Source organism: Nocardia sp. 348MFTsu5.1, from assembly GCF_000383535.1.
Lineage (GTDB): Bacteria > Actinomycetota > Actinomycetes > Mycobacteriales > Mycobacteriaceae > Williamsia > Williamsia faeni.
Map to the genome: position 1 here is coordinate 57,672 of NZ_KB911522.1, position 96,958 is coordinate 154,629.

A 96,958-nucleotide genomic window follows, 5' to 3' on the forward strand; every position below is an offset into this window, starting at 1 on the left:
CACGAACACCGAGAGCTGGGCGTTCAAGAACATCCCGGGGTTCCAGACGGCCGCCCGGGCCGGTATCTACGCCTCCCGCGAGCTGGTCTCCTTCGGCCTGACGCATGCTCCAGGCGTGCTCGCCCCCGCCAAGGTCCTCGGCAAACAGAACATCGCCCGCGGCATCTCCGACCGCAAGCTGCGCGCGGCGGTCACCCCGAAGTGGAAGGTCGGCTGCAAGCGCATCCTGCTGTCGAACACCTATTACCCGGCACTGAACCAGGCGAATGTCGATCTGGTCACCGACCCCATCAAGGAGGTCACCACCACCGGGATCGTCACCGCCGACGGTATCGCCCGGGACGTCGACGCGATTGTCGTCGCCACCGGGTTCCATGTCACCGACTCCCCCGCGTTCGAGCACATCATCGGCAAGGACGGCAGCAGCCTCGCGCAGGTCTGGGAGTCAACCGGGATCAACGCCTACAAGGGCACGACGGTGCACGGCTTCCCCAACCTGTTCCTGATGGTGGGCCCCGCCACCGGACTGGGCCACACCTCGATCATCTACATGATCGAGTCGCAGCTGAATTATCTGGTCGACTACCTCAAGCTGCAACGCAAGTACGACATCGCCCGGGTCGAGGTCCGCTCCGACGTGCAGCACGACTACAACGTGGGCATCCAGAAGAACCTGAAGTCGAGCGTCTGGGAGACCGGCGGCTGCGCCAGCTGGTACAAGGATGTCTTCGGTAACATCACGACCCTCTGGCCCGGCTTCACGTTCAGATACCGCCACATCACGCGTAAGTTCGACCTGGCCGCATACGACACGTCCAGTGCCGCCGCCACCGGTGCGCGCGCCGGCGCCGCGGCCGTAACCTCCCACCCCGCAACAGAAACGGTGACATCGTGAAAGATTTCAAGGGCAAAGTTGCCATCGTGACCGGAGCCGGATCGGGCATGGGCCGCGACCTCGCGCTCCAGCTGGCCGCCAAAGGCGCGCTGGTCGCGATCAGCGACGTCAACCCGGCCGGCCTCGATGAGACCGAGCGCCTCCTGAAAGCCCAAGGTGCACAAGTCCATTCGCAGCTGCTCAATGTCGCCGAACGCGAAGCCGTCCTCGAATACGCCGATACTGTGGCAGCGCATTTCGGCAAGGTCAACCTGGTCATCAACAATGCCGGCATCGCCCATCACGGTGAAGTGGAGATCACCGAGTTCAAGCAGTACGAACGCGTGATGGACGTCGATTTCTGGGGTGTCGTCAACGGTACGAAGGCCTTCCTCCCCTATCTCATCGCATCCGGCGACGGCCACATCGTGAATACGTCATCACTGTTCGGAATTTTGGCGACACCCGGCCAAAGCGCTTACAACGCTGCAAAATTCGCAGTTCGCGGTTTCACCGAGTCGCTGTACCAGGAGATGAAGCTCGCCGGATATCCGGTGGAGGTCACCTGCGTCCACCCCGGCGGCATCAAAACCGCGATCGCCCGCAACTCGACGGTATCCGAGGGGCACGACCAGAGCCGGGCCGCCGATTTCTTCGACAAGAAGCTGGCCCGGACATCCTCACCCCGCGCCGCCGAGATCATCATCGCCGCCATCGAAAAGAATCGCCCGCGCGTGCTGGTCGGCGCTGATGCCAAGGTCATCGACGTGCTCGTCCGCCTCGGCGGATCAATGTACGAGGTCGTGATGGGCAAGTTCGGCGGCCGTCTCGCACCCAGAGCCGAAAATGTCCCGCACAATCCGTCGGCTGTTCTTTGATCGAGTGATGAGTCCGTCTGTGGCGCTGTCCATCCCGATCAGCGAGCGTCTGTTCACACCCCTTTTCCGCGTGGCTTTGAACGCCCGGCTCTCACCCACGATGCAGCGGCGACTGCTCGATGCCAGTGCACGGGTGCTTCCACCGGTTCCCAACCAGGTGATCCGCAAGATCGTTCTGGGAGGCCTGCCGGCCGAACGGATCACCGTCGGCCCGACGCAGCAGGGTCAAGCGATCCTCTACCTTCACGGGGGCGGCTACGTCACCGGTTCACCGAGGTCCCATCGCGGTCTGACGACCAGTTTGGCCGCGGCCGCCGAGGCCGAGGTCTACGTCCTCGACTACCGGCTGGCACCCGAACATCCGTGCCCGGCCGCGGTCGACGACGCGGTCGCGGCCTTCCGGGATCTGGTGACGCGGGGATACGACCCCGAATCGATTGCGATCGCCGGCGACTCGGCCGGTGGCGGATTGACCGTGGCGGCGGCCCGGGTACTGATCGACGAACACGACCTGCGCCCGGCCGCTCTGGGACTCATCTCGCCCTGGGTTGATCCCGCAGCGCGGCAGGACGACAACGGCACCGACATCGTGGTGAGCGCCGCCTGGTCCGGCCTGAGCGCCGACATGTATCTCGGTGATGGGGATCCCGACGATCCGCGGTATGCACCCGGGCGCGGCAACCTCGCCGGGCTACCGCCGACGCTGGTCCAGATCGGCCGGCCGGAGATGTTGTGGCAGCAGGTGAACGACTTCGCCACCGATCTCGAGGCCGCCGGGGTCGATGTCACGCTGAGCGATCTCGGCCGGCTCTGGCATGTCGGTCACGTGGCCGCCCCGTTGATGCCGGCTGCCGCCGCAGCGGTCGACGAACTCGGCGACTACCTGTCCAGACACCTGACCCGAACCGCCGGGTTCACCGCGTAGCAATCAGGCACCGCCCTGGTTCAGCTCCCGTGTTCGGCCAGCCAGCGACCGGCCACCGCCGACACCTCCGCACCGCCGTCGACCTCTGCCGCCATCGTGGTGAGGTCGGCGGTGGTCAGCTCGCCGGCGACCTTGTTCATCGCGCGAAACAGGTTGCGGTCCAATGCCGCGGTCCGGAAGACCGGCACCAGGTCCTGTGCACGCATGGCGTCGGTGGCATCGGTCAGGGCCTGCAGGCCGGAGTCATCGCCGACCACACCGAGCGCCGAGAAGAGTCCGGCTGCCCGCCCGGCGGCGACCTCCGCGATGGCCTCGTCGTCGGTGAGCACCACCGGAGGGGCGAAAACGCAACCGGCACCGGCCAACTCGGTGAGGGTGACGGGGTCGGGTTCGGCGACGGCGACCAGTGGCAGCCCGGCCGGCAGCCGACCACAATCGGCGAGCTCGTCGGCGTCGGCCGCGGTGGCGAGCCCCGCCGAGACGTACACCAGTTGTTTGTTCTGCACGGAGGTCGCGTCGCCCACCGAGACACCCTGCGGCAGAGCGCGATTCAGTTCGCTGTAGACGTCTTCGGAACTTCGTCCGGCGGCGCCGGGGTTGAGTTGCCCGAGCAGCTCCCCCGACCAGGCCGGCATCAGATCGACCGAACGATCGTCCATGCCCTCGAGTAGTTGACCGTAGTCACCGACCGGATGATCGTCGGAGACGTCGGCTCCCGCGTTGCGCAGCGCTCCGGCGTAGATGGCCGTGACGACGCGGCTCGGGGTGTCCGCAGTCGACCCGGTGACCAGCGGCTGCGCCGCCGGACCGGGTTCCGAGCAACCCGCGAGTACCAAGGCGCCGGTCAGTACCAACGCCGACAGCATCCGCCGATACCCGCGGATCATGGAACCGCTCACTCAGCGGCGACCCGGGCAACTGCGGCCGCGACCGCCGGGGCGACCCGGGGATCGAGCGGACTGGGCACGATCATGTCCGCCGCGAGATCGTCGCCGAGAACCTCGACGATCGCGTCCGCGGCAGCGAGCTTCATGGCCTCGGTGATGCGTCGGGCACCGGCGTCGAGCGCACCGCGGAACACTCCGGGGAAGGCCAGCACGTTGTTGATCTGGTTGGGGTAGTCGCTCCGGCCGGTGGCGACCACTGCCGCATACTTCGCGGCGACCTCGGGATGGACCTCGGGATCGGGGTTCGACAGCGCAAAGATGATCGCGTCGGAGTTCATGGCCGCCAAGCCGGCTTCGGGCACGGTTCCCGCACTGACGCCCACGAAGACGTCGGCACCGACCAGCGCATCCGACAACGATCCGGTGCGGCCGTCAGGGTTGGTGCGAGCGGCCAGTTCGGCCTTCACGTCGTTGAGGTCGGTGCGGCCGGAATGCACGATGCCCTTGCTGTCGATCACCGTGACATCGGCGATGCCATCGGCCAGCAGGATGTTGCTACAGGCCACACCGGCGGCACCGGCGCCGGAGATCACGACCTTCAGGCCGCCGCGGGGCTTGCCCAGGAGCTTGGTCGCGGCTTTCAGCGCGGCCAGGACCACAATCGCGGTGCCGTGCTGATCGTCGTGCATCACCGGGCAGTCGAGCGCCTCGATGACCCGCTTCTCGATCTCGAAGCAACGGGGCGCGGAGATGTCCTCGAGGTTCACCGCACCGAAGGAATGCCGCAGCCGGACCAGGGTCTCGACGATCTCGTCGGGATCCTGCGTGCTCAGTACCAGCGGGATCGAATCGAGCCCGGCAAAGTTCTTGAACAGGGCAGACTTGCCCTCCATGACCGGGAGCGAGGCGCTCGGGCCGATGTCACCGAGTCCGAGTACGGCGCTGCCGTCACTGACAACGGCCACCAGCCGACTGGTCCAGGTGTAGCGGCGGGCCAGTTCGGGGTCGGCGGCAATCGCCCGCGACACCTCGGCAACGCCGGGTGTGTAAGCAATGGACAGCGCTTTCTTCGTGTCGAGTGGAGCGGTGATGCTCACCGACAGCTTGCCGCCTTCATGGCCGGCAAAGATCTCCTCACGGGTGATCGCCAATGCTGCATTGTCTTCGTTTACGGGCGCTTCTACGCCCCCAGTCTCGGTCACGGCGACAACGCTACTTCAGATGGCCGAACTCACACCTAAAGACCTCCGGATCGTGAGCAACAGGCAACATTCCAGCGTGGTTCACATCACCGGCCTGCAACGATGACGCCGCGCGCGGAGCCGACGACGATTACCACCCCGATCGCGACCACTGTGATCACCAGGAAGGTCACAACCGGGCCAACCAGGCGGCCCGGCGGTGCACGACGAGGGGACGATGACCGACCGGTGACAGGAACAGCGGCACCCCTCTGGAACCGCCCCTCATCGGGTTCGTCGCCACGCAGTTGTGCGATGCCCGATGCACTCGCGCGGCGTACAGTCTGCGATGGACCGGAACGGTCATCGGCGACCACAGGACAGGAGGCTGCACATGCCACCGCGGCCACACCTTCGAACCGGGTCGGTAGAACCGAAAGTCACCGCGCCGGTTCCAATTCCCCCGTCCCGGGCGGTGGTCGACTGCGCGGTATACGTCGACGGACGCCGATTGCCCGGTATGCGCACATTCTCCGGCGCCCTCCGCGAGGTCCGGACAACGGGCCAGGGCTACGTCTGGGTCGGACTGCACGCCCCCGAAAACCGCCAGATGGAAGGCGTCGCAGAAGCTTTCGGCCTCCACGAACTGGTCGTCGAGGACGCGGTGCTGGCCCATCAGCGACCCAAGCTCGAGCAGTACGACAACATCCTCTTCCTGGTCCTCAAGACCGTGAAATATGTTGAACACGAAACACTTCAGGTGGCAAACGAGGTCGTCGAAACCGGAGAGATCATGGTGATCTCGGGTCCTGACTTCGTCATCACGGTCCGCCACGGCGACCACACCGGTCTGGCCGGGGTTCGCAAACAGCTCGAAGCACGCCCCGAACAACTCGCGCTGGGCCCGAGCGCCGTGATGCACGCGGTCGCCGACCACGTTGTCGACACCTACATCGACGTGACCGCGAGAATCGAACACGATGTGGACGCTGTGGAAGTGAACGTCTTCTCACCGGGCCGGCGGGTGGAAATCGAGCCGGTGTACCTCCTCAAGCGTGAAGTGATGGAGCTACGGCGAGCCGTTGCACCCCTCGACATCGCACTTCGCCGCCTCACCGGGTCCGAGGACAAGCTGGTTCCCAAGGAAGTGCGACGGTACTTCCGCGACGTCTCGGACCATCACAGCAGCGTCAATGAACGGATCACCAGCTACGACGAGGTTCTGACCTCCCTGATCGATGCCGCATTGGCCAAGGTCGGCATCCAGCAGAACACCGACATGCGAAAGATCTCAGCGTGGGTTGCCATCGCGTCTGTGCCGACCATGGTCGCGGGCATCTACGGGATGAACTTCGAGAACATGCCGGAGTTGGGGTGGAAGTACAGCTACTACTTTGTGCTGCTGTTCCTGGTCTGCGTCTGCACTGCACTGTGGCGAACGTTCCGCCGAAACCATTGGCTCTGAAAGCTTCTCACCCGATCCTGGCAGCGAGTTCATTGCCTCAGGTGTCGAGCCCGGCAACCCGGCGAAGCTGGGCGAGAAACGACTGTCCGTCGTCGTCGTCGGGAAAAAGATAGTGGCAGATCGCAATACGTGCGATCGCCCCGGCGATCGTGTGACCGGCCGGGCCTTCGAACTCCGGCTCGATCCATTGCTGCACAACGGGTAACACGCGTTCGATCTCACCGAGCTCGTGCTCGGGTTCGATGAGGATGAGATTCCGGAGCGGATAGGAGTTGTGTGACTCGACCATGTACCGCAACAGGGCCTCGAGTCGTTCGCGACCGCTGAGCCCGTCGACCGCAGCCGCGACCGCCTTGTGCACCCGCTCCTGTTCGTACTGACCCAGCGCGTCGAGGAGCACCTCCTTCGACGGGAAATATCGATACAGCGTGGGCCTGGACACCTTGGCCGTGGTCGCCACCTCGGACATGTTCAACCGGGTCGGACCCATCCGCGCAAGCACCGTCGCCGTCGCGCGGAGTATCCGCGTCCGGCGTGAGTCGTCATCGTCGCCACCTTGTTCCATAGCCACGAACACACTTTACAAGATGTGTAATGTCTGTAACATTCTGGGTCATGCCTCCCACATCCGGACCACACCCAACGATGAAGTTCGGCTACTACACACCGAACTTCGACTTCTGCGGCGATGTCCGCGTTCTCGCCGGTCTGGCCGCTGACGCCGAAGCGGCCGGATGGGACGGTTTCTACCTCTGGGACCACCTGCAATTCACAGAACCGGTGGTCGATCCATGGATCGCGCTGACCGCGATGGCTTTGCAGACCGAACGCATCCGATTGGGTACGCTGGTCACCCCGGTCCCCCGGCGTCATCTGGGCAAACTCGCCCGCGAGATCATCACCCTCGACCACCTGTCCGGCGGACGCCTGACCCTCGGTGTCGGCGCCGGGTATCCGTACCTCCCCGACTACGCCGCATTCGGCGACGGCGCCGACCCCCGGCAACGAGCGACTGCGCTCGACGAAGGGCTGGACGTCCTCGCCACACTCCTGAGCGGGCAACCGGTGAACCATCACGGCGACCACTACGACATCGAATGTGCCCCGTTCACACCCACCGTCCAGCAGCCCCGGGTACCGATCTGGGTCGCGGCGTCCTGGCCGGCCCGCAACCCGCTCAGGCGGGCGGCGCGATGGGACGGCCTGGTCACCGCCGGGACATACGGACTCGATGTCGCCCCCGCCGATGTTCGCAGCGCGGTCGACTACGTGACCACCCTGCGCACCACCGGCGAACCCTTCGACGTCATCAGATTCGGCACCACCGAGAGTCCATCCGATACCGCTGTGGTCGACGCCTGCCGCCAGGCCGGTGCCACGTGGTGGATCGAATCGAGTTTCACCGCGGGCGGCGATCTGGACGCCACCCGTAAGCGAATTCAGCAGGGGCCACCCCTGGGCTGATCACACTGCCCGGCGCATCAACCGGGGTCGCCGGCGGGTCAGCCGATAGTGGCGCCGGCGCGACCGGGATCGCGGACGTCGATGCCCGCTTCGGCCCAGGCACCGCGCAGGGCATCGATGCCCTTCAGTCGCACCCACGCGGCCTCGTTGGCGGTGATCGGGATGGCCCGGAAGAACGTGACATCGTCCATGTCGCCGGACAACGGGCAGTTCTCGATGATGTCGGCCTCCAACACCACGGCCGTGCAGTTCGAGCCCTCCCAGAGTGGCTCGCCGAGGTCGATCAGTCCGTCCGCGGTGAGCACCAGGCCCTCGACCGCAGGCGCTGCCGCCAGCATCGCGACGCTGCGGTGCAGGCCCGGCAACGGTGCCGAGGCATACATCCGGACAACGATCTCGCCGCGGGGACCGACGGTGGGATCGACCAGCATCTGGTCGGGCTCTCCCATCGGATGGCGGCTGCAACCCAGTGAGACGTACGCGACCTCATCGCCCCCGTCGGTAAATCGCAGCACGTCAATCGATTCCAGACCCAGAAACGTCACCGATGCGCGTTGGGGCTGCGGCCCCTCGAATGCCTGCCGGAGGTGCGCCGACACCCGTTCGATCACCGACGATTCAGAATCACTCATTGCACTGTCCAGTAAAACACCACCATCTCGCGTCCCCGACGACCCCACGGGGCTAGGGTCGGTGTGGTGGTACGTGTCCTCGCGGTCTCGGATGAAGTCGTCGACAGCCTCCACCACGGGGTGGCCGACGAACTGGCGCCTGACCTCATCATCGGCGCCGGAGACCTGCCGTTCGACTACATCGAGAAACTGATGATCCGGTTCGAGGCACCCTGTGTGTTCGTACCGGGTAACCACGACCGCGACCTGTCCGGCTTCAAGCGCACCCGCAACGGCTGGATGCAGGCCGGTCTCCCGACGACCGATCCCGGACCGCAGGGTGCGGTGAATGCCGACGGACGGATCGTGACGGTGGCCGGACTCCGGGTCGCCGGACTCGGTGGCTGCATCCGCTACAACAGCGGGCCCAACCAGTACCGCGAAGCCACCCAGCGGCAGCGCGCCAACCGGCTTGCGCTGCAACGCTTCCGCTATCGTCTGGCACCCGGATCCGGCGGTGTCGACATCCTGCTCACCCACAGCCCCGCCCGCGGTATCGGAGACGCCGAAGACGGCCCGCACCGCGGGTTCCGCTGCTACCTGCCGCTGATCTATCGCCTGCGCCCACAACTGTTGGTACACGGACACATTCATCCTCACGGGCAGCCCCCGATGGATCACACGATCCTGCACAAGAAGCGCACGCCCGGGTCACTACGCTCGAGCACATTGTCGATGAACACCGTCGGTTACAGCGTGTTCGACATCGAACCCGGCAGCGGTCCGGTCGAGATCCTTCGGAGGCGACATGGCTCGTGACACCGGCTTTCCCGCCGCCGACGCCGAAAACGACTTCAGCAGACAACGTCGGCGCGCCGAACTCGCCCGGCTGTCGGCCTGGCTGACCCGGCAGCCCGCCGACGTCAACACCGTGCTGCCGTTCGACGAAGTAGTTGCCGCACTGGGCAAAACCGGTGAGAGCTATCTGGGACTGGTGGTTGTCGAGGTGTCGACGATCGTGGGCAGTGTCGACCGCACCCGCGACTTCGACCGCTACTTCCGTCCCACGTCCACACGCATCCGGGAACGGTGGCAACGACTCGCCACCGCCCAGCGCCGTGGTGAATCGGTCCCGCCCGTGCAGCTGTTCCGCATCGGGAACATGCATTTCGTGAACGACGGCCACCATCGGGTGTCGATTGCCATCGCCCGGCGATTCACCAAGATCGACGCCTACGTCACCGAGATCCACACGCGGATCTCCCCCGAGGGCATTCACGCGCGATCCGATCTGATCATGAAAGATCACCGTCGGCTTTTCGCGTCGCGCGTCCCCCTGGAACGCAAACAGCGCGCGGCGATAGTGTTCGACGATCCCTTCGACTACGCCGAACTCGCCGAGAACGTCGAGGCGTGGGGTTTCCGGCTGATCCAGGAAACCGGAACGTTCCTGGGCCGGACCGAAGTCGCCCGCCGTTGGTTCGGCGAGGAGTTCCTGCCCGTGGTCCGGATGGCTCGGCGGGCAGAGATCTTGCCCGAGATCGACAGTGACGCCGAGCTGTACCTGTGGCTGGCGTGTGAGCGTTACCGGTTGGTGCGCAGGCACATCTGGGATGAGGAGATCATCGATGAACTCCTCGTCCGCTCCCGGCGCCGGCGAAAGCTCCCGTGACTACAGGCTGAGGTTGGCCCCGCTGTCCTGGTCGAAGACAAGCAATTTCGACGTGTCATAGAACAACTCGGCCTGCTGCCCCTTGGCGATCGGCGACTCGGGTGAGAGGCGGGCGATCAGCTGACCGCCGCCCATCTCCTGACCCGCATCGGCGGCGAGCTCGGCCAGGGCCGCGGACGATGCCTGACCACCCTCGACGTTGAAGTAGGCGTAATTGTCCGAACCCATCGATTCGAGAACCGTGATCTTCGCGTTGAACGTCGTACCCCGCGAACGAGTGACCGCGTCGACCAGATTCACGTCCTCGAAATGCTCCGGCCGGATACCGATCAGCACTTCACCGTTACTCCGCGCAGCCTTGGCGTTCTCGATCACCTTGCCCATGTCGGTGGGAACCACCTCACCGATGGCGGTCTCGATGCCGGTCTGCGTCAACCGGCCCGGCAGGAAGTTCATCGCGGGTGAGCCGATGAACCCGGCGACGAACAGGTTGGCCGGGGTGTTGTAGAGCTCTGCAGGCGAACCGATCTGCTGCGCCTTACCCGCACGCAGAACCACCACCCGGTCACCGAGGGTCATGGCCTCGGTCTGGTCGTGGGTCACATACACCGTCGTGGTGCCCAGACGCTGTTGCAGCACAGCGATTTCCGTACGCATCTGCACACGCAGCTTGGCATCGAGGTTCGACAGCGGCTCGTCCATCAGGAAGGCCTTGGGCGACCGGACGATCGCGCGACCCATCGCAACACGCTGGCGCTGACCACCGGAGAGGTTGGACGGCTTACGGTCCAGATACTGTTCGAGGTCGAGGATCCGGGCCGCTTCGTCGACCTTCTTTGCGATCTCTTCCTTCGGCATTTTCGCCAGCGTGAGTGGGAAGGCGATGTTGTTCCGGACGGTCATGTGCGGGTACAGCGCATAGGACTGGAACACCATGGCGATGTCACGGTCCTTGGGCGCCTTCTCGTTGACCCTCTCGCCGTCGATTCGGAGCTCGCCGGAGGAGATGTCCTCGAGACCGGCGATCATGTTGAGGGCTGTCGACTTTCCGCATCCGGACGGGCCGACCAGAATGATGAACTCGCCATCGGCGATGGTGAGGTCCACATCGCTGACGGCCACCGAACCGTCCGGGTACTTCTTGCTCACCTGGTCCAACACGATCTCGGCCATTGGTTATCCCTTCACAGCGCCGGAGGTCAGACCGGCAACGATTCGACGTTGGAATATAAGGACAAAGAAGATGATCGGGATCGTGATGACCACGGCCGCAGCCGCAGTCGATCCCGTGGGTTCTTCGAATTGACTGCTGCCGGTGAAGTTCGCGATCGCCACCGGAGCCGTGATCGACCGTTCCGTCGACGTCAGTGAGATCGCCAGCAACAGGTCGTTCCAGGCGAAGATGAACACCAGGATCGCCGCGGTCACGATTCCCGGAGCCGCCAGCGGCGCGATGACCTTACGAAATGCCTGCGCCGGTGTGGCGCCGTCCATCTTCGCCGCCTTCTCCAGTTCCCACGGGATCTCCTTGAAGAATGCCGACAAGGTGTAGATCGCCAACGGCAACGCAAAGGTGATGTACGGCAGGATCAGACCGATCCAGGTGTCGAAGATACCCAGCTGTCGTTCAATGTTGAACAAGGGCGTCACCAGCGAGATCTGGGGGAACATCGCGATCAGGAGCGCCGCACCCACCAACGCTTTCTTGCCCGGGAAGTCCAGTCGCGCAATGGCATAGGCGGCCATCGTGCCCAGAACCACGGCGATCACCGTGGTGATCAACCCGATTCCGATCGAGTTGCGCAGTGCCGAGGTGAAAGCGCTGGTGTCGAAGATGCTCGTGTAGTTGTCCCACGTCCATTCGACGGGGATGAAGTTGCCGTCCTTCACCGTGCCCGGCGGTTTGAACGACAGACTCGCGATCCACAGAACCGGAATCAACGCGTAGGCCAACACGATCAGGTTGACAACCGACCACCCGATACGGCGTCCCATCAGATTGTTCATCGGTGCCTACCGCCCTTCGTTGTCAGAGCCGGGCGCCGCGGCGCCGAACAACTTGATGAAGATGAACGCAATGATCGCCACGCACACGAAGATGAGCACGCTGATCGCGGATCCGACGCCGAGGTTGAAAGCCTTGAACAGGTTGTCGTAGCCCAACATCGAGACCGAGTACGTGTTGTTGGAGCCTCGGGTCAGGATGTAGATGTTGTCGAACACGCGGAAGGCGTCGAGCGTACGGAACAGCAGCGCCACCAGGATCGCGGGTTTCATGAGCGGAAGAATGATCCGCCACAGCCGGGTCCATGGACCGGCACCGTCCATCTGCGCCGCCTTGAGGAGGTCGTCCGGCACCAGTGCCAGGCCGGCCAGGAGCAGCAACGCCATGAATGGTGTTGTCTTCCAGACCTCCGCGAGGATGATGACCGCCAGCGACGGCCACTGCTCGGTGAGCGGGGCGCTGCCCTCGGGCAGCAGGTTCGCCAGATACCCCGTGCCCGGTGTCCAGGCGTAGTACCAGGAGAACGCCGCGGCCACGGTCACGATGCCGTACGGGATCAGGACCACCGTGCGGATCAGGCCTTTGGCGAACAGCGTGCGGTGCATGACCAGGGCGATCGCCATGCCGAGCACCAGCTCGATGGCCACCGACACGACGGTGATGAACGACGTGATGGCAAGGGCCGTCCACCAATAGCTGTCGGTCAGGACTGTGGCGTAATTGGTGAGTCCGATGAACTCGTTGTCATCCGGTGCGGCCAGGCTGGCCTTCAGCAGGCTGAGCCAGAACGCGTACACGATCGGGAACCCGGTGACCAGGATCATCATGATCACCGCTGGGGTGATCAGCCAAAAACCCAGCTTCCGTTCGGCCCGCTTGCCTTCGCTCAGTGCGGGCTTCTTCTTTTTGCTCGGAGCAGATTCCTTGTCCAGCGTTGCGGTCATGGGATCAGTCCCTCCCCTTTGAGTGCCTTGTCGACCTGCTCGGCCAGTACGTCGACCATCGGTTCCGGATCCCAGGAACCGACCGGACTCAGCTTTGCGGTGATCAGTGTCGAAATCGCCTGGTAAGCAGGCGAGGCCGGTCGCAACGCGGCCGATTCGCTCTCCAGCTGGGCCTTGATCAAATCACCCATCGGGTAAGCCGCCGTGAACTCCGGGTCGTCGTAGATCGATGCGATCGTGGGAGGCGTACCACCGCTGATCGCGTACAGCTTCTGGGACTGTTCGTCGGTCAGGCACTCAGCGGCCTTGAACGCCAGTTCTTTTTGCTGCGAGGTGTCGGCGACCGCGATGTTGACCCCACCGAGAGTCACCCGCGAGTTCTCGCCTTCTTGCACGCCCGGGTACCTGCTGAAGTCGAACTTGGTCCGCACCAGGTCATTGACCGGCGCGAGATCCGCATCGGCAGGCGGATTGTCGGGATCGGCGAACATCGGACCGTACTGCTGCTCCACCTCTTTGAGGAATGCCACATCGCCGGCGGCCGAGTTCGTCCGCATCGACGGGAACACAAACGGCCAGTTGACCTCGAAGGTGGCCTGGCCGCTTTCCATTCCGAGACGGGCCGACGATTCATCGCTGTTCGTGATCGAGGGATCGTGACCCGGCGCCGTTGCAACGGCCTTCAATACCTGCAGTGCCTTCAGCGTTGCCGCGCGGTGTTCGGGCGTGTCGTTGAGCGTCTGCTTGTCCGGGTTCGCCGGGTCGAGCACCCGCCCGCCGGCACTGACGAGCACCGAGTTGAACCACACCATCAGACCCTCATACTGCTTGCCCTGCACCATGATGTAGCTCGGTCCACCGGCTTTGCGGATCTGCTCGTTCTCGACCAGCATCTGGTCCCACGTGGTGGGCGGTGTGGTCCGGCCCAGATACTGCTGGAGCACGTCTTTCCGGTACCAGAGCAGCTGCGTATTGGTCCAGGTGGGAATTGCGTAGAGACGCGCGTTGGCGTCGTCGGCGGTCTTCCACAACGCTGTTTCGATCGGTCCACCGAGCGTGGTGTCCGCAACCTTGGCCGCTAGATCGTCCGGGACCGGTTCCATCCAGCCGGCGTTGGCGAACTCCGCGGTCCACACGACGTCCATACCCATGAGGTCCAGGCCGTGGTCGTCGCCGGCGAGCCTGCGCGCCAACTGCAACCGCTGGTCGTCCGCGGATTTCGGAAGGACAAACGTCTTCACCTTGTATTCGCCATTCGAATTGGCGGTGCAGGTGGCTCCTGCCTCTTCGATGAATGAGGCGCCATCGGCGGGGGCGTAAATGTTGATCGTCCCGGGCGTACTTCCGGAATCGCAGGCACTGATCACCGGTAGCGCCACAGCGATTGCAGCGCAGGACAATCCGAATTTCTTTAGTCCGCCGTATTTCTTGGGTCCCGAATCGGGGAAACCCGCTCCGTCAATACCTGCGGACAATTTCCCTTCCGCGGGGCGATCGCCTTTGCGCTTCACGCAGCCTCCTCGATGCGTTGGAGGTGCGCGCAGTCTTCCAAGCACACACCTGAATGCCCAGCACTTACGTTATAGCCGCCAAATAGTGACGCGCAGCACAATGGACATAGTGGCACCAAGAAGTGATCAAGTGACGCAGGAACGCCGTTCCAGGCGTGTCGTTTCGAGTTCGGGCGGACGCTAGGGCCGCAGGCGGGTGAGCATGTCGCGGGCCCGTTCGGCGCTCTTCGGATCGCACAGCACGTCGTAACGGCCCGCGACCAACTGCATCGTCGACGAGAAGTCACGTTGGCCCCTGGTGGCCGCATACGGGATCGACGTCGTCACCACACCGAAGACGACACCGCCGACCAGGCCAATGATCAACGGCATCAACGGATCCTCGACAACAATTCCCACCAGCAGCCCGAAGAACAGACCCAGCCAGGCACCGGACACGATCCCGCCGCCGATCACCTTGCCCCAGGTCAGCCGCCCGAGCACCCGCTCGACCTGCATGAGATCAACACCGACGATGGTGACGTCCTGGACCTCGAAGTGCTCGTCGGCGAGGAAGTCCACAGCGCGTTGGGCTTCCGCGTACGTCGTGTACGAACCGATCGGCCACCCCTTGGGCGGCGTCGGCAATCCTTGTCGCGGCTTCGGTTGCATCGGGTTGGTCATCGTCACCGTGTCCTTCGTGGAAAAACTGTTCGGGGCCGAAATGCCGAGCGGTTCGGTGATGCCTTTCAGTCCTGTGCGGCAGCGTCGGCATCCGGTGTCCGTGTCATGCCCGCGGCCCGCCCCTTGGCGGCGATCACCTCGGCCATCTTCCGGCTCGCCTCGTCGATCATCTCACCTTCGAAGCGGACCGCACCGCGCTCGCCGCCGGCGGCCGACGTCGCATGTGCGTATGCATCGAGGAGGTTCTCGGCGGTGTCGTAGTCCGACTGACGGGGACTGAAGACCTCGTTGGCGATGTCGATCTGACTCGGATGGACCACCCACTTGCCGTCGTAGCCGAGCGCTGCCGAGGCGTCGGCCACCGCCCGGAAGCCTTGCGCATCATCGATTTTCAGGTAGGGACCGTCGATGGCCGTCAAACCATGTGCGCGGGCCGCCACCAGGATGGTCATCAACACATGGTGATGCGCGTCGCCGGTCACGTAGCCCTGCGGCTGCTCGCCGACAGCGAGGCCGCGCATACCCAGACTGGCCATCATGTCGGCCGGACCGAGCACCAACGAACGCAATCGGTCACTCGCCGAGGCGATTTCGTTGATGGCCGCCAGCCCCTGCGCATTCTCGATCTGGGCCTGCACCCCGATCTGCCCCACCGGCAACCCTGCGTTGATCTCCAGTTGCCGCAGCAGCAGATCCAACGCGGTCACCTGTGCGGCCGAGGTCACCTTCGGGAGCAGGATCGAATCGAGGTGCGCACCGGCACCCCGGACCACCGTCACCACATCGTCGAGCGTCCACGGTGTGGTCCAGTCGTTGACCCGGACGACCCGGGCCTGCCCTGCCCAGTCCGGTGCCGCGAGCGCCGTCACGACCGCAGCGCGACCGGCCGCCTTCGCACCGGGGGCCACGGCGTCCTCGAGATCGAGGAAGATCTCGTCGGCGGGCAGTCCACGCGCCTTCTCCAGCATCCGCGAGCTGCTGGCGGGTACGGCGAGAATGGACCGGCGGGCGGCGGCGTACATGTGACTCCTCGTGACGATGGCGTGGCGTTCGATTTCTTCCATGTCTGATTCTGCCCGCATCTGAAATCTGCCGCGGACGTGGCCGTACCGACGGCGCTGCCCGGTGGCCTGACGTTGCCCCACTACCCTTACAGCCATGGCAGCGGTGAGCAAAGCATTCGTGGCCAGGCTGGCCGGTCTGGCGGTGCTCGGTCCGGACGGTGAATCGATCGGCCGGGTCCGGGACGTGGTGGTCTCGATCAGGTTCGGCACCGGACAACCCCGGGTCCTCGGTCTCGCCGTCGAATTGACCACCCGCCGTCGCATCTTCGTACCGATGCCACGCGTCACCGCCATCGAACCGCACTCCGTCACGCTCAACACCGGAACCGTGAGCCTGCGCCGGTTGATCATCCGGCCGGGTGAGGCTCTCGTCCTCGGTCAGATCGTCGAATCGCGGGTGCGCGTTGATGATCCGGATCTGGCGCACCTGCAGGGCGAGGACCTGACGGTCGTCGACCTGGCGATCGAGCGGCGGCGCACCCGGGACTGGGTGATCTCCCGGGTCGCGGTCCGCGGCGCCCGCACCCGACTCGGCCGACGCGGCGAGACCCATGTGGTCGAGTGGAACCACGTGCTCGGTCTGACCCAGAGCGCCCTGGCACTGCCAGGACAGGGTGTGGCCCAGATCCTGTCGCGATTCGAGGGCATGCGCGCCGCCGACGTCGCCCATGCGCTGCGCGAACTCCCGGCCAAACGGCGCCTCGAGATCGCCTCGGCCCTCGATGACGAACGGCTGGCCGACGTCGTCCAGGAACTCCCCTCGGACGATCAGACCGAACTGCTCACCCATATGAAAGTCGAACGGGCCGCCGACGTGCTCGAGGCCATGGACCCCGACGACGCTGCCGACCTGCTCAGCGAACTCCCCGACATCGAGGCCGAAGCCCTGCTGCAGTTGATGGACCCGGAGGAGTCCGAACCGGTCCGCCGGCTCATGCTGCACTCACCCGACACCGCAGGCGGCATGATGACCACCGAACCACTGGTGGTCACCGCCTCCACGACCATCTCTGAAGCGCTGGCCCGGGCGCGCAATCCCGACCTCACCCCGGCATCGGCATCCCTGACGTTCGTGGTGCGGCAACCGACGTCCACACCGACCGGCAAATACCTGGGCTGCGTCCACATCCAGGCCCTGTTGCGGGAACCGCCCGCCAACCTGGTCGGAGGTATCCTCGACGACCGGCTCCCCTGCCTGGGCTCCGAGGACTCGCTGGAGAAGGTCACCCGCTACTTCGCCACCTACAACCTCGTCTGCGGGCCGGTTCTCGATGACGACGGACACCTCATCGGAGCGGTGACCGTCGATGACCTCCTCGACCACCTCCTGCCCGAGGACTGGCGGGAGACCGAGGCCGACGACGATGAGGACGACGACGATGAGGACGACGACGTCACAACCGAAGGGATGCGGTGATGACTTCGAAGCCGTCCGACGCCCGTCTGCAGGACCGCGCCGAGCGCCAGAGTGCACGCTCGGCCCGACGCCTGGACACGCCCGGGGAGCGTCGTCGGTGGAATTTCAATCTCGATTCCGACGTTGTCGGTGTCTACGGCGAGCGGATAGCCCGCTTCCTGGGCACCGGCCGCTATCTGGCCATCCAGACCATCATCGTCATCATCTGGATCTTCCTGAATATCGCGGTCATCACCCTGCAATGGGATCCGTACCCCTTCATTTTGCTCAACCTGGCGTTCTCCACCCAGGCCGCCTACGCCGCACCGCTGATCCTGCTGGCCCAGAACCGTCAGGAGAACCGGGACAAGGTCTCGCTCGAAGAAGACCGGATGCGGGCCGAGCAGACCAAGGCCGACACCGAATTCCTGGCCCGCGAGTTGGCGGCGGTCCGACTCGCCGTCGGCGACACGGTCACCCGTGACTACCTGCGGCGCGAACTCGACGATTTGCTGACCGAGCTGTCGGAACGAATTCTGGGCGACCGGGCCAAGACCGAGGGGTCCGGGAAACCGGTTGCCCCGCATACCGATTGAGTCGAGCCCCGTGGTCCGCTGCAGGATCACCAATCGCTGCATTTCTGTGACAAATCGATTTCGCCACGCACCCCGGTGACAAATATGTATCGTGGGTCACATTCGCCTGGGCCATCCCGGGGGGCCGGGGAGATCTAACAGGAGCGGTATCGCGTGCGGTGGGGTCGAGTCCAATTGTTGACCGGTTGTGCGGTCGTCGGTGTCGGAATGCTGGCCGCGGTGACCTCCAGTGCGCACATCGGTCCGGCGCCGGCATTGACCGCCAGCGCCGAGGTGGATCTCGCGGGTGCCTTGATCCTGCCCCCCTCGGCTCGACCTGACCTCGCCTTCACACCGCCGCCACCGCGAGAGGTCGCCCCGGAACCGGTCGCGCCGACTGCGGAGCCACAGCGAGTGCCGGCGGCCCAACTGCCCGCCGGACCGCTGGGTATCCCCGGCATCGTCCTGCATGCCTACAAACTCGCCGAACAACGCGTCGGCGCCGAGAGCCCGCAATGCCAGCTGCCCTGGTACCTGCTCGCCGGCATCGGCCGGATCGAATCGGGGCACGCCGGCGGCGGCAACGTCGACAGTTCCGGCACCACCCTCACCCCGATCGCCGGCCCGGTGCTCGATGGCACCCTGGCCGGCAACGCCGTGATCACAGATAGCGACGGCGGTCGCCTCGATGGAGACGCCGGCCACGACCGGGCGATGGGGCCGATGCAGTTCATCCCGTCCACGTGGGCCGCCTGGGGTTCGGATGCCAACGGTGATGGCAACGCCGACCCGAACAACATCTTCGACTCGACCTACTCCGCCGGCCGGTACCTCTGCTCAGGCGTCGTCGACATCATGTCGGAGAAAACCCGCGTCAGTGCGGTCATGCGATACAACCATTCGGCGGAATACGCCGCGAACGTGCTGTCCTGGGCCATCGGATACGCCACAAACGCCGCGCCCACCGACACCGGACCACTGCCGGATCCGACGTCATCGAGTTCGAGTTCCTCGTCGAGCAGCAGCACCAGTCCCTCCGGCAGCTCGAGCAGCAGTTCGTCGTCGAGTTCGTCGTCCTCGTCCCCCACACCCGAGCCCTGCGTGATCGTCTGTCTGCCACCGGAACTGCAGTCGTTGCTGCCCCCACCGCCACCTCCACCGCCGCCCGCCTGATCGGATCCGGAGCCGATGGCGGGTTCAACCCCGGCCGAAGTGGGCGACGTTTGGCGCGCGCGTAAACTGATCGCCTGATGACACAAGCAACATTGCCGACCGAGTCAGCCATTCGCGCAGCTCTGGCCAAAGTGAACGACCCCGAGATCGGTAAACCCATCACCGACCTCGGCATGGTCAAGTCGATCTCGATCGCCGACGACGCGAGCGTGGCCATCGTGATCTATCTGACGACAGCCGCCTGCCCGCTGCGCACCGAGATCACGCAGCGCGTGAGTACCGCTGCGGCCGACGTCCCCGGGGTGGGCGCGATCTCCGTCGAACTCGACGTGATGAACGACGAGCAACGCACCGACCTGCGTAAAAGCCTGCGCGGTGACCGCGCCGAGCCGATCATCCCGTTTGCCCAGCCAGGATCGCTGACGCGCGTCTATGCCGTCGCCTCCGGCAAGGGTGGTGTCGGCAAGTCGAGCATCACCGTCAACCTGGCTGCGGCGCTGGCCGAGCGCGGATTGAAGGTCGGTGTGCTCGACGCCGACATCTACGGCCACTCGGTGCCCCGCATGCTGGGCAACGACGCAAAGCCCACGCAGGTCGAGAAGATGATCATGCCGCCGATCAGCCACCAGGTGAAGTTCATCTCGATCGCGCAGTTCACGAGTGGCAACACCCCGGTCGTCTGGCGTGGGCCGATGCTGCACCGCGCGTTGCAGCAATTCCTTGCCGATGTGTTCTGGGGCGACCTGGACATCCTGCTGCTCGATCTGCCCCCGGGCACCGGCGACGTGGCGATCTCGGTGGCACAGCTCATCCCGGGCGCCGAGATCCTGGTGGTGACCACTCCACAGCAGGCGGCCGCCGAGGTTGCCGAGCGTGCCGGAGCGATCGCCCTGCAGACCCGCCAGAAGATCATGGGCGTGGTGGAGAACATGTCGTGGATGGAACTTCCCGACGGAACCCGCATGGAACCGTTCGGCTCCGGTGGCGGCGCCAAGGTCGCGCAGCGTCTCACCGTCGCTGTCGGCGCCGAGGTACCGCTGCTGGGCCAGATTCCACTGGACCCGGCCCTGCGCGAAGGTGGCGACGAAGGTATCCCGCTGGTGCTCTCCGCCCCCGAGTCCGCGGCCGGTGCCGCGCTACGTCAGGTGGCCGACAAGCTCGCCGTCCGCAAGCGCGGGCTGGCCGGCATGAACCTGGGCATCGACACCGCCCGCAACGTCGGCAAACCCCTGCTCTGATCACCGATTACGCCGACGATCAGCGGCGGAGCAACGTTCGCGGCCTCAGCCTCAGGTGGCGTCCCAGCGATCGACGCCGGTGACGTCAGCGGCCGGGGCCGGGGCCGGGGCCGGGGCCGGGGCGACGGTCTTGGACAACGAGGGCGGCGCCGGTTTGTCGGCGGGGGTGGCAGGGATGACCCTCGAGTTCTCATCGGTGGTCGGCAACGGCTGGGATACCGGTTTGATCTTGGTCCCGGAATCGAACGTGCCCGTGAAGAACGAGTCGTCGCCGTCCAGCAGATGCTTGGTGATCACCTTGCGAGGGCTCATCCCCCGCAGCTCGTTGAGATCGGCCAGTGGTTTGCGCAGGTCCTCGAAATCGGCACCGAGGTCGTCTTTGAGCTGGCTGGTGGCGCCGGTGGCGTAGTCCCGGACCTGCCGTACCGACTTCAGAGTCCACTTGACCGCATCGGGTAACCGCTCGGGACCGAGGATCACCAGACCCGCGATCATCAAGATCATGATTTCGCCCCACCCGACGCTGCTGAACACGGCTCCAGATTACTGGTAAGTCAGCCGCTGTCGAATTGGCCGCAGCGATCTCGCAGGAACTTCTCAGTCGGCGGCCGGGGTGACGGTGCCCTCGAATGTCCGGCCATCGCGCCAGTATTCGAACTTCACCGGCTTTCCGATCTCGGCCGTGCGAACAGCCACCGTCAGTTCGTCGGCGTCATCGGTCACCCGGCCGTTGAACTTGGTGATCACGTCACCCTCGCGAATACCTGCCTGTGCTGCCGGAGAACCCTCGACGACGTTGCGGATCTGTGCTCCGAGCACCTGGTCGTTGCGGACAGAACTGGCGTTCACGCCGATCTGTGCGTGAACCACTTGTCCGGTCTTGATCAGGGACTGCGCGACCGGCAGGAACTCGTTGACCGGGATCGCGAACCCGAGGCCGATCGAACCGCCGTTCGGCGCCAGCCCGGCGGTGTTGATGCCGATGACACGACCCTGGTCGTCGACCAGCGGACCACCCGAGTTACCCGGGTTGATCGCGGCGTCGGTCTGGATGGCGTCGATGACCGCGTCGGTGTCGGACGTCTCGTCCGGACGCAGCGGCACAGCCCGATCGATCGCACTGACGATCCCGCTCGTAACGGTGCGATCGAGGCCCAGTGGCGCTCCGAACGCAACCACCTCTTCGCCGATCTGGAGCTTGTCGGAGTCGCCCAGCTGCGCCACGGTGAGGTTGTCCACGTTGTCGACCTTGAGGACAGCGAGGTCGGTCCGGATGTCGCGACCGACGATGCGAGCCGGTACGCGGGTCCCGTCGGAGAAGACGACTTCGAGTTTGGCGCTCGCGTCGTTGGCCGCCATCGAGATCACGTGGTTGTTCGTGACGATGTAGCCCTCTTGGTCGATGACCACTCCGGATCCGGTTCCGCCACCGTTGGGCAGGCGGACGTCGACCATGACCACCGACTTCTCGACGGCCTTCGCGACGCGGGCAACCTGACTACGTGGTTCGCCCTCGTTGTCGTCGTCGCTGCCGGACAGGCTCACTGTGTCCGAGTGCAGGGGCGAGGTGACTTCGGCGGTCAGCCGGCCGATCAGGCCCCCGAGCACTCCGACCAGCACGGCGATCACCGCCAGCACCGCCAGGGCCTGCCAGCTGACCTTGCGGTCGAAGAGCACTTCGCGAACACCCAGCTTCGGCCCGGGGGTGGTCGGTGGTGGAGGAACCTTCGTCTCGACCGCCGGCGAACTCAGGCTCGCCGCGGCATCGGGATCACGCCAGGGATCTTCGGGTTCGGGGGTCTGATCGACGTCACCAGCGTCTGCATCCGGATCCCGTTGCAGGGTGTCCGGCGCGCCTTCGGGACGGGAGAACGCTTCACGCAACACCGGATCGGGATTCGACACGACCGGCTGCGGTGACCGCGAAGGTGCGGCATCGGACGGTGCAAATGCACCCTCGACACCGGCGGGGCGCCCGAATACGGCCGCAGTCTGCGGCGGCACCGGTGGCCGTTCATTCGGCCGTGGTCCCAGTCGGGGGGCCTGATCGAACTCGCCTGGTGCAGTAGGGGAATCAGCGCCGAGGCCGTACTTGTCAGTGTCGGTCACTGGCCCGCCCGGTCATCCGGTCTCATGAAAAACTCGAACCCCTCGTTCGCGGCTATTCGGTCGCAGATTCACCGGCACCGCCGATCAATCCTCACCGAGGCTACCTGCCTGGCTGTGCAAAACCCGAGACTCCCTGGCGACCCGGGACAAAACCGGCCGCGACCTGGTTGTCCGCAGACCAACATCGCGGCGCTACCGCACACGCATGGTTCAGCGGTTACGCCGGCGGTGGACCGGGAAACCGGGTGAACCGAGCAGCGGTTCATCAGGCGTGACCTCTGCCGGATTACCGGCGGTGGCGCGGAGGTCGATCTCTCTGGTGGGAATCTGATTGAGCGCACCGAGCAGACCCGCGGGCATCGCGACCTGACCGGAGCGGCGCAGAGCCGCACGCGCCGAGCTCTGCGCGTCGACCTCTGCGCGGCACTGCGCGCACATCTCGAGGTGCTGCGACGCGCGCATGTACGCATTCATCCGCAGCTCGCCGTCGACATAGGCCGCGACCGCCTCGGTCGCGAGATGTTCGGTGGACAGGAAGCGACGACCGCCGGCACTGCCCGGCGCGCGATAATCCTTGTTCGACGAGACCATCGACGACGCCGGGAACCAGCCCAGTGACCGACGCCGGTTACGCAAACCATTGGTTCGGTCGTCCTTGCCTGACTCCTTGGCGCCGTTCACGTCGGCGCGGTTCACATCACCGGGGCCGGAGTCTTCAGGGGTGCGTTCACTCACCTCGTCCGCTCCTTTTCTCACGTGCCCGACGGGCATTTGGGCATCTCGACAACTCGCCTCGACTCTACGGACTTCGGCGCATGTTCGCCGTGTCCTCGTCCAACACCACCAACGAAGTCGTGTCCCCGCGGGTTCCCGTCGACCACAAGCGCGTCATAGATCACACCCCCGTCAGAACTCCGGCGTCATGACCGATCGTCCGGAGTGGTGACCGCTGGCGGCGAGATGGCCGCGGATCGCCTGCCGGCCACGATGAATCCGGCTGCGCACGGTTCCGAGTTTGACGCCCAGCGTCGTGGCGATCTCCTCGTACGACAGACCTTCGATGTCGCACAGGACCACGGCGGCACGAAACTCCGGTGCCAGTGCATCCAGGGCCCGCTGCAGATCCGGGTCGAGGTTGGCGTCGTTGTAGATCTCTTCGGGATTCGGATCGGTGCCCGGCACCCGCTCATAGTCCTCGGGAAGCGCTTCCATCCGGATCTTGTTCCGGCGGCGGACCATGTCGAGGAAGAGATTTGTGGTGATGCGGTGCAGCCAGCCTTCGAACGTGCCGGCCTTGTAGCTCGAGAGCGACCGGAAAACCCTGATGAAGGTCTCCTGCGTCAGATCTTCGGCATCGTGCTGATTACCCGAGAGCCGATAGGCCAGTCGGTATACCCGATCGGCGTGTTCACGGACCAGCTCATCCCAGGCCGGCATCAGGGCCGCATCGCCGGTGGCGTCGAAACGCGCCGTCCCGACCTGCGGTTCTGTCGCGGAGTCGATGACGGATTCGTCGGTGCCGGACACAGCGAGAGTCGTCCCGTCACCGTCTTCGCGGATGGCCTCTGTCACGATCTGCTCAACTCTCCTCCCCAGGACCGGCGCACTTCTCCGGTCATTCGGCACAGCACTACTTCGTCGGGGTTACAGAATCCAACGCCAGAGCGTGCCCGGTTTGTTCCCCTATGACCCTGTCCGACCGGGGTGTGGACTCACTATGAGCGGCCTGAGTGTTACCTGAGAGTCCGCACGATCGAAAGACGGACCGGATCTGCTGCTCAGCGCGCCTAGGCGGCCAATTCCAGGTGCGGCGCTAACCTCAGATCTGTGTCCGATGAGAGCCAGCACGCCAATTCCGAATCCTCGCCACCTGTCATCGACCCTGCAGTACTGAGCAACTACGCAGAGGCCGCGATCGTCGAAGATGAAGCGCTCCGCCTGGCCCGCGAACGGTCCGATGAACTCGGTGCCCCCTCCATCACCCCGGCGGTGGGTGCGGCGCTGTCGCTCCTGGCCCGTCTGGTCAACGCCAAAGCAGTCGTCGAGGTGGGGACCGGCGCCGGGATCAGCGGACTCTGGCTCCTCAACGGCATGCGCACCGACGGCGTGCTGACCACCATCGATTCCGAAAGTGAATACCACCGCGCCGCCAAGCAGTCCTTCAACACCGCAGGTATCAGTCCCGGCCGGACCCGCCTCATCAACGGACGCGCCGCCGAGGTTCTCCCCCGTCTGTCCGACGCCGGCTACGACCTGGTGTTCATCGACGGCGCGGTCACAGACCAGCCACGTTTTGTCGCCGAAGGCCTCCGATTGCTTCGCGACGGCGGCGTCCTGGTGGTGCACAACGCATCGGCCGACGGAACCGTCGCCGACCCGAACAGTTCCGGTCAGGGCGCACTCGCCGCGCGCGAAGCAGCCATGCTCATCGCCGACGACGACTCACTGCTGCCGGTGGTGATCCCCCTCGGACGCGGACTACTCGCCGCGGCCAAGGCCCCCTCGAGCGATTGACGCCGAGCCCCGGCGCTACGTGCTCGGCGTCAGCGCGGTGAGTTCGGGATACCTCGGGGCGATGGTGTCGCCGGTGGACACACCACGGAGCCGGCGACCCACCCACGGCATCGCGTGCTCCACCGTCCACTGCCGACTGTCCCGGCGCCTTTCGCTAGGCGAGATCGGTTGCGGCGGGCCGACTTTCACCGGAACCAGATCGTGTTCGATACCAAGGGCGTCGAGCACTTCGATGGCCATGTACACGTGCCCGGCCGTCGACATGTGCATCCGGTCGAACTCCCACATCGCGCGTTCACGGAACACCCGCATCCGCCAGAAATCGACGAGCGTGAGATTGCGACGCTCGACCACTTCACGCAACAGTTCGTTGTAGACCGCGAATCGACCGCGCAAGGCCCCGAACACCGACTTGCCGCCGGTGTCGTGGGCGGTGAAGGTCACCACCCGGGCGCCGGAATCCTGCAACCGGCCGATCGCGGCGTCGTAGTCCTCGATGAGCGTGTCGATGTCGGCGGCCGGACGCAACAGGTCGCCGGCTCCGGCGGAGATCGCCACCAGATCGGGCTGCATCGCAACAGCCGGAACAACCTGTTCGGACACGATCGACGACATCAACCGGCCCCGGACCGCGAGGTTTGCATACCGGAACTCGGGATCGGCGCGGGCCATCACCTCGGCCACCCGGTCGGCCCAACCGCGCACGCCGTTCGGGCAGCGGGCCTCGACGTCGCCAACCCCTTCGACAAATGAGTCACCAAGAGCGACAAAACGTTTGAAGGGCGCCGTGGCCACCGTGTCAGACATCTGTGGAGAACCTGATTCCACCATCGGGGATCTTGACCCCCGGCCAGACCCGCGCCCCACGCAGCAGTTCACAGCGGGCACCGATGACCGCACCGTCTCCGATCACGCCGTCACGGATGAGGGCACGTGGCCCCACCCGGACACCGAAACCGATGATCGAGCGCTCGATCACCGCACCCGCCTCGACCACGGCACCGTCGAAGATCACCGCCCCGTCCAGCCGGGCACCGGCTCCGATCTCTGCGCCGCGACCGACCACGGTGCCGCCGATCAACAGTGCGCCGGGGGCCACGCCGGCGCCCTCGTGGACGAGGCATTCACCGCGTGGACCGCTGAGGGCGGGCGACGGCGCGATGCCGCGGACCAGGTCGGCACTGCCGCGGACGAAATCCTCGGGTGTACCCATGTCCCGCCAGTAACCGGAATCGACGTGACCCTGCACGTGTACGCCGTCGGCGAGCAGGCCCGGGAAGACCTCACGTTCGACCGAGACCGGACGATCGGCGGGGATCTCTTCGATCACGGAGCGGTTGAAGACGTAGCAGCCGGCATTGATCTGATCGGTGGGCGGATCCTGGGTCTTCTCCAGGAACGCCGTGACCCGCCCGGACTCATCGGTGGGCACGCAACCGAATGCCCGCGGATCACCTACCCGCACCAGGTGCAGCGTGACCGCGGCGCCCGAGGTCCGGTGGGTGTCGATGATGGACCGGACATCGGTGCCGCACAGGACGTCACCGTTGAACACGAGCACGGTCTTCGCGGTCAGGTGTGGCAGCACGTTGCGAATGCCGCCACCGGTACCCATCGGCTCGGACTCGTGGACGTAGGTGATCGACAGGTCCATCTTCGAACCGTCTCCGAAATGCTCCTCGAAAACCTCGGATTTGAACGAGGTACCGAGAACGATCTTGTTGATGCCGGCGGCCTTGATCCGGGCGAGCAAATGGGTCAGGAACGGCACGCCCGCCGTCGGCAGCATCGGTTTGGGGGCCGACAGCGTCAGCGGCCGCAGCCGAGTTCCCTTGCCGCCGACCAAGATAACCGCCTGCACATCATCGGTCAGGGCTTCCGTCGCCGGCGAGGTCACACGATCGTCTGAAGTCACTTTGTACCTTTCGTCGAACTGTGGGTCGTCGAGCCGTCTGGCGAGTTCTCGCGGCGGGCAGCACGTTTCGCCGCCGCCACCACCACCGCCGATCGCGCAGCGAGTCCGGCGCGGAGGGCAAGCCTCAAGGGCGCCTGCCACCAATGCGGGTGCCGGTCGGCCTGGAACCGATAGGCGCTGCGATGGTGTGCCGGCAACATCTTTCCTGGATCAAGGTCGGCCACATGGCCTTTCGCGTGCAAGACCTCTGCGTCGGGGACGAACACGTTGAGCCAGCCCGCTCTGCCCAACCGGTCACCGAGGTCGACGTCCTCCATATACATGAAGTAGCGGGAATCGAAACCGTCGATGGAATCAAAGGCGATGCGCCGGACCAGCAAACACGACCCGGACAACCACCCCACCGTACGTTCGGACACGTCCACGGCGTCCTGCCGGTAGGCAGCGGTCCACGGGTTGGACTTCCACACCGTGCCCAAGATCGCGTGCCCGGTTCCGGAGACCAGATCCGGAACCCGCCTCGCCGACGGATAGATGGTGCCGTCGGGCTCGCGGATCAGTGGTCCCAGTGCGCCGGCCCGTGGCCAGCGATCGGCGGCCGCGAGCAACCGGTCGATGGAACCCGGCCCCCACTCCACGTCAGGGTTCGCCACGATCACGTATTCGATGGCCGGATCGACCTGCGCAACCGCCCGGTTGACCGCACCGCCGTAGCCGATGTTGCCGCCGGTGTGCAGCAACGAGACGTGGTCGTACTTCTGGGCTGCGGCCTCGGGGGCACCGTCGTGAGATCCGTTGTCCGCCATGATCACCGCCGGTGTACCGGCCATCGCACCATCGAGGGTCTGGATGAATCTGGTCAGGTAATCACCGGACGAATACGTCACGGTCACCACCGCGACACGGTCTGAAACCTGCTCATCAGTCACTGCCTCAGGGTAGCCGGAGACCTCAGCCTCCCCTGCCATCACGCCTTCACTGCCACAGCCAGTGCCGAACGCCAGTCCCGCAGCGGCGTCAGGCCGGCTTTCTGCCATGACTGACCAGACAGAACCGAGTACGCCGGACGCGGGGCCGGGCGCGGGAACGCGTCCGACGTGGTGGGCAGAACACGGGCCGGATCGGCACCGATCTCGGCGAAAACGGCCTGCGCGAGGTCGAACCAGCTACAACTGCCTGCGTTCGAGGCGTGCAGGATCGTCCCGGTGGCCGGGGACCCGCCGGCGCAGATGTTCCTGGCGAGCTGCAGCAGGCCATCGGCCAGATCGGTCGAGAATGTCGGTGAACCCACCTGGTCGGTGACCACCGACACCGTGTCGCGTTCGGCCTCCAGACGGCGCATCGTCGACACGAAGTCGGTGCCACCCGGTGCGCCGGTGTACACCCAGGCGGTACGGACGACAGTCGCGGACGGATCGCCCGCGCGGACCGCCACCTCACCGGCGAGCTTGGTCTCTCCATAGACCGACGTCGGCCCGGTCGGATCCCCCGGTTCCATCGGACGCTCGGCGCGGCCGGTGAAGACATAGTCCGTCGAGATATGGATCAGATGCGCGCCGGTGTACGCGGTGAGTGCCGCCAGGTTCGCCGGCCCGGTGACGTTGATCGCACGGGCCCGGTCCCGGTCCGTCTCCGCCGCGTCGACGGCGGTGTATGCCGCGCAGTTGATGACCACATCCGCGGGTCCGAGTCCGCCCAGTACCGAATCGACGGCCTCCGGATCCGTGATGTCCAGATCAGCCGAGGCCAGCGGCCGCACCAGGTCTCCCCCACGAATACGCAGCTGCCCACCCAGTTGACCGCCCGCGCCGGTCACCACCACCGAACCCAATTCCCGTTGCATACACACCATCATGTCCGGTTCGGCCGGGTCTGCGCGCACCGAGTCCGGGGATGCACCAGCGTGAACAACATCATCACGGGCGCGCCGGTCCGGCTCCGGCACCGCCGCGAGATTCGCACGTAGCATTGCGGGCAATCGGTCTCCGCCGGGCCATATCGCGCCCGGAGACCGCCGTCGAAGACATGAGTTAGGAGCGCCGCCCGTCGTGGACCGTCCCTCTTCGGATCGACCGTCGGGTGAGCGTCGCAGCGGTTCACCGCGCGAGGGTCGCCCGCAGCGTTCGGCCTCGGGTCAGCCGATTCCACGGGCTGCGGCCCGCCGGCGCCGCGATGACGGCTCCGAACAACCACGCCCACGCCGCCCGAGGGACACGCCGGCGGGCGATGCCGACCGGCCCAGGCGATCGTCGGCCCGGCCACGCACCGACGACGCACCACGCAAGACCCGTCGGACCGACCGGCCGGGGCCACCGGAACGTCCGCAGAAGGCAGCCGCACCCGCGTCGGCGCCGGCCACCGGTGCCCCGCCCGCCGACGGCAAGAAGTCGGCCCGTTCCATCACCCGGATCGCGGTGGCCGTGGTCTCGGTCGCGGTCCTGGTGGCCACCGGCTACGCCTGGAACCAGATGACCAGTCTCGAGAACAGCATCACCAAGCTCGACGGCCTGAGTCTGGGCAGCGGCAAAGACGGTGCCGTCGATATCTTGATGGTGGGCACCGACTCACGCACCGACGCGCAGGGCAACCCGCTCTCCGAGAAAGAACTGGCCCAGCTGCACTCCGCGGACGATGTCGGGACGAACACCGACACGATCCTGCTCATCCGGATCCCCAACGACGGGTCGTCGGCCACCGCGATCTCGATCCCCCGGGACTCGTACGTGGAGGTACCCGGCGTCGGGATGACCAAGATCAATTCCGCATACGGTTCGGCCAAAGAGGAAAAGCGCGCCGCGCTGGTGAACGAAGGCATGGACCTGGGCGAAGCGGACAAAGAATCCGTGCAGGCCGGGCGCGACGCAGTCATCAACACCGTCACCGGCCTCACCGGTGTCGAGGTCGATCACTACGCCGAAATCGGGCTCCTGGGATTCGTGTTGCTCACCAACGCGGTCGGTGGTGTCGACGTCTGTCTCAATGCTGCAGTCGATGAACCGTTCTCGGGTGCCGACTTCCCGGCCGGCCAGCAAAAGCTCGACGGTTCGCAGGCCCTGAGCTTCGTCCGTCAGCGCCACGACCTGCCGCGCGGCGACCTCGACCGCATCGTGCGCCAGCAGGTCTTCATGGCCTCACTGGCGCAGAAGGTGCTGTCCGCCGGAACCCTGACGAACCCCGGCAAACTCTCCGACCTGCAGAACGCGGTGTCGCGGTCGGTGGTGATCGACCAGAACTGGGACGTCCTGAAGTTCGTCGAACAGCTCAAGGATCTGTCCGGCGGTCGTGTTCAGTTCGCCACCATCCCCGTGGTGACCGAACAGGGATGGAGCGACGACGGCACCCAGAGTGTTGTCGAAGTCGATCCGGTCGCGGTCAAGGCATTCACCGAGGGATTGCTCGGTGAAAAGAATGCCGACGGCACCGTGGCCTTCCTCGCCGGCGACTACACGGTCGACGTGATCAACACCGGCACAGTGGACGGGCTGGCCACCAACGTGTCCCGGATCGTCGCGAACAAGGGATATCGCCCCGGCGAAACCGGCAACGACACCAACGCCACCGTCGACAGCCAGGTTCTCGCCGCGACCACCGACGACCCGGGCGCGATCGCCGTGTCCAAAGACCTCGGCGGCCTGCCGATCACCGCGGATACCTCCTTGCCCCCGAATACGGTGCGCGTCATCCTGACCGACAGCTACACCGGGCCGGGCTCGATCTCCGACTCCGGCGCGCAGGACAGCCAGGAATCCGACACCCAGGAAACCCCGACCCCACCCGCCCCTCGAATCACTGCCGGTGGAACCGGCCCGGAGTGTGTCAATTGATCACCCTTGCAGACGCCGCACTCGATCCGGCGCTGACCAGAGACGGCACCCAGCCACTTCTGACCTACTACAACGACGCCACGGGTGAGCGGACAGAGCTGTCGGGTCTGACGGCCGCCAACTGGGCTGCCAAGACCGCGAACATGATTCGCGACGAGTTCGGGTTGACCCCTGGTGACGTCGTCGCCGTGGACCTGCCCGCACATTGGCAGACCGCGGGCGTTCTGCTCGGTGCGTGGTGGGCCGGCATGCACGTGCGCCTGGGCTACAGCGAAGACGCCGCGCTGGCGTTCTGCTCGATGGACACCTTGGCCGCGATGGATCAGGCGCCCGAGATCGCTGTGGTCTCACTCGACCCGTTCGGCATGCCGATGCGCAATCTGCCGATCGGCCTGACGGACTATGCGGCCTCGGTGCGGGTACACGGCGACCAATTCCGTCCGAGCGGATCAGGTGATCTGGCACTCGACGACCGCACCGTGGCCGAGATCGTCTCCGCGGCCACGGCTTCAGCCGACGCGGTGGCGATCGTGGCGGGTTCACGGGTCATGTCCACGGGCACCTGGGATTCCACCGACAACCTGATCACCCACCTGCTCACGCCTCTGATCGCCGGAGGTTCACTGGTACAGGTGGCACATCCCGATGAGGCCAAACTGGCCTCTCGCGCCGCCACCGAGAAGGTCACCGCAACGCTGTCCTGAAGATCAGAACAGAGTTGGCGCAGGCTCTTTCAACGGCGTCTGGGCCTGCCGCACTCCGCGCAGAGAGTGGTCCCCGACGGTTTCGTCGGGAGTACCCGCGAGCCCGTGTTTTTCGACCAGGGGCGTCGTTCGCTCACGAAGCCACTGCTGGTATTCGGAGGCGGCATAGGCGCCGCGCCCGTAGATCTGGCGATAGCTCTTCAGCAATGCGGGATGATTGTCGCCCAGCCAGGTCAGATACCAGTTGCGGGTGGGCCCACGCAGATGCAGCGGAATCGCGGTGACCGAGGTGGCACCGGCACCGGCCAGGGCCGCGAACAACTCGTCCAGTGCAGCACGGGAATCGGTGAGCTGCGGCAGAATTGGCGCCGCCATCACATGGCAGTCCAATCCGGCTTCCCGCACGGCGGTGATCAGATCGAGCCGCGCGCGGGCCGAGGGTGCACCCGGCTCCACATGCCGGCGCAGATCTTCGTCGAGGAGCGCGAGCGAGATCCCGATCGATACCGGAACCTTTTGGGACGCAAGCGACAGCAGTGGGAGGTCGCGGCGCAGCAACGTCCCCTTGGTGAGAATCGACATCGGTGTACCGGCATCGGCCAGCGCGCCGATGATCCCCGGCATCAGCCGGTAGCGCCCCTCCGCCCGATGGTAGGGATCGGAATTGGTGCCGAGCGCCACCGGTTCGCGCTTCCAGCTCCTGCGCGACAACTCTTTTCGCAATACCGCGGCGATGTTCATCTTGACCACGATCTGGGTGTCGAAGTCACGGCCGGCATCGAGGTCGAGGTATTCGTGGGTGCCCCGGGCGAAGCAGTACACACACTGGTGCAGGCATCCCCGCATCGGATTGATCGACCACGTGAACGGCACCTTCGACGCCTCGGGCACCTTGTTGAGCGCGCTCTTACAGAGGACCTCGTGAAATGTCACGCCCTCGAAGTCAGGCGTCTGTACCGACCGCACCAGGCCGGCCCGCTCCAGCCCCGGCAGGGCCGGAGAGGCCGAGTCCTCGCCCGCATCGGGTTCGGCATCGAGGAGTTGCCCGTCCCATCGCATGAGCTCAAGTCGAACATCTGTTCTAGCTCATGTCAAGTCGACATCGACTTTGCCATGAGCCGTCGGTCGCGGCCGCGACGGGCCGCGAATCAACCTGCGCCCCATTATCTCTGCGCCGAATACACCGAACGGCGCCGCTCTGGTGGAGCGACGCCGATCGGGACAGGGATTCGCCAGGGGGTGCTACCTCAGCGCAGCAGGGCCCGCGACATCACAACCCGCTGGATCTGGTTGGTGCCTTCGTAGATCTGGGTGATCTTGGCATCGCGCATCATCCGCTCGACCGGGAAGTCGCGGGTGTAGCCGGCGCCACCGAAGAGTTGCACCGCGTCGGTGGTGACCTCCATGGCCACGTCCGAGGCAAAGCATTTGGCGGCGGCCGAGATGAAGCCGAGGTTCTTCTCGCCACGCTCGGCGCGCGCTGCCGAGGTGTAGACCATGAGACGGGCTGCCTCGACCTTCATCGCCATGTCGGCGAGCATGAACTCCACACCCTGGAAGCTGCTGATCGACTTGCCGAACTGCTTGCGATCCTTGGTGTAGGCGATGGCCTGGTCCAGGGCACCCTGGGCGATACCGACGGCCTGCGCACCGATGGTCGGGCGGGTGTGGTCGAGGGTCTCGAGCGCGGTCTTGAAACCGGTACCCGGCTCGCCGATGATGCGATCACCCGGGATGGTGCAGTTCTCGAAGTAGAGTTCCGCGGTCGGCGAACCCTTGATGCCGAGCTTCTTCTCCAGCGGGCCGACGGTGAAACCGGGATCGTCCTTGTGGACGATGAACGAGGAGATGCCGTTGGCACCCTTCTCGGGATCGGTGACCGCCATGACGGTGTACCAGGTCGACTTGCCGCCGTTGGTGATCCAGCACTTGGAGCCGTTGAGCACCCAGTCGTCGCCGACGGCCTTGGCACGGGTCTTCATCGACGCGGCATCGGAACCGGCTTCGCGCTCGGACAGCGCATAAGAGGCCATCGCGTCACCGCTGGCAAGGGTCGGGAGCACCTGTCGCTTGAGTTCCTCGGAACCCTTGAGGATCAGTCCCATCGTGCCCAGCTTGTTCACGGCCGGGATGAGCGAGGACGACGCGCAGACGCGGGCGACCTCTTCGATCACGATGCAGGCAGCGACCGAGTCACCGCCCTGGCCGTCGTATTCCTCGGGGACATGGATCGCGTTGAAACCCGACGCCGTCAGCGCGGTGAGCGCCTCTTCGGGGAATCGTGCCTTCTCATCGACGTCCGCGGCGTGCGGCTCGATCTCTTTCTCGGAGAGCGCCCGGATCGCGGATCGCAACTCATCGTGCTCGTCAGCGAGCTTGAACAGATCGAAGTCGGGGTTACCGGCCATCAGAACACTCCTCGTAGGCGCCAGCGTTGATTTCTTCGCTGCAATTCTAATACCGCCCGGATTTCCAGTTACTCGCGGGTAACTTGAATCCGGCGAGCCCCCGCACCGAGTGGCGGGAGATAACCTTGGGCCACCCCGGGCCCGCACGTCGAAAGGTGTTCACCAGATGAGCCGCACGCCCTCACCGGCCGAAGCACTCTCCGACTTCGAGAAGTCAGATTTCACACATTTCGGGCGGACCCGGACCATCTACCGTCGCGGACACGGCCCGGCGGTGATCATCATCGCCGAAATGCCGGGGATCACCCCGAAGGTGCTCAAATTCGCGCGCGAGGTGTCCGACATCGGTTGCACCGCAGTACTTCCCAGCCTCTTCGGCATCGACGGCCTCGACCCGGACAACGCCGGGCCGGCCGAGCTCGGAAAGATGGTGGCGTCACTGGTACCGATCTGCATCAGCAGCGAATTCACCACACTTGCCTCCGGGAAGTCGTCGCCGGTGGTCAGCTGGCTGCGTGCACTCGCCGCCCACGAACACGCCCGGTGCGGCGGACCCGGCGTCGGCGCGATCGGTATGTGCTTCACCGGCGGATTCGCATTGGCGATGGCCACCGACGAGCGGTTGCTCGCACCTGTTGTCGCCCAGCCGTCGCTACCGGTCCGGCCGATCCAAGGCTTCGCAGGCAACATCGACATCTCGCCCGAAGAACTCGAAACGGTCAAAGGGCGCTGCGCCAAGGGACTTCAGGTGCTCGGTGTCCGGTTCAAAGGTGACCGGTTTTCTCCCCCACAGCGATTCGAGTTCCTCCGCAAGCAACTCGGCGACGCCTTTGTGGCCATCGAACTCGACGACAGTTCGGCCGGCCCGTCACCGATACCACCGCACTCGCCGTTGACCGAGCATCTCATCGACGAACCCGGTCAGCCCACCCGGCAAGCACTCGACGACGTCCTCGACCTGTTCCGTCGGCGGCTGCTCACCGAATCGATCTGAGCGCCTCGCCGCTATCCGCCGAGCAGTTTGTCCCGCAGCGCTTGATCTTTCGCGAGGACCATGTCGGACAGGCCCGCCTGGAACCGCTCCATCGCAGCCCGCAATGACGAATCGGAGGCGGCCAGGATCCGCACGGCCAGCAGACCGGCATTGCGGGCGCCACCGATCGAGACCGTGGCCACCGGGACACCGGCCGGCATCTGCACGATCGACAGCAACGAATCCATCCCGTCGAGATATTTCAGCGGCACCGGCACTCCGATGACGGGCAACGGTGTGGCCGACGCCACCATCCCCGGCAGGTGCGCAGCACCACCGGCACCGGCGATGATGACCGAGATTCCGCGTCCGGCAGCATCTTTCGCGTAGTCGAGCATGCGCTGCGGCGTGCGATGCGCCGAGACGACACCGACTTCGAAACGCACACCGAACTCCGCGAGCGCCTCGGCGGCCGCCTCCATCGTGGGCCAGTCCGAATCGCTGCCCATGATCAGGCCGACCTGCGGCCCCGATGCCCTCGACTCGCCCACTGATTCACTCACCGTGTACATCCCATCCGTCGGTCCAGACTCCCTGCGACATCCAGTGTGCCGCGCGTTCCGCGATCTCCCGGACACGTGCCACATCGTCCGGATCGTCGACGTCGTCCGTGGCCGCACCGAGCACGTTGATGTGCCCGATCTTGCGATCCGGCCGCTCACCCTTGCCGTAGAGATGGACCCTGGCCTGCGGGATCCGCGCGAAGAGATGATGCAGCCGTTCGTCCATGGACATCTCCGGTGGGTGCTCCGCCCCCAGGATGTTGGCCATCACGGTGATCGGCGCGAGGGTGCCGGTGTCGCCGAGTGGATAGTCGAGCACCGCTCGCAGATGTTGTTCGAACTGCCCGGTGACCGCACCGTCCATGCCCCAGTGGCCGCTGTTGTGCGGCCGCATCGCCAATTCGTTCACCAGCAGGTCGCCGTTGTCGGTCTCGAACAGTTCCACCGCCATCACACCCACGACCCCGAGTTCGGCGGCGAGCGACAACGCCAGACGCTGTGCCTGTGCCGCGACGTCGGCGTCCAGGGAGGGCGCCGGTGCGATGACGACGGCGCATTGACCCTTGCGCTGCACGGTCTCGACCACGGGCCACACCGCACCCTGACCGAACGGTGACCGCGCGACCATCGCCGACAGTTCCCGGCGCAGTGTCACCTTCTGCTCGGCCATCAGCTCAGTGCCGGCGGGGGCCTTCGCCAGGACGTCGAGTGCTTCCTCCCGGCTGTCGATCAGCCAGACGCCGCGCCCGTCGTAGCCGCCGCGGATGGCCTTGATGACGATCTGCCAGTGATGTCGGTCACCGAATTCGATGAGTTGTGCCTGCGGATCGGCGCCCGCCAACTCGACGTAGTCCGGGATCGGGGCACCCAGCGACGCCAGTTTGCGGCGCATCAACAGTTTGTCCTGGGCGTAGATCAACGCGGTCGGCGGCGGTAAGACCTTGACGCCCTCGGAGACGAGCACCTCGAGATGTTCGACGGGCACACCCTCGTGGTCGAAGGTCAGTGCGTGGCAACCACGGGCGGCCTCCCGCAGATCGTCGAGGTTGAGGTGTGAGCCCAGAACCAGGTCGGGGGTCACCTGACCGGCGGGTTCATCGACAGAACCGGCCAGGACCCGAAGTCGCTGTCCCAGCGCAATCGCCGCCTGATGTGTCATCCGGGCGAGCTGGCCGCCGCCGATCATGGTCACCACGGGCATCCCCGACACCGCTGCGGTGCGGCTGCCGGTGGCCGCGGCATCGCGTTCTCCGGATGCGGGCGCGGGGGCCGGCGGAACCGTTGCCCCGATCGATTCGGGAGCTGGGCTTCGATCACTCGTCACGGCTGCCAATCGTCTCACGTGTCGCCCCGGCGAATGACACGGGCAGGGGTCTGGCGGGGCGGGATTCGTACCCGGCCGCAAATCTTTCGTAGACTGCATCCTTGTGTCATTCATCGACGGGCTGATGTCCCGTACCCCAGCGCCGATCCGAGCGCTGGCGATGCGTCACCATGAGCTGATCAAGTTCGCGATCATCGGCGGATCGATGATGATCCTCGACATGGCGATCTTCTATTCGCTCAGCCTGACCGTTCTCGAGGCCAAGCCGGTCATCGCCAAGATCATCTCCGGTGTACTGGCCACGATCGTCAGCTACGTCCTCAATCGCGAGTGGGCCTTCAAGAACCGCGGCGGACGCGAAACGCACCACGAGGCCATGCTGTTCTTCGCGATCAGCGGCATCGGCGTCCTCTTGTCGGCGGCCCCGCTGTTCGTGGTCAACAACCTCTTCGACATCCGCAGTTCGGTGGACGTCAAGCAGCTCGTCATCATCGACTTCGTCCTCGGTTACATCATCGGCAACCTGCTCCAGATGGCGTTCCGATTCTGGGCACTGCGCCGGTTCGCGTTCCCCGAGACCGAGATGGACAGCACCGGATCCGCGGCGGTCGACCTCGAACCCGCGCCCGCACCCGGGGACCTAGGCCACAACTGAGCGATCCGGCGTTACCGGGGTTCCGCCTGATTGGTCTCCACCGGGTCCGCACCGTCGTCGTCGATGTCGTATCTGGGTACAACGATCGCAAAGGTCGGCGGACGGCGGTGCAGCAGATCCAGACGGCCACCGTCGGCCTCGATGAGTGCCCGCGCCAGCGACAGCCCGACACCGCTCGACCCACCTTCCGAATAGCCGCGCTGAAACACGTGCGGCGCGCTCTCATCGGTGACTCCCGGACCCTGGTCGGACACCGAGATCCGGATCATGCCGCTACCCGGCAACTCTCGGGTGTCGACGACGACATCACCCTTGCCGTGCTGCAGCGCGTTGTCGACCAGGACCGCGAGGGCTTCGCGCAGCCGAGTGGGAGTCACCCGCGCTGCTGCCTGTCCGGCCATCTGCACGGTCAGCTGACGCCCCTGCACCTCGAATGCCTGATGGAAGTCGTTGACCACCCGCGCCACCTGCTCCGGGATGGCCACCGGATCGAGCATGGCCACCTGCTCTCCGCGGGCGGCCGAGATCAGCTCGTCGAGGTCCTTGGTCAGTCGCTCGACCTGTCCGAGGGCCGCTTCGGCCTCGTCCACCACGGCGGTGTCGGGATGGATCGACAACTCGTCGAGTCGTAGGCGGATCGCGGTGAGCCGACTCCGGAGCTGATGGGACACCTCACCGACGATCCGGCCCTCACGTTCGAGCCGGGTGGTGATCTCGCTGTTCGCGGCATCGAGCGCCGACGACATCCGGTCCAGTTCTTCGATGTCGTAGATCCGGCCCGCGGTCCCGAAATCACCGTGTGCCATCCGCGTCGCCCGCTCGGCGACCTCTTCGAGGGGATCTGCCAGGCGTCCGGCGGTCACCGCAGCAACCACGACACCGGCGATCACCGAAATCGTCACCGCCAGCGACACGATGCCGACCGCACCCCACTGCCTGCTGCGCACCTGCGCCTGCGGAATCGAGAGGGTCAGCGTCCCGGCCTCACCCAGGGCGAGCGACTCGCTGACCGGTTGATCATCGAAGTCGGTGCCGATACCGACTTCACGTTGCTCGAGACCGATAGGGGTCGACACCGGAAAATTCATCGTCAGCAGACCCTCGTCGGGGACGAGCAGCCGGAACTTGTCTCGGTCGAGATTCCCCGAGACCGTGCCGTCCGAGCCCTCCTGGCGGAGCAATTCGCTCGAGATGCGGTCGAGTCTGTTGTCGAGATCCTGGTGCGCGGTGTCGTCGACCCACCACCAGGCGGTGAACATCAGGGGTACGCCGAGCAGCAATCCGATGCCCACGACCATCCCGATCATCGACCGGAGGATGCGGCGGCGCACGTCTAGTCGGGATCGAAGCGGAAACCGACACCACGGACGGTGACGATTCGCTTCCGGCAGCCGGGCTGGTCGTCCCCGATCTTTCGGCGCAACCAGGAGATGTGCATGTCGAGCGTCTTGGACGACAACAGATCCGGTGTGCCCCAGACCTCCGTCAGGATCTCCTCGCGACTGACCACTTCGCCGGCGCGTTCCATCAGATAGCGCAGTAGGTCGAACTCCCGGTTGGCGAGCGTGGTGTCCACGCCGGACACCAGGACGCGCCGACCCCTCGCATCGAGGTGGATGTCACCGGCCTCGATCACCACATCGGCGGTTTGCTTGCGGCGCAACAGCGCCCGGACCCGGGCCAGCAGCTCGGCGAGCCGGAACGGCTTGCCGACGTAGTCGTCGGCGCCGGCGTCGAGACCGACGACGAAGTCGACCTCGTCGGTGCGGGCGGTGAGCATCAGGACCGCCAGTTGGGGTCGGGTCTGCCGGATGCGGCGACAGACCTCGAGTCCGTCCATCTCGGGTAGTCCGAGATCGAGCACCAGCAGTTCGAATCGTCCGCTGCCGGCGAGCGTGAGCGCATCGGTACCCGTGGTGACGACCTCACAGCCATAGCCCTCGCGGCTCAGCGCGCGGGCCAGCGGCGCGGAGATCGCTTCATCGTCTTCGGCGAGCAGAACGTCGGTCACGTCACCAACCTAGGCCCCTCGCGCCCATGATCACCGGCGGCCGCGGAAGTCGTCGCCGTCGGCGGTGTCGAAGACCTCGTGATAGAGCAGCGAATGGACTCGTTCGACCTGCGGGATGTCGTTGAACTCGAGTGGATCCTCCGACGCGGACTCGATGATGAGCGTTCCCGTCCGCAGGATCCGGTCGACGAGGCCGTGACGGAATTCGACGGAGTTGATGCGCTGGACCGGGATGTCGATACCGGATCGGGTGATGATGCCGTTGCGGTAGGTGACACGACGATCGGTGAGCACGAAGTGGGTGGTCCGCCAGCTGATGAACGGCCGGACGAAAAACCACAACACCACGCCGGCCCACAGCACCGCAATGATGATGCCCAGGGTCGTCTTGGTGGAGGACCCGAGATCGGAGGTCTCCAGGTATCCGCCGGCGGCACCGGCCAATGCGGTACCGAGGACGAAGATCAGCGTCGGACCCAACAGGCACTTCCAGTGCGGGTGGTGGTGCAGGACCACGCGTTCACCCTGGGCCAAAATGCTCTCCGGATACCCCATCAACAGGCCTTCCCACTCGATTCGCGTGTAACCCGACGCAGGGTGCGCCACTTCTCGACGTGCCGTAATCAAACCACCCCGGATCACATCTGAGCGGAAGTCGCGACCGGGACTCGTGGCCATGGGGTTACGGTTGTCCCCTCATCATTGAATCACCGCAGATATCACGATCAGTAGACTCATCTGCAAGGGAGGTGCCCGATGTACCCGAATGACCCGAACAAACCACGCACCCAGCGGTACGACAACGGATACAACGCCGATCCACAGGCGCACCAGGCCTACTCAGATCAGGGCTACCAGCAGCCCTATCAAGGCGATCAATACCGGGGCGATCAGCCCTACGCCGCCGCGGCGCAGCCGGCAGCACCGCAGCGGCGACCGAAACCCCCTCGACCACAGGTCAATCCGTCGATGTTCATCGGCGGTGTCCTGGCCACCGCCGTCGTCACCGCCCTCGCGGCCTGGCTCGTCGCCTGGATCATCCGGCTCGTCATCACGCGGGTGAACGAGACCGGCGCCCTCGGCGTCTGGAATCCGATGGCCAACGACGAGTACTGGTTCGGAGTCGTCGCGTTCTTCTGTGCCATCTTCGCCGGAGCACTCTGGTACGTCCTGCACCTGGCGACACCGGCACCGAACCAGTTCTTCAGGTGGATCGTCGGATTGCTGGTTGTCGCGGCGATGCTGATCCCGCTTTTGCTGTCCTACGAATGGGTCACCGGTATCTCGACGGCGATCGTGCACGCGGTGATCGGTCTGCCCATCTTGTTCCTCATCCCGGCGATGGGCACCAAGAGCATGGAACGTCGCTGATCTGAACTGATCTCACGAACTCGCCTGTACGAATCGTGCAGGCGAGTTCGTCATTTCCACCACCGGCGTTCCGCCGGACGTCAGTCCGTGACGCGCAGGTGCGTCACGTCGCCGGCGGCCACCGGCACGCGCTTGCCCGCGACGTCCTCCACGACCACCCGCCCGGTGCTGTCGATCTCGACCGCCGCGCCCTCGAGTTGCTCGTCGAGTGGCAGCTGCACGAGCACGTGATGGCCGAGCGTCACGCAGAGGTCGCGGTAGTCGCGGCGAAGTCCGTCGAGATCCTGCGGCCACTGCTGCAGGCGCCGGGAGAGCGCGGTGAGGACCGCTGCGGCAAGATCCTGCCGGTTGACCTCTGCGCCCGCCAGGTCCAGCGAGATCGCCGTGGGGACCGGCAGCTCGGCCTCGGTGAGGCTCACGTTGATCCCGATTCCGATGACGGCAACCGTTCCCGACGGACCACGGGTCAGCTCCGCCAGGATTCCGGCGACCTTGCGCCCACCGATACCGTCGGTGGTCCCACCCGGCGCGGGCAGCAACACGTCGTTGGGCCACTTGAGCACCGGTGCGAGCTCACTGACCTCCCGGATGCCGTCCACCACCGCGAGCCCGGTCAACAGCGGCAGCCATCCGAGCGCCGCCTGAGCGTCTGCCACATCGGCCGCCACAGCCACAGACATGGCCACCTGCGAACGCGGTGGGCTCTCCCAGTGCCGGGTGTACCGTCCGCGTCCCGCGCTCTGATATTCCGCGACCAGCACCGAGCCGACACAATCCGATGTCGCGGCCAGTGCACTCAGGTCGGCATTGGTCGAGCCGGTCTCCTCGACCACCCGCACCGAACGCCAGTACGTACCGGCCACGGCCTCCCGAAGTGCGTTTTCGTCGATGGGGACACGGTGCTCTGCCTGCGAATTCATGCCATCAGACTAAGGCTCCGCCGCCCGTCGATCCCAGCATTGGCAACGAGCATTTACCTGTGTCCGCCGGTACCACTTCGAATGTGAGTTAAACCTCAGGTTAGCCCGGCGCGCACCGCCTGCACGCAGTGTGGATAGCATCAAGGCCATGACGAGTTCCCCCCAGGACGCGCAAGCGACGCCGGACATCCACACAACTGCCGGAAAACTCACTGACCTGCACAATCGCCTCGCAGAGGCAAAGCACCCGGTCGGCGAAGCAGCAGTTGAGAAAACCCACGAGAAGGGAAAGCTCACTGCTCGTGAGCGCATCACCCATCTTCTGGACGAAGGTTCGTTTGTCGAACTCGATGCTCTGGCCCGTCACCGCAGCACCAACTTCGGCCTGGGCGATCGCCGTCCGGTCGGCGATGGTGTGGTCACCGGTTACGGCACCATCGACGGCCGTGAGGTCTGCGTGTTCAGCCAGGACGTCACCGTCTTCGGTGGCAGCCTCGGTGAGGTCTACGGCGAGAAGATCGTCAAGGTGATGGACCTCGCGATCAAGACCGGCCGCCCGCTGGTCGGCATCAACGAGGGCGCCGGCGCCCGCATCCAGGAAGGTGTTGTCTCGCTCGGCCTGTACGGCGAGATCTTCCACCGCAACGTGCGCGCCTCGGGTGTCATCCCGCAGATCTCGCTGATCATGGGCCCCGCTGCCGGTGGCCACGTCTACTCCCCCGCGCTCACCGACTTCGTGGTCATGGTCGACAAGACCAGCCAGATGTTCGTCACCGGCCCCGACGTGATCAAGACCGTCACCGGCGAAGACGTCACGATGGAAGACCTCGGTGGCGCCCACACGCACATGGCCAAGTCGGGTGTCGCGCACTACGTCGGCGCCGACGAAGAAGATGCCCTGGACTACGTCAAGGATCTGCTGAGCTACCTGCCCAGCAACAACCGTGGCGAGGCCCCGCGGGTCCCGGTCGCCACACCGGCCGCCGGATCGATCGAGGACACCCTGACCGACGAGGACCTCGAGCTCGACACCCTCATCCCGGACTCCCCGAACCAGCCGTACGACATGCACGAGGTCATCCGCCGCGTCCTCGACGACGACGAGTTCCTCGAGGTCCAGGCCGAGCGCGCGATGAACATCATCGTGGGCTTCGGTCGGGTCGACGGACGCAGCGTCGGCATCGTCGCCAACCAGCCGACCCAGTTCGCCGGCTGCCTCGACATCGATGCCTCCGAGAAGGCCGCACGCTTCGTGCGCACCTGTGACGCCTTCAACGTGCCGATCATCACCCTCGTCGACGTCCCGGGCTTCCTGCCCGGAACCGATCAGGAATACAACGGCATCATCCGCCGCGGCGCGAAGCTCCTCTATGCCTACGGAGAGGCCACCGTCGGCAAGATCACCGTCATCACCCGTAAGGCGTACGGCGGCGCGTACGACGTCATGGGCTCCAAGCACATGGGCGCCGACGTGAACCTGGCCTGGCCGACCGCACAGATCGCCGTCATGGGCGCATCGGGCGCGGTGGGCTTCGTCTACCGCGGCAAGCTCAAGGATGCCGCCGCCAACGGCGACGACGTCGACGCATTGCGTCTGCAGCTGCAGCAGGAGTACGAGGACACCCTCGTCAATCCGTATGTTGCCGCCGAGCGCGGATACGTCGACGCGGTCATCCCGCCGTCACACACGCGTGGGCAGATCGCCACCGCGCTCAAGCTCCTCGAGCGCAAGATCGTGAACATGCCGCCGAAGAAGCACGGAAACATCCCCCTATGAGCGACGACACCACACCCGCGGGCGACGAGACCGCGGCACCGGCCGCACCGTTCCTCACGGTGATCAAGGGCAACCCGTCGGACGCCGAGGTTGCTGCGCTGGTCGGGGTCATCGCCGCGGCGAGCGGATCGGACGCACCCGCCGATCCGGGTCCCCGTGAGCTCTGGGGTTCGCACGCCGACCGGCTCCGGCCGGCAGGTGGGATGGCGCCCAGCGCTTTCCCGAACCTGCGCTGGGATTACTGATCCGGTGACGCTCGGGTACCGCCGATGACCCGGTTCGTCCTGGCATCGGCGTCACCCGCACGTCGAAAGGTCCTCGACGCCGCCGGCATCAGCCCGGTGGTGTCGGTCTCCGATGTCGATGAGGACGCACTGCTTGCGCAAGCGGGCAGCGCGCCCTCACCGTCGGACATCGTGACGATGCTGGCCCGCGCCAAAGCGATCGATGTCGCCGGCCGCCTCGACGCGGACATCGCCGCGGATTCCGTCCTGATCGGCTGCGATTCCATGCTCCTGCGCGACGGCGTTCTCACCGGCAAACCGCACTCCGCGCAGGTTGCTCTCGCCCAGTGGGCCCAGATGCGGGGTACCGAGGCACAGCTCATCACCGGTCACTGCCTGCTGCGGCTGACCGACGGTGAGGTTGTTGCCGCCGAAACCGGTTGCGTCGCAACAACTATTCGCTTCAGTTCGCCCACCGACGACCAGATCGCGGCGTACGTCGGTACAGGTGAACCGCTACAGGTCGCCGGGGCATTCACTCTTGACGGTCTCGGTGGTTGGTTCATCGACGGCATCGACGGCGATCCCTCGTCGGTGATCGGTATCAGCCTCCCACTGGTCCGCGCCCTGCTCGATCGAGTCGGTGTCAGTGTCACCGACCTGTGGTCGCAGCCGGCCTGACAACCAGGATCGTTTGTCGACTGCGGCACCCGCGACCGGCGACTACGCTGGATCCGAGCACTGCATGGAGGAGACCCCCGCTTGCATGTCACCACGATCGACCATTACTCGCCGCCGCCCGGTGGGTTGATGCGATGGACAGTGGACTCCGACAACAGCGTTGCGATGCCCTCTTCGGTACCCCTGTCGTTCAACCAGCAATTTCACCTGGGCACGGTCGAGAGCGGAAGTGTCTGGCTGGCAGCGGCTTTCGATGTGGACGGACCGATCGACACCGGCGCACTGGAACATGCCTACCGCCTGCTGATCAGCAGGCACGGCACGTTGCACAGCGCGTTTGTCCGACGCGGCGATCGGATCGATCGCGAGATCCACGATCCTGCGCAGCTGATCTTGCGTCCGGCGAAAACCGTGGTGACCTCGACGTCCCACGAGCTGCGCGCACTGCTGCACGACGCACTCGACACCGCCTGCCATCCGTTCGACTATCCGGCGTTCCTGCTTGCGGCGATCGACCGGCCCGATCGTTCCACGGTCATCTGCGGATTCGATCATGTCCACGTCGACGGCTATTCGATGTCGATCATCGTCGACGACCTGCATCAGCTGTACGACCGATGTCGCCGGGAGCCCGACGGTACGGACGTCGACGCGTTGCCGATGGCCGGGAGTTTTGTGGACTATTGCGCGGCGGAGTCGGACGCGGTCGCCATCGGTCTGCGCGATCCGCGAATGCGCGCCTGGCTGGACTTCTTCGACGAGCACGACAAGACACCGCCGAGCTTTCCCCTCGACCTCGGACTCCCCCTCGGGCAGACGGCGCCACAGGCCGTGGATCTGCGTGACCTGCTCGACGCCGAGGCCACCGCCACCTTCGAGCTGTTCTGTCGAAGCAACGGTGCGACGGTGTTCGCCGGACTCCTCGCCGCGATGGCCCGATGCGTCCGGGAACTCGGTGGGGGCCCACAGATGTCGATGCTCTTCCCGCTCCACACCCGACGGTCGGAGCAGTGGCGCGGCGCTGTCGGGTGGTTCACCACGAATGCACCTTTGACAGTCGTCGCGACCGACGACTTCATCGACTCGGTTCAGCGGACGGGTCCGGCATTGCGCACAGCGTTGAGTCTCGGCGAGGTCCCGGTGGCCCAGGTCCTCGACGCGATGGGCGGTCTCAATCACCGGCGAGGTGACATTTTCATGGTGTCGTTCATCGACTACCGGAATCTGCCCGGTTCCTCGGCGCACGAGGAGATCGGCGCCCAGCACATCTCGAACGTCACGGCCACCGACGACACCCAGTTCTGGATTTCCCGGACCGGCCGCGGACTTTCACTGCGTACGCGCTACCCCGGAACACCGGCGGCACGGTCGGTGATCGTCGAGTTCCTCGACCGACTCGGCCAATTCCTCGCCGAGATCAACTCACTGCAACCCGTCGACCGTGCTGGCACTAGTCTCATGGGGTAAACCAGCCAGCACCGCCCTGAGTCGATTTGGAGTGAATCCCGTGACCGTGGAGACCGACAACAACCCCGGCTTCGCCGACTACGTCCACCCCGAGCGTCTGGTGAGCACCGAATGGCTCAGCGCACACTTGGGTACCGACGGACTGAAGATCATCGAGTCCGACGAAGATGTGTTGCTGTTCGACATCGGCCACATCCCGACCGCCCAGAAGGTCGACTGGCATCTTCACCTCAACGACCCGGTGACCCGCGACTACATCTCAGGTGAGCAATTCGCGGAACTGATGCGCAGCAAGGGTATTCGGCGTGACGACACGATTGTCGTCTATGGCGACAAGAGCAACTGGTGGGCCGCGTACGCCCTGTGGGTGTTCACCCTCTTCGGGCACGAAGACGTCCGCCTGCTCGACGGTGGCCGCGATGCCTGGTTCGCCGAGGACCGCGACATCACCTTCGACCTGCCTTCGTACCCCGAATCGGACTATCCGGTTGTCACCCGCGACGACTCGGTGATCCGGGTGTTCGCCGATGAGGTCCGCGGACTCATCGGGACCGAACCGCTGATCGACGTCCGGTCGCCGCAGGAGTACACGGGCGAGCGCACCCACATGCCCGACTACCCGCAAGAAGGCGCGCTCCGTGGCGGACACATACCTACCGCCGTGTCGATCCCGTGGGCCAAGGCCGCCGCCGCCGACGGCCGGTTCAAAGCCCGCGCCGACCTCGACACCCTGTATGCCGATTTCGATGCCGGCGATCCGACGATCGTCTACTGCCGGATCGGTGAGCGGTCGTCGCACACCTGGTTTGTACTGACTCATCTGCTCGGCTTCACGAAGGTCCGGAACTACGACGGATCGTGGACCGAATGGGGCAACGCTGTTCGCGCACCGATCGTCATCGGTGCCGAACCCGGCAGCCTGAATGGAAAGAGGTGACTGCGGCGCTCGACGAGATCGTCGACGATTTCGCCGCCCTGTCGGATTCCGAGAAGATCCAGCTCCTCCTCGAATTCTCGGACGAGCTTCCCGAGCTGCCCGAGACCCTCGCCGAGGCGGCGATGGAACCGGTGCCCGAATGCCAGTCACCACTGTTCCTCTCGGTGGACAACAGCAATCCTGATTCGGTGGAGCTGTACTTCAGCGCACCACCGCAGGCGCCGACGACCCGTGGTTTCGCGTCGATTCTGTACCAGGGTCTCAACGGTGCCAGCGCGGACGAGATCCTCGCGGTCCCAAGCGATTTCTACACCCGGCTCGGTCTCGACTCGGCCATCAGTCCGCTGCGATTGCGGGGCATGTCCGCCATGCTGACCCGGATCAAGGCTCACCTGGGCACTCCCGCCCGGCCCGTGGGGTCATGAAGTTCATCCAGATGATGGACCAGCCCGTCGAACCGGGCGGGCTGGTGGAATGGACTCCCTATACAGAAGGCGGACTCGGCCGATGGACCGAGGACTCCCGCCCCACGTCGCACAACCACGAGCTTCACCTCCGCGGCGCGTTCGAGCACCGGCTCCGGACGCAGCGCGAAGGTGGCCGTGAATCCTGGCTCGGTCTGGCGATCGAGTTCGACGAACCGATGTCGGTGCCGGCAGTCCGGGCCACCCTGGTGGGATGGATCGACCGGCATGAGGTTCTCCGCAGCCACGTCGTGATCTGGAGTGACCGCCTGGCGCGGATGACCACCGGGCCGGGCACGGTCAAGCTGAAGATGGGTCGGGTGGGCTGGTACTCCGAGCCGGCGCCGCTCCTCGATCAGCTTGCCGGCAACTTCGATCGGGCGACCGCTCCCCTGCAGTGGCCGGCCTACATGTTCGCCACCGTTGCCCGGGAGAAATCGTTCACGCTGTTGTTCGCCGGAGACCACTCACTGGTGGACGGCTACTCGCTGATCATGGCGCAGCACGAGCTGATCGCGCTCTACTCCGCAGCCCGGCGCCGGACCGACCATGCGCTACCCGCAGTGGGCTCGTACGTCGACTTCAGCGCTTACCAGCGACGTGAGGCCGACGCCGCAGGCGCCGATCACGAAGCCATCGCCGTATGGTCCGACTTCCTCCACGACACCGGCGGCAAACTGCCCGGCTTCGAATTGGCGGATGGACCGGGCGAGGTCATCGCCGAAGACAACGGCGGCGACAACGGTGATAACGAACACATCGACGGCACCGTCTCCGAGTTGGTTCCGCAGGGCTCGCTGACGTCAGCATTGCTCGACGACGAGCAGACCAACCGGTTCACCGCCGTGTGTTCGGCGGCGGGCGGTTCGTTGTCGTCGGGTGTTCTGGCGGCACTGGCGGCGGTCTACGCCGAACTCGGTGGCGGTCCGATCCTGCGATGCGTGATCCCCCGCCACACCCGCGGCGACCAAGAGTGGTTCGGCGCACTCGGATGGTTTGTGGCCACGGTCCCCTTCCGCCTCGACACCACCGGAGCGTCCGATTTCGGTCAGCTGATCGATCGGGCCTCAGACGAGATGCGCCGGGTCCGCAAGGCCGGCACGCTCCCGTTCCTCCGCGTCGGCGAGATCCTCGGCCAAAAGCCGGGCGGCGGTGGCGATTTCCCGGAGCCGAAGTTTGTGGTGTCGTTCATCGATCTCCGGTTCGCACCCGGTCATGCCGAGGCCGACGCCGGCCGGGCGCGAGTTCTGCGAAGCCACAACTATTCAGGCGACGAGGTCTACATCTGGATCAACCGGACGGCCTCCGGATTGCGTATCTCTGCCCGTTTCCCGGCGCAGGGCCGCACCCACAACCAGGTCGGCCGTTATCTGTCCCGGTTCGGCGACTTTCTCAAACAGATCGGTGATCAGAGCACATTCGGATCCTTACCGGCGAGTAGGGAAACCTGAACCGGCAACCACCTTCTCGGTTACCCGCGAGTAGGGAAACCTGAACCCCGCGACCGCCTTCTCGGTTACCCGCGAGTAGGTAATCCGGGCCGAGCGAGCGATCCGTGGGTTGGAGTCGAGACTGATCCGCGAGGTGCTTAGACTCCACTGAAGCGCTGTCGTTCATCCACAGACGGACCAGTGCGCCACACCACCAGACATCGATATCCAAGATCGATATCCAACACAGTGTCACCAACGCGCAGACATCCGCGCCCGACAGGAGATCCAGTGCCAAGTCACGCCAGCACAGCACTCACGAAAGTCCTCATCGCCAACCGCGGTGAAATCGCGGTTCGCGTCATCCGCGCCGCGAAGGATGCCGGACTGACCAGCGTCGCGGTGTACGCCGAACCCGATGCGGACGCGCTCTTCGTGAAGCTTGCCGACGAGGCGTTCGCCCTCGGTGGACAGACATCGGCCGAGTCCTACCTCGTTTTCGACAAGATCCTCGATGCCGCCGCCAAGTCCGGTGCCGACGCGATCCACCCCGGCTATGGATTCCTTTCCGAAAACGCCGAGTTCGCCCAGGCCGTCATCGACGCCGGGCTCACCTGGATCGGCCCCTCGCCGCAGTCCATCCGCGACCTCGGCGACAAGGTCACCGCGCGTCACATCGCGCTGAAGGCCGACGCACCGATGGCTCCCGGCACGAAGGACCCGGTCAAGAACGCCGACGAGATCGTCGCGTTCGCCAAGGAACACGGCGTGCCCGTGGCCATCAAGGCCGCGTTCGGCGGCGGTGGCCGTGGCATGAAGGTCGCCTACACGATCGATGAGATCCCCGAGCTGTTCGACTCGGCGACCCGTGAGGCCATCTCGGCCTTCGGTCGCGGCGAGTGCTTCGTGGAGCGCTACCTCGACAAGGCCCGCCACGTCGAGGCGCAGGTCATCGCCGACCAGCACGGCAACGTCATCGTCGCCGGTACCCGCGACTGCTCGCTGCAGCGCCGCTTCCAGAAGCTCGTCGAGGAGGCCCCCGCGCCGTTCCTCACGGCAGAACAGCGGGAAAGAATCCACTCTTCGGCCAAGGCCATCTGCAAGGAAGCCGGCTACTACGGCGCCGGCACCGTGGAGTTCCTCGTCGGCAACGACGGCCTGGTCTCGTTCCTCGAGGTCAACACCCGCCTGCAGGTCGAGCACCCGGTCACAGAAGAGACCGCCGGCATCGACCTCGTTCGCCAGCAGTTCCGGATCGCCGCCGGCGAGAAGCTCGAGTTCACCGAGGACCCCGCACCGCGCGGCCACTCGTTCGAGTTCCGCATCAACGGTGAAGATGCCGGTCGCGGCTTCCTGCCCGCCCCCGGACCCATCAGCGTCTACAAGGAGCCGACCGGCCCCGGCGTTCGCGTCGACTCCGGTGTCGTCGAAGGCGACGTCATCGGCGGCCAGTTCGACTCGATGCTGGCCAAGCTGATCGTCACCGGCGAGAACCGCGAGCAGGCACTGGAGCGTTCACGCCGTGCACTGGCCGAGTTCCAGGTCGAGGGACTGGCCACCGTGCTGCCGTTCCACCGCCACATCGTCTCCAACCCCGCCTTCATCGGCGACGGCGAGAAGTTCGACATCTACACCAAGTGGATCGAGACCGACTGGGACAACCAGATCGAGCCCTACACCGGCGCACAGCCGATCGAAGAGGACGAGGCCGAGCCGCGCAAGACCGTTGTGGTCGAGGTCGGTGGACGCCGCCTCGAGGTCTCGCTGCCCGGCGATCTGGCCATCGGCAACGGTGGTGGCAACGGCGCGGTCAAGAAGAAGCCCAAGTCGCGTACCCGCGCCAAGGGCGGAGCTTCCGCTGCTTCCGGTGATGCCGTGACCGCTCCCATGCAGGGCACCGTCGTCAAGGTCGCCGTCACCGAAGGCCAGGAAGTCGCCGCCGGTGAACTGGTCGTGGTGCTCGAGGCCATGAAGATGGAAAACCCCGTCACCGCCCACAAGGACGGCGTTGTCACCGGCCTGAACATCGAAGCCGGCGCAGCCGTCACGCAGGGCACCGTCCTGTTCGAGCTCAAGTAGGCGATAGCCATCGAAGCGGTCGAGATCAACGCGGGCGCGTGGTACCTCCGCGCGTACCGCGATGATGACCGGGTGTCCGACCGGCCGGCCCTGGCGCTGGCCGGTGTCACCGACCCCGACTACGTCCGATCGTGCGAGGCGGGCTGGGCCGATGAGACCCGGTTCACCTGGGCGGTCTGCGAACCGACCACCGGTGAGATGCTTGCGGAGGTCGCCCTCGAACCCGAGGGCGACACCTATCTCGCACAGTTGACGGGCTTCGCCCGTGACGGCCATCAGCTCGCGCTGGAAGCCGCCAAAACGGTCGTCCGCCGATTCGGTGAAGGCGCACTCGGCTACACGATCCGGGACTGACACTCTCGACGAGCACTCTTCACAGAACCACCCGTTCCAGGCATTTCCACCGTTGCAACGAGTGGAAATGACTGCAGCGGGTGGTTTTGTGCTGCCGCGGTTTCAGGCGTCCGGGTAGTCGTGGTCGAGACCGGTACCGAGGTCGCCACATTCGACGTCGATGACGTCGTCGCGGGTGGCCAGGTACGGTCCGGCACCACGATCACCGGACAGGATGTCGAGTACCGCGTCGAGATGTTCGGCACCGAGAAAGACCGGGTGCCCCGCCTTCCCGGAATGTGTTGCCCGGGCCACCGCGGTAGCGGTCGGGCCCGCCGCCTCCAGCAGTCGTCTCACCTGCGCGGCGGTCGTGTCGGGGATGTCAACAACATGTAAAACCACCCCGGTCAAACCCTTGCGTTCACGGGCCCGGATCAGTCCCGCCCGGACTGATTCACCGAGCCCGTCACGCCACTTCTCGACCCGGACAGCGCTGGCTCGCGGCGGCATCGGGGGCTCGGCGGCACCCACGGTCACCAACACCTGCGTGCACCCGCCTTCAGCCAGTGCACGGACTCCCGATTGCAACCACTCACCCTCTGCAGCAAGCACTTTCGGCATCCCGAACCGGGTTCCTCCACCGGCCGCCAGCAGCACGCCCACCACCTCGGGCACCCCGGTTCGTCCCTCGTCATCGACTCCCATGCGACTCACCGCCAACCTCTCACCGGTCCCCTGCCGCGACAACCTCTGTCGCCCACCCATCACATACGATCACGACACCACACCCCTACCGCCCGGATATATCCGTTTTGCTCGCCGAGCGGATGACCCGACTTGGGGTGATCCTTGTGTTCCATGCGCACAGCGGTCAGTGCCCGTGCCGGCCCGCCGCGCATCCAGTTGGAACGAATACACCATCCCGAGGTAGTCCGATGAGCAGCGAAACCGAGAACGACGCCACACCCGCCGACCCGGCACCTACACCGGATCCGGCGAAGAAAAAGAAGAAGCGCGTCCATCCGGTCGACGAGGTCCCACCCGCCGGCAAACTGGTCACCCTCGGTTTGCAGCACGTCATCGCCTTCTACGCCGGCGCCGTCCTCGTCCCGTTGATCATCGCGGGCGCGATCGGCCTCGACGACAAAGCGCTGACGATGCTCATCACGGCCGACCTTTTCACCTGTGGCATCGCCTCACTGCTGCAGGCGGTGGGCATCTGGAAGATCGGGGTCCGGCTGCCGCTGTTGCAGGGCATCACCTTCGCGGCGCTCGCGCCCGTCATCAAGATCGCCAACGAGAACGGTGGCGGCCGGGTCGGACTTCTCACCGTGTACGGCGCGGTCATCTGTGCCGGGGTGTTCACGTTCTTCATCGCCCCGCATTTCGCGAAACTCATCCGGTTCTTCCCGCCGGTGGTCACCGGTTCGGTGATCACCATCATCGGTATCGCACTGCTCCCCGTGGGTATCGGCGACGCCACCACCGACCCGGCCACCCACACCTCGGACCCCGGAAACAGCCGCTGGCTGATCTATGCGGTCGGCACCATCTTCCTGATCGTTCTGATGCAGCGCTTCTTCCGGGGCTTCCTGGCAACCATCGCGGTGCTCCTCGGTTTGGTGATCGGAACCTTCATCGCCTGGACGCTGGGCGACACCACTTTCAGCGCGGTCGGTGAGGCCGATTGGGTGGGCTTCACACCACCGTTCGCGTTCGGTATGCCCCGCTTCGACATCATCGCGATCGTCTCGATGATCGTGGTCCTGATGATCATCGCCGTGGAATCCACGGGTTCGGTCTTCGCGACCGGCGAAATCGTCGGCAAGCGCATCAAAAAGGAAGACATCGCCGCGACGGTCCGCGCCGACGGCCTGGCCACCGTGATCGGTGGCATCTTCAACTCGTTCCCGTACACCGCCTTCTCCGAGAATGTCGGCCTGGTTCGGTTGACGGGCGTCAAGAGCCGCTGGGTGGTCGCTGCCGCCGGCGGGATCATGATCATGCTGGGTCTGCTCCCCAAGACCGCGAAGGTTGTCGAGGCGATCCCGGCGCCGGTACTCGGTGGCGCCGCCATGACCCTGTTCGCCACAGTGGCGGTTGTCGGCATCCATACCCTGGGCAAGGTCGACTTCACCGATCATCGCAACCTGATCATCGTCAGCACCTCCCTGGCGATGGGTCTCTACGTCGAGTTCTCACAGTCCTCGGCACCGTCGCAGGCCATCGTCGACGGCGAGGTCGTCGACATCCCGGCCACATCGGGTGTCGACCAGGCGGTCCCGGGACTCCTCGAGATCCCGTTCGGGGCCGGCATCACCATGGGCGCCCTGACCGCGATCGGATTGAACATCTTGTTCTTCCACACGGGCAGTCGTGGTGTGGCCGTCGCCGGCAGCGGTGCGATTCGACTCGCACAGGTCAACGACATGTCTCAGGCGCAGTTCCGCGAGACGTTCGGCAGCCTGGTCCAGAACGTCAACTGGGTGCTCGACCGCGCGTATGAGCAACGTCCGTTCGACAGTGCCCATGACCTGCGCGCCTCATTCCAGGAGGCATTGCTCACCGGCAGCGACGACCAGCAGATCGAATTGATCCGGTCCTTCCCCGATCTCGATGCGGAAGACGAAGTCGGTGACATGATCGCCTCGGATCACACCGCCTTGTCCAATCTCGAAGAGGAAGAGCACGACAACATCGTCGAGATGGCCAAGGCTTATCGTCAGCAATTCGGTTTCCCGCTGGTGATCTGCGCCCGTGAGACCGAGCGATACGAGCGGGTACTGCGCAACGGCTGGACCCGGATGGACAATGCCGCGACGAGTGAGAAGTCGTTCGCGCTCATCGAGATCGCGAAGATCGCGAACTACCGTTTCGATGATCTGGTCGCCGATGCCAACCCCATCATCTCGGCGCGGTTCAACCGTTTCCAAGACGTCATGGGCTGATCCACAATCAACGAGCAGCGTTACAAAAAAAGACGGAGGACATCACGTGCGACGAGTTGACTGGCGAGGCCTGGATAGCTTCAACGAATTGCGCCAGAGTCAAGCAATTCACGCCCTCTACGAATGTTGCACCTCCCGGATCTGGGCGATCCGGGTGGCTGCCGGACGTCCCTTTGTGGACCAGGAGGCCTTGTTCGAGCGTGCCGACCTGATCCTGGCCGAACTGACCGACGCCGATCTCGACGAAGCTCTCGACGGACATCCACGGATCGGCGACAAACCGGACAACGCCTCGTCGGCGAGCGAGCAGTCCGGCGTCACCGGCGCCGAGTCGGAGGTCCTCGACGACCTCAAGAAGGGCAACGCCGAATACGAAGCCAAGTTCGGGCACGTCTACCTTGTGTTCGCGAACGGCCGCCCCGCGGCAGAACTGCTGGCAATCCTCAAGGAACGCCTCAGGAACAGCCCGGAGACCGAGCGACGCGTCATGCGGATGGAGTTGTCGAAGATCAATCGGCGACGGCTGACCATCATGCTGGAACCTGCCGTGAAATACGTCACCGACGAAGACGTGCTCACCGGATGATCGACATGATCGAGGTGGCATGATCGGAGGATGATGATCGAGGACACCCGGTGAGCAGTCTGAGTACCCATGTACTCGATGCTGTCACCGGACTTCCGGCGGCCGGTATGGCGGTCACACTCTGCACCTCTGATGGAGTCAAGATAGCCTCTGGTACAACGGATTCCGATGGCCGGATCACGTCGATCGGCGACGATGACCTGGCCGCGGGTACATATCAACTGACGTTCGACACCGGAACATGGTTCGGTGACCGCCGGATTGAGCACTTCTACCCCGAGGTGTCGATCGCTTTTGCGGCCACCGACACCTCTCGGCACTACCACGTGCCGTTGTTACTCAGCCCCTTTGCCTATTCGACGTATCGGGGTAGCTGATCCAAAGAGAAAGTGACACACCACAATGGGCATCATCCTTGGCGAAAACCAGTACGGGAAAGCCGAGAACCGCGTCGTTCGGATCTATCGGGATTCACCGCGCCACGAAATCAAGGACATCAACGTCGGAACGTCGCTGCGTGGCGATTTCTCGGCGGCCCATCTCGATGGTGACCAGCGCAAGGTCCTGCCCACCGATACCCAGAAGCAGACCGCGTACGCGTACGCCAAAGAAAAGGGCATCGAGAGCATCGAGAAGTACGCTCTCGCACTCGCCTACCGGTTCGTCGACAACAACGAACCGGTCGACGGCGCGCGGATCGAGGTCGAGGAATACAGCTGGGAACGGGCGGTGGTCGGCGGTGTCGAACACGACCACACGTGGGTCCGCAAAGGACAGGAGGTCCGGACCGCGGACATCACGGTCGAAGGCAAGGGCGATGATCAAAAGACCTGGGTGATAGGTGGTTTGAAGGATCTGGTGGTCCTGAAGTCGACCGGTTCCGAGTTCCACGATTTCCTCGAGGACGAATACACCGTTCTGGAGCCGACCAATGATCGGGTGATGTCGACATCGCTGGTGGCGAAGTGGCGATTCACGGCCGGACACGAAGCCGAAGGCGGAGCTGGACCATATGACTATGTTGACTGGGAGATTGTGTATCCCGCGATAAAACAGATCATCGTCGAGAAGTTTGCGACGGTACACTCACTTGCCTTGCAGCAGACGCTGTTTCAGATCGGCAAGGCGATCCTGGAGGCGTTCGAGTACATCGCCGAGGTCAAGTTGTCGGCACCGAACATCCACCATTTCGTCTACGACCTCTCCCGTTTCGGCCTGGAGAACAACAATGAGGTGTTCAACGCAGATGACCGCCCGTACGGATTGATCCAGGCCACGGTCACCCGCGACGACGCTCCTGACGCCGGTCCGTCCTGGACACCCCAACGGGCCTGGTTGAGCTAGCCACACCCTCTTCACGCGAATGGGATATTCACACTGACGAGACCTCCGCCCTGCCCCGAGGTGAACAACACTGATCCGCCCAACTGCTCACTGCGTTCCCGGATCGATTGCAATCCGGTGCCCGGTGTCCAGTCGGCGGCGTTGCTGCCGACGTCTCGTACGGTGATGGTGAAATTGCGGTCGGCGACGTCGAGGTCGACGGCGGCAGATGCGGACCCGGAGTGTCGTGCGACGTTGGTGACGGCTTCGACAATGATGCGAAAGGCCGCCACCTCGACAGCCGCCGGAAGTGGGGGAAGTCGCTCCGGCGCCGTCACAGACACCTCCAGCAAATCGCCATCGGCGGTTCTCAGCTGTGAAACCCGCTGCTTCACTGCACCTACGAGCCCCATCTCGTCGAGAGCCGGCGGTCGCAATCCCTCGACCAGACGCCGGATCTCGACGATGGCACCGGCGGTCTCAGCACGCACGGTGTCGAGCAGGCGAACGGTTTCCGCCGGGTCCCTCGCGGCATGGTTGCGGGCGGCGTCGGTGGTGAACGCGACACCGGTCAGGATCGGACCCAGACTGTCGTGAAGGTCACGGCGCAGTCGCCGCCGCTCCTCCTCCAGCGCCGTCAGCACATGCCCTCGCGACTCGCGCAGGTCGGCCGCGAGACTGACACCCTGGAGAGCTCTGGCCATCGGAGCCGCCACCAATTGCAGCACCGAGCGAACCTGCGGGTGAAGGCCCTGCGAGTCGGCGGGAACCCCGACCACCAGTTTCCCGACCTCTTCACCATCGGCGGTCAGCTTCACAACAAGTTCATCAGCGCCACCCTCACCGGCGGTCGCGATGCAGTGTTCGTTGTCCCACAACTCGATTCGCGGAACCCCGATCGCGTCACGAAGCGAGAGCACCCAGTTTTCCGGGCCGCCGGCAGCCGAGAGCTTCTGACCCAATCCGGACAAAGTCAGCACGGCGTCGCCGCGGCTGCCGAACAGGACCTCGTCGACCACACCTCGCAGGCGGGACGCCACCGGCCCGAACGCTGCCGCCCCGACAAACGCGATCAGCGCCCCGGTGGCGCGTGCCGTTGAGGTACCGGAGAAGTTCGCGATGACAACGGAAGCTGCCGAGAATACGGCGACGGTGAGTTCGAACATCGCCAGATACAGAACAATCCAACTGATGACGAGCCGGATGTCGACAACGTCGGGCACCGTCATCCCCAGTGCCAGCAGCAGCGGAACGGTCGGTGCGATGACCGCCGCCAGCACCACATACACGTCACCGTCTGCGGAATCGGCGAAGAAGAACAGGTGCCCGAGGAACAGGGCCGCGGTGGCCGATACCGTCAGCAACCAGAGCATGCAGCGACGCTCCCGGCCGACCGATCTCTCGGTTCGCCACCACACCAGGGCGATCATCACCGTGCCCGCGATCACTGCGCCGCTCCACAGCAGTGGCATCCACCAGGTTCCGATCAGGACCGCGACCGCTGCGACCACCAGAAGCGCCATTGCAATCCTCGATGGCAGCGACAGGTCAGGCCTCGGGTAGTTCGCCAGAGTCAGGGTTGCCACCCCGCCGAACGCAGCGGCGATCAGCAGCCACCCCACCTGCTCGGCTGCGAGATTGCCGGTCAGCAGCACGCCGACACCGGCACCGAGCGTTCCACCGAACACGATGAATCCGACTGCGGTGGCCGGCGATCCCGGTCGGTCATCACCCCGGCCCCGCATCCACCACAGCATGCAGATCCCACTGACCAGCGCGCCGGCAGCCACAGCCAGCCCACCGACCTCGATGATCACGGGTCGCCGATCACGGTCCGTCCGAGACCGTTCTCGCGCGCCAGCACGATGGCCTCGGCTCGGGTGGCGACCCGTAGCTTGGCGAAGATCGCCGAGATGTGGTTGCTGACAGTCTTGTTCGCGACGTCGAACGACTGCGCGATGGCCGCGTTCCCCTCACCGCGCGCGATGCGGTCAAGTATCTGCAACTCACGCGGTGTCAACTGCGGAAATGATGTGGCCGGACGAGGCTGCGCGCCCACGGCCGCATCGAGCAGATGTTTGGCGATGGAAGGCCCGAACACCGTTTCACCGACCGCCGCAGCGTGCACTGCGTGCTCGATTTCCTGTTGCCCGGCGCCTTTGAGGAGATACCCGCGGGCGCCGGCCGCGAGTGCTGCCAATACTGTCACCTGGTCCTCGAACATCGTCAGGACAAGAACCGCGGTGCCGGGCAGCGCGGTACAGATGCGGCGGGTCGCCTCGATGCCATCGCCACCCGGCATCTGGATATCCATGACCACCACGTCTGGCCGGAGCAGGTGCGCTTCCCGCAGCGCCGCCTCGCCCGATCCGGCCTCGCCGCAGACCTCGATGCCATCCAGGGACGACAACAAGGCGCGAATGCCACTGCGAACCACCGGATGGTCATCAACCACCAGTACGGAGACCATGGGGAAAAGTCTGACCCCAGCCGGCCTCTTTCACCAGGTATTCAGCCCTTTTTCGTTCAGGCGATTGCCCGGTCCCCTGGGTGCCTGCCCCCATGACCAACTGTCTCCGGCGGCCCATTCTGGTGTCCATCATCACTTCGAAACGGAAATGGACGGACACCATGAACACTGCATCCGAATCAGGCAGTTTGAACAAGAAGGTCAAGATCGGACTCCTGCTGGCAATCTTCCTCGGCGTGCTGGACATCGCCGGACTTGCACTGCCCGGTCCCGACGGCGAAACACCCCCCATCGCCGTCATGGTGATTGCGTGCATTTTGGGAATTGCGACGATCGTCTTCGCGGTCATAGCTTTGAAAAACCGGAATCGCAACGCAGTCCGAGGAGTGGTGATCACCCGATTCCTCTCGGCACTGGCGTCGATACCAGCATTCTTCGTCAGTGGAATCCCTGGACCCGTGATCGTTCTGACCGCTGTTCTCATCGTGCTCACGGTGGTCGCAATCGCGCTGATGATGAGCAAGCCGTTCCTTGTCGAACACGCCGAGGCCACCAGGTCGGCGCAAACGGCCTGACAGACGCCGCCCGGTCCTGGTCCGCCGGGCAGGCCCGGAGACTGCCCGGTCGACCAGAGTTGCGCTCCCACCAGGTGCTAAGTGCACTATGGATGCATGGATACAGTGCAGTTGGTGGAGGTCAGTCCCCGCGATGGCCTGCAAAACGAGAAGACGGTGTTGTCGGTCGATTCGAAGGTCGAGCTCATCAACCGCAGCGTCGCCGCCGGAGTCAGACGTGTCGAAGCCGTGAGTTTCGTGAACCCCGCACGGGTCCCGCAGATGGCCGGCGCCGAAGAGGTGATGGCCCAGGTCCCCCGCGTCGACGGGGTGTCCTACATCGGACTCGTGCTCAATCGTCGTGGACTCGACCGTGCCCTGGCCGCCGGCGTCGACGAGGTCAACGTGGTGGTGGTCTCAACTGACGAGTTCAGCACCCGAAATCAGGGTTGCACTGTCGCCGAGGGTGTTTCGGCCTGGACCGACATCGCGGCAGCCGCACAGGCAGCCGGTGTGCGCACCACGGTCACCATCGCCACCGCCTTCGGTTGCCCCTTCTCCGGCAACGTCGACCCCGCGTGGGTCACCGATTTGATCGGTCAGGTGGCGCAGGCCGGCCCGGACGAGATCGCACTGGCCGACACCATCGGTGTCGGGGTACCCGCCCAGGTTCGCGCACTCGCTGCGGGAGCAGCGCGCAACGCGCCGGGTGTGGCGCTGCGCTGGCACTTCCACAACACGCGCAACACCGGATACGCGAATGCGATGACCGCACTCGACCTCGGAGCCCAGGCCCTCGACGCCAGCATCGGCGGATTCGGTGGTTGCCCGTTTGCACCTGCCGCCACCGGCAACATCGCGTCCGAAGACCTGATCTACGCACTCGATCGTTCCGGGGTCTCCACCGGAGTCAAACTCGAAGCATTGGCCGAGACGGCGATCTGGCTCGGCGACCAGCTCTCGAAAGCAGTGCCCGGACAACTCAGCCGGGCGGGTAATTTCCCGCCGGCCTGACGAGTCCGGAGGTCAGACTCTGTCGCTCTGTAGTACACCGTCGATCGCATAGGACGTGTATGTATCGGCCAGGGCGCCAACGTCCTGTCCATCATTGAGCCACCAACTGATCCCGTTCATCATGTCCAGGATGGCCACCGCCGCCTGGTGCGGGTTGGCCACACCGAACTCCCCGGCAGCGATACCGGCGGCGATCACATCGCGAACCCGCCGCTGGTAGTACTTGCGAATATCGGTGATCTCCGCCAGGTGTTCGGGTGTGAGTGCCGTCTGCTCGCGCAGACTGACCAGATGCTCGGTCTGATGGTCGGCCAGACTCCGGATGTGCGCATGCATCAGGTTTGCCAAGCGCTCTTTCGGTGTACCCGCGGCGTCGAGCAAGGGCATGTGCAGATCTTGCAGATCCCGGGTCATTCGCAGGGCGATCGCGTACATGATCTCCTCCTTGCTGGAGAAGTGGTTGTACAGACTCGCGCCCCGAATACCCACCGCTTCCGCGATTTCGCGCATACCAACCGTGTGAAAGCCCTGTTTGGCGAAGAAATCCGCTGCCGCCGAGATGATCTCGGCGCGTCGCCCCGAACTCCTTCCACCGGCGGCGGACGGCTGGTCCACCGTCACTGAGAAGGCACCCCGGAGTAGAGACGGCGGAGCTCCCGCTTGAGTATCTTGCCCTGCGGGTCGACGGGTAGTTCGGTCACCGCGTGAATCTTCTTGGGAGTCTTATAGCTCGCAATCGACTGCTTGCAGTGTGCGATAAGCGAATCCGCGTCGGATTCCGCATCATCACGGAGGATGACAAAACCGGTGACCACTTCCGACCAGTACTCGTCGGGTAAGCCGACCACGGCGGCACGGACGACGTCGGGGTGACTCTGCAGGGCGCGCTCGACTTCTTGGGAAGACACGTTCATGCCACCGGTTTTTATCATGTCTTTGCTGCGATCGAGAAAGAACAGGTTGCCGTCGTCATCGCGCCGGACGATGTCACCGGTGTGCACCCATCCGTCGCGGATGACCTGTGCGGTCCGTTCAGGATCCTTGAAATAGCCCGACATCACAGAGGGCGAACGACAGATCAGTTCACCGACCTGCGCCGGTTTCCCGTCCGCATCGATCACCTCGACCTCGAGATGTGCAACGGGCTTTCCGATCCAGGTGGGGTCGGAGTCCGGGATGTCGTCGAGTGTGTGGAACCAGCCGACACTTCCCAGCTGCGACAGTTCGGATTGGCCCCAGTAGGTCCCCCACGTGACGCCGGGGGCCGAATCCGCCCAGGCGTTGATCGCGTGCGGCGACACCTGACCGCCGTAAGTCATACAGCGCTGCACGGTTCGGACGGTCTCCGGTCCGAAGTCGGGATGCCCGGCCAGACCGATGTAGAACGTGGGCGTCTGGGCCAGGACCGTGATCTTCTCGTCGCGGATCATCGCCAGCGACGCGCCGGCCTCGGTGGTCGCGGGCAGCACCAGCGTTGCACCCATCATCGTCAACGTGGTCATCGACCCGATGCCCGCGATGGTGTGAAACGGCATGACGTACAGCCAGATGTCATCTGGTTGGGTACGCAGACCCCAGCTCCATGCCGGGCCGGTGGAGATCAGGTAGTTACGGTGCGTGATCATGACGCCCTTGGGCGCTGCCTCGGTACCGCTGGTGTAGACGATCATCGCCAGGTCGTGCTCATCGACATCGCCGTCGGGTTCCTCCGACGATGCCTCCGCCAGCAGGGCGTCGAACGACGCCCATCCATGACCCGGCGCATCGCCGAACGCAATGTGGAGATCGACGGGCGCTGTAACCCGAACCCGGTCGACCACGTGGGTGAAGTCGGCGCCCACCAGCACCGCCGACGGCTCCAGGTGCGAAAGCTGCTGTGCCACCTCCGTCTCCCCGAACATCACATTGATGCCCGAATAGGATGCGCCGACCTTGAGCGCGCCGTAGTACGCGACCACCGTGTCGACGTGGTTGCGCGCCATCACGGCAATACGGTCGCCACGACCCACACCCAGCGCACGGAGCGCGTTGGCACAGCGGTTCGCCCGCTCGTTGAGCTCCGCATAAGTGCAGACCTCGCGATCACCTGCCGTGTTGTAGCTGATGAAGGCCGCCTTACCCGCCATGGTCCGCGCGTGCCTGCGGAGCTGGTCGCCGAGGGTGGCGCGGCCGAGAGGCGTCGAGGCAATGGTGTTCGAAGACATTGTTTTTCAGGACTCCGTCGCGAACAGCGGGGTGTCGAAGGAATCGACCGAGACGGTGTCCTCGACGGGGCTCCTGTTGAGCTTGGTCGGGAACTTGTCACGCGGATAGCCGACCGCGATGTGTGCTGCGGTGATGAATCCCTCTGGAATGCCCAGCAACTCGCTGACCGCGGGTTCTTCGTGACACAGAAGTGTGGTCACTGCGCTGCCGACACCCTGATCACGCAGCGCCAGGCACAGATTCTGCACAACCGGGTAGATCGATGCGCCGGCGACGACGCTGATGCGGTCCAGCTCCGCATCGGTCGGATGCAGACCCGCGACCTCGGCGCACACCACGATGAGCGCGGGCACGGTCGCGAGGTTGTGTGCGAACTCATTGGCACTGCGGATCGTCTTGGGAACCGCACCGACTCCCACGCTGCCATCACTGATCGCGCTGTAGTAGGCCTCCCAGTAGGGCAGGTACAGATCAGCGAGGGCCTTCTTCTTCGCTTCATCGCGTACCACGATCCAGCGGACCGGCTGACGATTTCCACCCTGTGGACCGAATCGCGCCACCTCGAACGCGTCGTAGAGCACCTCGTCCGGAACCGGAGTGTCAGCGTAGTGCCGACAGGTTCCGGTGGTGCGCATCGCTTCGGAAAGTTCCATCAAGATCTCCTCAATACGGGATCGGCCACTTGCCGGTGGGCCCCAAGGCCTCTGCGCATGACTGACCAGCTTCCGCTTACCGTTGTTAGCGTGATCGCAGTCACAGCATCACCGTGGACCTCCGGTGCTGTCAAGTGTTTGCCGCATGTTTCTCAACTTCTGGACCCCAGAAATTGAATCTTGCATCTTCTGGACTATCAGCGGTTAGTCTGGGTGTCGTGAACCTTCAGCCAACCGCACCCGCGGACGGGATCGACCCCGCCCGGCTGGGTCAAGCAGTGACCGCGGCGAACATTCCCACGCTCATCGCCGTCCTCTACCAATTGACAGGTGATGACCGGTGGTTGTCGGAGCGCTACCAGCCGACCCGGAGCCGCGGCATGGACGACAACGCCACCGGCGGACTGTCGGACGAGGTGCAAGGCGAGATCCGGGCGGCAACTGTCGATGCGGTGATCGCCTGGGCGGACGGCCAGTCGCCGGCACTCCCCTCACTCGACAGCCGGGAACTCATGGAGGTCATGGAGTTCACCATGGGAGAACCGGTGCCTCACGAATTCGGCCCGATGATGGCCGAGGTGATGGGGTTCGACGAGACACCGGCACCCCACCCGGCACGAGAAGTGCCGCCCGACTTCTCTGTGATCGTGATCGGCGCCGGGATCGGCGGCATGCTCGCGTCGGTCCGCCTCACCGAAGCCGGGATCGAGCACGTCGTCCTCGAGAAGAACAGCAATGTCGGCGGATCCTGGTGGGAGAACACCTATCCGGGCGCCGGAGTGGACACTCCGAGCTATCTGTACTCGTTCTCGTTCTTCCGTCACCCGTGGTCGACACACTTCGGCAAGCGCGACGAGGTTCAGGAATATCTGGAGAATTTCGCGGCGGCATACGACCTTCGCCCGAACATCCGATTCGGCACCGAGGTCAGTGATGTTGTGTACGACGATGCCACCCAGCGCTGGAACATCACCGCCCGCGACGGTGACAACACCCTGATCTCATTGTCGTCCAATGCCGTCATCAGCGCGGTGGGCCTGCTCAACCGCCCGAAGATGCCGCCGGTGCCCGGGCTCGATTCGTTCTCCGGCGACCTCTTCCATTCGGCGCAATGGCCCTCCGGGATCAACCTGCACGGCAAGCGGGTTGCCATTGTCGGTGCCGGCGCCAGCGCGATGCAGATCGGGCCCGCGATCGCCGGTTCCACCGCCTCACTGACCATCTTCCAGCGTTCGCCCCAGTGGATCGCCCCCAACGACGTCTACTTCTCGCAGGTCGGCGACGACGTCCACTGGCTGATGGATCATGTGCCGTACTACCACGAGTGGTACCGCGTGCGGTTGTCGTGGATCTTCAACGACAAGGTTCATCCGACTCTGACCGTGGATCCGGAATGGACCGAACCGAAGCTGTCGATCAACGCGACCAATCATGGTCACCGCGCGTTCTACACGCGCTACCTCAGCGACGAACTCGAAGGTCGCCCGGACCTCATCGAGAAGTGTCTGCCGGACTACCCACCCTTCGGCAAGCGCATGCTTCTCGACAACGGCTGGTATCGCATGCTCAAACGCCCCGGCGTCGAACTCATCACCGAAGGCGTCACGGAGATCACCGAGACCGGACTCAGGGACAGCGCCGGCCGGGAACACGAGTTCGACGTCATCATCATGGCCACCGGATTCCACACCGACCGCCTGCTGTACCCGATGGACGTGGTCGGGCGCTCCGGCGCAACCACCCGCGAGGTGTGGGGTGAGCACGATGCCCGCGCCTACCTCGGCATCACCGTGCCCGACTTCCCCAACCTCTTCATCATGACCGGCCCGAACACCGCGTTGGGACACGGCGGAAGTTTCATCACCATGCTCGAATGCCAGATCCGCTACATCATGGACGCCTTGTCGCAGATGGTCGACAAAGATCTCGGCGCCATCGAGCCGCGCCGCGACGTCTATGACAACTACAACAAGTCGGTCGACGACGCGCACGCGTCGATGGTGTGGACCCACCCCGGTATGAGCAACTGGTATCGCAACGCCGACGGACGTGTGGTTGCGGTCCTGCCCTGGCGAATCATCGACTACTGGACCATGACCCGCCACGCCGACCTGTCGGACTACTTGACCGAACCCAACGCAGCAAAGAATGCCCCGATCACCGGAAACCACCGGCCCAGGTAGGCACCACGAGGGGCGCCGGTGGACCGGTGGCTTCATCTGTGAATCGCAGTAACCACCTGTGATTTCACCTGCGTGTCTGTGGCGCCACTACTCCAGCTCGACCAGCAGATCGCCGCCTTCAACCTGCGAGACCGAGGTGATCGCAACGCGTTTGACGGTGCCACCGGTCGGGGCGGTGATGGCCGCTTCCATTTTCATGGCTTCGATGGAACCGATCGCAGCACCGGCCGCGAGTTCATCGCCGGGCTGGACGACGATGGTGACAACACCACCGAACGGTGCGGCAATGTGCTTCGGATTCCCCGTCTGAGCCTTTTCGGCCACCGATTCGGTGACGTCCAACGAGCGGTCACGGACCTGCACCGGGCGGAGTTGCCCATTGAGGATGCACATCACCGTCCGCATGCCACGCTTGTCGGGTTCACTGATCGCTTCGAGACCGATCAGCAATTCCACGCCGGGTTCGAGGACCACCCGATGCTCATCGCCGTACCGCAATCCGTAGAAGAACTGGTTGGCCGACAGCGTGGAGGTGTCACCAAAGGCGGCCTTGTGGTCTTCGTATTCCTTGGTCGGGCCGGGGAACAACAACCGGTTCAACGTCTTTCGCCGCGTCTCGGCATCCGATGCATGGAGATCGGCGGTGTCCTGATCCGACAGTGCCACCACCGGTTTGGGCTCACCGCGCCCGGCCAGCGCCCGCGTCCGCAACGGCTCCGGCCAGCCACCGGCCGGTTCCCCCAACTCTCCGCGCAAGAACCCGATCACCGAATCCGGGATGTCGTAGGACGTCGGATCGTCAGAGAACTCCTTGGCGCTGACACCCTGGCCGACCAACGTCAACGCCAGATCACCGACAACCTTTGACGACGGTGTGACCTTGATCAGGCGGCCCAGCATCCGGTCGGCATCAGCGTAAGCACCTTCGATCTGCTCGAACTGATCACCCAGACCCAGCGCCACCGCCTGCTGGCGCAGGTTCGAGAGCTGTCCGCCCGGGATCTCGTGGGTATACACGCGACCGGTCGGCGACGGCAGTCCGGACTCGAACGGCGCGTACACCTTGCGCAGCGCCTCCCAGTACGGTTCCAGATCACAGACCGCCCCCAGATCCAGACCCGTGTCGTACTCGGTGTGCGCGGTCGCGGCCACGATCGCCGACAACGCCGGCTGGCTGGTCGTCCCGGCCATCGACGCCGAAGCACCGTCAACAGCGTCGGCACCGGCCTGCCACGCTGCGTAATACGTCGCCAACTGCCCACCGGGAGTGTCATGGGTGTGCACATGCACCGGCAGGTCGAAGTTGCTGCGCAAGGCGCTGACCAGGGCGGTCGCTGCCGCCGGGCGCAACAATCCGGCCATGTCCTTGATCGCCAGCACATGGGCGCCGGCCTCGACGATCTGTTCGGCGAGCTTCAGGTAGTAGTCCAGCGTGTACAGCTTCTCGTTCGGATCAGCCAGATCACCGGTGTACGACATCGCCACCTCGGCGACCGTCGTCCCCGTCTCGCGAACCGCATCGATCGCCGGCCGCATCTGATCGACGTTGTTCAGTGCGTCGAAGATCCGGAAGATATCGATACCCGTCGACGCCGCCTCGGCAACAAACGCTTTGGTCACCAACTCCGGATACGGCGTGTACCCGACAGTGTTGCGGCCCCGCAGCAACATCTGCAGGTTGATGTTCGGCATCGCTTCGCGCAACTGCGCCAACCGATCCCACGGATCTTCCTTCAAGAACCGAAGCGCCACATCATAAGTCGCGCCGCCCCAGCATTCCACCGACAACAACTGCGGGGTCGCGGCCGCCACGTATGGTGCCACCGCGATCAAACCACTGGTCCGAACCCGCGTCGCCAGCAACGACTGATGGGCATCGCGGAACGTGGTGTCGGTGACACCCACCGCCTTTGACGCCCGCAGGTCTGCTGCGAAACCTTCCGGCCCCAGCTTCAGCAGCCGCTGACGGGATCCGTCAGCCGGCGAGGTGATGTCGATGTCGGGCAGCTTGTCGCGGGGGTACACCGTCGCCGGCCGCTCACCATGCGGCTTGTTCACCGTGACATCGGCCAGGTAGTTGAGGATGCGGGTACCGCGGTCCGCCGAGACCCGCGAGGTCAGCAACTGGGGACGTTGCTCGATGAACGAGGTGGTGACATTCCCGGCCTGGAAATCTGGATCCTCCAGAACCGCCTGCAGGAACGGAATGTTCGTTGCCACACCACGGATCCGGAACTCGGCCACCGCCCGCCGCGCACGTGCCACCGCGGTCTCGAAGTTTCGGCCGCGACACGTCAACTTCACCAGCATCGAATCGAAATGTGCACTGACCTCGGCACCGAGTGTGGCACCGCCATCGAGGCGGATACCCGCACCACCCGGTGTCCGGTAGGCGGTGATCCGGCCGGTATCAGGCCGGAACCCATTCGTCGGGTCCTCGGTGGTGATGCGGCACTGTAGCGCCGCACCCCGAATCTGCACCGTGTCCTGTGACAATCCCAGATCAGACAGGGTTTCCCCCGACGCGATCCGGATCTGCGACTGCACCAGATCCACATCGGTGATCTCTTCGGTGACCGTGTGCTCGACCTGGATCCGCGGATTCATCTCGATGAACACGTGATTGCCGTTGCGGTCGAGCAAGAACTCGACGGTGCCCGCGCACGAATAACCGATCTGCCTGGCGAACGCCACCGCGTCCGCGCACATGCGTTCGCGCAGTTCCTGCGGCAAGTGTGGCGCCGGCGCCAGCTCGATGACCTTCTGATGACGCCGCTGCACACTGCAGTCCCGTTCGAACAGATGCATCACATTGCCGGCACCGTCGGCCAGGATCTGGACCTCGATGTGACGGGGTTCGATCACCGCCTGCTCGAGGAATACCGCCGCGTCGCCGAATGCCGACTTCGCTTCGCGCCCAGCCGCTTCGATCGCCTCACTCAACTCCGCGATCGTTTCGACCCGGCGCATACCACGGCCACCACCGCCGGCGATGGCCTTGACGAACACCGGGAACGTCATCGACTCGGCAGCAGCCATCAACTCATCGACATCATCGGAGGCCTGCGACGAAGCCAGCACCGGCAGACCCGCCTCCCGAGCCGCGGCGATCGCCCGGGCCTTGTTGCCCGTCAACTCCAGCACCGCTGCGGACGGCCCGATGAACGTGATGCCCGCAGCCTCACACGCCGCAGCGAGGTCCGGATTCTCCGACAGGAACCCGTACCCCGGATAGATCGCATCCGCCCCGGCCCGCCGGGCCGCCGCGATGATCTCGTCGACCGACAGGTACGCGCGCACCGGATGTCCCTCGTCACCGATCTGATAGGCCTCGTCGGCCTTCAAACGATGAACAGAATTGCGGTCCTCATACGGGTACACCGCCACCGTGCCGGCACCCAACTCATACGCCGCACGAAACGCACGAATCGCGATCTCACCACGATTGGCCACCAACACCTTGCGAAACATCAACCCGCCTCCACCTTTGTTCGCACCGATCACTGCACCACCGTGGGACACAGATGAACCCTCTACGAGGATCCCCTACGGGAACCCTACGGCCGGTCGACTTCCTCACACGCGATCATCCGATGGCTGTGCGTTGTTCGTGATCGTGCTGTTTCCCTGGTTAACAATCGGCCCGGATACGACCCTATGTCTTCGCTTCGCTGTCGTCGACGAGATTGCCGGCATCGTCGACGTCCACCGGCCGGTTTTCCATTCGGTTCACGAGGTACGTGACCCCCCAGAGCACAACACCGATCAGCAACATCACACCCGCGATCTTGTACTGGATCATCTGTGAGTCGGTACGAGCCCACGGACCGGCCAGAAACAGGCACAGGATCGCGCCGAGTGCCGGAATCCAGACCGGAGCCCGGAAGAAGGTTTCGGCATCCGATCGCTTCAGAACGAGGCAACACACGTTCACCACGGCGAACACACAGAGCAGCAACAATCCGGTTGTACCCGCCAGAGCCGCCACAACATCGTTGTCCGACAACTGATTCACCACGATGATGAGCCCAAGGGCCAGTACGGTGGTGAAGAGGATCGCACTCCACGGCGACCGTCGATTCGGCAGTACCCCGCCCAGCGCGCGCGGAAGCACCCGCTGCCGGGACATGCCATATATCAATCTGCTGGCCATCAGCATGTTGATCAGAGCGGTGTTGGCGACGGCGAAAACAGTGAGATACGGGAATATCTCATCGATCGGTACAGAGGGTGCACCGATTCGAACCACGTGCAGGAGAATTCCTTCATCCCCCGAGTCGTAATCGAGCGGCAGGACCGCGATCACCGCGACAACAACAAGTACATAGATCAGGCAGGCCAGACCCAATCCCGACAACATGACCTTGGGGAAGATCTTCTGCGGTTCCTTGGTCTCCTCGACCATGTTGACCGAATCCTCGAAGCCCACCATCGCGAAGAATGCGACGGTCGTCGCGATCGTTGTCGCCAGGAACCAGCCCTTGTCGTTGGCGTCCTCGAACACGACCAGATTTCCGATGTCACCATCGCCGGTGCCCCGCCCGGCAGCCACGAAACCGATCACGATCACTATCGCCAGCGCGAGTATCTCCACCACGGTGAGAACGACGTTGAACCGGACCGACTCCCCGACACCACGCAGGTTGATGAGGGCCAGGACGATCATGAACCCGAGGGCAACCGCCAACTGGGCACCGTCACCGGTGGGCACATCGAACCAGCCCAATCCGTCCGCGCTGCTGAATGATTCGTGCAGTCCTTCGAGAAGGTTCCCGGCCACCACATTCGACGACGTCGAAGCACTGGTGATCCCGGAGCAGACCACCGCGAATGCCACCAGGAAGGTCAGGAAATGGATCCTGAACGCCTTCTGCGTGTACAACGCCGCGCCCGCGCACTTCGGAAACTTGGTGACCAACTCCAGATAGGAGAATGCGGTCATGGTGGCCACCGCGAACGCCAGGATGAACGGCACCCATGCCATCCCTCCGACGTGGCCGATCATCTGTCCGGTGACCGCATAAACACCGGCACCGAGGATATCGCCGACAATGAACAGGAGCAGCAGACCGGGCCCCATCACCCGCTTCAACTCAGGTTCGGACTTGGAAACGGGATCAATTGTCGTTTCTGTCATTTCAGACCCTCCCGGTAAGAGGACGTCAACCGACTGAGGCCGTTTTCTCGACCTCATGATGATATTCCTCACCCGGCCCCGGGATGACGGTTGTCATTTTTTCGTAACTCGCCCGTCGTACCGTGGCGCCATGAGCACTGTGATCGAAAACGCCTACCTCGTCACCATGGATGCCGGGCGCCGGGAGTTGCGCTCCGGTTCCGTGGTTTTTGACGGCAATTCGATCACCGCCGTGATCGACGGGCGCGTGGACCCACAGATCGCCGACAAGTCCGAGGTGGTCGACGGCACCGGGTGCGTCCTGACACCGGGTCTGATCAACACACACCATCATCTGTATCAGTGGATCACCCGGGGCCTGGCCGCCGATCACACACTTTTCCAGTGGCTGACCACGCTGTATCCGGTGTGGGCCGGCATCGACGAGGAAAGTGTCCACGTCGCCGCGACCGGGGCCCTGGGCCGGTTGGCGTTGTCCGGCTGCACCACCAGCACCGATCACCACTACGTCTTCCCCAAGGAGGGCGGCGACCTGCTCGCGGCCGAAATACTTGCCGCGCAGTCGGTGGGATTGCGTTTCCATCCCACCCGTGGATCGATGGATCTGAGCGAGAAGGACGGTGGCCTGCCGCCCGACAGTGTGGTCGAGACCATCGATCAGATCATGACCGCGAGCTCGGACGCGATCGACCGCTGGCATGACCCGTCAGCCGATGCCATGGTCAAGATCGCACTCGCCCCCTGCTCCCCGTTTTCCGTCACCGCGGACCTGCTGCGCGCATCGGCAGAGCTGGCCCGCGAGAAGAACGTGCGGCTCCACACGCACCTCGCCGAAACCCTCGACGAATCTGATTACACCGCCGAACATTTCGGCTGCACACCGCTGGAATACATGGAATCCGTGGGCTGGCTGGGCAACGACGTCTGGTTTGCCCACGGTGTGCACTTTGATGACAAGGCGATCTCCACGCTCGCGGCGACCGGCAGCGGAGTCGCCCACTGCCCCACGTCCAACGGCCGCCTGGGAGCAGGAATCGCACGTACCCGCGACCTGATCGCGGCTGGTGTGCCCGTCGGTCTGGGCGTCGACGGTGCCGCGTCCAACGAATCGAGTCGACTGCTCGAAGAAGCCCACCAGGCCGTGCTGATGGCTCGCGCCATCGGCGGTCCGACCGCGCTCACCACCCGCGAAGCACTGGAGCTGGCGACGCTGGGTGGAGCCCGTGTCCTCGGATACCAGGACACCCTCGGATCCATCGAGCCCGGTAAACTCGCCGACCTGGTGCTCTGGCGCATCGACGGCCTGGGCCACAGCGGCATTCACGATCCGGTGGCAGCACTCGTACTCGGCGACGTTCCGCCCATCGAACGTATGTGGGTCAACGGGAAAACGGTTGTCAGCGGCGGTGAACTCACCACCATCGACGCCGAAGACACCGCACGCAAGGTCGCGGCCGCACATACCGCGCTGATCGCCAAGGCGGGATGATGGACCTCCACACGATCGAGAGCATCGAAATACCGCGTACCCGCGCCGATCTGACCGGCCTGACCACCACCGACGGCCTGATGTCGGGCGGCACCTGGCTGATGAGTGAGCCGCAACTGCACCTGCGACGACTGATCGACCTGCGTGGACTCGACTGGCCCGACCTCACTGTCACCGACTCTGGCCTCGAGATCGCTGCCACCTGCACCATCGAGACGCTCATGTCCGCGCATTACCCTCCGGAATGGGTCGCCACCCCGGTCTTTGCCGCCGCCGCCGCAGCGCTGGTGGCGTCGTTCAAGATCTGGAAGAACGCCAGTGTCGGCGGCAACATCTGCCTCGGTTTTCCGGCCGGAGCGATGATTTCGATGACCTCGGCGCTCGATGCGCGGCTGCTGGTCTGGAAGTCAGATGGCACCGATCGCCACTATTCGATACCGGAATTCGTCATCGCGCAGAACGAGACCATCCTCGAACCCGGAGATGTACTGCGCTCCATCACGATTCCGGCCTCCGCACTCGCACAGCCCACGGCTCTGCGCAAGATGGCCATGTCGCCGTTGGGACGATCCGGTGTGGTGGTGGTCGGTCGCCGACGTCCTACCGGTGCGCTGATCTCGGTGACTGCGGCCACCCAGGTTCCCTATGTGATCGCCACTGACTCCATGGAACCCGATATGGTTGCCGCCCTTGTTGATTCGGCGATACCGCCGCAGGCGTACTATTCGGACGCGCACGGCACCGCAGACTGGCGCCATCATGTCACCGGCGTACTCACCCGGGATGTTGTTGTCGGGCTGGCCGGTTCGCCGAAGGACTGAAGGCAGATGAAGATCAACGGAAAGCTTGTCGAAGCCCGTCCCGCGCCCGGGCAGTGCCTTCGCACGTTCATCCGCGACCAGGGTGAGGACAGCGTCAAAAAGGGTTGCGACGCCGGCGATTGCGGCGCATGTTCGGTCCTGATCGACGGTGAGCCGCACCATTCGTGCCTGATACCGGCGTTCCGGGTGTCGGATGCCGAGATCACCACCGTGTCCGGACTCGGTACCCCGGACAACATGCATCCGCTCCAGCAGAGATTTGTCGATGCGGCCGGGTTTCAGTGCGGCTTCTGTACCGCCGGCATGGTGGTCACTGTCAGTGCGCTGGACCGGGCTCAGCTGGACGACCTGCCGCAGAGTCTCAAGGGAAACCTGTGCCGCTGCACCGGGTATCGCTCCATCTGCGACGCGATCGATGGCGTTGTCGGGACGGAGAAGGTCTCGGCCGGTGATCCGGGCCGCTCGGTGGGCCGGTCGATCCCGGCACCGGCGGCCAAGCGCATCGTCACCGGCACCGAGCCGTACACGATGGACCGCCTGCCCACCGACCTCGGTCACATCGCCGTGGTCGGCAGTCCGCACCCACATGCCCGGATCCTGTCGATCGACACCACCGCGGCCGAGCAGATGCCCGGAGTCCGTGCGGTCCTCACCCACCGGGATGATCCCGGCGTTCGGTTTTCCACCGCTCGTCACGAGAATCGTCTCGACGATCCCGACGACACCCATGTCTTCGACACCACCGTGCGATTCGTCGGGCAGCGGGTCGCGGCCGTGGTCGCCGATTCCATGACCGTCGCCCGCCGAGCCGGTGAGCTGATCACCGTCGAATACGAAGTCCTGCAGGCCAACTTCGATCCGGCACTGGCCACCGAACCCGGTACTCCACTCGTCCACGGCGACAAGGGTCGCGGCGCCCGCATCGCGGATCCACAGAGCAACCTCGTCGCCGGATTCGAGGGGACGACCGGCGATGTGGATGCCGGTTTGGAACAAGCCCGGGCCGCGGGTGGAACGGTGGTCTCCGGCCGCTGGCAGACCGCGCGGGTCCAGCACACTCATCTCGAAACTCATGGAGCAGTTGGCTGGCGAGATGAGAACGGCCGCTTGGTCATTCGGTCGAGCACTCAGGTTCCCTTCTTGATCCGCGACGAGTTGTGCCACATCTTCGGACTGCCCGCCGACGACCTCCGCGTCCACACCGCCCGTGTCGGTGGCGGATTCGGCGGCAAACAGGAACTGCTGACGGAAGACCTGGTGTTGCTGGCCATGCTCAAGACCGGCCGTCCCGCTGTCTACGAGTTCACCCGGACCGACCAGTTCACCATCGCGCCATGCCGTCATCCGATGCGCATCGATGTCACGGCCGCCGCCGGGGCCGACGGTGTGCTGACCGCGCTGTCTGTGTCGGTGTTGTCCGATGCCGGCGCCTATGGCAATCACAGCACCGGAGTGCTGTTCCACTCGTGTGGCGAATCGGTCGCGTTGTACCGGTGTGCGAACAAGCACGTCGATGCACGTGCGGTCTACACCAACAACATTCCGTCGGGGGCGTTCCGCGGCTATGGGCTCGGGCAGGTCTCGTTCGGGATCGAGGGCGCGATCGACGAATTGGCAGCGCAGTTGGGTATCGATCCATTTGAGATGCGCCGCATCAACGTCACGGTGCCCGGCGATCCGCTGGTCACCTGGCAGGTCGAAGAGGACGACCTCGAATACGGAAGCTACGGCCTCGACCAGTGTCTCGATCTCGCTCAAGGGGCGTTGGAGTCAGGACGCACCGATCCCACCCGCAATGGTGAAGTGCTGGCCTCCCAACCGGATTGGCAGATCGGTGAAGGTATGGCTGCGACGATGATCGCGACGATTCCCCCGCGCGGTCACCACGCCGATGCCCGGATGACACTCACTGCCGAGGGTGACTTCATCGCTGCGGTCGGTACGGCCGAATTCGGCAACGGAACCACCACGGTCCTCACGCAGATCGCCGCCTCGGCACTCGGCTGCGCGCCCAGCCAGATTGTCCTGCAGCAAGCCGACACCGACGTCGTCGGCCATGACACCGGAGCGTTCGGTTCAGCCGGCACCGTTGTCGCGGGCAAGGCCCTGAACTCGGCCTGCGTTGAACTCCGTCGGCGCATAATCGAGGTCGCCGCCGCACGACTCGGGGCGGATCAGGCCGATTGCCGGCTCGGACCTCAAGGTGTGCAGGCCGGAGCGGCATTCATCGATCTGCCCGGGGTCGCGGCCGCTGCCGGCGGCACCCTCGAGTGCAGCGGTAACCATGACGGCAGTCCGCGGTCGGTGGCGTACAACGTCCACGCGTTCCGGGTCGCGGTCAGCACCGCCACCGGGCAGGTCCGCATCCTGCAGTCGCTGCAGGCCGCCGACGCCGGTGTGGTGATGAACCCGCAGCAGTGTCGCGGACAGATCGAAGGCGGTGCGGCCCAGGCCATCGGAACCGCGCTGTACGAGGAGATGATCCTCGAAGACGGCCACGTGATGACCCAGGTGCTGCGGAACTATCACATCCCCCAGTTGGCCGATGTGCCGCGGACCGACGTCTATTTCGCCGACACCTACGATTCCGTCGGCCCGCTCGGCGCGAAGTCGATGAGTGAGGCGCCCTACAACCCGGTCGCCCCGGCCTTGGAAAGCGCCATCCGCAACGCCATCGGCGTCCGCATCCACCAGCTACCGATGAACCCACCCCGAGTCTGGCGCGCCCTCACCACCTGACCCACCCGCCACCGAGCGTGCCGAAATCACCGTCGAGCGTGCCCATCCCGCCAAGCGGGCCGTCGAGCGTGCCAAACGAACCGCCGAGCGTGCCAAAGAAACCATCGAGCGTGCCGAAAACACCAGGCCTACAGTCGATCTCGTGCACCTTCGGCACGGTCGACGGTGATTTCGGCACGCTCGGCGGGGGTGCGGTCAGGATGAGATGGTGCGGGCGATGCCGGTTTCCATTGTTCCGGACACGATCTGGAGGCCGTGGTGGGTGCCCGGTTTGAGCCAGCCGGTCAACGTCGGCCCTTCCGCGAGAACGGTGACTTTCGCATAGCGGGCCCGGCCGGTCATTTTGGTCGACGCTACCTGCAACCCGTCGACAACCGGCTGGGCAAATCCGAGTCCGCCTTTGATCGGGAACGACGGGCCACGCCCTTCGGACTGGGTTTCCACCAGCCAGTGGGGGCCCGATGCCCCGGCACCTTCGAGGACGTCGCCGGTGAAGTCGGCCAGCACCTTTGGCAGGTGCCAGTGCTCCCGGCCACCGTGGACCGAGGCCGCCGAGTCGACGGCGATGAACGGAACCGACAGCCGGGGCATCACACCACGACCCCCGCCCGGCCGGCGAAGTACCGGACTGGCCAAGATCTCTCGATACGGGCCGACCGGCGAATCAAGGTAGTCGACCACCATCCCGACGGTGATGTTGATGTTCGAGTCCGGTCCACCGAGCGCAATGGCTTGCTCCGTCGCCCGGTGCCACCAGAGTGTGGCCCGCACCGTCGCGGGCCACGGCGGTGGCGAACTCACCGGCAACTGCGCGGGGATACCTTCGGATTCAGCCACACTCCACATCAACAGGCTCCTTCAGTTGTCTTGGTAGTGGTCACAAACAGGGGCAGTCGCAGCGCCGCGGGAGCATCCGCCGGCACGACCGGCGACGTGGGCGGCACCGCGGGCACCCGGACATAATTTTCACCGAGCCGCGGCCGCCGATCGGCCTCACCCTTGTTGGGCCACAGTGCAATCGCACGTTCTGCCTGTGCGGTGATGGTCAGCGACGGGTTCACCCCCAAGTTGGCGCTCACTGCGGATCCGTCGACGACATGCAAGCCGGGATGGCCGAAGACGCGGTGATACGGGTCGACGACACCGCGTTCGGCGTCCGCACCGATGACGCAACCACCCAGGAAGTGTGCGGTCATCGGGATGTTGACCACCTCGGCCATCGATCCACCCGGATCGCCGTCGATCTTGTCGGCGAGGAGCCGGATCGCCGTATGTCCCTGCGGGATCCACTCGGGCGGCGGGTTTCCGGAACCGGGCCGGCTGGTCAGCCGGCGACCGAAGACGCCGCGCACCGATGCCAGTTCGAGCGAGTTGTCGTCGGTCTGCATCACGAGCGCGATGATGGTCTTCTCCGACCAGTGCCGCACCGAGAGACTCCGGACGAACGCCGCCGGGTGACGCATGGCGACTCCGACTGTCTTGAGAACCCGAGGTGTCCGGCCACCACCGTCCGACAACACCGTCTGCAAGAGTCCGATGGCATTGCTGCCCTTGCCGTATCGCACCGGCTCGATATGCGTGTGGTCGTCCGGATGGAAAGACGAGGTGATGGCAACACCGTTGGTGTAGTCGGTGTCGCGGTTACGTGCCGTCGCGGCCAGCACCGCCTCTGAGTTGGTTCGCACCACCGAGCCCAACTGGTCGGACAGCTCGGGAAGTTCTCCGGTGTCCTTCATCGCGAGCAGCAACTTCTGTGTGCCGTAGGTTCCGGCCGCGAAGACCACCTGGCCGGCAGAGATGCTCTTCTCCCGACGACGCAGTTTGGCGCCGGTCCGCCGGGTGACGACCTCATAGCCGTCCCCGGACGGCCGGACCGCGCTCACCGTGGTCAACGGCAATACCGTCACTCCGGCCTTCTCTGCCAGGTGCAGGTAGTTCTTGACCAGCGTGTTCTTGGCACCCACCCGGCATCCGGTCATGCACGACCCACATTCGGTGCACGCGGTGCGCTCGGGTCCGGCCCCACCGAAGAAGGGATCCGCCACCCGCTCACCGGGGTTGCCGAACAGCACACCCACCGGCGTGGTGGTGAACGTCGAACCAACGCCCATGTCCTCGGCGACCTCACGCATGACCTTGTCGGCGGCAGTCACACTCGGATTGTCGACAACGCCGAGCATCCGGCGGGCCTGGTCGTAGTAGGGGTTCAGTTCGTCGAACCAGTCGGTGATGTCGCCCCATTGCGGATCTTCGAAGAAGCGCTGCGGCGGCTGATACAGCGTGTTGGCATAGTTCAGTGAACCGCCGCCCACACCCGCACCGGCCATCACCAGGACATCGGGTAGCAGGTGAATGCGCTGGACGCCATAACAACCCATCCACGGCGCCCACAGGTACTTGCGCAATCGCCAGCTGGTCTTCGGCAATTCGTCGTCTTCGAAGCGGCGGCCGGCCTCCAGAACCGCTACTTTGTAACCCTTTTCGGCCAGGCGCAGTGCGGACACCGATCCACCGAAGCCGGATCCGACAACCACGACGTCGTAGTCGTTCATGCAGACTCACTTTCCCGGGGCTGCGCGGCGGGGGCACCGCGGCGGAGTTCGAAGTCGCCCAGATCCGTTGTGCGTAGAAGCTTTCGGAATTCCCAGGTGAACGTCGGCCACATCACCGAGTTCCGGCCTTTGCGATCGAAGTACCAGCTGGAGCATCCGCCCGCATTCCAGACGGTGTCGGTGAGCTGTTCGTCGATGTCGTCGTTGTAGGCCTCTTGTGCTCGTCGCGTCACATCGATGCTCGACAACTTCCGGTCCGACATCTGCGCGATCGCCGAATTGATGTAGTTCGCCTGCGATTCCAGCATGTACACGATGGAACTGTGCCCGAGGTTGGTGTTCGGCCCGTACATCAGGAAGAGGTTCGGGAAGCCGTTCACCGACGTGCCGCGATACGCGCTCGGGCTGCCGTTCCAGGATTCGGCAAGACTTCGGCCGTCGGCACCGTGCAGTACCTGCGCCACCGGGGGCTCCGTCGCGGTGAATCCGGTACCGAAGACCACTGCGTCGACCTTGTGTTCAACACCATTTCCGTCGACCACACCCTCCGCGGTCATCGCCGACATGCCCGTGTCCACCAGGTCGACATCCGGCCGAGACAGCGTCCGAAGCCAGGTGTTGCTCAGCAACATCCGTTTGCACCCGATGGTGAAACCGGGCGTCAACTTCTTCCGGAGGACAGGATCGGAGACCTGCCTGCGCAGCTGCCCTTGGGCGACCAATTTGAACAGTGGCAGCAGGAACGTGAATTTCGCCAGCGCGACGACGTAGCCTTCGCGGTAGGCATAGAGCGCACCTCTGGCGATCTTCTGGGTGGGGGGCAGCACCTTGTACAACCTGCGCTCCAGGGCGCCGATGGGCCGCTCCAGTCGCGGAATGATCCATGCCGGCGTGCGCTGGAAGACAGTCAGATGTTCTGCAGGATCGGCCAATTCAGGAACGAACTGAATGGCCGATGCGCCGGTCCCGACCACCGCGATGCGCTTGCCTGCCGGGTCGAAGCCGTGGTCCCAGGTGGCGCTGTGGAACATCGTCCCGGTGAAGTCACCGATCCCCGGAACATCCGGGAAGCTCGGATTCGACAACGTTCCCGTCGCCGCCACCAGCACCTGAGCCGATGTCGTGCCCTGCGAGGTCTCGACGTTCCACCGCGAGGTCTCCGAATCCCATCGCGCACTGAGCAACTCGCAGTCGAAGACGGTCCGCTCGCGCATCCCATGGCTGTCCGCCACCGACTTCAGGTAGTCGAAGATCTCCGGCTGGCGCGCATAATTGTGCGTCCAGGCCGGGCTTGGCGCGAAGGAGAACGAGTACAGGTTGCTCGGAACATCGCAGGCCGCACCGGGATAGGTGTTGTCGCGCCAGGTGCCGCCCACATCCGCGGCGCGTTCGATGAGTACAACGTCGGATGAAGTCTTTTCGGTCAGGATCTTGTGTGCCGCAGCCAGTCCGGCAAAGCCGGTTCCGACGATCAACGTGTGCACCTGTGCCGGCAGTGCTGCCAGCGGCGCGGGGCGGGTGGGGCGGATACTCATTTGTCGGTCACCATTGCCTCCCATATCGGGATCAGTCGCTCGCGCAACTCCCGGTCGGTTGTGTTGTTGCGGAACAGGGCTGAGACCGCCAGTCCCCGGGCGAGTTCGACGCTGATCTCGATCGCTTCGGGCGACATCCGGTCACCGAAGATGGCGGCGCCGCCATCCCGGATGGCCTCATTGACCCGCGCCTCGAGCGGCAGTACCGCAGCATGCAGTGCCGGATCCGTCCGAGCGGCGATCCATAGCTCGAGCGCGGCATAGAACAGCGGGCCCGAGAAGGCGTCGAGGAACAGTTCGACACCGGCGGAGCCGTCGGTGTGCGCGTCCAGCATCTCGGCGAGACGTTGCTCGACCAGATGTTCGACGGCTGCGACCACCAGCGACTCCTTGGTCGGAAAGTGGTGCAGCTGCGCGCCTCTGGAGACACCCGCGCGACGCGAGATCTCCTGGGTGCTGGTTCCCGCATAGCCGTTGTCGATGAGGCAGCCGATCGCCGCATCGAGCAGCCTGGCTCGCATCTGCGCGGTGCGCTGAGCCTGCGTGCGACTGGGGGCCGTGACGGGATCGCCGGCTTCGGCCGCAGGGTCATCCGATGTGCCGGGTGCAGGTGTCCTTGTTGCCACACCAGTGAGGCTAGCGAAGAATTTAGAAACAGTCCACTCTGTTTGTAAATATCGTGCATTAATCCCGCCCCACACAAAACGGTCGTACCCCCACACGCGCGCCAGCGCCTGTACCTGGGGATACGACCGTTCTCGGCCGATCTGTCTACCGGGCCAAAATGCCCTTGGCGACGTGTGTGACCTGGACTTCGTTGCTGCCGGCGTAGATCATCAGCGACTTCGCGTCACGAGCCAGCTGCTCCACCCGGTACTCGGCCATGTAACCGTTGCCGCCGAACAGCTGCACCGCTTCCATCGCCACATCGGTGGCCGCGCGTGATGAATACAGCTTCATCGCGGACGCCTCCGCGAGGTCGAGCGGCTTGCCCGCCTGCGACCGTTCGAGGGCGTGGAACACCATGTTCTGCACGTTGAACCGGGCAACTTCCATCTCGGCGAGCTTCAGCTGGATCAGCTGGAGCTCGGAGATCGGCTTGCCCCACAGCATGCGCTGCTTTGCGTAGTCGATACACAGCCGCTGGCATTCGTTGATGACGCCCAGCGAGATCGACGCGATGCCGACGCGCTCGAGCACAAACCCGGCCTTGGCACCCTCGCCGCCGGTGCCGCCGCCGGTGTCCTCGGTTTCACCGAGCAGGCGATCCTTGTCGACCTTCACGTTGTCGAAGAACAGCTCGCCGGTCGGCGACGACATGATGCCCATCTTCTTGAACGGTTTGCCCTGCGTGAAGCCCTCCATGCCCTTGTCGAGGACAAAGGTGAGAACTTTGCGATGGCGACGGTCGACGTCCGGGTCACCCTCGTCGAGCTTGGCGAACACCACTGCGGTGTCGGCGAAGGGACCGTTGGTGATGAACGTCTTCTGGCCGTTGAGGATGTAGTTCTCGCCGTCCCGCCGAACCGTTGTCTTCATGCCACCCAATGCATCCGAGCCGGAATCGGGTTCGGTGATGGCCCAGGCGCCGACCTTGTTCATGGTGACCAACCCGGGCAGCCATCGCCTCTTCTGGGCCAGCGTTCCGCGCGACCGGATGGTCGACGGGGTCAGACCCATGCTCACGCCCATCGAGGCAACGATGCCCAGGCTCACGCCGGACAGCTCGATGTTCAGGATCGACGCCATCGACGTCATCCCCCCGCCACCGGACCCCGACTTCGCCGGCGCCTCGGTTTGCCCACCGGCCGCTGCGGCCTCCTCGCGGGCGAGCTCCTTCTCCAGTGCATCGGCAGCCATCGCGTCGATACCGAAAGTCTTGAGCATCAAGCGAATGATGTCGTAAGGCGGCATGTTGCCGGTCTCGAGTTCATCGACGTGCGGACGTATCTCCTTGTCGATGAATCCGCGGACGGCGTCCCGCACCATCAGATCTTCTTCGGACCACTCGAACATTCTCGGCTCCCCTGGCGTCGGCGCAACTATTGGCTCCAACATTAGAACAAGTTTCAGTTCCTGTGCCAGGTTCGCGAATCGCCTCCGCGGCCCGCTAACACCCGATGCGAACCCGCCACCGGCCGCCTCGTCGCGACAGGTTCACGACCTGTGCAGGAGCGACCTCGACACTCCAGAAATCGCATGCAAGCGCTGCGGCCACCAGCCCTTGCGCTGTACCGCTGGTCACGACCGCGATCGAATCCGAGTCGGCACAGCCCTTGAGCCAATCTGCCAGGCGAGCGACAAAGGCGGTGACACTCTCACCGCCATGCGAGGCGAAATCCGGGTCCATCAGCCAGGATCCGAGTTCCATCGGATCGACCTGCTCTGGAGCAAGACCGGCCCAGGAACCGAGGTCTATGGACGACAGCTTCGAATCGATCGGGCCGGCACACCCGGTCAGTTCAGCCGTCTCGATGGCCGAACGTTCCGGCGCGACCTGAGCTTCCCTGGAAACAGACCAACGCAGCCGCGCACAATCGGCGCGGCCGCGTTGGTCGAGTGGATCGTCGGCACCGAAACTCAGTGCCGAGTTGGGCCCGGTTCGGGCCGCGGTGAGCAGACGCAGATTCAGCCTGCGCTCACAGATGCCGGGGTTTGCGCCGCACGTGCCTGACGCTTGCCCATCACGGTCAGGATCACCGCGAACACCAGCCCGAGGACGGTCCAGAGGATCACCTGGTTGAGAACTGAATAGAGCCGGAAGTCGCCCACCAGATCGGCCGGGAATCCCGGGAACACGATGGTGTTGCCATTCATCAACGACGACGGCACCTCATCGAAGCTCGGCAACAAGGCGATGGTGATGCCGACGGCCACGAGATATGCAGCGCCACCGGCGATCGCCGAGTACAGCCCGCCGATCTTGGGTGCCAACCAGAACGCCAGCACCGTCGCGGCGACCATGAAGGCGACAGACAACAGAACGATCGTCAGATACGCGCTACTACGCGACCCGATCGTGTCTTCCTCACCAACCGCCGGCGGATTTGCCGGGTACGCACAGAACGGGATCAGGTAGACCGCGACAAAACCGAAGGTGGCGAGAAAACCTGCCACGGTACGGGGGTCGGTCCGCGGGTAGCGCCGACCGATGTACGCCCACAGCACCGTGAACGCGACCGCGAAGAACGCACCCATGATGAGTCCGAAGACCACGGTGCCGACTCCGGCTCCGATGTTCTGCTGGATGGTGCGCGAGAACAGCTCGTGCTCATGACCGTGCTCGCCGCCGGTGAGTTCCAGCTCGGCGTGCGACCGGTCCTCTTCGTAACCGACGGCCCGCTCGACGAGCGGTTCGAGGTAGATGCGGGCGAAGATGAACGCGACCAATCCGGCGACCAGGCCTGAGAGCAGGCCGGCGCCGATGAACTTCTTTTCCATGGTGTCAGTTGCTCAGTGGCAGGGGTATCCAAGGAAATGGCGGGCGTCATGGATGAACTCGTGGACGTGGGTATCCGACCCGAACACTGACACCGCCCCCTGGTCGAACCCGAGGAAGTAGTACGCCAAAGCGGCCACGAACGTGGTTGCGGTCAACCACAACGCGGCGTCGGCCACCGATACGTCGGGCACCGCGACTGAAAGCTTTGCACCCGAAACCGGCTGGGCCACTGAAGAACTCGACACATTAACTCCTCTCGCGGGTAAACGCGCCCGCGTCTATGTTGATATGCGCTGAGTGCCGGTGCTCTGACTCGTTCTCCAGATCACGGATGACCTGTCGAACCCACAGTGGCGCGACCGTTCCGGATTTCCACCGGATTTCCCGTTCACACAGCGTGAACCGACTCTATTCGTGCGACTTTTCCCCGGTCAAGGCGGGCTGTGTCCGGGAATGTCGGGCGCCACTGTCAGACCTCTCATGGATCATGGAGCAATGGCCGCCCGCAAGCCCTCACCGCCGAAGTCTGCCGGTATCGACGCGCAGCAGGTTCTCGGCCGGTTCACCGCGCCCACCCGCGCCTGGTTCACTGCGGCATTCCCCGAGCCCACCGCAGCCCAGTTGGGTGCCTGGAACTCGATCGCCGACGGCCAGAACACGCTGGTGGTGGCGCCAACCGGGTCCGGCAAGACGCTGTCGGCGTTCCTGTGGGCGCTCGATCAGCTCGCGGCGCATCCGGTGCCGGCCGGAGCAGAACCGGTGGGTACCCGCGTTCTGTATGTCTCGCCGCTCAAGGCGCTGGCCATCGACGTCGAACGCAACCTGCGCGCGCCCCTGATCGGCCTGACACGGGCGGCACAAGATCTGGGCGAACCCGTCCCCGACATCACTGTCGGCGTCCGGTCCGGCGACACCCCGCCGGCCCAGCGCCGCCAGCTGCTGCGCAAGCCACCGGACATCCTCATCACCACACCCGAGTCACTCTTCCTGATGCTGACGTCGTCGGCCCGCGAAACCCTGACGTCGGTACAGACCGTCATCATCGACGAGGTCCACGCCGTCGCCGGGACCAAACGGGGCACCCACCTCGCTGTCTCGCTGGAACGCCTCGACGAACTCCTCGACACCCCCGCGCAGCGCATCGGTCTGTCCGCGACCGTACGCCCCGCGCAACGCGTTGCCGAGTTCCTGTCCGGCAGTCGCCCGTGCACGGTGGTGCAGCCGGTGGCACAGAAGACATTCGATCTGTCCGTCGAGGTTCCGGTCGCCGACATGACCAACATCCCGGTGATCGCCGGCAGCGAGGAGATCGACGACGAAGCGTCCGCACCGGCAGCGGGATCACTCTGGCCGTACGTCGAGAACTCCATCGTCGATCGGATCGAAAAGAACCGGTCGACCATCGTCTTCACCAATTCGCGTCGACTGGCCGAACAATTGACGGCCCGCCTCAACGAGGTCCACGCCATCCGGATCGGTGAATCCGGGGAGTCCATGCCCAATCCCCGGGTGCCCGGCGGTGCCCCGGCGCAGGTGATGGGCAGCGGCGCCAGCAAGGGCGCGGCTCCCCTGCTCGCCCGCGCACACCATGGTTCGGTCAGCAAAGAGGTTCGCGGCCAGATCGAAGAAGAGCTCAAGTCCGGACGTCTGCGTTGTGTGGTCGCCACCAGCAGTCTCGAATTGGGCATCGACATGGGCGCGGTAGACCTGGTCGTCCAGGTCGAGGCGCCGCCCTCGGTGGCGAGCGGGCTGCAGCGGATCGGCCGCGCCGGCCACCAGGTCGGCGAGATCAGCCAGGGTGTGCTGTTTCCCAAGCATCGGGCCGACCTGCTGCGCTGTGCCGTTGCCGTCGAACGGATGACCGACGGACTCATCGAAGAACTCACGGTCCCGTCCAATCCGCTCGACATCCTCGCGCAGCAGACCGTCGCCGCCTGTGCCACCGGCAGTATCGACGTCGACGAGTGGTACCAGCTCGTGCGTCGCAGCGCACCCTACGCAACGCTGTCGAGGCCGGTTTTCGACGCGACACTCGATCTGCTGTCGGGGCGTTATCCGTCCGACGAGTTCGCCGAACTGCGGCCGCGGATCGTCTGGGATCGTGCGCAGGGCACGTTGACCGGGCGGCCGGGGGCACAGCGCCTGGCCGTCACCTCCGGTGGAGCGATCCCCGACCGGGGCCTGTTCGCCGTCTACATGGTCGGCGAAAAACAAACGCGGGTAGGCGAACTCGACGAGGAGATGGTCTACGAATCGCGGGTCGGCGATGTGTTTGCACTGGGCGCCACGAGTTGGCGGATCGAGGACATCACGCACGACCGCGTCCTGGTCACACCCGCGTTCGGACAGGCCGGACGGCTCCCGTTCTGGCATGGCGACAGCATCGGCAGGCCGGCCGAGCTGGGTGAGGCCATCGGCAGGTTCGTCGGTGAGCTCATCGACAACAAGAAGCTCGAGTCACATGCGAAGCGGCTGGGGCTCAACGATTTTGCCCGCGACAACCTCGCCCAACTGGTATCCGAGCAGCAGGCGGCCACCGGCCATCTGCCCACCGACCGCACTCTGCTGGTCGAGAGATTCCGCGACGAACTCGGCGACTGGCGGGTGATCCTGCACTCCCCGTACGGTTTGCGGGTGCACGCACCGTGGGCCAGTGCGGTGTCGGCGCGGCTGCAGCAGGACTACGGCATCGACGGGGCGGTCTCCGCCGCGGACGACGGCATCATCGTCCGGCTTCCCGACACCGACGACCAGCCGCCGGGTGCGGCACTGTTCGGGTTCGAGGCCGATGAGATCGAGCAGATCGTCACCGAGCAACTCGGCGGTTCGGCCATGTTCGCCTCCCGGTTCCGCGAATGCGCTGCCCGGGCGCTGCTCTTGCCCCGGCGCAATCCCGGGCGCCGCGCACCCCTGTGGCAGCAGCGCCAACGCAGCGCGCAGCTCCTCGCGGTGGCCCAGAAGTTTCCGCAGTTCCCGATCATCCTCGAGGCGTTTCGCGAGTGCCTCCAAGACGTCTACGACCTGCCCGCGCTGGTCGACCTCCTCACCCGGATAGCAACGCGGCGCCTGCGGATCATCGAGATCGAAACGCAGACACCGTCTCCCATGGCGTCGTCGCTTTTGTTCGGCTATGTCGGCGCCTTCATGTACGCCGACGACGCCCCGCTGGCCGAGCGCCGCGCCGCCACGCTGTCCCTCGACACCGCATTGCTGGCTCAGCTCCTCGGCCGGGTCGATCTTCGAGAACTCCTCGACGCCAATGTCATCGCCGATACCGAGGCCAAACTGCAGCGACTGCATCCGGATCGCCGCGCCCGCGACATCGAGGGCATCGCAGATCTGTTCCGCTGGCTCGGACCACTACGCGCGAGCGAGGTGGGTCCTCGCTTCACCGGCGACGATCCGCTGCCGCTGATCGACGAACTCATCGCCGCCGGACGCGTCATCACCATTCAGCGCGCTGGTTCGGAGCTGTACGCAGCTGCCGAGGACGCCGGACGGCTGCGCGACGGGTTGGGCATCCCGCCACCGCAGGGACTTCCGCTGGCATTCCTCGAACCCGTCGACGACCCACTCGGCGACATCGTCGGCCGCTACGCCCGAACCCATGGCCCGTTCCTGGCCTCCGATGCCGCCGAGTCGCTGGGCGTGAGAGTGGCGGTTGTCCGCGACACCCTGGTGCGCCTGGCCGGTCAGCGGCGAGTTGTCGAGGGAGACTTCCGGCCCGAACCCGCCGGGACCCTGCGCAACGGTGAACAGTGGTGCAATACAGAGGTTCTCGCGGGATTACGTAGGGCGTCGCTGGCGGCGAGCCGCGCCGAGATCGCGCCGGTCAGTCACGAAACCTACGCCCGGTTCGTGACCGGTTGGCAGCACGTCACCGGACGGTCGCGGCTCCGGGGCATCGACGGTGTGTCGACGGTGATCGATCAGCTTGCCGGAGTACCGATTCCGGCATCGGCGTGGGAGTCGCTGATCCTGCCCGCGCGGGTGGCCGACTACCGCCCCGACATGCTCGACGAACTGAGCGCCGGCGGCGAGGTGCTCTGGGCCGGTCACGGGCGGCTGTCGGGATCCGACGGCTGGATCAGCCTGCATCCGGCGGATGTGGCCGAAGACAGTCTCCCGATCCAGGCGGAGATCGACATGGGCGATCTGCACCACCGGCTGCTCGAGCAGCTCGCCACCGGCGGAGCCTTCTTCTTTCGGCAGCTCAGCGATGCGTTGGCCCTTGGCGGCGTATCTCCGCTCGGAGCCGATGTCGAAATGGCCCTCTGGGATCTGGCCTGGGCCGGACGGATCAGCAACGACACCTTCAGCCCGGTCCGGGCCCTGCTCGGTCCCGGCCGCAAACCGGGCGGCACGCGCGGTGCCCCGGCACATCGCGGTCGAAGCCGGTTTGCCCGAACCCCACGGACGGCACCGCTGTCGATGACCGGACGATGGTTTGCGCTACCGGAACAGATGTCCGATCCGACTCGCGCGGTCGCTGCTCAGTGCTCGGCACTGCTCGACCGGTACGGCGTGGTGACCAAGGGTGCGGTGACGACCGAAGGCATCGCCGGTGGTTTCTCCCGGGTATACAAGGCGCTCAGCGGTTTTGAGGACAGCGGTAAAGTTCGGCGCGGCTACTACATCGACGGGCTCGGCGGCGCCCAGTTCGCCGCGACCACCACGGTCGACCGGCTCCGCGACGAGGTCGAGACCACCGGCACGTCGGCTCTGGCGCTCGCCGCCACCGATCCGGCCAATCCGTACGGCGCAGCGCTGGCCTGGCCGAAGCAGGCCGAGGGCCATCGACCCGGTCGCAAACCGGGCGCGCTGGTGGTTCTTGTCGACGGGCATCTGGTCTTGTTCGTCGAGCGCGGCGGAAAGACTGTGCTGACGTTCAGCGAGAACGTCGCCCATCTGGAGGCCGCGACCGGCGCACTGGCAAAGGTGGTGATCCGCGGCCAGGTCGATCGCCTGCACGTCGAACGCGTCGACGGTGACCCGGTTCTGACCAGTGATCTCGCACCGCATCTGCGTGAGAGTGGCTTTGCGGCCACGCCGCGGGGTTTGCGGCTCCGCCGAACAGGCTGAGGCCGGATAGCCAATCGTGCCGGTGTGACGGACAGGGCAAGTCGGGACAATTTAGTCTGTACCCAGGCTCGGTCATCACTAGGTGGCTCACACACGCAAAGGACTTGATTCATGGCGCAACAGGCACCTTCCACTGCAGCGGCGACGCTCAGTTCGGAGCTGCCCGCCTGGCAGCAGGCGCGCCGGCTCAGCATCATCAAGGCTGCCAACGCCGCGCTCAAGGCGCAGGAGTACGAGCAGATCCAGATCCGTGATGTGGCACAGGAGGCCGGTGTCGCGCTCGGCACCCTGTATCGATACTTCTCCTCCAAGGAACACCTCTACGCTGCCGTGCTCCTGGATTGGGCGGAGCCAGCGTACGCGCGGTCCGGCGAGAACCTATCGGAACATCAGATCCGCGCCAAGATGAACGCTGTCATCTCGGCGTTCGAGCGCCGCCCACATTTCTTCAAGGTCCACGTGATCTTGCAGTCGAGTTCGGACGCCAACGCAAACTTGTTACTGGGCCAGTTCTTTTCAGTCTGTCAGCAGACGCTGGCCGGCGACTTCGCCCGGCTCGGCCCGGATGCGTCCACCGACGCCGCGATCATGCTCTGGTCGATCATCAACACTGCCCTGACCTCGGCGATCTATCACGATGGAGACATGGATGACGTCTACCGCCTGTGCAACCGATTCATGGACTTCCTGTTCGGCCCGGCTTAGCCCTCCCTTGAAAACTAGATTCAGATTCTAGTAGGTTGACGGTCGACCGTCTTTTCCATTTCTGACCTGCAGGAGCATCCATGGGGTTTCAAGGCGATGCGGCAATTGTCGGATATACGGAATTGCCACCGCAGAAAGTCTCCACCAGGACGCCTCGCTTCACGCTCGAACAGTGGGCGACGCTGTCGGCGGCGGCCATCGCGGACGCCGGACTGACCGGGGTCGCGATCGACGGAATCGTCACGTCGACGCTGCTCGAGTCCGAGATGTTCGTTCCGTCGACCATCGCCGAATACCTCGGTGCCAAGATCAACTTCGCCGAAGTCGTCGACCTCGGCGGCGCATCGGCGTCTGCGATGGTCTGGCGCGCCGCCGCGGCCGTGGAGCTGGGCATCTGTGAAGCCGTCTTGTGTGTGCTGCCTGCCGATTACGGTGTGCCGTACAACGCGAAGAAGCCGCTGCCGGAGAGTCTCACCGACATCCTGCTGTACGGCTCGTCGTCGAACCGTTACGGCTCGCCCCAGGCAGAGTTCGACATCCCGTTCGGCAATCTCGGCCAGAACGGTCCGTACGGGCAGATCGCGCAGTTGTATCGTTCGGTCTACGGATACGACGAGCGCGCACTTGCGAAAATTGTTGTGGACCAACGGGTCAACGCCAATCACACACCCGATGCGATCTTCTACGACACGCCACTGACCATCGAGGACGTCTTGGCCAGTCCCATGATCGCCGACCCCCTTCACCGTCTCGAGATCGTGATGCCCTGTTCAGGTGGCGCCACGGTGTTGGTCACGTCTGCGTCGCTGGCCAAGAAGAGCAAGAATCGGCCGGTGTGGGTCAAGGGCTTCGGCGAGCACGTCGCCTACAAGACGCCCAGCTACGCCGACGATCTGCTGCAGACGCCGATCACCCAGGCCGCCAACACCGCATTCACGATGAGCGGACTCGATCGCGACGACATGGACATGGTCTCGATCTACGACTGCTACACCATCACCGTGCTGATGAGCCTGGAAGACGCCGGCTTCTGCGACAAGGGCAAGGGCATGGAGTTCGTGAACTCGCATGACCTGACCTTCCGCGGAGACTTCCCGCTGAACACCGCGGGCGGCCAGCTCGGCTTCGGCCAGGCCGGACTTGCCGGCGGCATGCATCACGTCTGCGATGCCACCCGCCAGATCATGGGCCGGGCCGGGGACGCACAGGTCAACGACTGCAATCGCGCGTTCGTCTCCGGCAACGGTGGCGTGATGGGCGAACAGACCACACTGGTTCTCCAGGGCGACTAGAAAGCGATCACCTCATGACGTTCACCAAACCGATGCCGGTGAAAACGCCTGTGACCGCACCCTTCTGGGACGCGTTGGCAGAGCACAAGATTCGTATCCAGTATTCGCCGTCGCTACAGAAGTATGTGTTCTATCCGCGCCTCCTGGCGCCCGGAACACTGGCCGACGACCTCGAGTGGCGCGAGATCTCCGGACTCGGGAAGCTCTACACCTTCACCATTGCGCACAAACCGGTGTCGCCGCACTTCGCTGACTCGGTACCGCAGTTGGTTGCCGTGGTGCAGTGGGACGAGGGCCCCCGCTTGTCCACCGAACTGGTCAACGTCGCACCGGAGGACATCACCGTGGGCATGCGGGTCAAGCCGGTCTTCTTCGACTACCCCGACGACGACGTCACTCTGCTGCGGTACGAGCCCGCCTGATCCTGCGCCTACCTACGCGGTGCTGAACCTTCATCAATCCGGGACCGGCACCGGTTCCAGGAGTTCGGAGCGCGATTCCGGAGCGGCCGCGCGCAGGGCGTCGGCGGATTCGTCGTCGGGCTGACGCTGCGAGGCGACCTCGGCGGCCACCCGGGCCAGGTATGTCTCGACCTCGAACTCGGTCTGCTCGGCATCCCAGTCCAGCAGTGGCGCAACCAGATCGGCCACCTCGGCCGCGCAGTTCACGCCACGGTCGGGGTATTCGATCGCGATGCGGGTACGCCGCGCGAGGATGTCTTCGAGGTGCAGTGCGGCTTCGCTGACCACGGCGTAGACCACCTCGACCCGCAGGTATTGCGGAGCGCTCGTCAGCGGTTCGAGGAGGCTGGCGTCCTTCTTGGCGTAGGCCAGGACGTCGTCGATCAACGAGCCGTAGCGATTGAGCAGTCGGCGAATGCGGTACGGGTGTAGGCCGTGTCGTTGTCCGAGCTGATCGCATTGGTTGATCAGCGCGTGGTAGCCGTCTGCCCCGATCAGTGGCACCTTCGCGGTGATCGACGGCGCCACCCGCACCGGGATGAAGTCGGTGATGGCATCCACGGCGTCTGCGGCCATCACCCGATAGGTGGTGTATTTGCCGCCGGCGATCGCGATCATTCCGGGCGCCACCTCGGCGACCGCATGTTCACGGGAGAGCTTCGACGTCTCGTCGCTTTCGCCGGCGAGCAGTGGACGGAGTCCGGCGTAGACCCCTTCGATGTCGGCCTGGGTCAACGGCGTCACCAGCACTTCGTTGACACGTTCGAGAATGTATTCGATGTCGGCGGCGGTGGCGGCCGGATGCGCGAGGTCGAGGTTCCAGTCGGTGTCGGTGGTTCCGACGATCCAGTGGGTCTCCCAGGGGATCACGAACAGCACGGACTTGGCGGTCCGGAGGATGATGGCGGACTCGCTGACGATGCGGTCGCGCGGGACCACGATGTGCACACCCTTGGATGCCCGGACCCGAAAGCGGCCACGCTGCTTCGACAATGCCTGGATCTCGTCGGTCCAGACCCCCGACGCATTGATCACGCAATGACTGCGGATCTCTGCGATCTCGCCGGACTCGGTATCTCGGACGCGGACGCCGCTGACCCTGTCCGCCTCCCGAAGGAAGCCGGTGACCTGCGTCGAGGTCCGGATGACCGCACCATATTGCGCGGCCGTGCGCGCCACGGTCATGGTGTGGCGGGCGTCGTCGACCACCGTGTCGTAGTAGGTGATCCCGCCGGTGAGTGAGTTCCGTTTGAGTGCCGGAGCGATCCGCAGCGCCCCGGATCGGGTCACGTGGCGTTGCCCGGGAACCGATTTCGAACCACCCAGCGAGTCGTAGAGAAAAAGGCCCGCTGCCATATACGGCCGTTCCCAGCCGCGGTGCGTCAGCGGATACAGAAACGGGAGCGGTTTGACCAGGTGCGGCGCGAGGGTGCTCAGCGACAGTTCACGTTCACGCAGCGCTTCGCGGACCAGACCGAACTCGAGTTGCTCGAGGTAGCGCAGTCCACCGTGGAACATCTTGGATGAACGACTCGATGTACCCGATGCGATATCGCGGGCCTCGACGAGTGCCACCCGCAGTCCGCGGGTCGCGGCATCGAGCGCAGTTCCGACCCCGACGATCCCGCCGCCGACCACCACCACGTCGAACTGCTCGGTCGACAGGCGCTGCCAGGCATTTTCCCGGTAGCGCGGACCAAGGTCGGCGGGACGATCCGGATCGAATGTTGCTGTGCTCATCGCGATCTCCCATTCGCTGGGCGGATACTCCTGTCCCAGGTTACCCGCTGGTAACTATTCGGCCACTCCAAAGCGCTCCGGTGACACGTCGAGGTCCATCACAGCGGACTCTACGTGCAGTTCATGGAACACTCGGGGACGTGAGCAACACCACGGGTTACGTCGCCGCGGTCGACCAGGGAACAACGTCGACGCGTTGCATGATTTTCGACCATTCCGGACGTGTCATCAGTTCGGAGCAGGTCGAGCACACGCAGATCTTCCCGCGGTCCGGGTGGGTCGAGCACGATGCCGTCGAGATCTGGCGTCACACGCGCCGGGTCGTGGCCGCTGCCATGGCGGCGGAAGATCTGCAGACCGCCGACATCGTCGCCCTCGGGATCACCAATCAGCGTGAGACCACCGTGGTCTGGGATCGGTCGACGGGGCAGCCCGTCTACAACGCGATCGTCTGGCAGGACACGCGCACGGCGGCACTCTGCAAGGAGCTCGCCGGCGACCAGGGTCCGGGTAGATATCAGCAGCGCACCGGCCTGCCGTTGTCCACCTACTTCTCCGGCCCCAAGATCCGATGGATTCTCGACAACGTCGACGGTGTCCGGGACCGAGCCGAGGCCGGTGAATTGTGTTTCGGCACAATGGATACGTGGCTGATCTGGAACATGACCGGCGGACCCGACGGTGGCCGGCATCTGACCGACGTCACCAATGCGTCCCGGACCATGCTGATGGATCTCGAAACCCTCGCCTGGGACGAACAGATCTGCGCCGAGATGCGTATCCCGATGAGCCTGTTACCCGAGATCCACAGTTCGTCGAAGGTGTATTGCCATGTCCGCGAGCGCGGCGCACTCGCCGATGTGCCGATCGCCGGCATCCTCGGCGACCAGCAGGCAGCCACCTTCGGACAGGCCTGCCTCAAACCGGGTGAAGCCAAAAACACCTATGGCACAGGCAATTTCCTTCTCCTGAACACCGGTGAGGAAGTCGTCCACAGCGAACACGGACTACTCACCACCGTCTGCTATCAAATCGGCGACAACAAACCCGTGTACGCGCTGGAGGGTTCGATCGCCGTGACCGGATCACTCGTCCAGTGGCTCCGCGACAATCTGGGATTGATCAGTGCCGCAGGCGATATCGAAGAGGTCGCTCAGACCGTCGACGACAACGGCGGCGTCTATTTTGTTCCGGCGTTCTCAGGGCTGTTCGCTCCGCGGTGGCGACCCGATGCGCGTGGCGTCATCATCGGCCTGACCCGTTTCGTCAACAAAGGTCACATTGCGCGAGCAGCGTTGGAGGCCACAGCTTTCCAGACCCGTGAGGTGATCGAGGCGATGCAGGCCGATTCAGGCGTGGCGTTGTCGACGCTCAAAGTCGATGGCGGCATGGTCGTCAACGAGCTGCTGATGCAATTTCAGTCCGACATTCTCGGCGTTCCCGTGGTCCGGCCGGTTGTCAACGAAACCACCGCGTTGGGCGCCGCCTACGCGGCCGGGCTGGCGGTGGGCTATTGGGACAGTGAGCAGGAGATTCGCGACAACTGGGCGCAGGCGAAGTCATGGGAGCCCACGATGCCCGCGGCTGATCGCGATGCGCGCTTCGCGGAGTGGAACATTGCCGTGGAACGTAGCTACGACCTGGCCTGACTCGCAGTCAGGTCCTGTTGTTCGGGTTGTTGTCGGGGCTGTCCGGACCTTTCCCATCGGCTGCCGGCGTTGAACTCGCACCCGCGGTGCCGAGGTCGACAACGCGCGCCCAGTCGCCGAGGACAGGCGGTCCCACCAGCGGGAGCCGGCCGACCATCTCGTCCCCGTTTTCGCGGGTGTGCAGGTACGACGGTGCGCGATGCTGTCCGTCCTTGTCTTTCCCGGCGCCGCGACCACCGGCCGGTGACCCCATCGGACTTCCCGCGCGAGAGCCGCCCGACGGTGTCGCTCCGGACGATTGGCTCGCACCCGTTGTCGGTGAGATCAGGGATGCAGGTGTCCGCCGGCCGAGTGGGTTCGCTTCCGACCCAACACCTCCGACACCGCCGCCTCCCCCAGCGCGGCCGCCTCCCGAGCCACCGCTTCCTGAGCCACCGCTTCCTGACCCGATACCGGACGCCCCGCCACGGGCGCTGTTCAAGCCTGTGGCGGATGTGGATCCGCCGGCACCCGCGCCACCCGGGATCGGTGAACCAAACGCGCCGTTCAGCGGGCCAGGGGTGGATCCGTCTGCGCTCGACCCAGATGTGCTGTCGCCGCTTCCGAGCGTGAACGGGGTGTCCTCGGCCGGACCTCCGGCATACGTTGTTTCGTCGCCACCGGGACCGCTTGGTCCGCCGGGTCCATCGGGGTCGTTCGCGCCGGGGACCCCGGCGGGGGCGAACAACGCAGGACTGTTGTCTCCCGATCCACCACCTGAACCACCGGCGCCCGCCGGCGTCACCTGCGTGGGCTCGAAGCCGGCGCCGAGAGTTGGCAGCGGCGATGCATCGTATTCGGGCAGTGAACCGTTGGCACCGATGACCGGGTTGCTGTACGCCTCAGTCATCGTCCGTGCCATGACGGCTCGCTGCATCGCAATGGCGGCGACGTTGCCCTGATATTCAGCAAAACCTTCGTCGATTTCCGCGATGTTGCTCTGCGTCTGAGAAAGGATCCCCGCGATGGCCGAAATCTGGTCCGCGATCTTGATCCCGATCGCCGCAGAACCATCGGTATGACGGATGCCCGCTATGTTTGCACGCCTCGAACTGTCGACTGTTTCGCCGCTGAACTCGCCTTCGGGATACATCCTCGGAAGGGCCGCTTCATACACCTCCGCAGCCACCTGAATCCGCCTGGCGATCAGCTTGATCGCTTGCGCATCCGCCTCGGCTGATCCAGCCTGCATGCTGGCACAGATTCGACGCATCTCATCAAGCGCATGACTCAGCCAATCTGTCTGCTCTATCGACCTAGGCGCCACGTTCTCCCCCGATCTCAGCACCTCCCCAGCACTGATCTGCGCAGAAGTCTAAGGCACCAAGCCACGCTGCGTCACCATTGCAACGACGCACATCATTCTGGAATTTTGTCAGCATAAGTAGAAGTAAAGTCGACAGCAATTTTGCACGGGTCATAAGCTTCCCGAACTTCAGCTCCACCTACGATACCCACGTCGACCACAACAACCGATTCCATCGACTCAACGTAGGTCATGCAGGCTGCATCGTCGTCATTCAGTACGGCTAGGCCGACAACACGACCTCCAACATTGAGATCCGGCTTCCAATCAATTTCAGGCATACCTGCCTTGTACTGCGCCAGCGACTCAGCATTCGTAACAACGACACCCAAAGTGAATAGGTCCGGCATTAGCCAAAGACATCCACGAATTCCCTGGCCATCGACCTGCGCTGCATCTTCGACTACCGATGGGTCGACGTCAAATCGCAATAACTCTTCATCCGAAAATGCCACACAAGGTTCGAAGGGAGTCCCGTCGTTCGACGGATTCCACCGATTCGGAAATTGGTTTGCAAACGGAAGATTAGCGTGTGTAGGCGTCGGTTCAGAACCGTTTGGTGAAGTAATTCTAATCGAAACTGGCTCCGTCGTGCCGTCGCCCATTGTGCAGGCAGAGATGAACAGTACAATAAAAGCCAATAGCGAAACTCGAATCCTCACTACTTTAGCTGTTCCGAAATCGAATCGTCGATAGACATCAGAACGGACTTAGAAGCCCTGCATTGCTGGGCTACATCCTTGAGGTACTGAGCTTCAGCGGCAATCGCGTGTGCAAACGACCCGGAGTCGCCTCGCAACAGGTCCCGCAAGTTTTGCATAGTGCCTTCGCCCTCAGCGCAAGCGCCAGCCCAGTTTGAACTAAGCACAAGCCGCAGTGCAGCCTGCTCTTTCTGAAGAACCGCCGCGAAATCTTCAGCGGCTGTCGCTACTCTCTCCCACTGCTCATCGGTGAATTTCACTTCGTCGCCCATGGCTCCCCCTCGCATAGATCTCCCACCAGAGGTAAGACGTTAGCGGGTGACGATCGGTTCCAACACAGGTTTGAGCCCCGCATCCGTTGGTGTCTGAAGCCGAAGCTCAGTGCTTGTTCGACTATTCGACCTGGTCAGGGTCGTCCGACTCTGGTTCGGGTTCGGGTGAACTGTCGGATTCCCTGAGAGCGAGTTCAAACAGCGTTTGAGCCAGCGCCTCCTGCCGGTCGACCACAACCTTCTGCCACGCCGCTTCCACCGTCTCATTCACATGATGAGCCCGATTGACCCGCGGTACCCGTTCCGGATCAACCCCCACCGGCGGTATCCACCCCACCCGACCCGCATCAGGGCCGTCAGTGATCATCACCGTCTGCCACCGATCCGGACCGTCACCAATGAGCCGGTGATGCGGCGGACACGCCGGCGTCAACGCATCGATATCGGTCAACCCGCCCTTCGCCCACGCAGTGACATGATGGCTCTCGGTCCAGGTCGCCGGATTAGGGCAACCAGGATGCGAACACCCGCGATCGCGGGCAATCAACGCCAACCGCTGCCCTTTCTGCGCGGTGCGTTTGGTCCGGGCGAAATACAACACTTCCGCACAGTGGTCGGCGAACACCGCCAAATATTTGTCCGACCGGGCTGCCAACTCCAACGCCTCCCCCACCGGGATATCGACCCCCGAGGCCGTCTTGGCGATCCCCGCACACTCCTGCAACTGGGCTTTGGTCATCGTGATGATCAGCTGGGCCGGCAACCCCCGATGCGACCTGCCGAGCAGGTTGCAGTCCAGAATGTTTTCAGGATCGCCTTGAGAGCATCATGCTGGCGCTGCCCCATCGAGC

At 64.7% G+C, this 96,958-nt stretch carries 88 protein-coding genes, 1 pseudogene and 1 riboswitch (1 of these 90 running past the window's edge); of the genes and pseudogenes, 41 read left to right on the plus strand and 48 right to left on the minus strand.

What is annotated here, in order from left to right; genetic code table 11:
- The 3 genes in view from H290_RS0122270 to H290_RS0122280 are tightly spaced (at most 7 nt apart) and all read left to right on the plus strand, a layout consistent with a single transcriptional unit that may run on beyond the window.
- Positions 1-895, plus strand: the 3' portion of a protein-coding gene (locus tag H290_RS0122270) for an NAD(P)/FAD-dependent oxidoreductase (RefSeq protein WP_020109052.1). Its footprint begins 635 nt before the window's first position; the window shows 895 of its 1,530 coding nt (coding positions 636-1,530); its start codon lies beyond the left edge, outside the window; the stop codon is at positions 893-895.
- Positions 892-1,752, plus strand: a complete 861-nt coding sequence (locus H290_RS0122275; RefSeq protein WP_020109053.1) for an SDR family oxidoreductase — start codon at positions 892-894, stop codon at positions 1,750-1,752. The genes H290_RS0122270 and H290_RS0122275 overlap by 4 nt, the downstream gene beginning before the upstream one ends.
- Before the next feature lie 7 nt (positions 1,753-1,759).
- Positions 1,760-2,677 (plus strand): alpha/beta hydrolase, encoded by a 918-nt coding sequence (locus H290_RS0122280; protein ID WP_020109054.1) that lies wholly within the window; start codon positions 1,760-1,762, stop codon positions 2,675-2,677.
- Between the two features lie 20 nt (positions 2,678-2,697).
- On the opposite strand, the gene H290_RS0122285 is transcribed toward H290_RS0122280, so the two are convergent.
- Together H290_RS0122285 and H290_RS0122290 are read right to left on the minus strand one after the other, a co-directional pair.
- Positions 2,698-3,564: a glycine betaine ABC transporter substrate-binding protein gene (locus H290_RS0122285; protein ID WP_036519921.1), complete on the minus strand. Its 867-nt coding sequence runs from the start codon at positions 3,562-3,564 to the stop codon at positions 2,698-2,700.
- 8 nt (positions 3,565-3,572) lie between these two features.
- Positions 3,573-4,766 carry an NADP-dependent malic enzyme gene (locus tag H290_RS0122290; RefSeq protein ID WP_020109056.1) on the minus strand — a complete coding sequence of 398 codons (1,194 nt, stop codon included), beginning with the start codon at positions 4,764-4,766 and terminating at the stop codon, positions 3,573-3,575.
- A 373-nt stretch (positions 4,767-5,139) separates the two neighbouring features.
- On the opposite strand from H290_RS0122290, the gene H290_RS0122300 reads away from it, so the two are divergent.
- A complete protein-coding gene (locus H290_RS0122300) occupies positions 5,140-6,210 on the plus strand; it encodes a magnesium and cobalt transport protein CorA (protein WP_036519906.1) in 1,071 nt (356 codons plus the stop codon).
- Positions 6,211-6,247: 37 nt separating this feature from the next.
- Here the strand turns inward: H290_RS0122300 and H290_RS0122305 are convergent, their stop codons facing one another.
- A complete protein-coding gene (locus H290_RS0122305) occupies positions 6,248-6,775 on the minus strand; it encodes a TetR/AcrR family transcriptional regulator (RefSeq protein WP_020109059.1) in 528 nt (175 codons plus the stop codon).
- A 50-nt stretch (positions 6,776-6,825) separates the two neighbouring features.
- Between H290_RS0122305 and H290_RS0122310 the strand changes: the two genes are divergently transcribed.
- Positions 6,826-7,674 (plus strand): LLM class flavin-dependent oxidoreductase, encoded by an 849-nt coding sequence (locus tag H290_RS0122310; protein ID WP_196809611.1) that lies wholly within the window; start codon positions 6,826-6,828, stop codon positions 7,672-7,674.
- A gap of 38 nt (positions 7,675-7,712) precedes the next feature.
- Here the strand turns inward: H290_RS0122310 and H290_RS0122315 are convergent, their stop codons facing one another.
- Positions 7,713-8,306, minus strand: coding sequence for a suppressor of fused domain protein (locus H290_RS0122315; RefSeq protein ID WP_020109061.1), 594 nt, complete (start codon positions 8,304-8,306; stop codon positions 7,713-7,715).
- A 66-nt stretch (positions 8,307-8,372) separates the two neighbouring features.
- Between H290_RS0122315 and H290_RS0122320 the strand changes: the two genes are divergently transcribed.
- The gene (locus H290_RS0122320; protein WP_028463548.1) at positions 8,373-9,104 is read left to right on the plus strand and encodes a metallophosphoesterase; all 732 of its coding nucleotides are present in this window, start codon (positions 8,373-8,375) and stop codon (positions 9,102-9,104) included.
- Entirely contained in the window at positions 9,094-9,957 is an 864-nt protein-coding gene (locus tag H290_RS0122325; protein ID WP_020109063.1) for a hypothetical protein, read from the plus strand. The genes H290_RS0122320 and H290_RS0122325 overlap by 11 nt, the downstream gene beginning before the upstream one ends.
- Here H290_RS0122325 and H290_RS0122330 read toward each other — a convergent pair whose 3' ends face one another.
- The 6 genes from H290_RS0122330 to H290_RS0122355 all read right to left on the minus strand — a co-directional run bounded on the left by H290_RS0122330 (position 9,958) and on the right by H290_RS0122355 (position 16,102).
- The gene (locus tag H290_RS0122330; RefSeq protein WP_020109064.1) at positions 9,958-11,130 is read right to left on the minus strand and encodes an ABC transporter ATP-binding protein; all 1,173 of its coding nucleotides are present in this window, start codon (positions 11,128-11,130) and stop codon (positions 9,958-9,960) included.
- Between the two features lie 3 nt (positions 11,131-11,133).
- Positions 11,134-11,964, minus strand: coding sequence for a carbohydrate ABC transporter permease (locus H290_RS0122335; protein WP_020109065.1), 831 nt, complete (start codon positions 11,962-11,964; stop codon positions 11,134-11,136).
- 6 nt (positions 11,965-11,970) lie between these two features.
- Positions 11,971-12,981 carry a carbohydrate ABC transporter permease gene (locus H290_RS0122340; RefSeq protein ID WP_369758841.1) on the minus strand — a complete coding sequence of 337 codons (1,011 nt, stop codon included), beginning with the start codon at positions 12,979-12,981 and terminating at the stop codon, positions 11,971-11,973.
- Positions 12,903-14,417, minus strand: coding sequence for an extracellular solute-binding protein (locus H290_RS0122345; RefSeq protein ID WP_020109067.1), 1,515 nt, complete (start codon positions 14,415-14,417; stop codon positions 12,903-12,905). Before H290_RS0122345 ends, H290_RS0122340 begins: the two co-directional genes overlap by 79 nt.
- A gap of 180 nt (positions 14,418-14,597) precedes the next feature.
- Complete coding sequence (locus H290_RS0122350; protein ID WP_020109068.1) at positions 14,598-15,080, minus strand: general stress protein; 483 nt, start codon at positions 15,078-15,080, stop codon at positions 14,598-14,600.
- A 65-nt stretch (positions 15,081-15,145) separates the two neighbouring features.
- Complete coding sequence (locus tag H290_RS0122355) at positions 15,146-16,102, minus strand: CoA ester lyase (protein WP_020109069.1); 957 nt, start codon at positions 16,100-16,102, stop codon at positions 15,146-15,148.
- 136 nt (positions 16,103-16,238) lie between these two features.
- Between H290_RS0122355 and H290_RS0122360 the strand changes: the two genes are divergently transcribed.
- The 4 genes from H290_RS0122360 (at position 16,239) to H290_RS0122375 (ending at position 20,526) form a co-directional block, all read left to right on the plus strand.
- Positions 16,239-17,561: a magnesium transporter MgtE N-terminal domain-containing protein gene (locus H290_RS0122360; protein WP_020109070.1), complete on the plus strand. Its 1,323-nt coding sequence runs from the start codon at positions 16,239-16,241 to the stop codon at positions 17,559-17,561.
- The gene (locus H290_RS0122365; protein ID WP_020109071.1) at positions 17,561-18,136 is read left to right on the plus strand and encodes a DUF1003 domain-containing protein; all 576 of its coding nucleotides are present in this window, start codon (positions 17,561-17,563) and stop codon (positions 18,134-18,136) included. The genes H290_RS0122360 and H290_RS0122365 overlap by 1 nt, the downstream gene beginning before the upstream one ends.
- A gap of 207 nt (positions 18,137-18,343) precedes the next feature.
- Entirely contained in the window at positions 18,344-19,288 is a 945-nt protein-coding gene (locus H290_RS29480; RefSeq protein WP_020109072.1) for a lytic transglycosylase domain-containing protein, read from the plus strand.
- Positions 19,289-19,365: 77 nt separating this feature from the next.
- On the plus strand, positions 19,366-20,526 hold the full coding sequence (locus H290_RS0122375; protein WP_020109073.1) for an Mrp/NBP35 family ATP-binding protein: 1,161 nt from the start codon (positions 19,366-19,368) through the stop codon (positions 20,524-20,526).
- Between the two features lie 51 nt (positions 20,527-20,577).
- Here H290_RS0122375 and tatB read toward each other — a convergent pair whose 3' ends face one another.
- The 4 genes from tatB to sigE form a co-directional block, all read right to left on the minus strand.
- Positions 20,578-21,060 (minus strand): Sec-independent protein translocase protein TatB, encoded by a 483-nt coding sequence (gene tatB / locus H290_RS0122380; protein ID WP_020109074.1) that lies wholly within the window; start codon positions 21,058-21,060, stop codon positions 20,578-20,580.
- Between the two features lie 63 nt (positions 21,061-21,123).
- Positions 21,124-22,635 (minus strand): S1C family serine protease, encoded by a 1,512-nt coding sequence (locus H290_RS0122385; RefSeq protein ID WP_020109075.1) that lies wholly within the window; start codon positions 22,633-22,635, stop codon positions 21,124-21,126.
- Between the two features lie 210 nt (positions 22,636-22,845).
- Positions 22,846-23,370, minus strand: a complete 525-nt coding sequence (locus tag H290_RS29485) for a hypothetical protein (protein WP_369758840.1) — start codon at positions 23,368-23,370, stop codon at positions 22,846-22,848.
- A gap of 171 nt (positions 23,371-23,541) precedes the next feature.
- Positions 23,542-24,162, minus strand: a complete 621-nt coding sequence (sigE, locus tag H290_RS0122395) for an RNA polymerase sigma factor SigE (RefSeq protein WP_036519935.1) — start codon at positions 24,160-24,162, stop codon at positions 23,542-23,544.
- 300 nt (positions 24,163-24,462) lie between these two features.
- Between sigE and H290_RS0122400 the strand changes: the two genes are divergently transcribed.
- A complete protein-coding gene (locus tag H290_RS0122400) occupies positions 24,463-25,149 on the plus strand; it encodes an O-methyltransferase (protein ID WP_020109078.1) in 687 nt (228 codons plus the stop codon).
- A 15-nt stretch (positions 25,150-25,164) separates the two neighbouring features.
- On the opposite strand, the gene H290_RS0122405 is transcribed toward H290_RS0122400, so the two are convergent.
- The 4 genes from H290_RS0122405 to rfbD are packed head-to-tail and all read right to left on the minus strand — an operon-like array spanning position 25,165 to position 28,907.
- Positions 25,165-25,956, minus strand: a complete 792-nt coding sequence (locus H290_RS0122405; RefSeq protein ID WP_020109079.1) for an SGNH/GDSL hydrolase family protein — start codon at positions 25,954-25,956, stop codon at positions 25,165-25,167.
- Positions 25,949-27,064: a sugar phosphate nucleotidyltransferase gene (locus tag H290_RS0122410; protein WP_020109080.1), complete on the minus strand. Its 1,116-nt coding sequence runs from the start codon at positions 27,062-27,064 to the stop codon at positions 25,949-25,951. Before H290_RS0122410 ends, H290_RS0122405 begins: the two co-directional genes overlap by 8 nt.
- Complete coding sequence (locus H290_RS0122415) at positions 27,061-28,032, minus strand: glycosyltransferase (protein ID WP_020109081.1); 972 nt, start codon at positions 28,030-28,032, stop codon at positions 27,061-27,063. Before H290_RS0122415 ends, H290_RS0122410 begins: the two co-directional genes overlap by 4 nt.
- Entirely contained in the window at positions 28,032-28,907 is an 876-nt protein-coding gene (gene rfbD, locus H290_RS0122420; protein WP_196809612.1) for a dTDP-4-dehydrorhamnose reductase, read from the minus strand. The genes H290_RS0122415 and rfbD overlap by 1 nt, the downstream gene beginning before the upstream one ends.
- 205 nt (positions 28,908-29,112) lie before the next feature.
- On the opposite strand from rfbD, the gene H290_RS29490 reads away from it, so the two are divergent.
- Together H290_RS29490 and H290_RS0122430 are read left to right on the plus strand one after the other, a co-directional pair.
- Complete coding sequence (locus tag H290_RS29490) at positions 29,113-30,888, plus strand: LCP family protein (protein WP_020109083.1); 1,776 nt, start codon at positions 29,113-29,115, stop codon at positions 30,886-30,888.
- Positions 30,885-31,592, plus strand: coding sequence for a TIGR03089 family protein (locus H290_RS0122430; RefSeq protein ID WP_020109084.1), 708 nt, complete (start codon positions 30,885-30,887; stop codon positions 31,590-31,592). Before H290_RS29490 ends, H290_RS0122430 begins: the two co-directional genes overlap by 4 nt.
- Before the next feature lie 3 nt (positions 31,593-31,595).
- Here H290_RS0122430 and H290_RS0122435 read toward each other — a convergent pair whose 3' ends face one another.
- Together H290_RS0122435 and H290_RS0122440 are read right to left on the minus strand one after the other, a co-directional pair.
- Positions 31,596-32,651, minus strand: coding sequence for an Rv2578c family radical SAM protein (locus tag H290_RS0122435; protein ID WP_020109085.1), 1,056 nt, complete (start codon positions 32,649-32,651; stop codon positions 31,596-31,598).
- Between the two features lie 188 nt (positions 32,652-32,839).
- On the minus strand, positions 32,840-34,000 hold the full coding sequence (locus H290_RS0122440) for an acyl-CoA dehydrogenase (protein ID WP_020109086.1): 1,161 nt from the start codon (positions 33,998-34,000) through the stop codon (positions 32,840-32,842).
- A 166-nt stretch (positions 34,001-34,166) separates the two neighbouring features.
- Between H290_RS0122440 and H290_RS0122445 the strand changes: the two genes are divergently transcribed.
- Entirely contained in the window at positions 34,167-34,994 is an 828-nt protein-coding gene (locus tag H290_RS0122445) for a dienelactone hydrolase family protein (RefSeq protein WP_020109087.1), read from the plus strand.
- An 11-nt stretch (positions 34,995-35,005) separates the two neighbouring features.
- Here H290_RS0122445 and purE read toward each other — a convergent pair whose 3' ends face one another.
- Complete coding sequence (purE, locus tag H290_RS0122450) at positions 35,006-35,545, minus strand: 5-(carboxyamino)imidazole ribonucleotide mutase (protein ID WP_051122178.1); 540 nt, start codon at positions 35,543-35,545, stop codon at positions 35,006-35,008.
- A complete protein-coding gene (locus H290_RS0122455) occupies positions 35,529-36,737 on the minus strand; it encodes a 5-(carboxyamino)imidazole ribonucleotide synthase (RefSeq protein ID WP_231373809.1) in 1,209 nt (402 codons plus the stop codon). The genes purE and H290_RS0122455 overlap by 17 nt, the downstream gene beginning before the upstream one ends.
- A gap of 226 nt (positions 36,738-36,963) precedes the next feature.
- Between H290_RS0122455 and H290_RS0122460 the strand changes: the two genes are divergently transcribed.
- Positions 36,964-37,515 carry a GtrA family protein gene (locus tag H290_RS0122460; protein ID WP_020109090.1) on the plus strand — a complete coding sequence of 184 codons (552 nt, stop codon included), beginning with the start codon at positions 36,964-36,966 and terminating at the stop codon, positions 37,513-37,515.
- Between the two features lie 11 nt (positions 37,516-37,526).
- Here the strand turns inward: H290_RS0122460 and H290_RS0122465 are convergent, their stop codons facing one another.
- Genes H290_RS0122465 through H290_RS0122475 form a run of 3 tightly spaced genes read right to left on the minus strand, consistent with a single transcriptional unit; the run spans position 37,527 to position 40,081 of the window.
- Positions 37,527-38,822, minus strand: a complete 1,296-nt coding sequence (locus H290_RS0122465; RefSeq protein ID WP_155976985.1) for a HAMP domain-containing sensor histidine kinase — start codon at positions 38,820-38,822, stop codon at positions 37,527-37,529.
- Between the two features lie 26 nt (positions 38,823-38,848).
- Positions 38,849-39,526: a response regulator transcription factor gene (locus H290_RS0122470; RefSeq protein WP_020109092.1), complete on the minus strand. Its 678-nt coding sequence runs from the start codon at positions 39,524-39,526 to the stop codon at positions 38,849-38,851.
- A gap of 30 nt (positions 39,527-39,556) precedes the next feature.
- Positions 39,557-40,081 (minus strand): PH domain-containing protein, encoded by a 525-nt coding sequence (locus H290_RS0122475; RefSeq protein ID WP_036519958.1) that lies wholly within the window; start codon positions 40,079-40,081, stop codon positions 39,557-39,559.
- A 201-nt stretch (positions 40,082-40,282) separates the two neighbouring features.
- Here H290_RS0122475 and H290_RS0122480 point away from each other — a divergent pair, with 201 nt between their 5' ends.
- A complete protein-coding gene (locus tag H290_RS0122480; RefSeq protein WP_020109094.1) occupies positions 40,283-40,897 on the plus strand; it encodes a hypothetical protein in 615 nt (204 codons plus the stop codon).
- An 80-nt stretch (positions 40,898-40,977) separates the two neighbouring features.
- Here the strand turns inward: H290_RS0122480 and H290_RS0122485 are convergent, their stop codons facing one another.
- Positions 40,978-41,817 (minus strand): biotin--[acetyl-CoA-carboxylase] ligase, encoded by an 840-nt coding sequence (locus H290_RS0122485; protein ID WP_020109095.1) that lies wholly within the window; start codon positions 41,815-41,817, stop codon positions 40,978-40,980.
- A gap of 148 nt (positions 41,818-41,965) precedes the next feature.
- Here H290_RS0122485 and H290_RS0122490 point away from each other — a divergent pair, with 148 nt between their 5' ends.
- The 9 genes from H290_RS0122490 to H290_RS0122530 all read left to right on the plus strand — a co-directional run bounded on the left by H290_RS0122490 (position 41,966) and on the right by H290_RS0122530 (position 51,230).
- Positions 41,966-43,594 (plus strand): acyl-CoA carboxylase subunit beta, encoded by a 1,629-nt coding sequence (locus tag H290_RS0122490; protein ID WP_020109096.1) that lies wholly within the window; start codon positions 41,966-41,968, stop codon positions 43,592-43,594.
- The gene (locus tag H290_RS0122495; RefSeq protein ID WP_020109097.1) at positions 43,591-43,839 is read left to right on the plus strand and encodes an acyl-CoA carboxylase subunit epsilon; all 249 of its coding nucleotides are present in this window, start codon (positions 43,591-43,593) and stop codon (positions 43,837-43,839) included. The genes H290_RS0122490 and H290_RS0122495 overlap by 4 nt, the downstream gene beginning before the upstream one ends.
- 24 nt (positions 43,840-43,863) lie before the next feature.
- Complete coding sequence (locus H290_RS0122500) at positions 43,864-44,499, plus strand: nucleoside triphosphate pyrophosphatase (RefSeq protein ID WP_020109098.1); 636 nt, start codon at positions 43,864-43,866, stop codon at positions 44,497-44,499.
- 81 nt (positions 44,500-44,580) lie between these two features.
- A complete protein-coding gene (locus H290_RS0122505; RefSeq protein ID WP_028463557.1) occupies positions 44,581-45,966 on the plus strand; it encodes a condensation domain-containing protein in 1,386 nt (461 codons plus the stop codon).
- A gap of 40 nt (positions 45,967-46,006) precedes the next feature.
- Positions 46,007-46,903, plus strand: coding sequence for a sulfurtransferase (locus H290_RS0122510; RefSeq protein ID WP_020109100.1), 897 nt, complete (start codon positions 46,007-46,009; stop codon positions 46,901-46,903).
- The gene (locus H290_RS0122515) at positions 46,900-47,328 is read left to right on the plus strand and encodes a SufE family protein (protein ID WP_020109101.1); all 429 of its coding nucleotides are present in this window, start codon (positions 46,900-46,902) and stop codon (positions 47,326-47,328) included. The genes H290_RS0122510 and H290_RS0122515 overlap by 4 nt, the downstream gene beginning before the upstream one ends.
- Positions 47,325-48,818 carry a condensation domain-containing protein gene (locus H290_RS0122520; RefSeq protein WP_020109102.1) on the plus strand — a complete coding sequence of 498 codons (1,494 nt, stop codon included), beginning with the start codon at positions 47,325-47,327 and terminating at the stop codon, positions 48,816-48,818. Before H290_RS0122515 ends, H290_RS0122520 begins: the two co-directional genes overlap by 4 nt.
- A 270-nt stretch (positions 48,819-49,088) precedes the next feature.
- Positions 49,089-50,876: an acetyl/propionyl/methylcrotonyl-CoA carboxylase subunit alpha gene (locus H290_RS0122525; RefSeq protein ID WP_020109103.1), complete on the plus strand. Its 1,788-nt coding sequence runs from the start codon at positions 49,089-49,091 to the stop codon at positions 50,874-50,876.
- A gap of 9 nt (positions 50,877-50,885) precedes the next feature.
- Positions 50,886-51,230 carry a hypothetical protein gene (locus tag H290_RS0122530; RefSeq protein ID WP_028463558.1) on the plus strand — a complete coding sequence of 115 codons (345 nt, stop codon included), beginning with the start codon at positions 50,886-50,888 and terminating at the stop codon, positions 51,228-51,230.
- A 102-nt stretch (positions 51,231-51,332) separates the two neighbouring features.
- Here H290_RS0122530 and H290_RS0122535 read toward each other — a convergent pair whose 3' ends face one another.
- Positions 51,333-51,914: an NTP transferase domain-containing protein gene (locus tag H290_RS0122535; protein ID WP_020109105.1), complete on the minus strand. Its 582-nt coding sequence runs from the start codon at positions 51,912-51,914 to the stop codon at positions 51,333-51,335.
- Between the two features lie 230 nt (positions 51,915-52,144).
- Between H290_RS0122535 and H290_RS0122540 the strand changes: the two genes are divergently transcribed.
- The 4 genes and pseudogenes from H290_RS0122540 to pucL form a co-directional block, all read left to right on the plus strand.
- Positions 52,145-54,157 (plus strand): solute carrier family 23 protein, encoded by a 2,013-nt coding sequence (locus H290_RS0122540; protein WP_020109106.1) that lies wholly within the window; start codon positions 52,145-52,147, stop codon positions 54,155-54,157.
- Between the two features lie 46 nt (positions 54,158-54,203).
- Positions 54,204-54,743: a 2-oxo-4-hydroxy-4-carboxy-5-ureidoimidazoline decarboxylase gene (gene uraD / locus H290_RS0122545; RefSeq protein WP_028463559.1), complete on the plus strand. Its 540-nt coding sequence runs from the start codon at positions 54,204-54,206 to the stop codon at positions 54,741-54,743.
- 50 nt (positions 54,744-54,793) lie between these two features.
- Complete coding sequence (gene uraH, locus H290_RS0122550) at positions 54,794-55,120, plus strand: hydroxyisourate hydrolase (protein ID WP_020109108.1); 327 nt, start codon at positions 54,794-54,796, stop codon at positions 55,118-55,120.
- Positions 55,121-55,151: 31 nt separating this feature from the next.
- Positions 55,152-56,087 (plus strand): annotated as a pseudogene (gene pucL / locus H290_RS0122555) (factor-independent urate hydroxylase); the annotation flags it as partial.
- Between the two features lie 11 nt (positions 56,088-56,098).
- Here the strand turns inward: pucL and H290_RS29495 are convergent.
- The gene (locus H290_RS29495) at positions 56,099-57,883 is read right to left on the minus strand and encodes a sensor histidine kinase (protein ID WP_020109110.1); all 1,785 of its coding nucleotides are present in this window, start codon (positions 57,881-57,883) and stop codon (positions 56,099-56,101) included.
- The gene (locus H290_RS0122565) at positions 57,880-58,536 is read right to left on the minus strand and encodes a response regulator transcription factor (RefSeq protein WP_020109111.1); all 657 of its coding nucleotides are present in this window, start codon (positions 58,534-58,536) and stop codon (positions 57,880-57,882) included. Before H290_RS0122565 ends, H290_RS29495 begins: the two co-directional genes overlap by 4 nt.
- Positions 58,537-58,697: 161 nt before the next feature.
- On the opposite strand from H290_RS0122565, the gene H290_RS0122570 reads away from it, so the two are divergent.
- Together H290_RS0122570 and H290_RS0122575 are read left to right on the plus strand one after the other, a co-directional pair.
- The gene (locus tag H290_RS0122570; protein ID WP_155976986.1) at positions 58,698-59,111 is read left to right on the plus strand and encodes a hypothetical protein; all 414 of its coding nucleotides are present in this window, start codon (positions 58,698-58,700) and stop codon (positions 59,109-59,111) included.
- Positions 59,112-59,207: 96 nt separating this feature from the next.
- The gene (locus H290_RS0122575) at positions 59,208-60,104 is read left to right on the plus strand and encodes a hydroxymethylglutaryl-CoA lyase (protein WP_028463560.1); all 897 of its coding nucleotides are present in this window, start codon (positions 59,208-59,210) and stop codon (positions 60,102-60,104) included.
- Positions 60,105-60,116: 12 nt separating this feature from the next.
- Here H290_RS0122575 and H290_RS0122580 read toward each other — a convergent pair whose 3' ends face one another.
- The 3 genes from H290_RS0122580 to H290_RS0122590 are packed head-to-tail and all read right to left on the minus strand — an operon-like array spanning position 60,117 to position 62,962.
- Complete coding sequence (locus H290_RS0122580) at positions 60,117-60,725, minus strand: TetR/AcrR family transcriptional regulator (RefSeq protein ID WP_020109114.1); 609 nt, start codon at positions 60,723-60,725, stop codon at positions 60,117-60,119.
- Positions 60,722-62,308 (minus strand): class I adenylate-forming enzyme family protein, encoded by a 1,587-nt coding sequence (locus H290_RS0122585; protein WP_020109115.1) that lies wholly within the window; start codon positions 62,306-62,308, stop codon positions 60,722-60,724. The genes H290_RS0122580 and H290_RS0122585 overlap by 4 nt, the downstream gene beginning before the upstream one ends.
- A 6-nt stretch (positions 62,309-62,314) precedes the next feature.
- Entirely contained in the window at positions 62,315-62,962 is a 648-nt protein-coding gene (locus tag H290_RS0122590) for a nitroreductase family protein (protein ID WP_020109116.1), read from the minus strand.
- A 209-nt stretch (positions 62,963-63,171) separates the two neighbouring features.
- Here H290_RS0122590 and H290_RS0122595 point away from each other — a divergent pair, with 209 nt between their 5' ends.
- Positions 63,172-65,145: an NAD(P)/FAD-dependent oxidoreductase gene (locus tag H290_RS0122595; RefSeq protein WP_155976997.1), complete on the plus strand. Its 1,974-nt coding sequence runs from the start codon at positions 63,172-63,174 to the stop codon at positions 65,143-65,145.
- Positions 65,146-65,232: 87 nt separating this feature from the next.
- On the opposite strand, the gene H290_RS0122600 is transcribed toward H290_RS0122595, so the two are convergent.
- Positions 65,233-68,616, minus strand: a complete 3,384-nt coding sequence (locus H290_RS0122600; RefSeq protein WP_020109118.1) for a pyruvate carboxylase — start codon at positions 68,614-68,616, stop codon at positions 65,233-65,235.
- Between the two features lie 184 nt (positions 68,617-68,800).
- Positions 68,801-70,282: an APC family permease gene (locus tag H290_RS0122605; protein ID WP_020109119.1), complete on the minus strand. Its 1,482-nt coding sequence runs from the start codon at positions 70,280-70,282 to the stop codon at positions 68,801-68,803.
- A gap of 130 nt (positions 70,283-70,412) precedes the next feature.
- Here H290_RS0122605 and H290_RS0122610 point away from each other — a divergent pair, with 130 nt between their 5' ends.
- Genes H290_RS0122610 through H290_RS0122620 form a run of 3 tightly spaced genes read left to right on the plus strand, consistent with a single transcriptional unit; the run spans position 70,413 to position 75,331 of the window.
- Entirely contained in the window at positions 70,413-71,771 is a 1,359-nt protein-coding gene (locus H290_RS0122610; protein ID WP_020109120.1) for an 8-oxoguanine deaminase, read from the plus strand.
- Positions 71,771-72,592, plus strand: a complete 822-nt coding sequence (locus H290_RS0122615) for an FAD binding domain-containing protein (protein WP_020109121.1) — start codon at positions 71,771-71,773, stop codon at positions 72,590-72,592. The genes H290_RS0122610 and H290_RS0122615 overlap by 1 nt, the downstream gene beginning before the upstream one ends.
- 6 nt (positions 72,593-72,598) lie before the next feature.
- Positions 72,599-75,331 carry a molybdopterin cofactor-binding domain-containing protein gene (locus H290_RS0122620; protein WP_020109122.1) on the plus strand — a complete coding sequence of 911 codons (2,733 nt, stop codon included), beginning with the start codon at positions 72,599-72,601 and terminating at the stop codon, positions 75,329-75,331.
- On the opposite strand, the gene H290_RS31295 is transcribed toward H290_RS0122620, so the two are convergent.
- From H290_RS31295 to H290_RS0122670, 9 genes are all read right to left on the minus strand, one after another.
- Positions 75,321-75,479, minus strand: a complete 159-nt coding sequence (locus H290_RS31295) for a hypothetical protein (RefSeq protein WP_155976987.1) — start codon at positions 75,477-75,479, stop codon at positions 75,321-75,323. The genes H290_RS0122620 and H290_RS31295 overlap by 11 nt on opposite strands.
- 47 nt (positions 75,480-75,526) lie before the next feature.
- On the minus strand, positions 75,527-76,177 hold the full coding sequence (locus tag H290_RS0122630) for an acetoacetate decarboxylase family protein (protein WP_020109124.1): 651 nt from the start codon (positions 76,175-76,177) through the stop codon (positions 75,527-75,529).
- A complete protein-coding gene (locus H290_RS0122635; protein WP_020109125.1) occupies positions 76,177-77,883 on the minus strand; it encodes a GMC oxidoreductase in 1,707 nt (568 codons plus the stop codon). Before H290_RS0122635 ends, H290_RS0122630 begins: the two co-directional genes overlap by 1 nt.
- Positions 77,880-79,418, minus strand: a complete 1,539-nt coding sequence (locus tag H290_RS0122640) for an NAD(P)/FAD-dependent oxidoreductase (RefSeq protein ID WP_020109126.1) — start codon at positions 79,416-79,418, stop codon at positions 77,880-77,882. Before H290_RS0122640 ends, H290_RS0122635 begins: the two co-directional genes overlap by 4 nt.
- Positions 79,415-79,939 (minus strand): TetR/AcrR family transcriptional regulator, encoded by a 525-nt coding sequence (locus H290_RS0122645; RefSeq protein ID WP_051122181.1) that lies wholly within the window; start codon positions 79,937-79,939, stop codon positions 79,415-79,417. The genes H290_RS0122640 and H290_RS0122645 overlap by 4 nt, the downstream gene beginning before the upstream one ends.
- Before the next feature lie 250 nt (positions 79,940-80,189).
- Positions 80,190-81,434: an acyl-CoA dehydrogenase family protein gene (locus tag H290_RS0122650; RefSeq protein ID WP_020109128.1), complete on the minus strand. Its 1,245-nt coding sequence runs from the start codon at positions 81,432-81,434 to the stop codon at positions 80,190-80,192.
- 94 nt (positions 81,435-81,528) lie between these two features.
- Positions 81,529-82,146 carry a histidine phosphatase family protein gene (locus tag H290_RS31820; RefSeq protein WP_081631684.1) on the minus strand — a complete coding sequence of 206 codons (618 nt, stop codon included), beginning with the start codon at positions 82,144-82,146 and terminating at the stop codon, positions 81,529-81,531.
- Positions 82,047-82,859 carry a CbtA family protein gene (locus tag H290_RS0122665; RefSeq protein WP_020109130.1) on the minus strand — a complete coding sequence of 271 codons (813 nt, stop codon included), beginning with the start codon at positions 82,857-82,859 and terminating at the stop codon, positions 82,047-82,049. Before H290_RS0122665 ends, H290_RS31820 begins: the two co-directional genes overlap by 100 nt.
- A gap of 12 nt (positions 82,860-82,871) precedes the next feature.
- Complete coding sequence (locus H290_RS0122670; RefSeq protein WP_196809613.1) at positions 82,872-83,105, minus strand: CbtB-domain containing protein; 234 nt, start codon at positions 83,103-83,105, stop codon at positions 82,872-82,874.
- A gap of 35 nt (positions 83,106-83,140) precedes the next feature.
- A riboswitch (cobalamin riboswitch) is annotated at positions 83,141-83,286 on the minus strand.
- A gap of 69 nt (positions 83,287-83,355) precedes the next feature.
- Here H290_RS0122670 and H290_RS0122675 point away from each other — a divergent pair.
- The 4 genes from H290_RS0122675 to H290_RS0122690 all read left to right on the plus strand — a co-directional run bounded on the left by H290_RS0122675 (position 83,356) and on the right by H290_RS0122690 (position 90,361).
- Positions 83,356-87,942, plus strand: a complete 4,587-nt coding sequence (locus tag H290_RS0122675) for an ATP-dependent helicase (protein ID WP_020109132.1) — start codon at positions 83,356-83,358, stop codon at positions 87,940-87,942.
- 111 nt (positions 87,943-88,053) lie between these two features.
- Positions 88,054-88,647: a TetR/AcrR family transcriptional regulator gene (locus H290_RS0122680; RefSeq protein WP_020109133.1), complete on the plus strand. Its 594-nt coding sequence runs from the start codon at positions 88,054-88,056 to the stop codon at positions 88,645-88,647.
- Between the two features lie 80 nt (positions 88,648-88,727).
- Positions 88,728-89,939: a thiolase family protein gene (locus tag H290_RS0122685; protein WP_020109134.1), complete on the plus strand. Its 1,212-nt coding sequence runs from the start codon at positions 88,728-88,730 to the stop codon at positions 89,937-89,939.
- 14 nt (positions 89,940-89,953) lie between these two features.
- Positions 89,954-90,361 carry a Zn-ribbon domain-containing OB-fold protein gene (locus H290_RS0122690; RefSeq protein WP_020109135.1) on the plus strand — a complete coding sequence of 136 codons (408 nt, stop codon included), beginning with the start codon at positions 89,954-89,956 and terminating at the stop codon, positions 90,359-90,361.
- A gap of 33 nt (positions 90,362-90,394) precedes the next feature.
- Here H290_RS0122690 and glpD read toward each other — a convergent pair whose 3' ends face one another.
- Positions 90,395-92,140 carry a glycerol-3-phosphate dehydrogenase gene (gene glpD / locus H290_RS0122695; RefSeq protein WP_020109136.1) on the minus strand — a complete coding sequence of 582 codons (1,746 nt, stop codon included), beginning with the start codon at positions 92,138-92,140 and terminating at the stop codon, positions 90,395-90,397.
- Between the two features lie 140 nt (positions 92,141-92,280).
- Here glpD and glpK point away from each other — a divergent pair, with 140 nt between their 5' ends.
- Positions 92,281-93,789 carry a glycerol kinase GlpK gene (gene glpK, locus H290_RS0122700; RefSeq protein WP_028463563.1) on the plus strand — a complete coding sequence of 503 codons (1,509 nt, stop codon included), beginning with the start codon at positions 92,281-92,283 and terminating at the stop codon, positions 93,787-93,789.
- 7 nt (positions 93,790-93,796) lie between these two features.
- On the opposite strand, the gene H290_RS30385 is transcribed toward glpK, so the two are convergent.
- The 4 genes from H290_RS30385 to H290_RS29510 form a co-directional block, all read right to left on the minus strand.
- Positions 93,797-95,020 carry a hypothetical protein gene (locus H290_RS30385; RefSeq protein ID WP_020109138.1) on the minus strand — a complete coding sequence of 408 codons (1,224 nt, stop codon included), beginning with the start codon at positions 95,018-95,020 and terminating at the stop codon, positions 93,797-93,799.
- A 167-nt stretch (positions 95,021-95,187) separates the two neighbouring features.
- On the minus strand, positions 95,188-95,796 hold the full coding sequence (locus H290_RS30900; protein WP_081631686.1) for a DUF3558 family protein: 609 nt from the start codon (positions 95,794-95,796) through the stop codon (positions 95,188-95,190).
- Entirely contained in the window at positions 95,796-96,107 is a 312-nt protein-coding gene (locus H290_RS0122715; protein ID WP_155976991.1) for a hypothetical protein, read from the minus strand. The genes H290_RS30900 and H290_RS0122715 overlap by 1 nt, the downstream gene beginning before the upstream one ends.
- A 121-nt stretch (positions 96,108-96,228) precedes the next feature.
- Entirely contained in the window at positions 96,229-96,909 is a 681-nt protein-coding gene (locus H290_RS29510) for a DUF222 domain-containing protein (protein WP_081631687.1), read from the minus strand.
- Positions 96,910-96,958 lie beyond the last annotated feature (49 nt).

Excerpts from the sequence above, each read along its gene's own strand:
- H290_RS0122335 (WP_020109065.1), bottom strand. The coding sequence starts at position 11,964 with ATGAACAATCTGATGGGACGCCGTATCGGGTGGTCGGTTGTCAACCTG.
- H290_RS0122360 (WP_020109070.1), top strand. The coding sequence starts at position 16,239 with ATGGCAGCGGTGAGCAAAGCATTCGTGGCCAGGCTGGCCGGTCTGGCG.
- H290_RS0122465 (WP_155976985.1), bottom strand. The coding sequence starts at position 38,822 with ATGATCGGGATGGTCGTGGGCATCGGATTGCTGCTCGGCGTACCCCTG.
- H290_RS0122585 (WP_020109115.1), bottom strand. The coding sequence starts at position 62,308 with ATGTCTTCGAACACCATTGCCTCGACGCCTCTCGGCCGCGCCACCCTC.
- H290_RS0122535 (WP_020109105.1), bottom strand. The coding sequence starts at position 51,914 with ATGGGAGTCGATGACGAGGGACGAACCGGGGTGCCCGAGGTGGTGGGC.
- H290_RS0122590 (WP_020109116.1), bottom strand. The coding sequence starts at position 62,962 with ATGGAACTTTCCGAAGCGATGCGCACCACCGGAACCTGTCGGCACTAC.
- H290_RS0122355 (WP_020109069.1), bottom strand. The coding sequence starts at position 16,102 with ATGTACGCCGCCGCCCGCCGGTCCATTCTCGCCGTACCCGCCAGCAGC.
- purE (WP_051122178.1), bottom strand. The coding sequence starts at position 35,545 with ATGTACACGGTGAGTGAATCAGTGGGCGAGTCGAGGGCATCGGGGCCG.
- H290_RS0122635 (WP_020109125.1), bottom strand. The coding sequence starts at position 77,883 with ATGAACGACTACGACGTCGTGGTTGTCGGATCCGGCTTCGGTGGATCG.
- rfbD (WP_196809612.1), bottom strand. The coding sequence starts at position 28,907 with ATGCAACGGGAATTGGGTTCGGTGGTGGTGACCGGCGCGGGCGGTCAA.
- H290_RS0122285 (WP_036519921.1), bottom strand. The coding sequence starts at position 3,564 with ATGATCCGCGGGTATCGGCGGATGCTGTCGGCGTTGGTACTGACCGGC.
- H290_RS0122640 (WP_020109126.1), bottom strand. The coding sequence starts at position 79,418 with ATGAGTATCCGCCCCACCCGCCCCGCGCCGCTGGCAGCACTGCCGGCA.
- H290_RS0122445 (WP_020109087.1), top strand. The coding sequence starts at position 34,167 with ATGAGCCGCACGCCCTCACCGGCCGAAGCACTCTCCGACTTCGAGAAG.
- H290_RS0122620 (WP_020109122.1), top strand. The coding sequence starts at position 72,599 with ATGAAGATCAACGGAAAGCTTGTCGAAGCCCGTCCCGCGCCCGGGCAG.
- H290_RS0122685 (WP_020109134.1), top strand. The coding sequence starts at position 88,728 with ATGGGGTTTCAAGGCGATGCGGCAATTGTCGGATATACGGAATTGCCA.
- H290_RS0122405 (WP_020109079.1), bottom strand. The coding sequence starts at position 25,956 with ATGTCTGACACGGTGGCCACGGCGCCCTTCAAACGTTTTGTCGCTCTT.
- H290_RS0122365 (WP_020109071.1), top strand. The coding sequence starts at position 17,561 with ATGACTTCGAAGCCGTCCGACGCCCGTCTGCAGGACCGCGCCGAGCGC.
- H290_RS0122570 (WP_155976986.1), top strand. The coding sequence starts at position 58,698 with ATGAACACTGCATCCGAATCAGGCAGTTTGAACAAGAAGGTCAAGATC.
- H290_RS0122675 (WP_020109132.1), top strand. The coding sequence starts at position 83,356 with ATGGCCGCCCGCAAGCCCTCACCGCCGAAGTCTGCCGGTATCGACGCG.
- H290_RS0122615 (WP_020109121.1), top strand. The coding sequence starts at position 71,771 with ATGGACCTCCACACGATCGAGAGCATCGAAATACCGCGTACCCGCGCC.
- H290_RS0122600 (WP_020109118.1), bottom strand. The coding sequence starts at position 68,616 with ATGTTTCGCAAGGTGTTGGTGGCCAATCGTGGTGAGATCGCGATTCGT.
- H290_RS0122520 (WP_020109102.1), top strand. The coding sequence starts at position 47,325 with ATGAAGTTCATCCAGATGATGGACCAGCCCGTCGAACCGGGCGGGCTG.
- H290_RS30385 (WP_020109138.1), bottom strand. The coding sequence starts at position 95,020 with ATGCAGGCTGGATCAGCCGAGGCGGATGCGCAAGCGATCAAGCTGATC.
- H290_RS29480 (WP_020109072.1), top strand. The coding sequence starts at position 18,344 with ATGCTGGCCGCGGTGACCTCCAGTGCGCACATCGGTCCGGCGCCGGCA.
- H290_RS0122665 (WP_020109130.1), bottom strand. The coding sequence starts at position 82,859 with ATGGAAAAGAAGTTCATCGGCGCCGGCCTGCTCTCAGGCCTGGTCGCC.
- H290_RS0122455 (WP_231373809.1), bottom strand. The coding sequence starts at position 36,737 with ATGCCCGTGGTGACCATGATCGGCGGCGGCCAGCTCGCCCGGATGACA.
- H290_RS0122330 (WP_020109064.1), bottom strand. The coding sequence starts at position 11,130 with ATGGCCGAGATCGTGTTGGACCAGGTGAGCAAGAAGTACCCGGACGGT.
- H290_RS0122650 (WP_020109128.1), bottom strand. The coding sequence starts at position 81,434 with ATGTTCGAGTGGTCCGAAGAAGATCTGATGGTGCGGGACGCCGTCCGC.
- H290_RS0122435 (WP_020109085.1), bottom strand. The coding sequence starts at position 32,651 with ATGCGATGGGACGGGCAACTCCTCGATGCCGAACCCGATGCGGGCGAG.
- glpD (WP_020109136.1), bottom strand. The coding sequence starts at position 92,140 with ATGAGCACAGCAACATTCGATCCGGATCGTCCCGCCGACCTTGGTCCG.
- H290_RS0122540 (WP_020109106.1), top strand. The coding sequence starts at position 52,145 with ATGAGCAGCGAAACCGAGAACGACGCCACACCCGCCGACCCGGCACCT.
- H290_RS0122310 (WP_196809611.1), top strand. The coding sequence starts at position 6,826 with ATGCCTCCCACATCCGGACCACACCCAACGATGAAGTTCGGCTACTAC.
- H290_RS0122485 (WP_020109095.1), bottom strand. The coding sequence starts at position 41,817 with ATGAATTCGCAGGCAGAGCACCGTGTCCCCATCGACGAAAACGCACTT.
- H290_RS0122610 (WP_020109120.1), top strand. The coding sequence starts at position 70,413 with ATGAGCACTGTGATCGAAAACGCCTACCTCGTCACCATGGATGCCGGG.
- H290_RS0122305 (WP_020109059.1), bottom strand. The coding sequence starts at position 6,775 with ATGGAACAAGGTGGCGACGATGACGACTCACGCCGGACGCGGATACTC.
- H290_RS0122315 (WP_020109061.1), bottom strand. The coding sequence starts at position 8,306 with ATGAGTGATTCTGAATCGTCGGTGATCGAACGGGTGTCGGCGCACCTC.
- H290_RS0122440 (WP_020109086.1), bottom strand. The coding sequence starts at position 34,000 with ATGGCCGGTAACCCCGACTTCGATCTGTTCAAGCTCGCTGACGAGCAC.
- H290_RS0122575 (WP_028463560.1), top strand. The coding sequence starts at position 59,208 with ATGGATACAGTGCAGTTGGTGGAGGTCAGTCCCCGCGATGGCCTGCAA.
- H290_RS0122605 (WP_020109119.1), bottom strand. The coding sequence starts at position 70,282 with ATGACAGAAACGACAATTGATCCCGTTTCCAAGTCCGAACCTGAGTTG.
- H290_RS0122715 (WP_155976991.1), bottom strand. The coding sequence starts at position 96,107 with ATGGGCGACGAAGTGAAATTCACCGATGAGCAGTGGGAGAGAGTAGCG.
- H290_RS0122325 (WP_020109063.1), top strand. The coding sequence starts at position 9,094 with ATGGCTCGTGACACCGGCTTTCCCGCCGCCGACGCCGAAAACGACTTC.
- H290_RS0122350 (WP_020109068.1), bottom strand. The coding sequence starts at position 15,080 with ATGACCAACCCGATGCAACCGAAGCCGCGACAAGGATTGCCGACGCCG.
- H290_RS0122300 (WP_036519906.1), top strand. The coding sequence starts at position 5,140 with ATGCCACCGCGGCCACACCTTCGAACCGGGTCGGTAGAACCGAAAGTC.
- H290_RS0122690 (WP_020109135.1), top strand. The coding sequence starts at position 89,954 with ATGACGTTCACCAAACCGATGCCGGTGAAAACGCCTGTGACCGCACCC.
- H290_RS0122630 (WP_020109124.1), bottom strand. The coding sequence starts at position 76,177 with ATGTGGAGTGTGGCTGAATCCGAAGGTATCCCCGCGCAGTTGCCGGTG.
- H290_RS0122495 (WP_020109097.1), top strand. The coding sequence starts at position 43,591 with ATGAGCGACGACACCACACCCGCGGGCGACGAGACCGCGGCACCGGCC.
- H290_RS0122280 (WP_020109054.1), top strand. The coding sequence starts at position 1,760 with ATGAGTCCGTCTGTGGCGCTGTCCATCCCGATCAGCGAGCGTCTGTTC.
- H290_RS0122490 (WP_020109096.1), top strand. The coding sequence starts at position 41,966 with ATGACGAGTTCCCCCCAGGACGCGCAAGCGACGCCGGACATCCACACA.
- H290_RS0122375 (WP_020109073.1), top strand. The coding sequence starts at position 19,366 with ATGACACAAGCAACATTGCCGACCGAGTCAGCCATTCGCGCAGCTCTG.
- H290_RS0122500 (WP_020109098.1), top strand. The coding sequence starts at position 43,864 with ATGACCCGGTTCGTCCTGGCATCGGCGTCACCCGCACGTCGAAAGGTC.
- H290_RS0122475 (WP_036519958.1), bottom strand. The coding sequence starts at position 40,081 with ATGGGGTATCCGGAGAGCATTTTGGCCCAGGGTGAACGCGTGGTCCTG.
- H290_RS0122480 (WP_020109094.1), top strand. The coding sequence starts at position 40,283 with ATGTACCCGAATGACCCGAACAAACCACGCACCCAGCGGTACGACAAC.
- H290_RS0122645 (WP_051122181.1), bottom strand. The coding sequence starts at position 79,939 with ATGCGAGCCAGGCTGCTCGATGCGGCGATCGGCTGCCTCATCGACAAC.
- H290_RS0122415 (WP_020109081.1), bottom strand. The coding sequence starts at position 28,032 with ATGGCAGGGGAGGCTGAGGTCTCCGGCTACCCTGAGGCAGTGACTGAT.
- H290_RS0122565 (WP_020109111.1), bottom strand. The coding sequence starts at position 58,536 with ATGGTCTCCGTACTGGTGGTTGATGACCATCCGGTGGTTCGCAGTGGC.
- H290_RS0122680 (WP_020109133.1), top strand. The coding sequence starts at position 88,054 with ATGGCGCAACAGGCACCTTCCACTGCAGCGGCGACGCTCAGTTCGGAG.